Origin of the sequence: Limosilactobacillus fermentum (assembly GCF_013394085.1) — a bacterium.
Taxonomy (GTDB): Bacteria; Bacillota; Bacilli; order Lactobacillales; family Lactobacillaceae; genus Limosilactobacillus; species Limosilactobacillus fermentum.
This window is the reverse complement of sequence record NZ_CP040910.1, coordinates 1,337,418-1,449,410: the sequence shown is the minus strand read 5'-3', so window position 1 is coordinate 1,449,410 and position 111,993 is coordinate 1,337,418. Positions and strand designations below refer to the sequence as shown.

Here is a 111,993-nt window from a genome sequence, read left to right as displayed (position 1 = left end):
CGTACTACACGGAACAAGAATCCCTCCTAGTTAAGAAGGCCGACGCCGATAAGTACAACACGATCGCCGACACGAAGGGCGCTTCCTTCGGGGTTCAACAATCATCCACCCAGGAAACGATCGCTAAGACCCAAACCAAGGCGAAGCTGGTTTCCGAAAGCTTAGTCACCGGGTTAGCGACCGACCTGAAGTCCGGTAAGCTCGACGGGGTCGTCTTAGCCAAGAAGGTCGCGGAACAATACGTTGCCCAATACCCGGACACTTACGCCATCGCCAAGGTTAAGATCACGGCACCGGCATCCATGAAGGAAATTTCAATCGCCATTCCAAAGGACGAACCGAAGTTAAAGGCTGCCGTCAACAAGGAAATCACCAAGCTGCAAAAGTCCGGCGAATTAGACAAGCTCTTCAAGAAGGCACAAGAGATTCAAGAACAAAACACCAACAAGTAGTTAGTTAACAGGGGGATTGCACATGTTTGATTTTCTAGGACAATATTGGCCGCTCTTTTTAGAGGGGACCGCCCAGACGATGATCATCTCCATCATCGGGGTCATCATCGGCTTCTTGATCGGCCTCTTGATGGTCCTGATGCGGATGTCCAAGGTAAAGCCGATTTCATGGATCGCACGGGCCTACATCGCTATCGTGCGGGGAACCCCGTCGATGATCCAAGTGATGTTGATCTACTACCTGTTGGCCCGTTCCTTGCCACTACCGCAGACCCAAATTTTGGGGTCGGGACTGGACCGGATCATCCCGGGGGCGATTGCCTTAGGGCTTAACTCCGGGGCCTACACGGCCGAAATCTTCCGGTCCGGGATCATCTCCATCCCGGCCGGCCAAACCGAAGCGGGCTTGTCGTTGGGACTAAGTCAAAAGGAAACCATGTTCTCGATTGTGCTGCCCCAAGCCCTCCGCAACGTCTTACCGGCGATGGGGAACGAATTCATCACCCTGATTAAGGAATCATCCGTCCTCTTCTACATTGGGGTGCAAGAAATCACTGCCGAAGCACTCGGGGTGGGGGGAACCTTGTACAACTTCATCCCGCCTCTGTTAGTGGCCGCCGTGATCTACTTCATCCTCACCCAGGCGATGGCCCAATTACTGGGCTGGCTGGAACGGCGGATGGGCGCTAAGTACGAATTAGGCTAACGGATAACGAAATAAGGGAGTCGTGACGAAAAGGTCACGGCTCTTTTTTGCGCTTCGGGGGTCAAAATGAAGGGGGGTTCATGGGCCAAAATAAAGCTGGGCGCCGTTTTTTCCATTATCGATCGATTAATTAAAATAGTGACGCCCCGACTTTGGAACGGTTGACTGAACCGCGAAAAGGGGGGCGACCGGGGAACGGGTAGGGGTGGAGCTCACTTTGGTCCGCTAAGTGAAACCGGGAAAAGGACTAAGTGGCCGATTGTTTGACTTTGACCACAAGATCTTGTAATTAACGATCATCCAAAAACTAGATGTTGTGTCGAACTGGGGAGCCCCGTATGATAATGATTGAATATGATAATGATTAAACGCGAAAGGAATGATCAAGATGCAAGAAATCATTACTAACCAAACCCTGGCGCCCTTAAGCGACGTCACGGTCATCAAACGGGGTCAGACCAAGACCCCCTTTTACGGCTACAAGATTGGGATGGTCATGCGGGCCCTGGGCGCCGATGAGCAACTCACTAAAAACGTTAGCTGGTTTTTAGTCAACGCCTTTAGTGACCAGGCAACGGTCACGACCGCAGAGATTGCTAACGCGATTTGCGCCGCCTTGAACCGGGCTGGGCGCACCGACCTGGCGACCGCCTTCACCGAGCACCGCCGCCAAGACGACGCCAGCTTTGACAAGGCCACCGACCCCCAGCAAAAGCTCAACCAACTCTTTGATGAGAACTCGCGGGTCGTCCACGAAAACGCCAATAAGGACAGCAAGGTCTTCAACACCCAACGGGACCTGGAGGCCGGGGTGGTGTCCCGGGCGCTAGGGCTCAAGATGATGCCCGAAGTCGTGGCTAAGGCCCACCTGCGTGGCGACATTCACTGGCACGACCTCGACTACTCCCCGGTCACCCCGGAAACCAACTGCTGCCTGATTGATTTTGACGAGATGCTGGCTAACGGTTTCAAGATCGGCAACGCCTGGGTCGACTCGCCAAAGTCGATTCAAACCGCCACCGCCCAGATGTCACAGATCATCGCCAACGTCGCTTCCTTGCAGTACGGGGGCTGTTCGGCCAACCGGATCGACCAATTGTTGGAACCCTACGCGATGAAGAACTACCAAAAGCACCTGGCCGACGCCAAGCAGTGGGTGGCAGAAGACAAGCAAGAAGAATACGCCAAGACCAAGACTAAAAAGGACATTTACGACGCCATGCAGGCCCTGGAATACGAGATCAACACCCTCTACTCCTCCCAGGGGCAGACGCCGTTTACCACGATTAACTTTGGCCTGGGGACTTCCTGGGTGGCCCGCGAGATCCAAAGGGCGATCTTACAAATCCGGATTAAGGGCTTGGGCAAGGAACACCGGACGGCGATCTTCCCGAAGTTGACCTTCACCGTCAAGCGCGGCCTCAACCTGGACCCGACTGACCCCAACTACGACATTAAGCAACTGGCCCTGGAGTGTTCGACCAAGCGGATGTACCCGGACCTGTTGATGTACGATAAGATCAAGGAGTTGACCGGCTCCTTTAAGACCCCGATGGGCTGCCGCTCCTTTTTGCAGGGCTGGGAAGACGAAAACGGCAAGGAGGTCAACTCCGGCCGGATGAACCTGGGGGTCGTGACGGTCAACCTGCCGCGGATCGCCCTGGAAGCCCGGGGCAACCGGGAGCTGTTCTGGCAGATCTTTGACGAAAAGATGCGCCTGGCCAAGCTCGCCCTTGATTACCGAATCGAGCGGACCAAGCAAGCCAAGCCGGAAAACGCGCCGTTACTGTACATGTACGGGGCCTTTGGTAAGCGCTTGAAGCGGACCGATTCGGTCGATGAGGTCTTCAAGAACTCCCGGGCGACCGTTTCGCTGGGCTACATCGGATTATACGAGGTCGGGGCGACCTTCTTTGGCCCGAAGTGGGAAGATAGCCCAGCGGCCCACGACTTTGTCTTAGAGATCGCCAAGCGGATGCACGACCTGTGTGCCGACTGGGAAAAAGAGGAGGGCTACCACTTTAGCCTCTACTCGACCCCGGCCGAATCTTTGACCGATACCTTCTGCCAAGACGACCTCAAGCGCTTTGGCAAGGTCGAGGACGTCACCGACAAGGAATACTACACCAACTCCTTCCACTATGACGTCCGCAAGCACCCGACCCCGTTTGAAAAGCTGGCCTTTGAAGAGGACTTCCCCAAGTACGCCGGTGGGGGTTTCATTCACTACTGCGAATACCCGAACCTGCGCCAAAACCCAAAGGCCTTAGAAGCCGTTTGGGACTGGGCCTACGATCACGTCGGTTACCTGGGAACCAACACTTCCATCGACCAGTGCTTTGAATGCGGTTTTAAGGGCGAATTCGAAGCGACCGCCCAGGGCTTCAAGTGCCCTAATTGTGGTAACCACGATCCGGCGACCTGTGACGTGGTCAAGCGGACCTGTGGCTACTTAGGTAACCCCCAGCAACGGCCAATGGTCCACGGGCGCCACGAGGAAATTATCCACCGGGCTAAGCACATGACAGGAGGAATGATTAAGCATGCCGCAGCGTTTGAGAGAGCCAAACAATCCGATGCCCAAAGAATGGCTCGCTAAGGACCATTCACAACAATACATCGCCGATTACAAACCCTTTAACTTCGTCGACGGGGAAGGGGTTCGGTGCAGCCTTTACGTGTCCGGGTGCCTCTTTAACTGCCCGGGTTGCTACAACAAGGCGGCCCAAAACTTCCACTATGGCACCCCCTACACGCAAGAATTGGAAGATCAGATCATCGAAGACCTGGGTCACGACTACGTCCAAGGGCTGACCCTCTTGGGCGGGGAGCCCTTTTTAAACACCCAGGTCTGCTTGAAATTGATTAAGCGGGTCCGCCAGGAATTTGGCCACCAAAAAGACATCTGGTCGTGGTCGGGTTACACCTGGGAAGAGCTGTTACAAGATTCCGCAGACAAACTGGAGATGCTGTCCTTGATCGATATCCTGGTCGACGGGCGCTTCTTGTTGGCCAAAAAGGACCTGACCCTTCAGTTTCGGGGGAGTTCCAACCAGCGGATCATTGACGTCCCTAAGTCCTTGGCAACCGGGGAAGTCGTTATCTGGGATAAGCTGGTGCACTAGGGGGCCTTATGAACGACGAATTAATTGCTTTGGTTGAACGGGCCAGCGCCCAGACCGCCCCGTGGCTAGGCCAGAAACGCCAGCTTGCTTTGCGGCTGTTTGACCGCCTGGCGGCCGGCGCCCCGGCTTTGTTAGCCGACTGGCAAACCGACCCCGACTTAGGTGTTGAACAAGGGACCAGTCGGGGGGTCGGCGACCTAGTGGAACAACCGCTCTTGAACGTGGCGCCCCAATTCAGTGAACTCCTGCAAGAAAACCTAATGGAAAAGGCCCTTGCTTGGCAGGGTAACCAGGAAAACGCCGCCCACTTAGCCCTGTTAAACGGGGGGCGCTTCTTGTACGTCCCCGACGGAACCGAACGCCCGGCGCCGGTCGTGCTGGCCGGGGAACATTCCCACCCCAATGTTCACGATTTGATCTTGGTGGGGGCGGGGGCGACGGTGACGATCATTGACGACCAGCCAATGGCGACCACCAAGCCGTCCTTTCACGCCACGGAATTGCTACTGGGGGAACGAGCCCACGTTAACTTCTACCAGCTCAGTGACTTCGGGGCCCGGGTGAGCCGCCAAGTGGTGGCTTGCTACCAGGCCCAGTACAGCCAGTTAGCGGTGACGACGGTTTTAGGTAGCCACCCGGCCCAGGTCACCCGGTTGACCAACTGGCTGGACGGACAGGGGGCGCAAGCAGACTACCAACTCCTTAGCCTGGTCGATGAGGACAGCTTCCCGCAGATTGAGCCGCACTTTAAGACGGCCGGCCCGGCGGCGGGGGTCCAATTTAGCCAGCGAGCCTTCGCCGACCCAACGGCCTTAGTGAAGGCCCTAGCGGCCACCGCCCCACGGATCATGGTCGACCGGGTCAGTCAGCGCTTCCATTAAAATCCGAACTATGTAAAAGCATTTACCTCCGAACAATGGGGTAAATGCTTTTTTAGGCGAACAATCATATTTACATTAGGGAATGGAGGTGCTAAAATCTTAACATTACCTAAGCAAAGGGCAGCAAGTTCGCTGCGGAAAGAGAGAGAAAATGGAAAATCAAGTTGAGAGTTCACTGATTGTTGGCCCGGACGATCCGGTGCCGGCTGGCGAGGCGACCTTACTAGGGTTGCAACACGTCCTGGCGATGGATGTCTACGTGCCGCCGATCATTTTAGCCGGGATGATGGCGATGGGGGCCGCCGATTCAACGGGGCTGTTGCAATCGACCTTCCTGGCGGCCGGGATCGGGACGATTTTGCAAACCTGCTTCTTTATGAAGATGCCGGTTTCGCAGGGGCCGTCCTTTGTGCCGCTGGGGGCCGCCGCTGGGGTCGTCATGGCGTCGGGAGGCCTGAAGGGCAACGGGATGGCAACCCTGCTGGGTGCCCTCGTGGTCGGGGCGATCGTCTTAGTCTTGCTCGGTTTATCCGGGGCCTTTCAAAAGATCATCAACACCCTGGTGCCGGCGGTGGTCGGCGGAACGATCATCACCTGCGTGGGCCTGTCTTTGATCCCCTCGGCCTTAAACGACAACATCTTTGAGGCGACGGGTAACATTTACCAAAACATCGAACTGGCCTCCATTACGGCCCTCACCCTCTTAATTTGCGTGGCGATTTCGATTCGCTTCCCGCGGGTGCAAAAGCTGTTTAAGACCGGTTCGATCGTGATCGCCCTCCTGGTGGGGACACTGGTGTCCGCTTCGATGGGCCGCTTTGATTGGAAGTCGGTGGCCGATTCGGCTTGGTTCTCCTTCCCACAACGGACGATGCTACACTGGGGGATTTCCTTTAACCTAACTTCGATTCTGACCTTCATCATCATCTACGCCATCCTGACCACGGAAACGACCGGGACCTGGTTTGCGATGGGGGCCGTTACCAACCACAAGATTACGAGTCGCCAGTGGAACCACGGGATCATCGGCGAAGGACTCTCCTGTTTAGTAGCCGCCCTGGCCGGAACGACGCCGGTAACTGGTTACTCGACCAACGCCGGGGTGATCTCCATCACCGGGGTCGCCTCCAAGCGGGTCTTCATCGCCGCCGGGAGCTGGTTTATCGTCTTGGGTTTCTTCGCCAAGTTGTCCGCCTTCTTGGCGGCAATTCCGGCGCCGGTAATCGGGGGGGTCTTTGCGATCATCACCGTGACGATCATGCTCAACGGGTTGAACGTCATTCGCCAGCAACAAACCGGCGAATCCGACCTGTACATCATCGGCTTACCGATCATTTTGACCTTGGCCCTGGTCCTCTTGCCAAGCAAGGTAACCAACGCGGCCCCACAAATGATCCAATACTTACTGGGGTCACCGATCGCGGTAGCGGCGATCACGGCGATTGTCTTGAACCTCTTGATGCCGTCACGGCACAACAAGTTAGCCTAACTTAATTTTGTAGAAAAATTCACCACCCTCACGATTTGACGATCACTTGGTCGCTAAATGGTGGGGGTGTTTTCGTGGTCAACGTTGATATAAGGGTGCTGCACCATTATTAATAAAATATGTTAAAAAGTTAACAAACGGGCTTTAATTATCGACTGATATATGCCGAAACCAACGTATATTAATCCGAAAGGTAGTAATTAGTAGCATGAAAGGTTTTGCAATGCTGGGCCCGAGCAAGACGGGCTTTATTGAAAAAGAAGATCCGAAGGTGGGGAGTCGTGACGCCCTGGTGCGGCTGCTCGCCGTTGCCCCGTGTACCTCTGACCTCCACACCGTTTTCGAAGACGCTTTAGGGCCGCGGGAGAACATGATCCTCGGCCACGAAGCCTGCGGGGAGATCGTGGAAGTCGGTAGCGAAGTCAAGGACTTCAAGGTTGGTGACCGGGTTTTGATTCCGGCAATCACGCCGAACTGGTCCGACGTTTACTCCCAAGCCGGCTACGCTACTGACTCCGACGGGATGTTGGGTGGCTGGAAGTTCTCCAACATTAAGGATGGGGTTTTCTCCACCCGGATCCACGTTAACGACGCCGACGGGAACCTGGCCCTCTTACCAAAGGAAATCGACCCGGCGGAAGCCTGCATGCTTTCCGACATGATCCCAACTGGCCTCCACGCTTCCAAAATAGCGGGCGTAACCTTTGGGGACGCCGTGGCCGTGATCGGGATCGGACCGGTTGGTTTGATGGCCCTGCGCGGGGCGGTGCTCCACGGTGCCGGCCGCGTCTTTGCGGTTGGTTCACGGGAAAAGACGGTCGAAGTGGCCAAGAAGTACGGGGCAACCGACATCGTGGATTACCACAACGGCCGGATCTCCGACCAAATCCTAGAAGCCACTAACGGCCAAGGGGTCGACAAGGTCCTGATCGCCGGTGGGAACGCCGCCGATACCTTTGAAGAAGCCGTCCGGATGCTCAAGCCGGGTGGTTCAATTGGGAACGTCAACTACCTAAATGGTCACGACGACGTGGTCTTCAACGCCGGTGACTGGGGCGTTGGGATGGGTCACAAGACCATCCACGGTGGCCTGATGCCTGGTGGCCGCTTGCGAATGGAAAAGCTAGCTCAACTAGTCGTAAACGGCCGGATCGATCCATCACTGATGATCACCCACCGCTTCGAAGGCTTCGAGAAGATTCCGGACGCCATCGAACTGATGCACCACAAGCCGGCTGACTTAATCAAGCCGGTCGTAATCTGCAACGACATCGACTAATTTCAACACCTTTATTTAGTAGAAACAGCGGTTGGGGTTTGCCCAGCCGCTGTTTTTAGTTCAGGGGGTCCTTTGTTGCAGATTACGGCAATGTAACAAAAACGGCGAAAAACCGGGGATTTTCACTTAACGAGGGGGAATTGGGAAAAATTTTGGCGCCAAACTGGGGTGAAATGTTACAAAAACCAAACGGGCGGGGGACCGAGGTGAAAAGGGTGGTCAACCTATACGCCTCCATGGCCTCGAACCCCGAACGGGCGTTGCCGTTTGAATTAAGCTTGTTACGGAAAGTTACAAAGTGGCGGCCGATTGAGAACTGCTTGTCACTGCGCGGTAACAAAAGGCGGGTATAGTAATCAGCATAGGAACGACGAACAAATACTGATACGAAAGAAAGGATTCATTTTAATGAAGCTCAATAAGAAAGCCTTGAAACTTACCGCAACTGTCGCCGGCGCCGTTGCGTTGGGAACCGTTGCAACGACGGTGTCCGCAAATGCCGATTCAATTTACACCGTTAAGAGTGGGGACACGCTTTCCGGAATTTCTTGCCAGTTCGGTCACGATTATGCCTTCGTTGACACGCTCGCCTCCAACAACAACATCGCTAACAAGAACCTGATCTACGTCGGGCAAAAGTTAGTGATCAAAGATGACGGTGAAATTACTTCGGCCACCGCCAGTCAAGTGGCCTCACTGCCGTCCGCTAGCGCTAGTTCAACTAGCCAAGCCCAAACCGACAGTGCCTCCGCCGCTAGCCAAGCAAGTTCGACTGCCTCTGACCAAGCTAGCGCAGATAGTTTAGCCGCTGCCCAAAGTGCCGCTGCCGCTAGTCAAGCCGCTGCCCAAAGTGCCGCTGCCGCTAGTCAAGCCGCTGCCCAAAGTGCCGCTGCCGCTAGCCAAGCCGCCCTGCAAAGTCAACAGGCCGCTAGCCAAAGTGCCGCCGCTACCTCAACGGCCTACACGACGATGGCAGCCACTCCTACAACCACTTCGACTTCCAGCACCAGCTCCTACACGTCTAGCCTGAGCTCATCTGAAGAAGCAGCGAAGGAATGGATCACCCAAAAGGAATCCGGTGGTTCTTACACCGCCAAAAACGGTAACTACTACGGGAAGTACCAACTTTCCATCTCCTACTTAAATGGGGACCTGTCGGCCGCTAACCAAGAAAAGGTGGCTGACCAATACGTAGCCTCCCGTTACGGCTCTTGGACCGCAGCCCAAGCCTTCTGGGAAAGCCACGGTTGGTACTAAAATAGGAGTGCGATCTAGTACCCAACAGATCAGAGAACATTGATAAAAAGACCGGGAGAGCTAATCTCCCGGTCTTTTTTCGTTTTTAAGGTTGGGGTGTCCAAAGGGGACCTTAGTCGGGTACAATAGAAGGAAAATGAAAGGGGTGCCAACGTGGTAAAAGAAATTACTTGTAACCAGACCCGGGTGGTGACGACCCACCGGGTAATGAGCGCCGATTTAAATGAACACGAGACGATGTTTGGGGGGAAGTTACTCGCCATGGTCGATGCCGAGGCCTCCCTGGCGGCGGTCCGGCTGGCCCGGGGGACGGTGGTGACCGCTAGCATGGATCACGTTCAGTTTACCCGGCCCTTTGTCCTGGGGGACGCGGCCGAACTCCAGGCCTTTGTAACCGGGATCGGTAAGCGGTCAATTGAGGTCTTTGCTAAGGTGATCGTTGAGGAAATGGCCACCGGCAAGCGCACCCTTGGCTTTTCGTGCTTTATGACCTACGTGGCCATCGATGAGGCTGCCAACTTCACCGATTACCGTTTAATTGGCGAAGATGATGAGCAAGCCTTTTTGATGGAGACCTACCAAAACCGCCGTGAGCACCGGCGGACGGAACGAGAAAACCTGGCCGCCGTCAACGCCCACGTCAACTTAGATAAATGATTTTTTGTTCATATTATCAAAAAATAAATATTTAAAAAGTGGGGGTACAAAGCACCAAAAAGCCGGTTGACGGGTGATTAGCGAGTCAGCCAAAGCCGTGATTTAGCAGTTAACAACTCGCACTGCTAAAGGGGCTTGCACCTGCAATTAAATGTGCTATGATAAAGATGTTGAAGGAAATATAAAAAGATTCGTGAAAGGAAGTCTTATCATGGCAAATGAATTACAACGTAACAACGGCCTCTTTGGTGACATGATGCAAGATTGGTTTGACAACAACTTCTTTAACAACGCCAACCTGCCGTTTAACAGTAACTACATGAAGACCGACATTGAGGAAACCGCTAAGCAATACCGGGTTAAGGTTGACATGCCAGGCTTTGACAAGAAAGACATTCACATTTCCTACAATGACGACCTCCTGACGGTCACCGGTCACCGTGACACCTTCGATGATGAGTCCGACAAGGATGGGAACATCCTCCACTCCGAACGCCGTTACGGGCAGATGAGCCGTCAGTACCGCTTGCCAGGGGTGGACTTGGAACAGGTTAACGCCAAGTACACCGATGGGGTCTTGATTTTGACCCTGCCTAAGCTGACTAAGCAGGCTAATGATGGTAAGCACATTGAAATTGACTAATTAAAGTGTGTGGTAGCACGCAGAAAAGGCTGAGAACGCTCATTGCTCTCAGCCTTTTGTTGTGGTTGCAAATGATAGGCAGAAAAAAAGTGGCCAACAACAAAAGCCCACGTGTTTAAGCAGGGGCAAAGGTGATTGGCCACTCTTTTTGCGATTAGGAGTTGAAGTGGTGGCTTGGTTGATCGGGGTCGGCTTGCTCGTCGAAGTTAGTCAAGTAGATCAATTCCACCGGGGAGTGGGTTTGGGCGTACCCCATGATCTCACGCAGGGCGCTGGTTGAGATCCGGTCATCGGAACGTACCCAGTGGACAATGATGTTGGTCAAAGTCCCGGTGTAGATTTCAAATAGGTAGTCAACCGGGATCGGTGACGGGTGAACATTAGTAGAGGGGTGCTGGCTATTGAAGTAAAACAAAAGCTTGCCCCGGTGCATGAACTCCGAGTAAGTGATCCGCTTGATCCGGGTGAGTAGGTTAATGTCGCCGTTTGGGGATAACAGGATCCGGCTGACTTCCCGGTAATCGCTGCAAACCTGGACGGTGTGGGCAAAGGATTCCTGGGAGAGGCGGAAGATTTCTTCCTTGTCTGGAAAGGAGCTGTGCTGGGTTAAGCACTTACGGTCCTCTTTTAGGGCCTCTTGTAAGTCGGTAATGATCGCCCCTTCAATTTCCATTAACAGGTCGCGTTTATCCTTGTAGTATGTGTAAAAGGTCTTACGACTGGCCTCAGCGGATTCAATGATATCTTTGGTGGTGATGTCATTGAGGGGCTTTTGCTTTAACAAGATCACTAACGAAGACGGCCGGACGACGATGGTGTACTGGGGCGCCATGCTAGACGAGCTGAACATGTACCGGGAGTGGTTAGAAGCTAGAAGCCCACGACCTGTTTGACGCTTGCAAGGCCACGGCCAACATGTTCCCGGAACTGGAAGCTTCTCGCAACCAACCGCTGTCCTTTAAGAAATTTGACGAAATTGTCGCTAAGACCGGTGACCAAATTGGCGCCCCGTTTTGTGCTGACTGCGCCTAACGGATCGGTGCTTACGAACTTTACCAACAAACCAACCAAGGCGTGGAAGCACTAATGACGGTTCTCGACCTTCCGTGGGAAGGAAACGCCCTCGACTTCATTGGCGAAGAGGTTACCTTTCCATAATTTTATTAAATCATTTATGCAACCCGAATTCAAGAAAGCGGCCAAGAGAAACCGAGAATTCTCTTGGCCGCTTTCTTGATTTTATAACCGGTCTGCTAGAAGGCTATTGCCCGCTTTGTTCTTGGAGCCATTCTAGGAAAACGCGGGCCGTTTCAGAGGGCTGGGCGGGGGCTAGGAAGCCTTGGGAACTGAGTAGGGCCGGGGAAAGGCCGAATAATTGGCAGCCGGCCGGTAATTCAGTTGGTAAAGAGGACTGGGGAGCAAGCGTGGCCCCCAGAAATTGGGCAACCTTAGTTAAGCGCAGGTCGAGGGCGTCCTCTTCTTCCACCGACGGCAGCGGGGTACCGGCCATCTTAAAATTAGCGTCCAGTTCCCGGCGGAGCGGGTGACCCTGGCTAGGCAAGAGGAGGTCTTGTTCGGCGAGTTGGTCTAGACTAACGGTGGTGGCCATGGACAGCCCCAGTTGGCTAACTAGTGGGGTGGGCAAGACGGCCAGGTAGGGTTCTTGGTCTGTAATCAGGGCGTGGGCCTGATTAGTCAAACCGGCCGCAAAGATTAGGTCGCATTCCCCAGTTGCTAGGGCCGCAGCCAGGTGGGCCGTGCGGGTGGCGAAACTAACCTTGATTTCCCGGTGCCCTTGCATAAAGCGGGTTAAGAGTTGAAAGCCCTTTGTCTTAGGGAAGTCTGGTTGGGCGAGGATAAAAAGTCGCTTGTCTGCCATGTTGGCCCCCTAGTTGATCCCCTTAGGGAAGTCACGGTCGAGCTCCTTTAAAAGGGGCACAAGCAGGGTCACGTACTCGTGGTAGGCGGCAATCGGGTTCTTGGGGTCGGCATTTTTGGCCATCAGGGCCAGGGCGATGTCGTGGGCCCGTTGTTCGTTTGATATCATTAATAATCACCTCAAGGATAGTGTACCAGATTTTAGTAGTGGTGAAGCGACCACATTTCTCCTATCGCATGGGGACCGAAATGGTGTATAATGAAGTTTCTATTAACGTACGGTGAGAAAGCGCCGAAAATTAAGCTTCCATATTCGACAGAAGAAAGGAATGAGGATTATATGGCTGATCATCATCAGCAAACCAGCGGGTCCGAAGAGCCAAAGATGGCCCGCAACCTCAAGAACCGCCACGTTCAATTAATTGCCCTGGGGGGAACGATTGGGACGGGGTTGTTCTTGGGGTCTGGCCAGTCGATTCACGCGGCCGGTCCGTCAATCCTGTTAGCTTACATCATCACCGGGGGCATGGTCTTCCTGTTGATGCGGGCGTTAGGGGAGCTGCTCTTATCAGACTTACGTTACCACACCTTTATCGAAGCGATCCGCGATTACATGGGACCGCGGGTCGGCTTTGTGGCCGGGTGGACCTATTGGGTCTGTTGGGTCGGAATTGCGATGGCTGAGATTACGGCGATCGGGACCTACATCAAACTGTGGTTGCCGGGTTTACCCCAGTGGATCCCCGGTTTGTTGACCCTGATCATCCTCTTGTGCTTGAACCTGATTACGGTATCGGCCTTTGGGGAAGTCGAGTTCTGGTTTGCCCTGATTAAAATCATTGCCATTGTGGCCCTGATCATCGTCGGGATCGTTTTAATGGTGATTGGTTACCGGGGGGCGAACCCGGGGAACCTGGCGCACTACGGCGGCTTCTTTGCCACCGGCTTTAAGGGCCTTTTGATGTCCTTTCAAATGGTCATCTTTGCCTTTGTCGGAATCGAAATGATTGGGATGACGGCGGCCGAAACCCAAAACCCCCGCAAGGTGATTCCGCGGGCGATCAACGACATCCCGGTGCGGATCCTGCTCTTTTACGTCGGGGCCTTGTTAATCATTATGGCCATCTACCCGTGGAACAAGCTGGACCCGACCCAGTCGCCCTTCGTAATGGTCTTTAAAGACATCGGGATTCGGGGGGCGGCCTCCGTGGTGAACTTCGTCGTGATCACGGCGGCGGCTTCGGCCTGCAACTCATCGTTGTACACGACCGGGCGGATGCTAGCGGAACTGACCTCCGACTCGCCACGGCCAAGCGTACGCCGGATTGCTAAGCTCTCCAAAAAGCAGGTCCCGGCCACGGCCGTGATCGTGTCGGTGATCGTCGTCGGGTGCTCGGTGATCTTAAACTACTTGGTGCCTAGCCAAGTCTTCACCGTGGTGACCTCGATGACAACGACCGCCTTCTTATTCGTCTGGACCAGCATTATTCTGGCCCACCTGAAGTACCACCGGCAAAACCCGGGCCAACGCGAATTTAAGATGCCACTGGCCCCGTTTACCGACTACCTCTTCTTGGCCTTCATGGCCGCCACGGCAGTTGTCCTTTGCATGAGCAAGGAAACCTTACCGTCGGTAATCTCGGCCGTGATCTGGTTAGCGGCGCTGGGAATCATTTCCCTGTCCAAGCGACCAACTAAATTGCATTAAAGAGACCACAAAAGGGGCTGTGACATGCGTCACAGCCCCTTTTTTAATCTCTAAGTTTTCGCCCCACGGCCTACTAACTGATTGTTGGCCACTTCTATTAACGTACTCAACAACCGCAGGCCTAGTGTCTAAGTACGGACGGAGAACGATGCGTTCCGCATCAACCCCCGCCCTAGCTTAGCCCCACGGCCTGCTGAGAGGTTGTCAGGCACTTCTTTTTTAGCGTGCCAAGCCCAACTTAGCCTGGCAATCCGGGCACAGACCGTGGACCTCCACGTCCGTACGGGTGACCAGGTAGCCGGTTTGATCGCGGGTGATGGTCCCGAGTGACTTAGCGAGGTCGGCAAAGCGCTCGTCAAACACATCGGTAATCTTAGCACAGGAGTCGCAAACCACGTGGAAGTGGGGGCGACCAAAGTAATCGTAGTGGGTGGCGCCATCGCCGTTATCCAGTTCGATCACTAGGTTGTAAGTCACCAACATCTTGAGGGTGTTGTAAACCGTGGCCATGGAAAGGCCGTCGTCAGTCTTTTTTAAATCGTTGTAGATCATCTCGACGCTTGGGTGGGTATGGTGCCCAATCAAGTAGTGGAGGATCGCTTTGCGTTGGGGGGTTAACCGTACCTTGTGCTCATGTAGCCGCTCGAGGGCGTGTTGGAATTCATCGTTGGCCATTTGATCACTCCTTTATAATCATTTTAAATTAACCCTAGTATAGCATTTACATTTTTAAAATCCAAACATATAATGGGGGGCAAAGGGAATTTTATAAGTTTTCTAAAGAAGAAGGGATTCGATGGAAACGCAAATTGAGCCCTCCAGCCACTCATTTAACCGGCTGGGTTTCATGGCCACCCTCTTGGTGGGGACCTTCACGATGTCGATCAGCCAGTCATCGCTGTCAACGGCGTACCCGACCTTGATGGCTGACTTTGGTATTTCGGCCAGCACCGTTCAGTGGCTAACGACCGGCTTTATGCTGGTAATGTGTGTTGCGATGCCGATTAGCCCCTGGATGCTAAACAACCTGTCCTTTAAAAAGATGTTCATGGGCGCCTTAGCCCTCTTTGACCTGGGCAGCCTGGTGATCGTTTTGACCCCGGTTAGTTGGGGGGCGGCTGGCTTTTGGTTTATGATGGTTGGCCGGGTACTAGAGGCCTTTGCCGTCGGGGTACTCTTCCCATCTTACCAGACCGTTTTGCTAGAAATTACCCCGGAAAAAGAGCGGGGCACCACGATGGGGATTGCTGGCTTGGTAATGGGATCCGCCCTAGCGGTGGGGCCGATCGTGTCCGGTGTTGTCCTCAAGTATTTTTCCTGGCAGAGCCTATTTATCTTCTTTATGATCGTGATCACCGTTATCTTCGCCTTGGCGGGAGCCGGCCTGATTCAAGACATAATGGAACGCCACCAGAGCAAATTGGATTGGCTGTCGGTGTTTCTCCTGCTGGGCTTGATTGGTTTAATGTGGGGAATCAACCAGGTGGGCAAGGCAGGGGTCAATTGGGACCTGGCCGCGACACTACTGGCCGTTAGCCTGCTGGCCCTCGCCTGGTTTGTCGTCCGCCAACTTAAACTGGCGACCCCACTACTGGAGCTCCGCGTTTTAAAAACCTTTAACTACGACTTGGCCGTTTTATTGACCTCGATTTCATACATTGCCTTAATCGTCACCACGATCATCTTCCCCCTGTACTATCAAGGGGTACTGGGGGTGAGTCCCTTTGTGTCTGGAATGAGCCTGGTCCCCGGAGCGGTCTTCTTATCGATTTTGAATCCGCTCAGTGGTAAGCTAGCGGACCGGATTGGCTTTAAGCCGACGATGTTAGTCGGGATGGCGATGATCATCATCGGTTGGGGGGCGGGAATCTTAGTGGTTAGTCAACACAGCTTGATGGGAATGCTCCTTTGTGCGATGGTGATTGAAGGGGGCAACGCCTTTGTCATGATGCCGGCCGTTACCCTGGGTGCCAACGCCTTACCCGACCGCTTGGTGGCCCACGGAACGGCGGTAATTACCACCGTTCGCCAGGTGCTTGGTTCGGCGGGGGTGGTGGTCGCCACCATGGTGTTGGCCAACGTGACGAACCGGGTTGGTCAAAGCGGTGTTAGCCACTCGGCCGCTAGTTTGACGGGCTTTCGGGCGGTCTTTTCCCTGATGGTGCTTGTTGAACTGGTCGGGCTGTTCCTAGCGTTGCTATTAAAAGACACGAAAAAGAAGCCCGATTAAAAAAGTTGCCGTATTTAAAGGGTAAAGGAGGGATTGCCATGGTTAACCGACCAGAATGGGCGCAAAAGTCGCCCGCCATGCAAGCTTACTACGATCACGACTGGGGCTTTGCCCAACACGACGAACAAAAACTCTTTGAGATGCTGTGCCTGGAGTGCTTTCAATCGGGGCTCAGCTGGGCCTTAGTTTGGCAAAAGCGCCTGGCCCTGTTAGAAGCCTACCAGGGCTTTGATCCGGCCAAGGTTGCACAGTTTGGCGAAGAAGAGGTCGCCAAGCTCTTAGCCGACCCGGCGCTGATCCGCAACCAGTTGAAGGTACGGGCCACGATCAATAACGCCCAAATCTTAAGCCAGTGGCACCAAGAGGGACGCACCCTGGAACAATTTACCTGGTCCTTTACCAACGGGCGTTCGATTCGCATGGAGCCGGTACCAGGGCTGCCCTTACCGGCCAAGACGCCCCTGTCCGAACAAGTGGCGACCGAATTTAAACGGGTCGGCTTTAAGTTTACCGGCCCGGTGGTGGTGATGTCGTACTTAACGGCGGTCGGGGTAATCAACGCCCGCCTTGCTTAGGCCTGGGGCGGTGGTCATTGACGGCCAAGTAGTTTACGGCACACAAAAAAGGAGCTAGGAGGGAATAACCCTGCTAGCTCCTTTTTGATTTGATTAGGTCCAGTAGATTAAAACGATCGTGACTAACTGGGCGAGGTTGGCGTAAACAAAGTTCCAATACTTTTCCCGGGTGGTGGGCAAGATGACCATGAACCAAGCGCCCAAGGAAATAATGAGGGCGAAAATGGTCGCCACGCTCAGCGGGTGGGAGAGAATGGCGGCGGCGTACAAAAGGCCGGTCACGCTTTCGAAGGGGACTAAGTGCTTAACGTTGGTGATAAAAAAGGGCCCGTAAAAAAACCAGATTGAACAGGCCAACGGCACAAAGTAACGGACGATCACCCAGGACATGAAGTGCGTCGAGGTAAAGGCGCAGGCAACCGGGATGGTTAAGGTGATGAGGATACCAAGGGTGACGAGCCTCAGCCCCCCGCGCAGGTCAATGTTCGGCAACTGGATTAAGACTAGGTAGGCCGGCAAGAGGATCAAGAGGGTCAAAAGGATCGGCGACTTGAGAAAGCCAATCCCAGCGAAGATTACGCTCAAGGCCAGGGGGACCAAGGACAGCTGGGAGGCGAAGTGGTGGTTAATCGCCAGGGTAATAGCGGCGCCGATGCATAATTCATATAAAAAAAGCGGGCCGAAATGGCTGGTGAAGTGGGTCCCGTCAACGCCGACCACGTAGGCGAAGGGGGCGTATGACCAGGTAATTAATTGAATGCAGATGGTCGGCAAAAGGTCTTGCCAATCGGTGGCGTGAACCTGCGCCTTGAGTTGATTCCACATTAGATTTACACGTCCTTTTCAGGTTTTGACATTGACCTTAGTATAACAAAGATTGCGAATCTTTAATTGAAAGTTAATAGAAAAATATGATATTATTGCCCCTGTTATGAAGCAATTCCCGATGGGGGGAGCCCAGTGCTCCGCTGCCTTGTAACCGCAAAACACTATGTTTAGAAAATGGGGGAATTATCACATGAAAGAACGACACTTATTCACGTCAGAATCCGTTTCCGAGGGGCACCCGGACAAGATCGCCGACCAGATCAGCGATGCCATCCTAGACGCCCTCTTAGAAAAGGACCCGGATGCCCGGGTGGCCGTTGAAACGTCCGTGACGACCGGGTTAGCCCTGGTCTTCGGGGAAATTTCGACCTCGGCCTACGTTGACATCCAACACGTGGTGCGTGAAACGATCAAAGAGATTGGTTACACGGACGGTAAGTACGGTTTTGACGGGGATAACTGCGCCGTCATCGTGGCACTGGATGAACAGTCCAAAGACATCGCCCAAGGGGTGGACGACTCCTTAGAAATCCGGGAGGGTCAAGTAGACCCACTCGACCAAATTGGGGCCGGAGACCAGGGGTTGATGTTTGGCTTTGCCACCGATGAAACGCCTGAATACATGCCGCTGCCACTAATCTTATCCCACAAGTTGATGCGGCGGATCGCCATCCTGCGCAAGGATAAGGTCATCAAGTACTTACGCCCGGACGCCAAGGCCGAAGTAACGGTGGAATACGATGCAGACGGCAAGCCGGTCCGGGTCGACACGGTGGTCTTATCGACCCAACACGACCCAGACGTTTCCTTGGAACAAATCCAAGCAGACGTTAAGGAACAGGTTATCAAGGCCGTGATTCCAGCTGAATACCTGGACGATCAAACCAAGTACTTCATTAACCCGACCGGCCGCTTCGTGATTGGTGGTCCGCAAGGGGACGCCGGGTTAACTGGACGTAAGATCATCGTCGATACTTACGGTGGGGCCGCTCACCACGGTGGGGGGGCCTTCTCCGGTAAGGACGCCACCAAGGTGGACCGTTCGGCTAGTTACGCCGCCCGCTACATCGCCAAGAACTTGGTTGCCGCTGGCTACGCAAAGAAGCTGGAAATCCAAGTTGCCTACGCGATTGGGGTGGCCAAGCCGGTTTCAATTTCGATTGACAACTTTGGTACCGGAACCAAGAGTGAAGAAGAAATGATCGCCGCCGTTCGTCAAGTCTTTGACCTCCGACCGGCTGGGATTATCAAGATGCTCGACTTACAACGGCCAATCTACAAGCAAACCGCTGCCTACGGTCATTTTGGCCGGACCGACATCGACTTGCCTTGGGAAAAGTTAGACAAGGTTGCGGAATTAAAGAAAATTTTGGGCTAATAACCAATGAAAAACGTGGCGGGGGTCATTTGTGACCTTCCCCACGTTTTTTTCTTTGCTTGACCGGTACGAAAAAAACGGGTACCCTATGATTAACAATTAAGAACCGTCTAGAGAGGTCAGTCACCGGCTGCAAGCTGACCCATGCGTTCGAAACCCGCTGGACTAAGTCCAAAAACCGAATCAAATTAAAAAAGCGTGAAGCTCGTCTTCAAATGGGGATGGTACCGCCTGCAAGGGTGCCCCAATTGAAGGCGGGCTTTTGTTTTAAGGAGAATGATTATGGCAGATAAAGAACGAATTGTGGTTAAGATTGGGACCTCCAGCCTAATCCAAGAAAACGGCCGGGTCAACCTAGCCTCCATCGACCGGTTAGCCTTTACCCTAGCTTGCGTTAACAACCAGGGATACCAACCGATCCTGGTTTCTTCCGGGGCCATCGGGGTGGGGTTAGCCAGTTTGGGCTTGACCAAGCGGCCGGCGGAAATCGCCCGCCAGCAGGCCTTAGCCTCGATTGGGCAAACCGAGTTGATGCGGATCTACTCCCAACGCTTCTTGGATTACCAAACTAAGGTCGGCCAGATCCTGATTACCCGGGACGTGTTGACCTTCCCGGTTAGCTTGCAACACGTAATCGACACCTTCGAGGTCCTCTTGGCCGATAAGGTAATCCCGATCGTCAACGAAAACGACCCGGTCGCCGTTGACGAACTCGATCACCACACCATGTTTTCGGACAACGACGAGTTATCGGCTCAGGTGGCCGTCAAGGTTGGCGCAAGCAAGCTGATTGTCTTGTCTGACATCGACGCCTTTTACGACGCCGATCCCCACCAAGACCCCGACGCCAAGGTGATTCGCCACGTCGAACAGCTGACGCCGGAAATGGAGGCGGCCGCCGGGGGCAGTGGCAGCGGCCTGGGAACCGGGGGGATGGTGACCAAGTTACGGGCGGCTAAGACGATGTTGGCTGCGGGTAAGCAGATGATTTTATGTAACGGTAAGGACCCGGCGATCATTAAGGACGTACTTGCCGGTAAGGAAATTGGAACTCGCTTTGGAAAGGGGAATTAACCATGACGATGATGGAAGAAATGGGCCAACGGGCCAAGGAAGCTAGTCAAGTAGTAGCGCAATTAACCACCAAGCAAAAAAACGACGCCTTACTCAAGATGGCCACGGCCTTACGGGCTGGCCAAGCAACGATCTTGGCGGCTAACGAGGCTGACCTCGCTAGTGCAAAGGAGATGCCGGCCAAGTTTGTCGACCGCTTACGCTTAACACCGCAACGAATCGACGACATGGCAACCGGCCTAGAAACCGTCGCTAACTTAGACGACCCGGTGGCCAAGATCGACCGCGGCTGGGTCAACTACGCCGGCTTAGAGATCATCCAACGGCGGGTGCCATTGGGGGTGGTGGGAATCATCTTTGAGGCCCGGCCAAACGTGACCGCCGACGCCACCGCCTTGACCCTCAAGTCCGGCAACGCTGTGATCCTGCGTGGGGGCAAGGAAGCCGCCCGGTCTAACCAAGCGATCGTGGCGTGTTTGCAAGTGGCGCTGACGGAAAGCGGGTTGCCAAAGGATGCGGTTCAACTGGTGGAGGACCAAAGTCACGCGGTCGCCACGGAAATGATGCACCTCACCGGCTACATCGACGTCTTGATTCCCCGTGGGGGCAAGGGCTTGATCGCCCGGGTGTTGGAGACGGCGACCGTGCCGGTGATTGAAACCGGGGCCGGTAACTGCCACATTTACATCGACCAGAGCGCCGATTTGGCCGTGGCCGCACCGATCGTGGTCAACGCCAAGGTGCAACGCCCGTCCGTTTGCAACGCCGCCGAAAAGCTCTTGGTAAACCAGGCCGTGGCCGAAGAGCAGTTGCCAAGCCTGGTGGCCGCCCTGCGGGAACACGGGGTTGAGGTTCGCGGTGATGAGCGGGCCCGGGCGATCGTCAGTGACCTGGTACCGGCCACCGACGCCGATTGGGATACCGAATATAACGATTTAATCATGGCCGTCAAGGTGGTTGACGACCTGGATGAGGCCATCCAGTGGATTAACCAGCACTCGACCCACCACTCCGAGGCAATCATCACCAAGGACATGGAGCGGGGCCGGGCCTTCCAACAGCGGGTTGATTCGGCCTGCGTCTACGTTAACGCCTCGACGCGCTTCACCGACGGTAGTGAGTTTGGTTTTGGCGCCGAGATTGGGATCTCAACCCAAAAGCTTCACGCACGGGGCCCAATGGGGTTGGCCCAGTTAACGACGATCAAGTACCAGATCACCGGGGACGGTCAGATCCGGCAATAAGGCGTGTTGGTTGGGCGCCCCAATGGTGGGGAGTACCGCACTGAGGAGCTGAAATAGTTAGAAACCTTAAAGGGGCCAGGGGAAAGCACAGCTTTCTCCTGGCCCCTTACTATATTCACGAATGTTAGACAGAAAACGTGGTCAATAACCGCAGGCCTAGTGCCTAAGTACGGACGAAGAACGGTGCGGTCCGCACCAACCGTTCGTCCTAGCTTAGTCATACGACCTGCTTCGGAGGTTATTTTCCATTCTCCTTATTTAGTACCGCCGGGCCCGGGGCCGGTTTGACCGTGGGCGCGGGCGGCGACGCTTGGCCCGCTGAACGGAGCGGACCTGGTAGGGTAAGAAGCGGTGAAAGAGGGCGTCAAAAAAGGCGACCACGGTAATCCCTAGCGCCCAACCACCGATGACATCGGACAAGAAGTGGGCACCAACGTAGAGGCGCGAAAAGCCGATCAAAAGCGCAAAGACGACCGCCAACGTTGCCAGGGGGTGGCGGTACTTAGTCGGCCACTTGGTCCGCAAGATTAACAGGACTAAGCACCCCATCGTCAGGGCGCTCAGGGCCGCGTGGGCCGAGGGGAAGGACCAGCCACCGTAGTGCATCAAGACGTCGTTAGTTGGCCGCGGGCGCTGAAAAAGGGACTTGAGGTAGTGGTTAAGCCAAGAGCCGGTGGCGACCGTTAAGGCGACCTGGAGCCCGGCCCGCCAGCTAAAGCCGAGCAAAGCCACCAGGGTGACGAACCCGGCGATGATCGTGGTACCGGTGGAGTTGTAAGCTAGGGTGAGGTGGGTGAAAAAGGCGGTCCCCCAGTTAGTGCGGTGGGCGTTAACTAAAGAACGGAGCGCCGCATCGTTAGCGTTGAGGGCTGGTGCGTGGCTTCCCACCAGCCACGCACAGAGCAAAAAGATCACCAGGGCGCTGGCGCCAATGGTTAACGATAAAGACTTGTAATGGTTATTCAAAAGTTCCTCCAGAAGGGTGCGCATTTTTAACAAAGAAATTAAAAGGAGCGCCCACGTGTCAAAATTTATGGTATAGTGGTAACCATAATATCAGACCGGAAGGGGAAAAGTAACCCGGGGCGACCCTTAAAGAGACCACATGGGGCTGGAAATGTGGAGGGCAAGCCGGGTGAACTCACCCCGCTAAAGGGCGGTGAAACCAGTAGTCGTCCTCGTTTCCCGCGTTAAGGGGCTAAGGGCCACGGCAACGTGGAACGATGGGTGGTACCGCGGAGAAATTCGTCCCGTTTGTGTTAAGCACAACGGGGCGTTTTTTTGTCCCTTCCGGTTTAGTCACGCGAATTGATTGGAGGATTTGATCATGGCATACGATCACAAAGCGATTGAAAAGAAATGGCAACGCTACTGGAAGCAACACAAGACCTTTAAGGCCACTTTGGACAAGGACCAAAAGAAGTACTACGCCTTAGACATGTTCCCGTACCCGTCTGGTCAAGGGTTACACGTTGGTCACCCGGAAGGTTACACGGCCACCGACGTGATGTCACGGCTCAAGCGGATGCAGGGCTTCAACGTCTTACATCCGATGGGCTGGGACGCCTTTGGGCTACCGGCGGAACAATACGCCTTAAAGACCGGTCACAACCCGGCTGACTTCACTAACCAAAACGTTGACCACTTCCGCGACCAAATTCAATCACTTGGTTTTTCCTACGATTGGGACCGCGAAGTTAACACGACCGATCCGAACTACTACAAGTGGACCCAGTGGATCTTTGAGCAGCTCTACAAGAAGGGTTTAGCCTACGAAGATGAAATCATGGTTAACTGGGCACCCGACTTCATGGGCGGGACCGTGGTTGCCAACGAAGAAGTCGTCGATGGTAAGACCGAACGGGGTGGTTACCCAGTTTACCGGGTACCGATGCGTCAGTGGGTCTTAAAGATCACCGCTTACGCCGACCGTTTGATCGATGATTTGGACCTGGTTGACTGGCCGGAAAGCGTTAAGGAAATGCAACGCAACTGGATCGGCCGTTCAGAGGGGGCCAGCGTCAAGTTTAAGGTGGTTGGTCACGACGGGGTCGAAATTGAGGTCTTTACCACCCGGGCCGATACCCTCTTTGGTGCTTCCTACGTGGTGCTGGCACCGGAAAACGAACTGGTTGACCAACTGACGACGCCGGAACAAAAGGCCGCCGTTGACGCCTACAAGGAAGAGGCGTCCCGGCGTTCCGACCTGGAACGGACCGAGTTAAGCAAGGAAAAGACCGGGGTCTTCACCGGTGCCTACGTCATCAACCCGGTTAACGGCGAACAGTTACCAATCTGGACGGCCGACTACGTCTTGAACTCCTACGGGACCGGGGCGGTCATGGCGGTGCCATCCGGTGATCAACGGGACTTTGAGTTCGCCACTAAGTTTAACCTGCCAATCACGCCGGTGGTCGAAGGATTCAACGGGGAAGAGGCCTACACCGAAGATGGTGCCCACGTCAACTCCGGCTTCTTGGACGGCTTAAACATCAAGGAAGCCAAGGCCAAGATGGTGGAATGGCTGGAAGAACATGACTGCGGGGGCAAGAAGGTTAACTACCGGCTCCGTGACTGGATCTTCTCGCGCCAACGTTACTGGGGTGAACCGATCCCGGTTATCCACTGGGACGACGGCACGACTTCATTAGTACCGGAAGACGAGTTGCCGTTGCGCCTGCCGGAAACCGACAACATTGAACCGTCCGGGACCGGGGAAAGCCCGTTAGCTAACATCGAAGACTGGGTCAACGTCTACGATGAAAACGGCCGCCACGGGAAGCGGGAAACCAACACGATGCCACAGTGGGCCGGCTCTTCTTGGTACTGGCTGCGTTACACCGACCCGACCAACGACAAGGAGTTCGCTTCCAAAGAAGCCCTCGACTACTGGTCACCGGTTGACCTTTACGTGGGGGGAGCCGAACACGCCGTCTTACACCTCTTGTACGCCCGTTTCTGGCACAAGGTCCTCTACGACCTTGGCTTGGTACCAACTAAGGAACCGTTCATGAAGTTGGTTAACCAGGGGATGATCCTGGGCTCCAACCACGAAAAGATGTCCAAGTCCAAGGGCAACGTGGTGAACCCGGATGACATCGTCGACCAATACGGGGCCGATACCCTGCGCCTGTACGAAATGTTCATGGGACCGCTGGAAGAATCGGTGCCGTGGGATGAAAAGGGCCTGCACGGGTCCAACAAGTGGGTGCAACGGGTTTGGCGCCTCTTGATGGACGACAACAACCACCTACGCGACCGGGTGTCCACCTACAACGACGGTAAGTTGACCAAGGTCTACAACCAAACCGTTAAGAAGGTGACCGACGACTTTGAACGGATGCACTTTAACACCGCCATTTCCCAACTGATGGTCTTTGTCAACGAAGCTTACAAGGTTGACAACTTGCCGTTAGAGTACATGGAGGGCTTTGTTAAGATGATTGCGCCGTTGATGCCGCACCTGGCCGAAGAACTGTGGAGCCAATTCAACGAATCAGAAACCATCACTTACCAACCGTGGCCAACCTATGACGAAAAGGCCCTGGTGGAAGATGAGGTCGAAATGATCGTCCAGGTTAACGGGAAGGTCCGGGCCAAGATTAAGATGGCTAAGGACGCCGATAACAAGGACGTTGAAGACGCTGCCTTGGCTAACGAGCACGTTCACTCCTTTGTGGACGGCAAGGACGTCAAGAAGGTGATCGTGATTCCAAACCGGATCGTTAACATCGTCGTGAAGTAGGAAGTGCGACCCAATCTATTAAACGGGCCGTGGGCTAAGGATAGGACACAGGTTAGCGCGCCAGCGGTGTTCTGTGGCCAGACTTAGGCACTAGGCCTGTGATTGGGGAGTACGTTATTAGGAAGTGCGGACCAACCTATCAAACAGGCCGTGGGCTAAGGGTAAGACGCAGGTTAGCGCGGCACGCGGTGTTCTGTGTCTGGACTTAGGCACTAGGCCTGTGGTTGGGGAGCACGTTATCTTTGGGAGTGTGACCCAACCTCCTCGACGGGCCGTTTGACTAAGCTAGGGCAAGGGTTGATGCGGAAAGCATCGTTCCTTGACCGTACTTAGGCACTAGGCCCGTGGTTGGGGAGCACGTTATCTGTCTAACATTCGAACACACGGTAAGAGGCTGGGAAAACTCGTAGTTTTTCCAACCTTTTCTTCATTTGGTAATTAAAATGGAACTAACAACCTATCCAGCCGTCATTAAAAAAACATCGCAGGGCTATACCATCCACTTTCCGGACCTACCGGATGCCGACGTGGTGGACGAAGACCTTGACCGAGCCCGCCTGCGGGCAACCATTGGTCTAGCGATAATCATTAGCGACCTACAAAGCCACCGCGAACCGGTCCCCGCGCCGAGCGACCAACGGGAAATAAGTGAGCAGTACCGGGACTTTCACGTGGAACTTATCACCACTGATTTAGATAAGTATTGATAAGCTAAGTGGGGGACAAAGAGGAGCGGTAGTTAAAAGGGTTTGCGACCCCCATTAAATAAGGCTAGAATAAGGGGAATTGTAATTTTTTAAAAATCGAGGAAAGAAAGATATGGATTCACGTAATCAACCGGGGGCTTCTTCCGCCTCCCTTGACGATTCGCGGCGCAAAATGATCTCCGGTTCTGCATGGATGACGGCGGGCTCGATCCTCTCCCGGATTTTGGGTGCCATCTACATCATCCCGTGGGTGACTTGGATGGGGGCCTATTCCAACCAGGCCAACGCCCTCTTTGCTAAGGGGTATAACATCTACAGCCTCTTTTTGATGGTCGCAACGGCCGGGATCCCCTCGGCGATTTCCAAGATGGTGGCCCACTACAACGGGATTAACCAGTACGGGGTCTCCCGCCGCTTGTACCACTCGGGGATGTACGTCTCGGTGGCGATGGGGCTGGTCTGCTCGATCCTGATGTTTTTCGGGGCCTCCCTGCTTGATGGGGGCGACCCGGATGTAATTCCGGTCATTCAGTCGCTAGCCTGGGCGGTCCTCGTGATCCCCGGCATGAGCATCACCCGGGGCTTTTTGCAGGGGTACAACTGGATGGCCCCTTCCGCCATGTCGCAGTTTGTGGAACAACTGTTGCGGGTCATCTACATGCTGCTGGCCACCTTCGTGATCATGGAGATGGGCAGTGGTAACTGGGTCAAAGCCGTTACCCAATCGACCTTTGCCGCCTTCATCGGGGCGTTGGGGTCAATTGTCTTGTTAGCCTACTCCTTTTTACGGCGCAAGCGCGAGATGGACGCCCTGGTGAGCCAGGGTGAAGTGGCGACGGGGGTGTCGACCCGGCGGTTAATTGGTGAAATTATTTACCAGTCAATTCCCTTTATCGTGATTGAATCCGGGATCACCCTGTTTCAATTGATTGACCAGTACACCTTCTTTGACATCATGAAGTGGTTTGGCAACTACAGCGCCTACCAACTCAACACGGTTTACGCCCTGTTCTCCTTTAACGCCAACAAGCTGTACATGATTATTATCTCCTTAGCTTCTGCCATGGCCGCCACGGCGATCCCGCTGTTGGCCGAGGCCCGGGCTAAAAATGACATTCAAGACATGCGGCGCCAAATTGAAAACGCCCTGCTGCTCTTTTACTTCATCATGGTACCGGCGGCCCTAGGGTTAGCGGCGGTGGCCCAACAGATTTACACGGTCTTTTACCGCTACGACGCGGCCGGCATCACGGTGTTGCAGTTTGCCGCCTTCATGTCGATTCCGTACGGGATGTACACGGTTGGGGCGGCCATGATGCAGGGGATCTCCGAAAACAAGAAGATGATGCGCTTCTTGTTCGTGGGGATCATCATTAAGTTTATCGTGCAAGTTCCCGCCATCTGGCTCTTTAAGGGGCTGGGGCCCCTGCTGGCAACGGCGGTGGCGATGCTGTTTATCAACTACTGCATCCTGCACTCCTTTAACCGGGAGTTCACCTTGCACTTCAACGAGATGGCCCAGCCAACCAACCAGATCCTCGCCTTTTCCTTGATCATGTTTGCCGTGGTCAAAGTGGTGATGCTCTTGTTGGGGCTGGTGGTTAGTCCGTACGGGCGCTTCAACGCCTTTTTCACCCTGGTAATCGGGGTGGTCATCGGTGGTGGGGTCTTTGCCTACCTGGCCCTTAAGTACCGCTTGGTTGATACCCTACTCGGTGATCGCTTCGCCGGCCTGCGAACTCGTTTCCATATTAAATAAAGAAAACTCCCGCCGCTCGGGTTTCGAGCTGGGCGGGAGTTTTTCTATAGGTCGGCTAAAACGGACTGGTAAAGGTTAGCCATGTTGGCGATGATTTGTTGACCGGCCTCGCTTAGCTTAGTGGCGTTGGGAAAATCGTGCGGGTCACGGTAGAGGGCCTTGGTGTGGTCGCCTTCTGCCACCAGTAACAGTTTAATTGGTAACTCAAAGGCGACCTGGTCGTCTTCTTGCATCAACAGGGTACCAACCTTGGGGTTACCAAAAATCAAGAGGACGGTGGGTTTCAGTGTTAGGCCGACGTTTTGGGCTTCTGCAGCCTGGTCGATGGCGGCAAAGATTTTAAAGCCCCGTTGGTGGAGGCGGTCCTCAATGGCTTGTTGTGCGGTAGGCAGCGGGCTGGTCAAGTGAACTTCTTTTAACATCTTAATTCCCCCCCTAAAAAACCAATGTGGTGGGTAGCCGGGCCTTGTTCAACCTTTTTCATGAAGGAGGGCAAAGCCGTTGCAATTTGGGTGGGTAAAACAATGTATTGGTCTTTGGCAATCTGATCGGCGATGGCGGAGTGGGCGTAAACGGCGGCTAAGACGGCCTGGTCGCCAGCCTCCTTAAACTGGGCGCAAAAGCCACCAACCATCCCGGCCAGGGTGTCGCCCATCCCGCCAACCGCTTGGGCCGCCGAACCGATTGGCAAGCGGAAGGTGCCGTTGGCAGTGTAGATTTCGGTGTGGTGGCGCTTCAAAACGACGGTTCCCCCCAGTTTTTCTTGGGCCGCTTGGTTAAGGGCTTCTGCTTGGTCCTTGATTGGGATACCGGAGAGGCGTTGCCATTCCATTTGGTGGGGGGTGAAGACTAGGTGACCGGCCGGCGCCGCTAGTTGGTGGGTGGCCATTAGGGTAATGGCCGATCCGTCAATCACCACGGTTTGGGTGGGCTTGGTATTTGCAAAAACGGTCTTTAACACCGCAAGACTTTGCTCCTCTTCCCCCAAGCCCGGGCCAACGACAATCGTATCGACGCCGTTAAGCATTTCAAGCAGGGCGGCTTGGTTGGAAAAATCAATCACCATCGCTTCGGGAAGCCGGGCGTGCAAGGCGGTCCGGTTGACCAGGTCGCAGGCGACCGTTACCAGGCCGGCCCCGGCGTTGACGGCGGCCGTGGCGGCCATGATGATCGCCCCGCCAAACTGGTGGTTGCCCCCAACCAAGAGGACCTTGCCAAAGGTGCCCTTAAAGCTTTCCTGGGGCCGGGTGGTGATCACATCTTGTAGTATCTGTTCAGTTAAATCCTTCATTTAAATTCCCCCTCGGCTGAAAACGAATTCAGGGGGACCATTTTAGTCCCCGTTAGCTTTATGGTATCATTATCTGTAACAAAGTGAACATGATGGAGGGTAAAAAAATGACCGATTGGTTAAAAGAAGCTAACGCACAAAGGGAAGATTACCTAACCGACCTGATCTCCTTGATGAAAATCGAAAGCGTCAGGGATGACGAACAGGCGACCGCCGACTACCCACTGGGACCCGGCCCGGCCCAAGCCCTAGCCGCCTTTTTAGAAATGGCCGATCAAGACGGTTTCCGGACCAGAAACATCGATAACCTGGTGGGCTACGCCGAGTGGGGGGAGGGTGATGAAACCCTTGCCATCTTAGCCCACTTGGATGTGATGCCGGCCGGCAACGGTTGGGACACCGATCCCTTTGACCCGGTGATCAAAGACGGTAACCTGATTGGCCGCGGTGCTTCTGACGATAAGGGGCCGGGGATGGCCGCCTACTACGCCTTGAAGACCTTAAAGGACCAGGGGGTTCACTTCAACAAGAAGGTTCGTTTCATCGTCGGGACCGACGAAGAGGCCGATTGGACCGGGATGCACCGTTACTTCGAGGTTGAACCGGCGCCGACCTTTGGTTTCTCACCGGACGCCGAGTTCCCGGTGATCAACGGGGAAAAGGGCCAGGTTTCAATGCTCTTGGACCTGCCGGGAGGCAACGGCGATGGCGACCTGCTGAAGTCCTTTGACGCCGGGCTGCGCTTCAACATGGTACCCCGGGAAGCAACGGCGGTCGTGGAAGTCGCCGACAACGAGGACCTGGTCACCCGCTTCACGGCCTTTTTAGACGAAAACCCGGTTACCGGATCCATCGAGGTTGAACCCGACGGCGCCCACATTGAAGTGATCGGTAAGGCCGCCCACGGAATGGAACCGGAAAAGGGGATTAACGCCGCCACTTACCTGGCCACCTTCTTAAAGCAGCTCCGGCTCGGCGGGTTTGCCAAGGATTTTGTCGCTTACGTGGCCGACTACTTACACTTAGACACCCGGATGGATAAGTTTAACGCCGCCTTTAGCGACCCGGTAATGGGGGAAATGACGATGAACGCGGGGCTCTTGAGTTTTGATCAACAAACCGGCGCCCACATTGACATGAACTTCCGCTACCCTAAGGGGATTACCCCGGATGAAATCAAAGCGGCGGTGGCGAAGGTGGCCGAACCGCTACACTTCACCGTTACCTACCAAGACGGGGAAGTTCCCCACTACGTTGACCCGGCCGACCCGCTGGTGCAAACCCTGATGAAGGCCTACATTCACCAGACCGGCGATCAGGGGGCCCAGCCAGAAGTGGTCGGCGGCGGGACGTACGGCCGCCTGATGAAGCGCGGGGTTGCCTTTGGTGCTTTGATGCCGACCACGACCAACACCATGCACCAGGCCAACGAATTCCAACCGGTCAACGACCTGATCATATCAATGGCAATCTACATGGAAGCCATTCACGACCTGGTCACTGATTAGGGAACGGTTTCATTGTACGGTTTACCGTGGTAAAATAAACACAAGGACGGATGATGTAATCACTTGGAGGTGATTCTATATGGTAGAATACAAAAATGTAATGGTCGGGGTTGATGGTTCAAAGCAATCCCAAGTGGCTTTTGAAAAGGGGTTGCACGTGGCAAAGGAAAACGGCGCCACCTTGCACCTGGTGAGCGTAATTAACGGGGAACAGTACCCGAGCGGTTCAACCTTAGGCTACGGCTTCGTGGACCGCGGCCTTTACGACGACGCCACCAAGAAGATGACGGACGTTTTAACCAAGATGAAAGAAGAAGCGGTTGCGGCGGGCGTAACGGATGTGCACACGGACGTGATGATCGGTAACGCCAAGGTGGAACTGACCGAGTCCTACCCAAAGGACAACCACATCGACCTGATCGTGATCGGGGCTTCTGGGCTCAACGTGATCGGGCGGATGATTGTCGGCTCGACGGCGGCCTACGTGGTACGCCAGGCCCCGTGCGACGTCACGGTGGTCAAGACCGACAGTGAAAATAAGCCGATTAGCGTTAAGCGGGCCTCTTATCCGGAACTGTAAGCGCTAAAGACCGCACCCTCCCTCAAACTTTAAGGGCGGTGCGGTCTTTTTTTCTCTCAATTTTCACAGTTAACCTGTTATAATTAACCTTACTAACAGATCGCTTGATAAGAATGAGGACCTACATGGAAAAGACCCAGAAGTTAATTTGGGGGGCGCTGGCCGCCGTGGCAGTGATTGGTGGCTTGGGCGCTAGCGGCTACTACCACCACTCCCACTTTAACAAGAACGTGACCATCAACGGGGTGAAGGTCGGTGGCCTGACTAGTGAAGCAGCTTACCAAAAGCTCGCCTCCCAAAAACGTAGCAACGACGTTTACCTGAACGGTAAAAAAATCTACGAGGGAACCAGCACCTCGTCTGGCTACACCAGCGCCGACAAGGCCAAGGTAACCAAGGCCTTAAAGGAACAGGCCACCATCTTGCCGTCAGCGAAAAAGACTAACTACAAGTTGACCCCGTCGGAGTTGGATACCAGCCAACTTTCGGCCATGAAGAAGGCAATTAAGGTGGCGGTTGATAAGTTAAACCAAAACCGGGTGATGGCCGTGGACGCCAAGGCGGTTTGGAAGGATAACAAGGTAACGGTCACCAGCCCCAAGAAAGGGACCGCTTACGATACATCCAAGATTCAAGCCGAATTGAGTAACCAATTGGCCGCCGATTCGATCCAGCTGACCGCAAAGGTGAAGACGCCATTGACTAAAAACAGCGCCGCGGTCAAAAAGGAAGTAGCGGCCTTAAAGAAGCTCAGCAACAAGAAGATCACCTATAAGGTTGAAAACAAGTCCTACACCCTGACTAGTGACGATATCATCACCAAGGCAACCTATCAAAACGGGCAGTACCAGTTTGATACCGCCGCCCTTGATCAGGAGATTGCCAAGATCAACAAGGCCCAGTCGACGCTCGGCAAGTCCTTTAAGTTTAAGACCCACGCCGGCAACACAATTACGACCAGTGCCCAAGGGTCCTACGGTTGGCGGATTAGCACGACTAAGGCCACCAAGACCTTGACGGACGCCCTGCTGAAGGGGACGACCAGCGTTAGTGCGAAGGCCGACGTTTACGGAATCGGCTACAACACCGGTGGGGTCGGCTACGGGACCACCAGTAACAACGGCATCGGTGATACCTACGCCGAAGTTTCGATCTCAGCCCAAACGGCCTGGTTCTACAAGGATGGTAAGCTGGTCTACAGTGCAAGGGTGGTAACTGGTAAGCAATCCAGTGGCGATGATACGCCAACCGGGGTTTACTACATCATGTACAAGCAGCGCAATACGACCCTACGCGGGATTGGCGATACCGGGAAGGCTTACGCCTCGCCAGTTTCTTACTGGGCACCGTTTACCGAATCCGGCTGTGGTTTCCACGATGCTTCCTGGCGGACCGACTGGTCGACAACCGCCTACGTCAACAACGGGTCCAACGGGTGTGTCAACATGCACACTTATGACGCCCCAAACGCCTTCAATGACTTGTCGGTTGACGAACCGGTGGTAATTTATTAGTTTAATGAAAAAACGCTCGGCAAAAATGGCCGGGCGTTTTTCGTTAACCTCCCCAATTCTTGCGTATTTAAGGGTGAAGGAGGGATTTTGATGAAGAAGTTGATGACAGTCACCACCCTGATCGCAGCCCTAGCGTTGCCAATGACGGCTAAGGCGGCGACTAATCAAGGGTGGACACAAGAAGAACAGGCCCGTTACCTAGCGGGAGTCAAGTTGGCCGGGGAGGATTTACTGACCGGTGAGCACCACCAGCCAACCGATCCGGTGGAATTAGCCGGTTACCAGGAGGGATTAACGAGAGGCCAGCAGTGGCTTGCCGACCACCCGGTTAGGGAGGCGCCGGCCGCTAGTTCAACCTCTACGTCACAAGTAACGAGCGCAGCGTCAAGTACGGAACCAACGGAAGCGACCAGCGCACCAAGTGATAGCGGGGATGAACAGGCAGCACCGGCGGAATCGCTCAGCGACGGGAGCGCAGTGGCTAGCCAAGCCGAGGCAACGGTCACCCCGGCGGCCGATTACCACGAACGCTACGCTCCCTTGCCCCCGACAATCAGCCAGCGTCAATTCATTAACCAGGTGGCACCGGCCGCCGTCAAAATCGGTCAGGAATACGATCTCTACCCGTCGGTGATGATTGCCCAAGCGGCCCTGGAATCTAACTGGGGCAACAGTGACCTGAGCCGGTTACACCATAACCTCTTTGGTATCAAGGGAACCGGGGTGGTAATGCCGACCACGGAAAACCTGGGCGGTCAAGACGTGACGATTACGGCCGGCTTTAAGAGCTACGCCGACGTCAGCGCTAGCTTTGCCGACTACGCTAAGGTGCTAAACCAGGGGCTTTACCGGGGTGTCCACCGGTCAACTACTAACAGCTACCGCCAGGCGACGGCTGCTTTAACCGGGACCTACGCGACCGACCCTAATTACCAGGCCAAGCTCAACCAACTGATTGAGGCTTACCAACTTGACCAGTATGACCAACAGGGGGCGTCGCCAACGTCAACCAGCCAAGCACAAGCAGCTGAAGTCACGACGGCGCCCCTAAGCTCCGCCGCCACCAGTTCAGTTGCAGCTTCACCGGCCAACACCAAGGAGACCGCCAGTCCGGTAAAGGCTGGCGGGGTCCCGTGGCCGGTGCCAGTGGCCGGTGGTGCCGGTTCGGTGGGGTTGCTCGCCTGGTTGCGGAAATTAGTGACCAAATAAAAAGTCGTTGGGCGAAAAAGATCGCTCAACGACTTTTGTTTAAGCTTTGAATGTTAGGAAGGTGCCGTGCCCTGCCAATGGTTGGTCCGCACTTCTAATTTATCGAATTTCTTTTAAGCGGTCATCAATCATTGCCAGAACGGTGGCCACGTTTTGTTCGTCCTCTAAGTTGTACTTATCAAGGTCGATCTTCATCTTCGGCGAGGCATCGTAATCTTGGTACCATTGCTTGTAGGCCGACCACATCTTGTAGTAGTAATCCTTTAACTCGGGGTTGGCGTCGATTTGTTCGTAATCGCGGCCCCGTTTTTTGATCCGGTAGAGGATCGTGTCAAAGTTGGTTTCCGAATAAACCATCAGGTCCGGCGCCTTCTTGGGCAGCCGTTCGAGGTCGTTCATCATGTTATCGAGCAAGGAGAGGTAAACCCCCAGTTCGGTATCGGTGATGTTTCCCTCGGCGTTGTTTTCCCGGGTGAAGAGGGCGTCTTCGTAAATTGAGCGGTCCAAGACGTTGTTGTCGTCGGACAGGGCCTGCTTGATCATGGAAAAGCGCTTGTTTAAAAAGTAGATTTGCAACAAGAAACCGTACTGCTTAGGATCCTTGTAGTAGAGGGGGAGGACGGGATTTTCCCCCACGGGTTCAAAAAAGGCCTTCGTGTTTAAGTGTTCGGCAATTTTGGCGGTGAGGGTGGTCTTGCCAACCCCGATCATTCCTGCTGTGATAATCACCATGATGACTCCCCTTTAAAATTTTTTCGTAACGAAACAATTCTACTACAAAAGCTCGGGCTTGCCCATCATTAAATAATTGAGGATAATGAAATTAACGGGCAACCCCTTTGCCCAGAAGGGAACAAGAAAATGGAACTAATGACACAAGAACAAATCCGGGCGCAACTAGCCGTCAGCAAACAACAGGGGAGTTTGGTGGAGGTCCACGATTTTGACGAGGCTGGCGAGACCTTTGACGTCGGCTTTGTGTTGGCCGTCGACGAATTGTTTGTCCTCTTACTCGGGATCGATTGGGACGGTAAGATCAACGGTTTAACGGCGGTCCGGCTGGCCTCCATTCACCGGGTCCGGAGCCAAACTGATTACTTAACGACCGTTTCGCTCAAGTGCAAGGTCGCCCAGGAAAATGGTTACTTTGACCTGTGGCACCTACAAGATTTCTTGCACGATCACGATTACCAGGGAAAAAACATCTTGCGCACCCTGCTAACTGACTCCTATCAAAATGACTTGCCGCTGGTGATTGGAACCAAAAAGTACAAGGGGGGCGACGATTTTACCGGGGTGATTAGCGACCTGGGGACGATTAAGCTAACCCTCCACTACTTCAACTCCCACGACTTATCTTCTTTATGGGAGTACGAAATCTTGCTGGCCCAGATCGACTACGTAAGGGTGCGCGGGACGCAAACCGCCACCGCCCGCAAGGTTTTGGATCAGGTTTTCCACCAGGAATAAGCAAGAGGAATGGTCAGAACACTAAAAATTTAGTAAACTGTTTTATTAAGATCAACAACAAGAAGGAACAGTCATGGCAAATAAAATCACCATCCGCGACCTCGCCAAGCAAGCGGGGGTTTCGGTCACCACGGTCTCCCAGATCCTAAACGGGAAGGGCCAGCGCTTTAGCGAACAAACCAGGGAAAAAGTGCTCACCCTTAAAAAACAGCTGAACTACGTCCCGGACTTTAACGCCCGCAACCTAATCATGCGCTCATCGAAGACGATCGGGGTCTTGTTACCAAACATTGCCAACCCCTTCTTCGCCGCCTTTGTCAAGGGAATCCAAAAGGCAACGCGTCAGGCGGGCTTTATGCCGCTGATCTTTTCGGCCGACCACGAAGAAGACCAGGAACGCTACTACCTACAGCGGCTGGTGGAGCGCTCCGTTGACGGCCTGATCATCGCCTCGGCTTCGGTAACGACCCAGACGATCGACGAGATTTTAAAGCCCCTCCAGGTACCCTACCTACTCTTTGACCAAAACGACACCCCGGACGGCGACCGGATTGAAGTCGATAACGACCAGGGGGGCTACCTAGTTGCCAAGCACTTGGCTAAGGAAGGGCACCAAAAGATCACGCTGCTCTTCCCTAAGAACGTTAAAAATATTGAGGAGCGCCAGCACGGCTTTGTCCGCGGGCTTGCCGAAGAGGGGATCGACTTTGACCCGGCTAGCCAGGTAGTTTATGGCACCCTCACCAAGCAGGGGGGCTACGAGGCCACCGACGCCGTTTTAGCGACCAAGCCGACGGCGGTCTTTGCCGCGAACGATGAAATGGCGCTTGGCCTGTACCGGGGACTGGCCGAGCGGGGGGTCAAGGTCCCCGATGACATATCGGTGGTCGGCTTTGACGGGATTGACTTAGACCGCTACGTCACCCCGCAACTGACGACGGTGGCCCAGCCAATTGAGGAACTGGGGGAAAAGGCCAGCGCCCTTTTGCTCAGCCGAATTAGTAACCCGCAGGCGCCAACCCAGCAAATTAGCTTACCCGTCGAACTAGTGGTGCGGTCGTCAACGGCAGCCGTTAAGTAAAAAAGGGGGGCGTCAACGATGGACGAGACAAGGCCGGCCCTGCCCAAGCGGGTCCTGATCATGGTGTTACTGGCGGTTTCGATTCAGATTCCACCAATTTTTGAACTACTGGTTAAGCAGAATATGTACAGTCATCCCTCGGTGGCAACCAGGTGGCTGGTCGTTGACTTAGTGGTCTTTGTCGCCATTATCGTTTGGGCGACCCACCTGTTTTACAAGTACCGCCGGTGGACACCAAGGCCCCAAGGGGTGGGTAGCCGGCTCGGTTGGTTAATCGGGGGCTACCTGGTGATGATTGCCGGCGAAGACGTGTTGGCGATTTTAAACCAGGCCCTCTACCACCAGAGCCAGACGACCAATAACCAAACGATCGCCAACCTGATGGGAAGCTCGTCTTTAATGATGATGTTGGTGGCCGGCTCCGGGATTTTACTGTCGCCGGTGGCCGAGGAGCTGATCTTTCGGGGCGTCTTAATGAACCTGTTTTTCAAAGACGATGCGGTTTGGCCGCCAATTTTGTTATCCGGGGTTGTTTTTACCCTGGAGCACGCCAGCACGACGCCGGTTTCGTATTTGATTTACTTCTTTATGGGGGCCGTCTTTGCCTTTGTTTACCGCAAGACCGGTCACCTAAGCAACGTCATCGCCCTCCACATGCTCAATAACATCGTGGCGATGGCGGTCTTGCTCAACGCACGATAAATACAATTTAGAAGGGGCTGGGAAAAGCGTTTTTCCTAGCCTCTTACTGTATTCCCAAATGTTAGACAGAAAACGTAGTCGATAACCGCAGGCCTACCTTGGGGGTTATTGACCACCTACCTTAATTTCTTCCCGGGAGTTCTCGTTGATTAGAAAATGCGGTATGATGGATAAGCACGAAGAAAACGAACAAAATAAAGAGAAAAGGTGATTGAATGGGGCAAATTCGAATTAATAACATGGTTTTTCACACTTATAACGGGGTCTTTGCCGAAGAAAAGCGGATGGGGCAACGCCTAGAGGTTGACCTCGATATGTCTTACCCGATTGAAACGGCGGTGCAACATGACGAATTGACCGAAACGGTTTCTTACGCCGACGTTTACGACACGACCAAGGAGTTTTTGGAAGGCCACCAGTTTAACCTAATTGAAAGCGCCGCTAATGGGTTATTAAAGACTTTACAGACCCAGTACCCAGCCCTGGGGACAATTACGGTGCGAATTCGCAAGTATGCGGTGCCAATTGCCGGCGTCTTTGATAACATTGAAATTGAGGTGACGGGGAGGGCGTCCGATGTGGACTAAGGCCTACTTGAGCATTGGTACTAACATGGGGGACCGCCTGGCTAACTTAAAGCAAGCGGTGCGGTTGTTAGAGCGGCGCCCGGAGATCGAGGTAACCAGCATTTCGTCGGTTTACGAGACGGCCCCGGTCGGTGGGGTGGTCCAAGCAAACTTCCTCAACATTGCCGTGGGCCTGTCCACTAACTTAAGCGCCCGGGACCTGTTGGCCTGGCTACACGTCATTGAACAAAGCCTTCACCGGCGGCGTTTAATCCACTGGGGCCCGCGGACGATCGACTTAGACATCGTTTTGTATGGGTGCACACGGTTAACCAGCCCCACCCTGAAGATTCCCCACCTGGAAATGGCCAACCGGCGCTTTGTCCTGGTGCCCCTGCAAGAAATCATGCCTGGCAAGGAACAGGAATATTGGCACCTAGCCCAACTAATCAGGGACACCCCGGACCGGGAGTGGCTTACCCAACGAATTAAGAAAGAGGAAGTAGCAGAATGGATCAAGAAAAATTAATCAAGGCCACCAAGATGATGATTGAGGCCTTTGGTGAAGACCCTGACCGCGAAGGCCTACGGGAGACCCCGGAGCGGGTGGCGAAGATGTACGCGGAAATCTTTTCCTCCCTGGATGCTAAGCGCCCGGAAGCCGTCACCAACTACAAGGTTTTTCACGTGGCAGACACCCCGGAAATGGTGGCGATCCAAGAGATTCCCTTCTATTCGATGTGTGAACACCACCTCTTGCCCTTCTTCGGCACGGTCAGCGTTGCCTACGTACCGAAAAACGGCCGCGTGATTGGCCTGTCCAAGATCCCGCGCTTAGTTGACTTTGTCAGCCACAAGCCGGGGATGCAAGAGCGGGTCACCACCGAACTAGTCCAGGAGCTGACCCGCCTGCTAGATCCCGCCGGGGTGGCGGTGGTGGTGGCCGCCCGCCACATGTGCATGGAAATGCGGGGGGTGACCAAGGCCGGCCAGTTTACCTACACCAGTCACTTTACCGGCGCCTTTTTTGACCAACCCAACCTGAAACAAGAATTCCTAGACCAAGTGAGGGGACGACCATGAGTGAATACCAAGAGATTATTGACCGGCTACCCAAGCAAATGCTGGCCGGCGAAGACAACCGTTTAGAAATTTTGCACCAGGTATTAGACGCCCTGGGCCACCCGGAGCACCAATACCAAATTATTCACGTCGCCGGCACCAACGGTAAGGGCTCGACCGGGTCCTTAGTGGCCCGGTTTTTGATCACCAGCGGCTACAAGGTGGGCCACTTCAACTCGCCGGCAATGATTAGCGACCGCGAACAGGTCCTGGTCAACGGGAACCTGATTAGCAAGGACGACTTTGTGACGACCTTTAAAAAGATTCTCTGCGCCCTACCTGACTACATGACCGAACAGGACCTAACCATCTTTGAATGGTGGACGGTCGTGATGCTCCAATACTTTGCCGACCAAGCGGTTGACTGGGCAGTGATCGAGTGCGGGCTGGGCGGCCAAGACGACGCCACCAACGTAATTGATGCCCCCGCCCTGGCGGTAATCACCCACCTGGCCCTGGATCACACCCAAATTTTGGGGTCCAAGATTGAAGACATCGCCAAGGCCAAGGCCGGCATCATTAAGTACCAAACCCGCGCCCTAGTGGTGGCGCCTAACCAGCCAGAAGCGGCCAAGGAGATCCTGGCCCAACGCGCTCAGGAAGCCGACGTACCGCTAGTGGAAGCGGCCAGCCGGGTCCAGGTCAAACTTGCGGACGGGACCGCCAAGGTAAAGATGGGGGAAGAACAGTTCACCTGCCCGTGCAACCTTCATGGCCACTACCAAACGGAGAACCTAACGACGGCGCTGGCCATAGTGGAACAGTTACGGCAAGGCGGGGTCACCATTGACCAGACCATGCTGGAGAAGGTCTTGCAACGGGTCACCTTCCCGGGGCGGATGGAAGCAATTGACCACGACCCGCTCGTGATCCTAGACGGCGCCCACAACCCGGATGCGGCTAAGCAAATGGTGGCGACCATCCAAGAGGACTTTGCTGACCGCCCGGTAACGATGGTGCTGGGCTTTTTGGCCGACAAGGACGTTGAACGGATGGTGACCATGTACCAGCAGGTTGCCGACCACCTGATCTTTACCACCCCGGATAACCACGGGCGGGCGATGGACAGTTGGCCGCTAGCAACGGCAATGGGTCACGAATGGGCGCCCGACGCCCGCGAAGCCCTGGAATTGGCTCGTGAACTAACGCCGACCAACGGGGTAATTATCGTCACCGGCTCATTTTACCTAATCAAGGAATTAGAAGAGGGGCTCAATGATGAAAGTTTGGATCGCTAGCCACAACCAGGGCAAGGTTGCCGAGCTGGCCATGATCCTTTCCAGCAGTGGTATTGATGCCGCCCCGGCGCCCAAGCTAGCTCAGCCAATGCCTGCCGAGGGGGTCGCGTCCTACCTAGACAACGCCCGGCAAAAGGCCCGCTTTGTTAGCCAAGTCATGCCGGGTGAGTACGTCTTAGCCGACGACTCGGGACTGACTTTAGCAGCTTGCCCGGGTCAATTGGGGATCCGGACCGCTCGCGAACTGGACGAACACGGCGGCGACCGGCTACAAACCGTCCTCGCGATGGTGGCCGGTCGTGACCGGGAATTTACGATGGAAACCTGGGTCAGTCTCTTTCGTGACGGCCAGGAAGTGGCGGTGGGCCACGGTTGCTTAACCGGCACCTTAGCGGCCACTCCCCAGGGCGACGATGACCGGGGCTTTGACCGCTTATTAATTCCGGCGGGACAAACAAAGCCGCTGGCGCTATTGCCAACGGCGGAGTGGTTAAAAGAGGCGCACCGTTCCCGGGCGGCGCGGGACCTGATGGAACAACTAAAGGAGAAGAGAATTGAAGATTTCAATTAAGATGCCAACCACCACGGACGCCTTTAACCAGGCGGTGCTAGCGCAACTGGCCACGGTGGAAGAACAGCGCTTTTTGTTTTGGCAAGTCGACCAAGCACAGCAGGGCGCCGTTATTGAATTAATCGAACGTTTAGACGTCCCGTTTGCTAGCCAAGCAGACGGGATCGCCCTAATGGTCAAGCAGGCCGCCTTACCAGTGTTGGTCAAGTGGGCTAAGCAAGCCTGGCCAGCCGATGACGAACTCCAAAGCTCCTTAGAGGCGCTCACTAAGGAAACGGCGATCTTATGGCGGGCCGGTCGGTTCACCTTTAACGTCACCGCCCACCCCTTGGTTTACGGGATCTTAAACGTGACGCCGGACTCCTTTTATGACGGCGGACGCTACCAAGCAACCGACGACGTCAAGGCCCACATCGATCAGATGGTCAAGGATGGCGCCGACATCATTGAGGTTGGTGGCCAAACGACCAAGCCCGGTGGCTTTGTGGAAGTAAGTCCCGACGAAGAAATCAAGCGGATCACCCCGGCCATCGAGTACTTAAAGGCTAACTACCCGGCGGTGGCAATTGCCGTGGATACCTACAAGTACCCGGTCATGCAAGCGGCCGTGGAACTAGGGGTGGACATCATTAACGACGTCAACGCTTTTTTGGATGACGATCAGAAGTTAACCCTGCTAAAAGATAGCCAGGTTGGCCTGGTGACGATGCACTCGAGCCGGGAACACGAATACGAAAACCTGACGGTGGCGATGAAGCACTTCTTCGAGGAGAACCTGGCGATGCTAGAAAAGGCCGGTATCGACCGGGAGCGGGTTCTTTTGGATCAGGGGATTGGCTACTCCAAGGTTGCCGACGGGGAACAAGACTACGCCATGATGCGCAACCTCGACCAGTTCAACTATTTGAAGCGGCCGATGATCGTGGCGATCTCGCGCAAGGGCTTTGGTAAGCAACTCTTTGGTCTGGCCAAAGACGATCGCCTAGACGTGACCCTAATTGCCGAAAGTTACATGTACCTGCACGGCGGGCGGGTGCTACGGGTCCACGACGTCAAGGAGACCAAGCAGTTAGTAAAGATGCTCGACACGATTACCAGTGGTTACTGGCAACTGTAATTACCAAGGCAAGACTAGGATGCCAGCCAGCGTTAACAATTCCAAGCGCATCATTTGGTGGGGACTGCCAAAGCTTTCCTGCTTGCGGCCGAAGGTGACTTCGCTAACCACAAACAAAAAAATAAGGTACACGCCCCGGATGATCGATAAAGGATTAAACGCCGGCAGGGAGTGGAGCTGGTCGACGATCGTTAGGCCGACTAATAACAGGATGATTAAACGGGTGATGACCAACCAGGTCGTGACCCGTTTTTCTTGGTGGGAGCGCAGGCCCCGGTAAATGGTAAAGATGAGGCCGAGAAACCCCAGAAGGTTAACGGCAAAGTAAAGTGGATCCATGATAATTCCCCTTGAAATCGGTTTACCACCATTGTAGCATTGCCGCATTTGACCGGCGAACGGGGCGTGGGACTTGAAAAAAATCTTAAAATGTGTAAAATAGCCTTTATTGCGAAAAAAGTTGATCAGTGAGGTGGAAGGCATGACCCATTACAAGATTGGTGATAAAGTAGCGGCCAAGAAGTTTGGTCCCTTAGAACACGATTTCTCCGGGGAAGTCGAAAAGGTTTACGATAACTCAGTAATGATTGCCATTACCGAATACGATCCGGCAGATCAAAGTGGGATCAACGAATTAAACGGCCGGGCCGTGGTTCGGAAGGGCGAAGCCAAGATCTTAAAGGAAGTGCCACGGACCAAAGAGGACTTAGAAGCGGCCGCTAAGGAAGAAGAAGAAGCGGCGGCAAAGGCTGCTAAATCGGGTAAGAACACCCGCCGGCGGCGGACAAAGACGACTAAAGAGTCGGCTAGTTCCGAAAAAAACGAAAAAAGTTCCAAATAAGTAGTGACAAATCAATTTAATGTGGTATTATAAATGAGTAAGTTAATTACTCATTAAATTATGCGGGTATAGTTCAGTGGTAAAACTCAACCTTCCCAAGGTTGCGTCGCGAGTTCGATTCTCGTTACCCGCTTCTCATCATCGCTTCGGCGGTGATTTTTTTTGCTTGTTATTCTGCCGGAGCTTGGTATAATAAAGGCATTCCGGTCCCTGGAGTAGTAGTAACGGCGAACGTAATTAGCGACCCCTCGTTGGTGAAAGGAGGGGCGTTGCCGTTACGAAGGCGTGTCAGGGACCAGCAGTTAAATCGAAGTTTGAGTGGAATGATACATTCAATTAGAGTGGTACCGCGGGAAATCTCGTCTCTAGTAAGCATGGGCTTATTAGGGGCTTTTTTACTTTTTAGGAGGAATTTAGGATGAACGAACGTCAACAAGTTGCGTCTGCACTGCAAAAGGTGCTGCCAAACCTCAGTGTGGAAGATCTTGAAGCAAAGTTGGAACGCCCAAAGGATGCTAAGAACGGTGATTACGCCTTTCCAACCTTCTTTTTAGCCAAGGAGCTCCACAAGGCGCCGCAAATGATTGCTAGCGAACTGGCTGAACAAATCGACCAAAGTGGCTTTGAAAAGGTGGTTGTTGCCGGCCCGTACATTAACTTCTTCTTGGACAAGGCTAGCGTCGGGGGAGAAATCTTGGCCGCCGTCTTGGCGGACCCAGCTAACTACGGGAGCACCGACCTGGGTCACCAGGGGCACGTGACCATTGACCTGTCCTCGCCAAACATCGCCAAGCCAATGGGGATGGGGCACCTGCGTTCAACCGTGATCGGGAACGCCATTGCCAACATCTTGGCTAAGGTCAACTACGTACCGGTACGGATCAACCACCTTGGTGACTGGGGGACCCAGTTTGGGAAGTTGATGGCCGCCTACGAAATGTGGGGGGACGAAGCAGAGGTGCAAAAGGACCCGATCAACACCCTGCAAAAGTACTACGTTAAGATCAACACCGAAGCCGATGAACACCCCGAATACGATGACCTGGGCCGGGAATGGTTTGCTAAGCTCGAACAGGGCGATCCGGAAGCCCAGCGGCTCTGGAAGTGGTTCCGGGAAGTGTCCTTGCAACGGTTTATGAAGATCTACAACCTCTTGGACATTGATTTCGACTCCTTTAACGGGGAAGCCTTCTACAACGATAAGATGGATGAAGTGGTAACCCTCTTAGAAGACAAGCAGTTACTTAAGGAATCCCGTGGGGCCGAAATCATCGACCTGGAAAAGTACGACTTAAACCCGGCCATGATCCGCAAGAGCGACGGCTCCACCCTGTACCTAACCCGGGACTTGGCGGCCGCTTTATTCCGTAAGCGGATGTACCACCACGCCCAATCCCTGTACGTGGTGGGGGCCGAACAAAGCAACCACTTTGCCCAATTAAAGGCGGTCCTGTCCGAAATGGGCTTCACCTGGTCAGACCAAATTCACCACATTCCGTTTGGTTTGATGAGCTTAAACGGGAAGAAGATGTCTACCCGGAAGGGGAACATTATCCAATTGGAAGACGTCTTAAACGACTCGATCAAGTTGGCCCGCCAACAAATCGAAGAAAAGAACCCGACCCTGGCCAACGCCGACCAAGTGGCCGAAGAAGTGGGGGTTGGCGCCGTAATCTTCCACGACCTGAAGAACGAACGGACCAACTCGGTGGACTTTAAGTTAGAAGAAGTGGTTAAGTTCGAAGGGGAAACCGGTCCATACGTTCAATACGCCCACGCCCGGGCCGAATCGATCCTCCGTAAGGCCGGCCGCCCATCCTTTGAAGGCGCTACGTTGACCGTCGATGGTCAAGAAGCCTGGGAAGTAGCCAAGAAGATTGGTCAATACCAAGAAACGATCGTCCGGGCCGCTAACGAATACGACCCGTCCTTGATTGGGAAGTACGCCCTGTCCTTGGCTAAGTCCTTCAACCAATACTACGCCCACACCCGGATTCTGGAAGAAGACGACCAAAAGCTCTCCCGCTTAGCCCTCGTCCAAGCCGTTTCCGACGTCCTCAAGTCCGCCTTAGCCCTCCTCGGCGTTAAGGCACCAGACGAAATGTAATTTAGTTTAATACGTTGCCCCGTCGCGCTCTGCGGTGGGGCTTTTTTGATACGGGGAAAAGGTTGCCAACTTCATTGCTGAGGGATATCTGCCAAACCATTCGGGCGTCACTCCCGTTTTGGTGACAGGACAAATCTAAAATTTGGCGCAATGACCGCTAGACGGCCTGCTTGATAGGTTGGGTCGCACTCACTGTATTGCGCAAATCTAAACATTTGTCGTGTACCTTATTCGGTATTCGAGCTTACATACGGTTTGTCGAGGAGATTGGGTTGCACTTCCGATAACGTGGAAAATGACCACAGGTCTAGTGCCTAAGTACGGGCGAAGAACGGTGCGTACCGCACCAATCTTCCTCTAGCTTAGCCCACGGCCTGTTTGATAGATTGGGTCGCACTTCCAATAACGTGCTCCCCAATCACAGGACTAGTGGCTAAGTCTGGCCACAGAACACCGCTGGCGCGCTAACCTGTACCCTATCCTTAGCCCACGGCCTGTTTGATAGATTGGGTCGCACTTCCTCCTTGACAAATGGTTAAGATCGGGGCTAGGTTTGGCGCCGGCTTGCTTGCAATGTTAAAATAGTCCCATCATGTTTTCGTTCGGAGGATAAATGATGGAACGTCAAAGACCGCCACGCTTACCATTTAAGGAGCGGTTGAAAGAAGGGGTCAAGCAAGTCGGTCACCGGGTTTGGCAACTAGTTCGCCACCAGTGGCACCGTTTCCAGCTGACCCGCTGGTTGATCATAATTGTCTTGAGCCTCTTTTTGGTGATGAGCGCCTACCTGACCTTTGTGGCTAAAACGTCTAACGTTAAGGACTTAAAGGCCCGCTTGGAGCAGCCAACCCTGGTTTACGACCATAACGGTAAGAGCGCCGGGAGCCTGTATTCACAAAAGGGGACCTACGTTTCCTTAAATGAGATTTCGAGTAACGTTTCCAACGCCGTTTTATCGACGGAGGACCGCAACTTCTACCACGAACACGGTTTCTCGGTTAAGGGACTGGCCCGGGCGGCCTACCTGCTGGTCAAAAATAAGGTCTTGGGCCGGGACTACATTTCCGGTGGGGGATCAACTTTGACCCAGCAACTGGTCAAGAACGCCTTTTTAACCCAGCAGCAAACCTTCTCGCGTAAGGCCGAGGAAATCTTCATCTCGATCGAAGTGGAAAATCAGTACTCCAAAAAAGATATCTTGACCATGTACTTGAATAACGCCTACTTCGGTCACGGGGTTTGGGGAGTGCAAGACGCCGCTAAGCGTTACTTTAACGTTAACGCTAGCCAGTTGACGGTGCCACAAGCCGCGACCTTGGCGGGGATGCTGACGTCGCCGGGGATTTACGACCCGGTTGACCACCCGAAATTAGCTAAGGAACGGCGCAACCTCGTCTTGGACCTGATGGTGGAAAATAATAAGCTGACCCAGGCACAGGCCAATGCCTACAAGAAGGTGCCGTTAACCGTTGAAGATGGGTACAGTAATTCCAACACCTACAAGTACCCGTACTACTTTGACGCCGTAATTTCGGAGGCGATCAAGGATTACGGCCTGACCGAAAAAGAGGTTATGAATAACGGCTACAAGATTTACACCACCCTCGATCAGGGGCAGCAAGAAGCGATGCAAGATACCTACGATAATGACAACAACTTCCCGTCCACCAAGGCTGACGGGACGATCGTTCAGTCAGCTTCGATTGCCGTTAACCCTAAGACCGGGGGCGTGACGGCCGTGGTCGGCGGGCGTGGGACCCACGTCTTCCGGGGCTACAACCGGGCCACCCAAATGCGGCGCCAACCGGGGTCGACGATCAAGCCGATTGCCGTCTACACCCCGGCCCTCTTGCACGGCTACTTCTACGATTCGACCCTGCAAGACAAGCTCCAATCCTACGGGACTAACAAGTACACCCCGAAAAACTACGACAACACCTACTCGGGATCGGTACCGATGTATAAGGCCCTGTACGAAAGTCTCAACGCTCCGGCGGTCTGGCTCTTAAACAAGATCGGGGTCGACACCGGCTACAAGATGGCCCAAAAGTTTGGCCTACCGGTAGTGAAGAGCGATAAAAACCTGGCGCTGGCGCTCGGGGGCTTAACCGACGGGGTTTCGCCACAACAAATGGCCCGGGCCTACGCCGTCTTTGCCTCGGGTGGGGAGCTGCCGACGACCCACTACATCACCAAGACCGTGGACGCCTCGGGCAAGGTCGTTAAGCGCAAGAACAAGTTGACGACCAAGCGGATCATCTCTAAGAAGGTGGCCAACACGATGACCTCGATGATGATCGGGGTCTTCAAGCACGGGACCGGGAAGAACGCCGCCCCGAGTGGTTACACGATCGCCGGAAAGACCGGGACGACCAATTCCGGTTTGACGAATGATGACAACGACCGCGATAAGTGGATCATCGGCTACACACCCGACGTGGTGGTGGTGACCTGGGAAGGTTATGACACTACCACTAAGACTAACCAGCTTTACGACGTCGAAAATAACGACATCTACGGCCTCTTTAAGACCGAAATGAGTGGGATCTTGTCTAACACCGCCGGGACTAAGTTCACCGTCCAAGACGCCCAAACCAAGGCGCAAGAGGCGGCCAAGTCCGCATCATCATCGAACTCGTCTGGCTCCAACCTGTGGAACCGGGTTTCCGACTTTGCCAATAACGTTAACCAACAGGTCCAAAACGCCTGGAGCAACATCCGCTCGCTCTTCTAGCTAGACCAGGCCGGTCATGATACAATGAAAGCAATGTCAATTAGGAGGACACATTCAAATGGTTGTAAACATTTACGATACGGCAAACGAACTGGAACGCCAAATGCGGCAAACGCAGGAATTCATCGGCTTAAAGGAAGCCTTTGATGACTTAAAGGCCGACAAGGAAGCAACGGACCTGTTCGTTAAGTTCCAAGCTAAGCAAGCGGCGGCCCAACAAAAGCAAATGCAGGGCCAAGAAATTTCCGAAGATGAAATCAAGGAAATCCAAGCCCTGGCCAAAGACGTTACCAGCAAGGACGTCATCCAAGCCTTGATGGCCAAGGAACAACAAGTTGACCAAATGATCCAACAATTAAATCAGATCATCACTGGCCCGCTACAAGAACTTTACAAGCAATTCGGCCCGCAAGAGGGCTAGTTACGGGGAAGTGTGACCAACCCTCTCGACAAACCGTACTTAGGCACTAGGTTTGTGGTTGGGAGCACGTTAGCTGTGTAACATTCAAGATTTGAAAAGAGGCTGGGGAAACTTTGATTTTCCCAGCCTCTTTTAACAAGGAGGGATCACGATGGAGATTGGTAACTTAACTAGCGGGGTGGCGACCGAAGGGGTGGCACTGATTAAGGACGCCCAGTTAAAGACGACCCGGACCGGGGACCCCTTTTTAGCCCTGCGCTTTGCCGACCGGACCGGTGAAATCAGCGGTAACCTTTGGGACGCAACCGAAAACCAGGTCGCCCAATTTAAGGCCGGGGTGGTGGTGGAGCTCGCCGGCCAGGTCGAAACCTACCAGGACCAGTTGCAGTTTCGGATCCAGGAGCTGCGCCTGGCTAGCCCAGAGGAGGGCCAACCGGAAGACTTTGTGCCCCGGGTGACGGAAACGGACGGGGAACTAAAGGATGACCTGCGGCCCTTTTTAGCGGCCATTCATCAGGTTGAATGGGCGACGATCGTTAATCATTTGTTTAAAAAATACGGAGCGCCCTTCTTTAACTTCCCGGCGGCCAAGGTCAACCACCACGCCCTGGTCGGTGGGTTGGCCTTTCACACCCTGTCGATTTTGCGCCTGGCTAAAAACGTTTGCGACCAGTACCCGGGGATCAACCGGGAACTCCTGTACGCCGGCGCCCTTTTGCACGACATGGGTAAGGTAATCGAGTTGTCCGGCCCGGTAGCGACCCAGTACACCACGACCGGGAACTTGTTGGGCCACATTTCCATCGTTGATGGCGAAATTGTCGCCTGTTGCCAAGAGGTCGGTTTATTGCCGACCAACCCCCAGGTGGTCTTGCTTCGCCACGTCATATTGGCCCACCACGGCCTGCGTGAGTACGGGTCCCCCGTTGAACCGGAGCTAATGGAAGCGGAGGTCTTACACCGCCTAGATGAGCTCGATGCGGCGATCACCGAAATTAACGGGGCGTTAGAGCAAACCGCCCCGGGTGAATTTTCGCCCCGCCAGTTTGCCCTTGGCCGCCGGCAGTTCTACCGGCTCCCAACCGGACAAGACACGAAGAAAGCGTGAAGAAAGCCTAAAAGCTTTCTAAGGAGCAAGCACGTGCTTTTTGAGTGTGTTATATTAGATTGGTGAAAAAATCCAAAGGATGTGAGATAGTTTGAAATCAAAGAAAATGTTGGCAATCATCGCTGGGTTAGCCCTAGCATTGCCGTTGGCCGCCTGCGGTAACAAGGCGGTCGCCACCACCAGTGGTGGAAAGATCACGGAGAGCGAATACTACTCCAGCATGAAGCAAACCTCCAATGGGAAACAAGTGCTTCAGCAAATGATCCTAGACAAGGTGTTGGAAAAGCAGTACGGAAGCAAGGTTTCGACTTCCGAGGTGAACTCCGAATACAACGCCTACAAAAAGGAGTACGGCTCCTCATTTTCAACCGTTTTATCTGAGGAAGGCTTGACCGCCAAGTCCTTTAAGCAACAGATTCGTTCTAACCTGCTCTTAAAGGCCGCCGTGCGCAATTACTCCACCTTCTCCTCCAGCGCTTTAAAGAAGCAATGGAAGAAGTACGAGCCAAAGGTTCAGACCGCCGAAATTCTGGTGGGTTCAAAGGAAACGGCCCAAAGCATCATCGACACCTTAAACAACACGTCGGGAAGCAAGCTTAAGGAATTCAAGAAGCTGGCTAAGTCCAAGTCCACCGACACGACGACCAAGTCTAACGGTGGGGTCTTATCCGCCTTTGATAATACGGATACTAGCTTGCCATCTGCTTACCGTAAGGCCGCCTTTGCTTTGAAGACCGGTGAATACACGACCGAACCGGTTAAGACCGACAACGGTTACTACGTCATTTACATGATCAAGCACCCGGCTAAGGGTAAGTACTCTTCTCACATCAGCGACTTGAAGGACCAAATCGTTACCCAAAACATGAACAACTCGACCTTCTTACACAACGTTGTTTCCAAGGTCTTAAAGAAGGGTGACGTTTCGATTAAGGATTCTGACTTAAAGAACATCATGGACGACTACTTGACTAGTTCTTCGTCAACGTCTTCCACGACTTCTAGCTCCAGTTCTTCTAGCGCTAGCGAATTATCGTCATCTAACTAATCAATGATTAACGGGTGACAATAAAAGCCCAGCACAGTTCGCATTCAGCGAGCTGGCTGGGCTTTGTTATTGGGTAGGTTACTGCTGACGTTCTTGAACCGTCTTTAACACGGCTTGGATCTTTTCCACGTGCGGGGCGATCTTGGTTTGAAAACGGCTGACTTCCGCTTGCAGGTCACTCACCACCGGGGAGAGGTGGGCGACTTCCGTTTGGAGGCGCTTGGTATTTTGGGCTAGCTGGGCGGTGCTGGTTTTGAGGGCGAGCACCTGATTCTTTAGCGTCGCCAGCTTAGCGCGTTGGTTAGCAAACATGTTAGTCCTCCAGGTGGTCGATGATCGCTTGTTGGATGGCGGTGTACTTTTCCTCGTTGTATTCCCCGGAATTATCAACGAAGTGAATGGAGAAGTCGTCATCCTTGGTGTAACGTGGGATCAAGTGGATGTGGGAGTGGAAGACCGACTGGTAAGCGACGGCCCCGTTATTGTTGACGACGTTCATCCCCTCGATGGCCGGGTTGGAATCACGAACGGCGCGGGCCACCTTTGGCAGGCGGGTAAACACGTCTTGGGCTAGTTGTTCGTCGTAGTCAAAGAGGTTGGCGACGTGTTCTTTGGGCACCAGGAGGGTGTGGCCCGGCGTGTTTTGGGAAATGTCTAAAAAGGCGTAGACCAGGTCGTCTTCGTAAACCTTGTAGCTAGGGATTTCCCCGGCGATAATCTTACAAAAAATGCAATCACTCATACTAAAACCTCGCTTTAAAAACCAAGTTACAATGATGAGTTTATTTTACCACGAACTGGGGTGGCACTGGCGAAGAAAGGGCGCCACTACTTGTTAACAAGAAGATAGGGTATAATACAAACATTGGACAGCAATGAGGAGGGACACCATGATTTTAGAAATTGATGACTTGGTTGGCGGCTACTCGCGGGTCCCGGTCTTAAAAAAGGTCTCCTTTAAAGTTGAAGAGGGCCAACTGGTCGGTTTGATCGGTTTAAACGGGGCCGGCAAGTCAACCACGATCAGCCACGTGATTGGCCTCTTGCACCCGTTCTCCGGCACGATTAAGGTCGGTGGCAAGCAGTTAAAAGACGACGCCGAGGGGTACAAGGCCCAGATCGCCTACATTCCCGAAACACCGATTCTTTACGACGAGTTGACCCTGCGGGAGCACTTAGCCCTGACGATCCGGGCCTACCAAATGGATGAACAGGCAGCTTGGCAACGGGCGCAGCGGCTCTTAAAGATGTTTCGCCTGGATAACAAGTTGGACTGGTTTCCGGTGGACTTTTCCAAGGGGATGCGCCAGAAGGTGATGATCGTGGCCGCCTTCATGACCGAAGCTAAGCTCTTGGTGGTCGACGAACCCTTTTACGGTTTGGACCCGCTCGCGGTGCACGACTTGGTGAACCTGATCCAGGAGAAAAAAGAGCAGGGCGTCGGTATTTTGATGTCGACCCACGTCTTGGATACCGCCCAGCGTTACTGTGACCGCTTCGTCCTCTTGGCCGACGGGAAGGTGAAAACCCAGGGGACCCTCGCGGAACTAACGGCAGGCGGGCAGACCCTGGATGAGGTCTACTTGAACTTAGCAAGGGATGAGCAACATGGGTGATTTATTTGAACAACGGCGGCGCCGCCACTTCGTTCTCTTAATGAAGTACTGGCGGCTCGTCTTCAACGACCACTTCATCATCGCCCTCTTCTTTTTGTTTGGTGCGTTGGCATACACCTACGCCCAGATGATTGCCCACGTTAGCCCCGGCCAGTGGTGGGCAAAGCTGTTTTTGACCCTCTGGTTAGGCTTGATCGTTCACGTTGGCCGGTTGGCGACCCTAGTTGAACCGGCCGACCCGGTCTTTTTATTGCCGCAAACCAGCTCGATGATCAACTACTTCCGGCGGGCCCGTTACTACAGCCTGATTGGCGGTGAGGCCATCACAATTTTGGCCACCGTGGTGGTGTTGCCGTTGGCGATGGCGACCGTTAAACTGACCGGCTTTGAGGTGGGGGAAATCATCGCCTCAATGGTATTATTGAAGTTTGCCCACTTGATCTTGGCCCAGCGCCACCTCTCCTTGGTGGCCAATTTAACCATGCTCAACGTGGCGGGCTTTGGCGAACCCTTAGTGGCCCAAGTGATTACCTGGTGGGTATCGCCAACCTGGGGCTTTGTAGCAACGATCGTCATGAGCATCGGCCACTTCGCCCACCTCCGGGTCACCGAAGACGCCGATTGGGCCAAGGCGATCCGCTTTGAACGGGAGCGGATGGAATCGGTCTACCGCTTCTTCAACCTCTTCACCGACGTACCGCAAGTGCAAGGTAAGGTTAAGCGCCGCGCTTGGGCCAACGGGTTGATTAACTGGTTAGCCAAGGGCAATGCCTGGACCTTCTTGTACGCCCGGGGCCTGGTGCGCAACGTCGAGTTATCTGGCTTAATTGCCCGCTTGACGGCCTTGATGATGGTGGTGCTCTTCTTTGTCCCACTAGCCTGGCTTAACACCGCCCTGTTGGTGATCGGCCTGTATTTGATTATCACCCAGCTGACCCCCCTGGCCGACCACTTTGAAGCCAAGGTCTTCACCCACGTCTACCCCTTCCCACCAAAAGAGCGCCAGGCCGCCTTTGTTAAGGTGGCCACCAAGGTAGCGGTGGTGGTGGCCGTTTTATTGGCGGTCGCCTCTTTGGGGGTCAGGTTGGACTGGCAACGAGCGGGAATCAACCTAGTCGTCGCCCTAATTGAAGGGTGCTTGTTGACCCGTTACTACTTAAAAACACGAATTCACTAGCGAAATGAGGAACTAACATGCGCGTAAAGCACAAAAAGTGGGCCGTACCCCTGATGGAAGCCCACCCCGAAATGATGACGATGGACCCGGCCAGCTTTAAGGGCCGTTGGCAAGAACGGTTTGCCAAGCCCCAACCGCTTCAAGTAGAAGTGGGGATGGGGAAGGGCCAGTTCATTATCGGGATGGCCAAGGCCCACCCTGAAATTAACTTTATCGGCTTAGAAATCGAATCGACGGTGGCGGCGATCGCCCTTAAAAACGCCCTTCCCGAGCAATTACCAAACCTGACCCTGGTCCGCGGCGACGGGGCCGGCTTGGACACCTACTTTGAAGACGGCAGCATTGACCGGCTGTACTTGAATTTCTCCGATCCGTGGCCAAAGACTCGCCACGAAAAACGGCGCCTGACCTACAAGACCTTCCTGGCCAACTACCAACAGGTGGTTAAGCCGGGGGGCGGCTTGGAGTTTAAGACTGACAACCAGGGGCTGTTTGAGTACTCCTTAACCAGCCTTAACAACTTCGGGATGATTTTTGACGGCGTCTGGTTAAACTTGCACGAAAGCCCGGAAAACGAGGGCAACGTGGAGACCGAATACGAGCAGCGTTTTGCGAGCCTCGGTCAACCCATCTACAAGCTTAAGGCGCACTTCCCGGTAAACTAAAAAGGGCAGCTGGATTTCCAGCTACCCTTTTTTATGTTGCAGAAAAGGTACTTCTCACGGCCTGTCGAGGAGATTGGGTCGCACTTCTTCTTAATTCATCCTCTTCAACTCAATGATTGAACCGGTGTAAGCGTCGGCTAAAAATTCGTAGTTGACCAATTGGTCGTCTTCTTGGCGCCGCAAGCCACCGCGGTAAGCCGTGGTCTTATAAGCAAAGCGTTGGAAGGGAATCGGTTGGTAGTCAATCCAAGAGCCGGCCAGGGGGCCTTCTTTTTTAAAGTCGTTGGTGACGAGCTTGAGAATGGTTTTAGCCCCACGGCGACGGTCACCAAACATCTTGCCAGTGACAAAGCCTGCCAACGCCGCTCCCCCGAGGGTTAGCGGAATCATCCAGGGGTTTAAGGAACCATTTAAATTATCCATAAGCAGGTCGCTTCCTTTGCTAGATCGGCAATGCCTTGATCTGAGATTAATCGACTATATTGTACCATACTGACCCGGTGGTGCAATTGATTGCCCCACGGCTCAATTACTTGGCAGGTGGCGGGGGCTATGCTATGATACCGATAAATAGTAAGTGAAAGTAGGAGGTTTCAAAATGGAAACTTTACCAAAGACGGACCTGGCCGGGTTAAATGACCGCGTCAAGGACGGTAAGCACGTGCTCTTTTTTACGGCCGGTTGGTGCCCAGACTGCGCCTTTATTAAGCCAGCGATGCCGGAAATTGAACGCGACTTTGCCGATTACCAATTCATTAAGGTCGACCGGGACGAAAACATCGATTTAGCCGCCGACCTGGGCATCATGGGCATCCCGTCCTTCGTTGCCTACAAGGATGGGCAAGAAATTGGCCGCTTCGTCAACAAGGACCGCAAGACCAAGGAACAGGTGGAAAGCTTCTTACGCAGTTTATAAGCTAATGAAAATCCCGTCGCCCTTAGTGGTGGCGGGTTTTATAATTATCTGCCCGCCGGCGGGGGAATATGGTACACTTAGGTTTGGTTTATTTAGAAAAATGAATGGAGATGTGAGTCTTACATGCTAATTGCAAGTTACAATCGTCCCGGCATGGGCGACGTATTGGTGACGATGGTCAACAACGGCAGTGGGGAGCAAACGGTTACCACCAAGCAAAACGTGACCGAGATTAAGGACGCCCAGGGTCAGCTTTTGGGCTACAACTTCCAAAACGCCAGCCAACTGCTGCCGGATTTGGAAGGACACCGGGGGCAAGTAGTCCTAACTGAAGACCAGGTGGCCACTTTGAACCAGGCGATTCAAGAAGCCGGCTTTGCAACCCCGTTGGTGGCCGACCTCAGCCCTAAGTTTGTGGTTGGTTACGTCAGTGAAATGGAAGACCACCCCAAGTCCGATCACTTGCACATCACCAAGGTGGACCTGGGGGACGAAACGGTGCAGATCGTCTGCGGGTCACCCAACATTGAAAACCACGTTAAGGTGATTGTAGCGAAGGTCGGCGCCATGATGCCATCCGGGCAGATTATTTGGCCGGGGGAACTGGTCGGCGTTGAATCCGACGGGATGATTTGTGCTGGGCGCGAGTTGAACCTGAAGAACGCCCCGGACAAGCCGGGGTGCGTCATTTTACCAGCTGACTTTGGTCAACCGGGTGACGCCTTTGACTTCGAGAAGGGTAACCAACTGTTTTAACGAGCGGACGGTATGAGAGGAAGCAATCATGGAAAAAAAGACTTACTACTTTGTCGGAATTAAGGGGACCGGGATGGCCGCCTTGGCCCGTCTCTTAAAGGACCTGGGGAATGAGGTTTTGGGCTCGGATATCGAAAAAGAAACCTTTACCCAACAACCACTAGCAGACGCCGGGATCCCGGTGCTCTCCTTTGACCCGGCCAACCTAAAGGAAGGCATGATCGTGGTCCAGGGGAACGCCTTTAGTGATGACCACGAAGAAATTGTGCGGGCAAAGGAAATGGGCCTCAAGATCCAATCTTACCCGGAAACGGTGGAACAAGTGGTCGCTAACCACACCTCGATTGGGGTGGCCGGTGCACACGGTAAGACCAGCACGACCGGGTTATTAGCCCACGTTTTATCCAACGTCGAACAGACCTCCTACTTGATCGGTGACGGGGTCGGTGTCGGGGTGGCGGACGCCCGCTTCTTCGTCTTTGAAGCCGACGAATACCGGGACCACTTCCTGGCTTACCACCCGGACTACGCGATCATGACCAACGTTGACTTCGACCACCCGGACTACTTCAAGGACTTGGCCGACGTCAAGGATTCCTTTGAAACCTACGGCCGGCAAGTCAAAAAGGGTCTCTTTGCCTGGGGTGAGGATAAGAGCCTGCGTGACTTAAACGTTGACGTGCCCGTTTACTACTACGGAACGGCACCCGATGATGACTTCCGGGCGGCCAACATCGTCCGGACCCCGGATGGCTCCACTTATGACGCTTACTACAAAGATCAAAAGCTGGGGACCTTTACCATCCACTTGTACGGGGAACACTCCGTCTTGAATTCGTTGGCCGTGGTGGCCGTGGCCTACATGGAAAAGATCGACTTGGAAAAGATCAAGGCCGAATTGGCCAACTTCAGCGGGGTGAAGCGGCGGTTTGCCGAAGAAGACATCGCCGATATGAAGGTGATTGACGATTACGCCCACCACCCGTCGGAAATCAAGGCGACCATTGACGCCGCCCGCCAAAAGTTCCCGCAAAAGGAACTAGTGGTGGTCTTCCAACCCCACACCTACTCACGGCTAGCCGCTTACCTGACGGAATTTGGCCAGAGTTTAAGCCGGGCTGACAAGGTCTTTGTGACGCCGATCTTTGGCTCGATTCGTGAACAAAACGGGTCGGTTTCGGCCAAGGACCTCGAGGACCTGATCCCGGGTAGCGAGGACATCGATCAAGCATCGATTACCAAGCTGTTGGCATACCACGACGCCGTGGTGGTCTTCATGGGGGCCGGTGATATCGAAAAGTACGAGGATGATTACAAGGCCCGTTTGAAAGAGCGGGGGTAAATTAGTTGAAGGGAATGGTGGCATTTGCTACCATTCTTTTAGTTAGTAAAACTCTTTTAGTTAGTAAAACAGAAAATTTAATGGGAGGTCATATCGTGGACAACTTTTCACGTGAGCCCGAACGGCGTGAAGTAAACGTCAGCGGGCTAAATACCTTTTTGACCCGGATGTACGGGTTGATGTCTTTAGCAGTCTTCGTCTCGGCCATTACGGCCTACCTGACCATGACCGTCTTCAAAGCGGCGGTCTTCACCTTTGTTGCTGGGCATGCCGGCTTGGTCTGGATCATTTTGCTCTTGCCAATCGCCCTTTCGATGGGGATTAGCTTTAGCGCCACCAGGAATCCGGTCGGTTCCTTTATCATGTTGATGTTGGTGTCGATCATCTACGGGGTTGAGTTCTCCTTGATCTCGGCAATGTACACGGCGGCCAACATTGCGGCGGCCTTCGTTTCGTCGGCCGTGATCTTCGTGACGATGGCGGTCTTTGGGACGGTCACCAAGCGCGACCTCAGTAAGGCCGGTAGCCACGCCATGGCGGCGTTGGTGGCCTTGATCATCGCTTCTTTAATTAACATGTTCTTGCACTCAGCAGCGATTACCTACATCTTCTCCTACATCGCCGTGATCATCTTCGTGGTCTTAACGGCTTGGGATGCCCAGAAGATGAAGGCCATCTACGTTAACTACGGGGCCGAAGTTTCCATGGGCGGCTTGGCCGTCATGGGGGCCTTACAGCTTTACCTCGACTTCATTAACTTATTCTTACAGCTCTTGCAAATCTTTGGGATGAGCAACCGCGACTAACAAAAAAGAACCGTGCCAAAAGCGCGGTTCTTTTTTGTTAGTTTAAGAAATCGGCCACTAATTGAAGGGTGGTTTCCCGTTGGTCGCCGTCGCCACGTAACTGGTGGCTGGCCCCCTCCAGGAAGTGGATCACCCCGTTTTGGTACATAACGTTGTACTTTTGTGAGGCCTTGGGGTCGACCACCGTGTCGGCCAGGCCGTGGATCATCAAAACCGGGCCGGCGTAGTGCTGGGCGGTTTCGTAAATTGGCAGCAGTTGGGCGGTCCTGAAGTAGTCGCCGCCGACTTTGAAGCCACCAACCGTTACGTAGTCGGGAATGTGGTTGGGATCGTAGGTGGTTCCTTGGCAAGTCCCGATCAGGGCGTCATCTTTGAGGGTGGCAGCTGGGGCCAAGAGAACTAACTTGTCAATCACGTCGCGGTAGTAGGCGGCGAGCATCGAAGCCACCACCCCGCCTTGTGAGTGGCCAACCAGGATGATTTTCTTTGCCTGAACCTCCTGGCGGGCGTAGTCGATGATCTTCATGCCGTCTTGAAGTTCGCTTAACACGGTCATGTCGCTAAACTGACCGTCGGACTTACCGCAACCGGCAAAGTCAAACCGTAACGTGGCCAGGCCCTGGTCGTTTAAGCGGTGGGCCAGTTGGTTTAAGAGGTTCTCCTCGGTGTAACCTAGGTCACCCTTAAAACCGTGCATTAAAATGGCGATCCGGTCGTTTGGCACCTGGTCGCTCCCCTCGAGCAGCCCCCGTAAGGTAAGACCGGCACTCTTGATTGCAACTTCCATTGTATCAACTCACTTTCATGTTTATCCTTACGATACCCGGGTCAAAAGGCGATGGCAAGCGCTTTATTTAAGGGGGCGGACAAGCGGCGGGGCGCAAAGTTTGCTACAATGGGAGCAGTGACTAAGAAGGGACGGATAAAAATGGCTAAGCAGCTTTTATTAATCGACGGGAATAGCATCGTCTTCCGGGCGTTTTTCGCCATGCACAACCAGATGGAGAAGTTTACCAACCAGGCGGGGTTACACACGGCGGCCATCTACGGGTTCAAACTGATGCTGGATCACATATTAAAGGAGGTTCAACCAGACGCCGCCTTGGTGGCCTTTGACGCCGGTAAGACCACCTTTCGGACCGAAAAGTACGCCGATTACAAGGGGAGCCGTGATAAAACGCCGGGTGAGCTAGTGGAACAACTGCCCTACGTACGCAAGCTGGTCGAAGCAAGTGGCCTCCACGCTTACGAACTAGTTAATTACGAGGCCGATGACATCATTGGGACCCTGGCCAAGGAAGGGGACCAGGCCGGCTTTGAGACGATGATTGTGACCGGGGACCGTGATTTGACCCAGCTGGCCACCGACCACACCACCGTGGCCGTTACCAAGCGCGGGGTGACCCAAACCGAGGAGTTCACCCCGGCATACATGCAAGAAAAGCTGGGCGTCACCCCACGCCAATACATCGATGTGAAGGCCCTGATGGGGGATAGCTCCGATAACTACCCCGGGGTTACCAAGATTGGTGAAAAAACGGCGGTCTCCCTGATTCAGGAATACGGCTCTTTGGACGGGTTGTACGAAAACATCGCCGCGATGAAAAAGTCCAAGCGCAAGGAAAACCTGATCAACGAAGAAAAGATTGCTCGGGAGTGCCAAGACCTAGCGACGATCCGCCGGGACGCTCCGCTGGCGATCGGCTTAAAAGACATCGCCTACCAGGGACCGGACGAAGCCGCCCTAATTGACCTGTACCAAGAATTAGACTTCAAGTCCTTTTTAAAGGAGCTAGGCGCCCAAGAAGGGGGCGCACAAGTTGACCAAGCGCCAATCGAATATCAGGTGTTAGACGAAGACAACATGGCGTTGGTTGATCAACTCGGGGCTACCGTTTGCTTTCAATTAGAAATGCCGGACGCTAACTACCACGAATCACCACTGGCCGGCTTTGTAATTGGCGATGGCAAGCGGTGGCTAGTCAGCCGTAACGCCGACCTATTAACCACCGCCCCGCTAAAGAAGCTACTCGAAGACCCAGCGGTTGAAAAGGACGTCTTCAACGCCAAGGCCCAGCTGGTCGGCTTACACCGGTTAGGGGTTGACCTGGCCGGGGTCAACTTTGACTTGCTCTTGGCTTCTTACCTGCTCAACACGAGTGAAAACGCCAATGACTTAGGGGTGCTGGCGGCCGCCCACGATTACCACCAGGTCCAAACTGATGAAGAGGTTTACGGGAAGGGTGCTAAGCGGGCCATTCCGGCTGACGACGAGGTCTTTTTCACCCACCTAGCCAAAAAGGCCCGGGCGATTAGGGACCTTAAAGAACCCCTATACCAACAGCTGACCGATAACGAGCAACTACCGCTCTACGAAGACATTGAACGCCCCTTGTCCGCGGTCTTGGCCCACATGGAAATCACCGGGATTCATGTCGACGCAGCGACCCTAAAGGAGATGGGCTCCAAGTTAGTTGAACGTGAGGCGGAGCTAGAACAGGCAATTTACCAAGAAGCCGGCGAGGAGTTTAACATTAACTCCCCGAAGCAGCTGGGCGTAATCTTATTTGAAAAGATGAAGCTACCGGTCATCAAAAAGACCAAGACCGGCTACTCGACGGCCGTCGACGTCTTAGAAAAGCTGGCCGACCGGGCACCGATCGTCCAAGACATCTTGGCCTACCGGCAAATCAGCAAGCTGCAATCAACTTACATCACCGGCTTACTCAAGGTGATCCACCAAGACGACCAAAAGATCCACACCCGCTACTTGCAGACCCTAACGGCGACCGGCCGTCTCTCGTCAGTCGACCCGAACCTGCAAAACATTCCGGTTCGCCTGGAAGAAGGGCGCCAAATCCGGCGGGCCTTTACCCCCTCGGCACCGGGGTGGAAGATCTTTTCGTCGGACTACTCGCAGGTTGAACTGCGGGTTTTGGCCCACGTCACCGGCGATAAGAACATGCAGGCTGATTTCTTGGCGGGCAAGGACATCCACGCCGCCACGGCCAAGCGGATCTTCCACTTGCAAAGCGAAGACGAAGTGACCCCCAACATGCGCCGGCAGGCCAAGGCGGTCAACTTCGGGATTGTGTACGGGATTTCCGATTACGGCCTAGCCCAAAACATCCACGTCTCCCGCCCACAGGCCCACGAATTCATCCAGAGTTACTTCAAGGAATTCCCGGGGGTGGAAAAGTACGTTCACGACATCGTGGAACTGGCTAAACAGCAGGGCTACGTCGAAACCCTGACCCACCGGCGCCGTTACCTGCCGGAAATTCACGCGAAGTCCTTTACCCAGCGTTCCTTTGCCGAACGAATGGCCATGAACACCCCGATTCAGGGGTCGGCTGCCGACATCATCAAGATTGCCATGATCCGAATGGAAAAGGCCTTAAAGGAGCGGGGCTTACGGGCCCGGATGCTCTTGCAGATCCATGACGAACTGGTCTTTGAAGCGCCGGAAGAAGAAATCGCCACCTTAGAGGAGCTGGTTCCTTCCATTATGGACTCGGCCGTAAAGCTAGACGTACCACTGAAGGTGGAAAGCAAGTCCGGGGCAACCTGGTACGACCTGAAAAAATAAGCTAGGGCGGTGGGCAAATTACTTGCCAGTCCGCCTTTTTTATTGATAATTTAGAGTGATTATAAACAAAAAGGGGAGTTAAGTATGCCAGAAATGCCAGAAGTTGAAACCGTGCGGCGGGGGTTAATGCGAATCGCGGCCGGCCGTCAGATCAAGGGGATTGACGTCAATTACGGGAAGACGATTGAAAATGACGTCGAGGAGTTTCGCCAGGCCTTGATCGGCCAAACCATCGAACGAATCGACCGCCGGGGGAAGTACTTGCTCTTCCGCTTTTCCAACGACCTGACGATGGTCTCCCACCTACGGATGGAGGGGAGTTACTTTAACCAACCGACCGGCGCCGAAGTTGATAAGCACACCCACGTGATTTTTCACTTCACCGACGGCACCGACCTGTGCTACCGCGACACCCGTAAGTTTGGGCGGATGCACCTGGTTAAAACCGGGGAAGAAATGACGGTCGGCGGGCTGAAAACGATCGGCCCGGAACCAACTGAAGAGGACTTTCAGTTTGATTACTTCAAGCAGATCCTCAAGAAGAGCCGGAGCAAGATTAAGCCCTTCTTGTTGGATCAGTCCCACGTGGCCGGGTTAGGAAACATCTACGCTGACGAAGTCCTTTGGCAAACCCAAATTAACCCCGAGCAACCGGCTAATTCGCTGACTGACGATCAAATTAAGCGCCTGCGCGAAAACATCATCGCAGAAATCGCCCGGGCCACGGCGGGCCACGGGACGACCGTCCACACCTTTAAAAACGCCTTCGGGGACGCTGGTCAATTCCAAAATGAACTCCAGGCTTACGGGCACAGCGGTGACGCTTGCCCGCGCTGCGGCACCAAGCTAGTCAAAATTAAGGTGGCCCAGCGGGGGACGACTTTTTGTCCGCACTGCCAAGCGCTGGTGGAACCAGATGACTAAGGTAATTGGTTTAACCGGCGGGATTGCCAGCGGCAAATCGACCGTGGCGGCCCAGTTGCGCCAAGCCGGCCTGGTGGTCCTTGATGCCGACCAAGTCGCCCGGGCGGTGGTCCAAAAAGACAGTCCCGGCCTGCTAGCGCTGACCCGGGCCTTCGGACGTCAAATTTTAAAGCCGGATGGGAGCCTAAACCGGGCCAAACTAGGGCAACTGGTCTTTAGTGACCCGGCGGCCAGGAAACAAGTTGACGCCATTACCCACCCCTTGATTCGCCAAGTTTTTGAAGCAAGCCTAGCCGCGTTGAAACGACTAGGGGTGCCGCTAGTTGTCTTAGACGTTCCCTTGTTGCTGGAAGCCGGCTACCAACGCTATTGCGATCAGGTGGTGGTCGTCAAGGTTGACCCGCTTACCCAACTGCACCGTTTGATGGCCCGTAACCACTACGGTAGCCAAGAAGCCAGGGAACGAATCGCCACCCAAATGCCGTTAGCGGAAAAATTGGCCCACGCCGACGTGGTAATTGATAACAACGGGAGCAGGGAAAAGACTGCCCGTCAGGTGGCTAAGTTGATTGCTAGCTGGCGGGAAGGGGCCGATTTGCACTCTGTGGTATAATATAGTTTACGAAACTATTTGTCAGGAAATCAGGAGGAACTTCGATGCTTTGTCCACACTGTCATCATAATGGATCACGCGTGATCGACAGTCACCCCGCTGAAGATGGGATGTCCATCCGGCGGCGGCGCGAATGCGTCAACTGTGGCTTCCGCTTTACCACCTTTGAACGATACGAGGAAACACCGTTACTCGTGGTCAAAAAGGATGGAACCCGGGAAGAATTTAACCGCCAAAAGATCTTAAACGGGCTCGTGCGCTCGGCGGAAAAGCGGCCGGTCAGCATGGATAAGCTAACCAAGATTGCCGATCACGTCGAAGCCCGGGTCCGGCGCCTTGGTGAAAACGAGGTCTCCAGTCAGGTCATCGGTGAGTTTGTCATGAACGAACTTAAACCGGTCGACGAAATTGCCTACATCCGCTTCGCCAGTGTCTACCGCCAGTTTAAAGACGTCGATGCCTTCTTTAAGGAAATTGAATCGATGAAAAAGGAGGAGCGTTGATGGGTACCACCCCATTTAAGCTACAACCGCAAACCGGCTACCTCGTCGCCGCCAGTCCGGATTACGCCGGCATAGTTCAAGAGTGGTTGGTGGATTACTACCAACCACTACTTAGCCCCACGGCGCTTAGCTTATTGTTGGCACTTAGCGGGCGGTTGGTCCCCAACCCGATGCCAGCGGAGCGCCACCAGCACACCGTCCTGTTGGACCAATTAGGGGTGGGGATTAATCAAATTGACCAGGCCCGCGGCCAACTGGAGGCCCTGGGGCTGTTGCGGACCTTCTTTCGGGTCGATCAGCTGGGCCCGGTAGTGATCTACCAGCTACAGGCCTTAAAGAGCCCCGCGGAATTCATTAACGAGGACCTGTTTGCCGTCGTTCTTTTACAACACGTGGGGGAACGGCGCTACCAGCAGTTGGTGGACAAGGCTAACCGTTACCACCTGGCTACCGATGACTATCACGAGTTAACCCAGGGCTTTTTTGAGGTCTTCAAGCCGCTGGCGTCTCCGGCGGACCAGCACACCGTGGCGGCAAGCAAGGACCAGTTGGGCCAGCCGAGCGAACCACGGGTAACGGCCCCCGAACCAAGCGTTGACTGGCAATTCTTGGCCAACCAGGTTCAGGCCCAGGGATTAGCTAGCGACCAACTATCAAAGCACCGCCAGTTGATCATTGCCGAAAAGCGGGTTTACGGTTTGACGGAGCTGGAGTTGGCCACCCTACTGTTGGCGGCCACCGATTTAACCACGGGCGAACTAAACTCCGAACAGTTTAAGGCGGTGGTGGCCAACCGGGCGGCACCAAAGGAAACAGTGCCGGTTAAACCAGCCCCCCAACCGGCCGACAAAACGGGGACACTGACGCCCCAGGAAAAGGCCCTCGTGCTAGAAGCCGATCAGGGCGCCCCACTCCAGTACCTAACGAACCTCAAGAAGGCGACTGGTTCGGGCTTTGTTACCCCGACCGAGCGGCGGACCTTAGAACGGCTAGTTAGCCAGACGCCGTTAACCGACGGGGCGATTAACGTCTTGAGTTACTACGTTGTGGTTGAGCAAGGGAACGCCAATTTAGCGCCTAACTTCGTCAACACGATTGCCAATAACTGGACCCGCCAGGGCGTGCGGACGGCCGCCGATGCGGTAGCGGCGATCCAAAAGTTTTGGCAAAAAACCAGCGAACCAAAGCGGCCGACCTCCAAAAAGGGCCGGCGTAAAACAATTGTCGAACAGCTCCCCGCTTGGGCGCAGGATGACTCAAAACAACCGGCCCAAGTGGCGTCGCCAGAACAAATTCAAGCGGCCAAAGAGGCCCTGGCTAAACTCCGGGCCAGCGAAAACAAACCGCACCACAATCAATGACCCCGAGTGGTCAACGGAAAGGATGGATGGCCATGCAATCAATCAACCAGGCGGTTAGCGCCGCTTTAAAGGCCCGCGATAATAACCAGGCCTACCAGCAACTCGTCGACCACGTCTTAAACGACCCGGAAGTCCACCAGTTTCTGGCGCAAAACGCGAACTCCCTAACGGTCGAAACCATTGAGCGCGGCTACTCAAAACTGTACGAATTCTACCGGGAACGGGAGTTAATGCGCGCCGGCCGGGCAACGGTCGCCCCGGGGTATGCGCCCCGCCTCGAACTGGCCAACGGGCAAATCGCCGTGACCTACGTTCCGACCGCCCAGTTAAACGCACAACGCGAACAAGAGGCCCGCCTTAACCGGGTCCAAGCCATCAACATGCCCAAGTTCATCCGCCAGGCCTCGTTTGATACCTTTTACATGGAACCCGAACGGACCTCGCCTAGTCGCCAGCAGGCCTTCATGGCGGTGACGGACTTTATGAACCGTTACTTGGCCAACCAAGGCTTTGTTCCAGGCCTCTACTTTTCCGGCAGCTTTGGCGTGGGCAAGACCTTCTTGCTCGGCGCCTTAGCAAACGAACTGGCCGGCCGCGGGGTTGAGTCAACCTTAGTTCACTTCCCCACCTTCGCGGTGCAGATGAAGGGGGCGATCGCCAATAACACCCTCGACCAAAAGCGCGACCGGGTTAAGGCGGCCCCAATTTTAATGCTCGATGATATCGGCGCCGATGCTTTATCGACCTGGCTACGCGACGATATCTTGGGGGTTATCTTGGAGTACCGGATGCAAGAGGAGCTACCGACCTTTTTCTCTTCCAACTTCACCATGGTTGAGTTAGAGGCCCACCTGGCGGTCGATACCCAAGGGAACCAGGAGCCCCTAAAGGCTAAGCGGATTATGGAACGGATTCGCTTTTTGGCCCGAGAAGTCCCGGTCAGCGGCCGTAACCTCCGTCAAGAACAAAGGGCTTGACTTCGGGCGGGGGATTTAGTATATTAGTAAACGTTGAAAGAAAAAGTAGAAGCACCCGCTTCTCGCCTAGGTGATTGGAGTCGCCGGGCTGACGAGATTAAATCCGAATGACCATTAGGGTTAGTTCGCTTTGCGGGGGTGTGTGTGCACTCCCGTTTTTTCTTGCTTAATTTTCTTTCGCTAATCAAATTGGAGGTGTGTTGCCATAGCTCAAGGAATGATTGTCAATAACGGTATTCGTGCGCGGGAAGTTCGCCTGATCGACCAGAACGGGGAACAACTTGGTATTAAGTCCAAGCGTGAAGCATTGCAACTTGCAGAGGATGCCGGCCTTGACCTGGTGCTTGTTGCACCCAAGGCTCGCCCAGCGGTTGCGCGGATCATGGATTACGGGAAGTACCGTTTTGAGATGCAAAAAAAGGAACGGGAAGCCCGCAAGAACCAAAAGACGGTTGCCGTCAAGGAAATTCGCTTAAGCCCCACGATCGACACCAACGACTTTAACGTTAAGTTAGGTCGGGTACGGAAGTTCATCGAAAAGGGTGATCAAGTGCGCGTTTCCCTACGGTTCCGTGGCCGGGCCATTACCCACAAGGATATCGGTCGGGACATGATTGAACGGATGGCGGAGGAAACCAAAGACATCGCCACGGTTGTGCAACGGCCAAAGATGGAAGGGCGGAGCATGTTCTTAACGCTTGCCCCGCTTGATAAAGCAAAAAAATAAATTAAGAAGGTAGGAATTCGTTATGCCAAAGATGAAGACTAAGAGCGCTGCAGCCAAGCGTTTCAAGCGGACCGCTAAGGGTGGTTTCAAGAGTGGTAACTCATTTACTTCTCACCGTTTCCACGGTAAGACCAAGAAGCAACGCCGTCAATTGCGTGGTCTTTCCATGATGGACAAGTCTAACGTAAAGCGTTACAAGAAGATGATTCCTGCTAAGTAATTGCGGGACGCACAGCGAAAACTATTTAAATTTGTAGGAGGATACCACTATGCGAGTTAAGGGTGGAACAGTTACGCGCGCTCGTCGGAAGCGCATTATGAAGTTAGCAAAGGGTTACACTGGTTCTAAGCACCGTTTATTCAAGACGGCCAAGGACCAAGTGATGAAGAGTTACACTTACGCTTTCCGTGACCGGAAGGTGAACAAGCGTAACTTCCGTGAACTCTGGATTGCCCGGATCAACGCCGGTGCCCGGATGAACGGTCTGAGCTACTCCAAGCTGATGCACGGCCTGAAGTTGGCTAACATCGACATCAACCGTAAGATGCTTGCTGACTTGGCAGTTAACGACGCCGACGCTTTCAAGGCCGTGGTTGACGAAGCTAAGAAGGCCCTGAACTAATTCAATTAGTCGGGATATAAATTAGGCAAAGGCCGCTCTGGGGCGGTTCTTGCTTTTAACAATTGGCCTCCAGTAATGTTCGTTTCGAACTGCTGGGGGCCATTGTTGTTTACCACCTAACTACGATTGGAGGCAACGTCATCAAAGAGCAATCCCCAATCTATAACCGTGACCACTTATACCAGTACCGTTGGTTAGCGCTCGCCTTCACCTTTTGCGGGGGCTACATTGATGCTTACACCTATGGCTTGCGCGGCAACACGCTAGCGGCCGGTCAGACTGGTAACATCATTTTTTTCAGTGTTGAATTAGCGCAACACAACTTACCAGGCCTGGTGACCAAGTTGTGGACCTTTGTGGCCTTTATCTTAGGACTGGTGACCGTTGCCTACTTCCGGGTTCACCACCGAACCCATTAGTGGCGCATTGTCAGCTTACTGCCGGTAATTTTAATCTGTTTGGTGATCGGTTTGATCCCCACCACCTGGTCCAATAACCTGGTGGTGCCACCGCTAGCCTTTGGGATGGCGATGTTAAACCTAGCCTTTGATAAGATTGAAGGGCTGGGGTATAACAACGTTTTTTCGACCGGGAACCTAAAAAAGGCGGTGACCGGTTGGTGTGCGTACTTCTTGGAAGGGGATCGACAGGGCCTAACGGCGGCGGTTAACTACACCGGTTTAGTGAGCGCCTTTATCCTGGGGGCCTTATTGTCGGCAGTCTTACAACGGGTTTGGGGGACGACGACGATTTGGGGAGCGTCGGTCCTGTTGACGATCGTCAGCGGTTTGTACGCGTTCTTGTTGTACCGGCGTAGTCAGTACACTAAGTCGCCCTTTTACCGGTCGGGCCAAGATGATGGTCACTTAGATTGAAGCCCCAGGCGACAATTACTATAATGGTGGTAATGACTAAACACACAAGGAGAAAATTGTGCTAGAGAAATTCAAACCAACGTGGATGGTGAACTCGATTTATCACGTTCGTCCGGCGGAACTGAAGGAAGCCGGGATTCGGGCCGTGTTTTCCGACCTGGATAACACCCTGATTGCGTGGAATAACCCGAACGGAACCAAGGAACTAAAGGACTGGATGACGTCCTTAAAGGAAGCGGGGATTCCTTTGATTGTGATTTCCAATAACAGTCACCGCCGGGTGGAGCGGGCCGTGTCACCCCTGAACCTGCCCTTCGTTTCCCGGGCCCTCAAACCACTTTCGTTTGGCATTACCCGGGCCAGGACGCGCCTGGGCCTTGAAGCCAGCGAGGTGGTAATGGTGGGTGACCAGTTGTTGACCGATATCGCCGCCGCTAACGTTGCCGGCGTCCGTAGCATATTGGTCCGGCCACTACTCGACAGTGACCAGTGGAATACCAAACTCAACCGCTTGATGGAAAAGGGGGTCAAAAAGGGCCTCTTAAAGAAGTACCCCGAACAAACCTGGCAGGAGGGATTGAATGACGGAATTAAATAGGGACGAAGAACTGCGCTGCATCGGCTGCGGGGCGGTAATTCAAACCGAAGACAAGGACGCCTTGGGCTACACGCCGGCGTCGGCACTGAACAAAGGGCTGGAAACCGGTGAGTTATACTGCCAGCGGTGTTTCCGCTTGCGCCACTATAATGAGATCGCCCCGGTTTCCTTGACGGACGACGATTTTTTGCGCTTACTTAGCCACATCCGCGAGGCCAACGCCCTGATCGTTTACGTGGTGGATATCTTCGACTTCAACGGCTCGATCATCCCGGGCCTGCACCGCTTCGTCGGTAAGAACCCGGTCCTTTTGGTCGGGAACAAAGAGGACTTGTTGCCGCGGTCGCTGCGCCGCTCTAAGCTAACCGACTGGCTGCGTCAACAGGCCAACCAAGCCGGGATTCGGCCCCTGATGACAACCTTGGTTTCGGCCAAAAAGAATCACCAGGTCGAAGAATTACTGGCCACGATTGAGAAGTACCGCCAGGGTCGCGACGTGTACGTGGTTGGGGTGACCAACGTGGGGAAGTCGACCTTGATCAACCAGATCATTAAGCAACGGACCGGGGTGGAAGACCTAATCACCACCTCGCGCTTCCCGGGGACGACCCTCGATAAGATCGAAATTCCGCTGGATGACGGTCACGAACTGGTCGACACCCCGGGGATCATCCACCAAGAGCAAATGGCCCACGTCTTGCCGGCTGAGGACCTACGGCTGGTGGCACCCCAAAAGGAAATCAAGCCCAAGACCTACCAGCTGGATGAGCAGCAGACGATTTTCTTGGGGGGGATTGCCCGTTTTGACTATCTGAAGGGGCCGCGGGCTGGTCTAACCGCCTACTTTGACAACAACCTCCCCCTGCACCGAACCAAGCTGGCCAATGCCGATGCCTTTTATGAAAAGCATTTGGGCGGCCTCTTAGTTCCGCCGCATCAAAACGAAATTGATCAGTTCCCGCCGTTGGAACGGTTTGAATTTGCGATTACGGAAAAGTCGGACCTGGTCTTTGAAGGGCTTGGCTGGATCACCGTCCCAGCGGGGCTGGTGGTTGCTGGTTGGGCACCGAAGGGCGTCGGCGTCTTAGTACGGCGGGCCATGATATAGAAAGTGAGGAAGAATTAAATGAATTTACGCGGAAAGCAAAAGCGCTTTTTAAGGGCGCAAGCCAATCACCTACAACCGCTCTTTGCGGTCGGGAAAAACGGCTTGACGCCGGCCTGGGTTGACCAATTAACCGGCGCCTTAGATAAGCGGGAGTTAATGAAGGTGAATATCTTACAAAACAGTGACGCCACGGCCCAAGAGGTCAAGGACTACATCGAACAAAACAGTGAGATTCAAGTGGTACAAGTAATCGGTCGGGTCCTGGTGCTATTTAAGGTGGCCGAAAACCCCCGTTTCCAAGACCTCTCAGTGCGGGTGGCTAAAATCTAGATTGCGGGGTGAAATGTGGTGCAAGCAGTGGTAAACGTTATCCCAAAGGTTCAACCCCAACAGGTTAAAGCGGAAAGGCACCGCCGGGTCGGTTTGTACGGCGGAACCTTTAATCCCGTTCACAACGCCCATTTATTGGTCGCCGAGCAAGTCGGGCGGACCCTGTCCTTAGATAAGGTCTCCTTCTTGCCGGACATGCAACCGCCACACCGCGATCACAAGGGCACGATCGCCGCCGATCTACGGGTGGATATGCTGAAGTTGGCCGTTGCCGATAACCCCTTTTTTGACATCGAAATGGAAGAAATTAACCGCGGGGGCGTTTCCTACACTTACGATACGATCAAGGCCTTAAAGGAGCGTCACCCAGATACCGATTACTACTTCATTATCGGTGGTGACATGGTCGACTACCTGCCAACCTGGAACAAGATCGATCAACTGGTGGAGATGGTTAACTTCGTGGGGGTCCGGCGCAAGGGGGCCAAAAACGAGGCCCAGTACCCGGTTATCTGGGTCGACGTGCCGACGGTTGCCATCTCGTCATCGGACATCCGGGCCCGGGTGAAGTCTGGCCAGTCGATTCGTTACATGGTGCCACGCGCCGTCGAGGATTACATTAAGGAGCATCAGTTATACATTGACTAACGAATTAGAGTATCACCAACAGTTACTGCCGCTGAGTCGTGCCGAATTGGTGGATAAGCTTCGCCACGCCATGAAAAAGAAGCGGTTTGACCACGTCTTGCGGGTCGAAGAAACGGCCATCGAATTGGCCAAGGAAAATGGGGTCGACCTGGAACTAGCTAGCATCGCCGCTTTGTGCCACGATTACGCTAAGCAACGCCCCGACCAAGACTTCATTGCAACGATTAAGGAAAAGCACCTTGATCCCGTACTCTTAAACTACGGCAACGCCATTTGGCACGGGGTAGTGGGAGCCGAGCTGGTGGCCGATGAACTGGGGTGCCACGACCAACGGATTTTAGACGCCGTTCGTCAGCACACGGTCGGGGCGCCGTACATGACCAAGCTAGCCCAGATCGTTTACATGGCCGACTACATTGAGCCGGGGCGTGATTTTGAGGGGGTTGAACTGGCTCGCCAGGTCACCCACCAAAGCCTGGCCAAGGGAGTCGCCTTGCAAACCAAACAAACCCTGATGTACTTAGTATCAACGGGCAAGCCCATTTATCCAACTACTCTGGCGACCTACAACGCGTGGGTGCCAAGCAACGGAAAGGAAGATTAAATGCAAAGCAAAGAGTTATTAGAAATGGTCGTTAAGGCCGCGGACGGTCGGCGGGCCGAAGACATCGTCGCCCTAAAGGTGGACCAAATCAGCCTGATGGCCGACTACTTCGTGATCATGACCGGGAGCTCCAATCGTCAAGTGCAGGCAATCGCCAACGCCATTGTCGAAAAGGCCCACGAGCAACACGTTGAAATCGGCTCCGTCGAAGGGAAGGAAGCGGCCCAGTGGATCCTGGTCGACCTGGGGGACGTGGTCGTTCACATCTTCCGCGAAGAAACCCGCGAATTTTACAACTTGGAAAAGCTGTGGGCCGAAGCGCCACTGGTGAACCTGAGTGCCTGGGTTGAAGCCGAATGATTTACCAGACCTTCGCCCAACTATATGACGAACTATTTGACGACCAGCTCTACGCTGATTGGCAGTCGTTTGTGATGCGAGAGGTGCAAGCGCCGGGGACCTTGTTAGACCTAGCGGGGGGCGCCGGTCGCCTGGCCGTTCGCCTGGCCAAGCAGGGTTTTTCCGTCACCGATGCCGATTTGAGTGTGGAGATGCTGTCATTGGCCGACCAGCACGCCCAAAGTGCTCAGGTTGACCTGGCCCTGGTGGAGGCCGACATGTTGGACCTAACCGGCTTGGGCCAGTTTCAGACCATTACTTGCTTTGCCGACTCCCTGTGCTACTTAAATGACCTAGCGCAGGTGAACGCGGCCCTGACGCAGGCCGGCCAGCACTTGGCACCGGGCGGAAAGTTCTTGTTTGACGTGATTACCCCCTACCAAACCGATCAGGTTTACCCGGGTTACTCCTTTAATTACCAAGACGAGGATCACACCCGGGCCTTCATGTGGCAAAGCTTTGCCGACGAAGAGGTGGCTCACGGCGTCATTCACGACTTGACCTTCTTCATTCAACAGGGCGACGGCAGCTACCGGCGCCTGAGTGAAACCCACTTTGAACGGACCTACCCGCTGGCCGACTACCTGACGGCCCTAAAGGTGGCTGGCTTCGACCAGGTCCAAGTCAGCGCCGACTTTGGCCGCCACGAGGTTAAGGATGACACGACGCGGTGGTTTTTCGTCTGCCAAAAGGGGGGGACCATTAAATGAAGGCCGTGGGACTTGTTGTTGAGTATAACCCGTTTCATAACGGACACCGTTACCACCTAGCCCAGGCCAAGCGCCTGACTGGGGCGGACGTGGTGGTGGCCGTCATGTCGGGGAACTTCACCCAGCGCGGGGAGCCGACCATTTTAGATAAGTGGTCCCGGACACTGGCCGCCTTACAAAACGGGGTCGACCTAGTGGTGGAGCTACCGGTTGCCGACGCCGTTCAGCCGGCCCACCGCTTTGCCATGGGGGCCTTATCGTTACTAAATGATTTACAAGTTGCCGACGTGGTGTTTGGTGCCGAGCACCCGGACTGGGACTTTGCGGCGATGGTAAAAGCCGAGCAAGACTTTAACCAGGCCGCCTTCCACCAGTTCAACAATACCTACGCCACCCAGTTTAATCAGCAACTGGAAGCGGTGACTGGCCATGCCCTAACCGATCCCAACGATATCTTGGCCTTTGCCTACCACCGGGCTAAGGCCGCCGGGGACTTTGGCTTTCACTTGCAGCCGATCCAGCGCGTTGATAACCATTACGCCGATCAGCAGTTGACCGGGGCGATCTCATCGGCTGGTGCGATCCGCCAGGCGGTTAAAGGGCACCAAGACGTTACGGAAACGGTACCCGCCCAAACGGCTAGCGCCCTGGCCAAGCTAACGACGATTCCCAACTGGGAGCAACTCTACCCGCTCTTAGCCAACCACTTGATTCAAACGCCGGCGTCCCTACTTGAACAAACTTACCAGGTCAAAGAAGGCTTAGAGAACCGGCTCAAGGAGGCCGCGGAACGCCACCGGGACTTCACCTCCTTTCTAAAGGCGGTCAAGACCAAGCGCTACACGTACGGCCGGCTGATGCGGGTAGCCTTTTACTTGACGCTGAACTTATCCGACCAGGACATGGCCAACTACCACCCCTACCACCGGGTGTTAGGTTTCACGGCCGCTGGCCAGGCCTACTTGCACCAGGTCAAAAAGGAGCTGTCCTACCCGTTAATCACCAAGGTAAACCAGCGGATGAAAAACGCCGAATTGGCCCTTGACTACCGGGCGGGCAAGCTCTATCAGTTCTTTGGCACCCCAGAGCAGGATTTAACCCGGGGGCCAATTCGCCTGGTGTAAAAGCCGTGTGGTGTCAAGGGAAAACCGTTGACAAGGCCCGGGGACCCGGGTATAATTAGGCACGTTGCATTAGGAGGTTAGTACCATGAAGTGGGCATTATCTGACTTACATCGTTACCAAGATGAGCCATTGCACATTAATAGTACTTTGGATCTGAACGCATCACTGACCGATCGGTTTCCTGAAACCGTTCTGGCGGCCACGCCAGTCACGGTCGATGGTTATTTAAGCTATGACAAGGGGAATGCCACCCTTAGTACCCGCGTTGAGCTGGTGCTGACGGTGCCCTCAAGCCGATCCCTTGCTCCCGTAGAGTTGCCACTAAACTTTACGATCACTGAAACCTACCTGCCGGATGATAGTCACCGCGGGCGCTACGAAGAAGAAGATCAACTAGTCTTGACCCTTGGTCCTTCCGGCGTCATCGATCTAGATGAAATCGTGATGGAAAACATCATTGAGCAGGTCCCGCTGCGGGTGTTGACGCCGGCTGAAGAAGCCGCCGAGCGCTTGCCAGAGGGGAAGGGGTGGTCAATGGTCGATGAGGCAACCCTTGATGAGGAGCAGACTAATCAAGTTGATCCACGTTTCGCTAAGTTAAAGAACTTATTTCCTGATCAGGATAGCCGTGATTAGCGAACGGTTAGAAACCACTAGTGGATAAAAATTTTTAAGGAGGTGTCATACATGGCTGTACCAGCACGGAAGACATCAAAGACCCGTAAGCGTAACCGTCGGGGACACATCAAGTTAACCGTTCCGGGCTTAGCACCTTGCCCACAATGCGGCGAGCTTCGTAAGTCCCACATGGTTTGCCCAAGTTGTGGTTACTACGATGGCAAGCAAGTTGTTGAAAACAACTAAATCAAAAAGGCTTCCCCTTAGGCGCCGGACCTGGGGAAGCCCTTTTTTTATGGGAGGGGAATCCTGCATTAATCCTTACTAGGGTTAATGAGAGTTCTATGATAAAATAGGCGATAGTTAAATTAGGATAGTGTGCGATTGTAAGGAGAAAAAGATATGAGTCGGATTTTAATTATTGAAGATGAAGAAAACCTGGCACGCTTCGTTGAACTAGAACTGAAGCATGATGGTTACGAAACGGATGTTGAACTGGACGGCCGCCAGGGGTTAGATGCGGCTTTAAACCAGGATTTTGACGTCATCTTATTGGATCTGATGTTACCGGAATTAAACGGACTGGAAGTGGCGCGCCGGGTGCGGGAAGTCAAGGACACCCCAATTATCATCATGACCGCCCGGGATTCGGTCATTGACCGGGTCTCTGGCCTGGACCACGGGGCCGATGATTACATCGTTAAGCCCTTTGCCATTGAAGAATTGTTGGCTCGGGTGCGGGCACTGTTACGGCGGATTTCAATTGAAGGCGACGCCAACAGCGTTCACCAAACGACGGTGACCTACAAAGACCTAACGATTGAAAAGGAAAACCGGGTGGTTCGGCGCGGCGACGAGGTGATCAACCTGACCAAGCGTGAATACGAACTGCTCTTGATCCTGATGGAAAACATTAACGTGGTCATGTCTCGTAAGGAACTCTTATCCAAGGTGTGGGGGTACGATTCCAAGGTGGAAACCAACGTGGTCGATGTCTACATTCGTTACCTGCGCAACAAGATTGACCGGCCGGGTGAAAAGAGCTACATCCAAACCGTTCGTGGGACCGGTTACGTTATCCGCTCCTAGGTAGGTGGTGGCAATGGACGAACGAAAGCGGGGGAACCGCTTCGTCTCCCTCAAATTAAAGTGGGCCCTGGGAACGGCGTTGGGGTCGTTAATCATCTCGCTGGCGGTGGTGATGGTTTTGTTCTCTTCATTCACCCAGGACTTGCTCGGCCAAGAACGCCAGACGCTAACCCAATCGTTAATGGCCATTAGCCAAAAGCTAGGCCAGGCGTCTGAGAGCGAGCTCACCGCAAGTAAAGTTGACCAAACCCTCAAGGACAACGCCCTAACCCCCAAGGAGGCGGGAAGTGGAAAGGTATACCGCCGCCCGGTTGTCCAGGGCCTGTCGGATGGCCACCTGACCGTGACGGTTTATAACCGTAGTGGTAAGGATCTCTTTGCCACCGGGGAGGAAAATCAGGGCTTTCAAAAGGTCAGTGAGCAGACCATTAAAACGGTGAGTGGCAAAAAGCACCAGTACCTGATCGGGCGGGTACCGATCCGCAGTTCCAAGACCCACCAAGTGATCGGCTACCTGCAGGTGGAAAACAACCTGGATAATTACTTCCAGCACTACCGGCGCCTACAACTGATCTCAATTTTGGCCCTCAGCTTAGTGGTGATCTTTTCGGGCCTGATGGGCTACTTCTTATCCTACTTCCTCTTACGACCGCTAAATGACATCCAGGAAACGGTGGAGGTCTTGTCTGATGACCCAACCAAGAATCGCCGGGTGCCGGTCACCAGTCGGAACGATGAATTAGGTGAATTGGCCTGGATGTTCAACGAAATGATCGACCGCACCCAGCGCTACATTGATCAACAGTCCCAGTTCGTGGGCGACGTTTCCCACGAATTGCGGACCCCGGTGGCCATCATTCAGGGGCACATGCAGCTGCTAGAGCGGTGGGGTAAGGATGACCCCAAGCAACTGGAAGAATCGATTCAAGCGGCCCTAGCCGAAACGAACCGGATGAACACCCTGATTAAAGAAATGCTTGATTTGACCCGGGCGGGCCAGGTTGAAGTTAACTTTAGAAACGCCACCACGCCGGTCAAAAAGCTAGTTAATCAGGTCTACGATAACTTCCGGATGATTCACCCGGACTTTCACTTCAGCCTGGATGATGACCTAGATGAGGACGTCTTGGTGCCGGTTTACCGGGATCACCTCGAGCAAATTCTGATCATCCTCTGTGATAACGCCGTTAAGTACTCCAACGAGCGCAAGGAAATCCACCTGTCGCTCTCCCGGAACCTGCGGGCCGTTGAGATTGGGGTGCAAGACTTTGGGGAAGGAATTTCTCAAGAGGATCTTCACCGGGTCTTTGACCGCTTCTACCGGGTTGATAAGGCCAGGAGCCGTAAGAAGGGTGGTAACGGACTCGGGTTGGCGATCGCCAAACGCCTGGTGGAGGGTTACCACGGAACGGTGACGGTGGAAAGCCAGCTGGGGTCCGGTTCGCTGTTCCGGATTACCCTGCCGATCGTGGAACCAGGTGACGAAAAAGAAGCCAAAAACAAGGAAAGTGGTAAATAACCCTTCCGGCGGGCCGGCCGGAAGAGGGGGAGGATGGTGTAGCACGCACCGTTCTTCGGCTTGCTTAGGCAGCCAACCGGCGGTTAGTTGCCACGTGTTGGTCTAACATTCGAGCATAAAATAAGAGCCTGGGAGAAAACACGGTTTTCTCCCAGGCTCTTATTTTAGTGTCCCCATTCTTTTAAGCGGGCCCTGATCAAAAGCAGGGCGAGCATGGTCACTAAGAATTCGGTTATCGGCACGGCCGCCCACACCCCGGTAATGCCGAGGATGGCCCCAAGGCCAATGATCATTGGGATGAGGATCAAGTAGCCCCGTAAAAAGGAAAGGACGAAGGCAAACCGCGAGGACCCGATGGCGGTCAAGAAGATGATTGCCATCAGGTTGATGGCGGTGAAGACGGCCGAGGTGAAGTAGATTGGTAACCCCACCGTGGCGTACTTAACCAGTTGGGCCTGGTGCTCGGCGTTGAAGATTCCGATGATCGGCCCCTTAAACAGGACTAAAATCAGGGTTAATAAGAGGGCCAGGCTAATGGTGATCTTAAAGGCGTGGTTTAGGATCTGCTTGCCGGCGGTGAAGCGGTGGTCGCCGACTTCGCGTGAGATTAGTGGCTGGGCCCCGAGGGCAACCCCGTTGGCAATCGCAATCGTCACAATCGCGATGTTGGAAATCACCCCGTAGGCCGCCACGGCGTAGTTACCAGCCAGGTGCAACAAGACGAGGTTGAAGACGTAGATCGAAACCCCGTTAGCCAGTTCGTTAGAGGCCGCGGCAACCCCAAGCCGGGCGGCGGTGGCGACGCTTTTCAGGCGCGGCCAAGTCCAGTACCAGTGGAGCTGGCGGCCCTTGAAACGGCGGTGAAAAGACAGTACCGTCAGGCTGCAGACCGGTGAAAAGAGGACGGCGAGGGCCGCCCCTTCCATATGCAGACCGAGGCCAAAGATGAACAACCAATCGACGAGGATCACCCCGGTGGTTTCGGTTAAAGTTGCGATCATCGTCAGGTTAGGGTTGCCGTCGTTTCTGACGAAGTTGACCACAATGTAGTTGGCCATGTAAAAGGGGGCCGCCAGGCTAATGATCCGCACGTAGGTTAGCCCCATTGGTAAGGTGGCGGCGTTGGCTCCTAGTAGGTGCAAAAGTGGGGTGGCAAAGAGGTTGATTAGGATGGTCACCAGGATCCCCAGTCCAGCCACGAAGATAATTAGCTGGCTAAACAAGTGCTCGACCCGCTCGGGGTGGGTGAGCTTGTTTAACGAGTAGTAGGCCGCCCCACCAACCCCCAATAAGAGCCCAGTTGCGTTAAAGGCCGAAAAGAGGGGGAGGGCCAGGTTTAAGACGGTCAGTCCCAGCGGCCCGGCGGCAATTGAGATGAAGAGGGTATCGATGATTACGTAGATTGAAAGCCCCAGTGAGGCCGCAATGTTACGGGTGATGTAGTGATTACTTTCCTTGATGATGTTGGGGGTGTTGGTCATAGCGATTCTAACTCCTTTAAAGACTGCCTCCCCCAAGTGGGCGCCTGTAAGCAAGTCGTTAGTGAAATTTGTGTGGGACCCGGCGACCCCAACGTTCCATATTTGTTTCAGCTGTGATTCTAGCAAGAAGTAACGGCGGTGGTCAAGGAGGCGGGGTTAGATCAGGATCCCCCGTAGGTGATCGCACTCGTGTTGGACGGCTTGGGCGGCCAGCCCGGTTAGTTCGAGTTCTTGTTGTGCTCCCGTCAGGTCCTGGTAGGCGACCGTGATTCGTTCAAAGCGGGTGGTCGACCGGGTACCGGTTAACGATAGGCACCCTTCTTTGGTTTGGTAGGGGTGCGCTTTTTTAACCAGCCGCGGGTTGAGCATCGCCACGTTAACGGGGCCGAGGCTAACGGCGATGATGGAGACTGGAAAGCCGATCATGTTGGCCGCCATGCCAATGCAGTGGTCTTGGTGGGCGGTGAGGGTGGCGACCAAGGCTTCGGCTAATTGGCGGTCGGCGCTTGTCGCCGGCCGGGCGGGTTGCTGGAGGACTTGTTGATCGTGGTTGATGGGGTAAATCATGAAAAGCTCCTTTCAAAGTTGGGTGTGACAACGACTAAACTTAATACACGGGTAAGTAATAAAGAAATAGCTGAAGATCGTCGCTTTGATCTCCAGCTATTTTTACTTACCGTTGTTATTTGTGGTGGTGTTGCTTGCCGGCGTTGCGGTTTTTCCTTGGTCGCGGGGCGCTGGTGGCACCCTTGGCCGGGGCCGCACTAGCCGGGGTGGTAACGAGTGGCTCAACCGGCTTTGGTGGGTTCTTCTTCATTTCTTCGTGGATTTGCTTGCGGATCCGTGGCCGGTAGATGTTAACCAACCAGGTTTGCAGGATCGCAAACACCCCACCGATGAAAAAGTACAGGCCTAACCCGGCCGATGCTTGCCAAGAGATGAAGAGGATCATGATCGGGCTCATCATCAGGGCCATGCGCATCTGCTTTTTTTGGTCCTCGGGCACGCCTAGCATCGATAGCCAGCCCTGAATTAGGTAGGCGACGAAGGCCATGATGGCTAACAGGGCGCTCCGTTGCCCGAGCTGGAGGCCAAAAAAGGAAGCTTGGGCCAGGTCTGGGGAGTAGCGGATGGCAAAGTAGAGGGCCGAAAAGACCGGCAGCTGAATTAAGAGGGGCAAGCAGCCGATCCCACCGGTTAAGGAGACGTTGTTGTCCTTGTAAAACGACATCATGGCCTGGCTAGCGGCCGCCTGTTCTTCGGGGGTCTTCGCCCGCTTTTGCCGTTCCTGGAGTGCCCGCATCTGTGGTTGTAGCATCGCCATGCGCTCTTGCATCATGGTGGACTTTTTCATTTGGCTCATCATCAGCGGCAAGAGGATCAAGCGGACCACCACCACGAGGGCGACGATGGCCCAACCGTAGGAGTTGCCAAAGAGGCCGGCAAACCATTCCATCAGGTGTTGCATTGGCTTGGCTAGGTAGTCGTAAACCATTCCGTATGGCTTCCCACTCTTGGTGGTGCGGACACAACCACTAAGGAGGGTGAGGGCCATCGTTAGGCCCCCGGCGACCAAAAAGCGTTTTTTCTTCATTTGTTAAAGTTCCCTTTCAAAAATCACTATAAGAACAATCTTACCCTAAAGAAGGCTCTAATACCACTAGAACCCTTCTCGAATGCTGAAATCGGCGAAGTCGGCGAGGTTTTCTTGCTTAACTTGCACCCGGTCGACTTGGGCCCAGCGGTTGGGGCCAGCTTGGATTCTTTTTAAAAAGGTGCGCACCGCTGCGTGCTGGCCCTGAACGACGATTTCAACTTGGCCGTCGGCGCGGTTTTTGACCCAGCCGACCAGGCCCAGTTCGTTAGCAATTTCAAGGGTCGCCCAGCGAAAGCCAACCCCCTGCACCCGGCCGGCAACAAGTAAGTGGTAGTTAATCATGGTAAGATCGTCCTTTCGTGTTGTTCGTGGTAAGATGAATGGAAATGGATTTTGAGGTGAAAGAATTGGTAGAGGAATTAACGTCGGTCAAAAACGCCCGGGTTAAGGAGTGGAAGAAGCTCCAGACCAGAAAGGGACGCAAGCAACAGGGGCGCTACCTACTGGAAGGGTGGCACCTGGTTAACGAAGCCCTTCAGGCCGACCGCGGTCTGCACGAGTTAATCGGCACTAAAGAAGAACTCGCGGCTCACCCTGATATTGTAGCACGCTTTAAAGAGGTCTATTCCGTGACCCCGGCGATCATGGCGGCCGTTACGGAAACGGTCACCCCCCAGGGGATCATGGTGGTGGCCGACCTACCGGATCTGCATCAGGTGGCCACCGACCTGAGCGGAGCCTGGCTCTTTTTAGACCGGGTTCAAGACCCGGGGAACGTGGGGACGATGGTGCGCACGGCCGACGCCGCTGGCTTTGCCGGCGTGGTCGCCGGGGACGGGAGCGCCGACCTGTTTTCCCCCAAGGTGGTTCGTTCCATGCAGGGGAGCCAGTTTCACTTGGCCCTGTACGAGGGCGACTTAAAGAAGTGGTTTGAAGACGTTAAACAAGCCGGGTACCCGGTCTACGGGACCCAGTTAAACCCGGCGGCGAAGGACTTCCGAATCGTCACGCCGCAGGGGGGCTTTGCCCTGGTGATGGGTAACGAAGGACGCGGGATGAGCGAGGAGTTGTTGAAACAGACGACCGCCAACCTCTACATTCCGATGCGTGGCCAAGCGGAATCGCTGAACGTCGCCGTTTCGGCCGGCATTTTGATGTTTGAACTGGCCGACGCGTTAAACGGTTAAGATCCGGTTAAATTTGGTTTTACTTACAAAAACAAAGGGCGATTAACTCCCCTTTTGTTCAGGAATCGTGTACAATAAAGTAAACTAAAGCAAGCAAAGGGGTAATGCAATTAATGAAATCAAAGAACGAATGGCGCCAGGACGGAGAATACGTTGCACTTGTCAGTGACCTGCTGGAACAACCAGCGGTCCAAAAGTTAGCTAATTACACGCAGCACCACCACTCCAACCGCTTGCAACATTCAATCGCGGTTTCTTACGATAGTTACCGGCTGGCGAAACGTCTAAACCTGGATTACCAGGCAACGGCGCGGGCTGGTTTGCTACACGATTTATTTTACTACGATTGGCGGACGACCAAGTTCGACTTGGGGACGCATGCCTTCATCCACCCCCGGGTGGCCCTTCGTAATGCCGAAAAAATCACGTCGCTTTCCAACAAGGAAAAAGACATTATTTTAAAGCACATGTTTGGCGCCACCGTGGCCGTCCCCCGTTACTGGGAAAGTTTGATTGTATCCCTTGTTGATGATTACGAAGCGGAGCAGGAATTCTTTGGCCCAGTGCGGGCACGTTTACGCAAGCGTCGTGAACGGGTGAAGGCAACCCAAATTAGTTAATCATTTGAGGGGGATTTGTATGGATCAAGCAACGATGGAACGGAGCGACACCTTCTGTTTGTGTCCCCGTTTTTCGCACACCTTTTCCATTTTAGGCAAGAAGTGGAACGGGTTGATTATCGAAGTTTTGTTACACGAAGAAAGCCAACGGTTTAAGGATTTAGCATCTAGCATTGACCGGTGCAGTGACCGGGTCCTTTGCGAACGGCTCAAGGAACTGGAACAAGAGGGGATTGTCAGTCGTAACACCTACCCGGGGGAAAGCCGGGTTGATTACTCGCTGACTGAACAGGGGAAAGACCTCGCCCCCGTAATGGCGGCCGTTCATAACTGGAGCGATAAGTGGTGCTAACCCCCTTGACCAAGGCAGTGGCAATGAGTACAATGTTAACTGTTTAAAAAGACAGTGATGGAAACTAGTAACTGTCACAAGTAGTTTCAGGGAGGTCGGGGTAGCAACTGGAACCCCAACCACTACTTCAGCAGCGAATTTCACTTCCGGAGTCGGTACTTGTACCCGGTTGATTACCGTTACCAATCAAAAAAGTGTTTGGCAATTGTCAAGAACTAGGGTGGTACCGCGAAGCCTCGTCCCTTTTTGGACGGGGCTTTTTCTTTACCATCGAAAACAAGGAGGCTTTTATGAGCTTAAAGGAGCGGCTGGAAGAATTACGCCAGCAAGGACTGGAAGAAATCAAGCAAAGTGACGACCTGGACCGGGTCAATGACGTGCGGGTTAAGTTGTTGGGAAAGAAGGGCCCGTTAACCTCAGTCTTACGGGGGATGAAGGACCTGTCCGCCGACGAACGGCCAAAGGTGGGGAAGTTCGCTAACGAAATCCGCGACGAATTAAAAGCAGCGCTAGAAGAAAAGCGGGCCCAACTGGAAAAGGCGGTCTTGGACGCGAAGTTAGCGGCTGAAGCCATTGACGTGACCCTGCCGGGGACCCCGGTGGCCCAAGGGCAGCCCCACGTCTTACAACAAATCATCGACCAACTAGAAGACCTCTTCATCGGGATGGGGTATGAAGTGGCCGTGGGGGACGAAGTGGAACAAGAGGTGTACAACTTTGAAAAGTTGAACCTGCCAAAGGACCACCCGGCCCGCGACATGCAAGACACCTTCTACGTGACCCCGTCTGTTTTGATGCGGACCCAAACGTCGCCAATGCAGGCCCGGATGCTGGAACAACACGACTTCTCCAAGGGGCCGTTGAAGATGATCTCACCGGGGAAGGTTTACCGCCGTGACACCGATGACGCTACCCACAGCCACCAATTCCACCAGGTTGAAGGAATCGTGGTCGGTGAACACGTCACGATGGCCGATTTAAAGGGGACCCTAGAGGTGGTGGCCCAAAACCTGTTTGGCGACCAGCTCAAGGTGCGTCTGCGTCCGAGTTACTTCCCGTTCACGGAACCGTCCGTCGAGGCCGACATCACTTGCTTTAATTGCCTGGGGGCCGGTTGCTCAATCTGTAAGGGGACTGGTTGGATCGAGGTGTTGGGGGCCGGAATGGTGCACCCAAACGTCTTGAAGATGTCTGGCGTCGACCCGGAAGTTTACGGCGGCTTTGCCTTTGGGCTGGGCCCGGACCGGTTTGCCATGCTCAAGTACGGGGTGGAAGACATCCGCGACTTCTACCAAAATGACGTCCGCTTCTTGACCCAGTTTGACCAGAAAGGATAAGTTGAATGAAAGTATCATACCAGTGGTTAAACCACTACTTGCCGCTTGAACAAAACGGGATCACCCCGACGGAGTTAGCCGAAAAGATCGCCCGGACCTCCGTGGACATTAACGACGTATACTCACCGCAAAACGGCCTGCAAAAGGTGGTGGTCGGCCTGGTCGAATCGATCAAGGACCACCCCCAATCTGATCACTTGCACATTGCCCAGGTGAAGGTGGCCGAAGACACGACCGTTCAAATCGTGTGTGGGGCGCCAAACCTGGTCGCCGGTAAGAAGGTGATCACCGCCCTGGCCGGGGCCAAGCTGGCCGATGGCACTAAGATTAAGAAGAGCAAGCTGCGCGGCGAAGAATCCAACGGGATGCTGTGTGCCCTCCAAGAAATCGGCTTCACCGATAAGGTAGCACCAAAGGCCTACGAAGAGGGCCTTTGGTACCTGCCGGACGACGCCGAAGTCGGGGCGCCGGTCTTTTCATACCTGGGGATGGACGACACGATCATCGATACCGACGTGACGCCAAACCGGGGCGACATGCTGTCAATTTACGGTAACGTCAACGACCTGGCCGCCATTTACGCCCTGGACAATGGTTTCACCAGCCATGAAGTGGTTGAAAACGGCACCGAACGGACTGCCGACCTGATCAAGGCGACCGTCGCCGACCAACAACTGGCGCCGACTTACAAGCTGCGGGTGATCAAAAACGTCCACATTCAAGACAGTCCCCTGTGGCTGCAAATCCGCCTGTGGAACGCCGGCATCCGGCCAATTAACAACGTGGTGGACGTAACCAACTACATCCTGGTTAAGTACGGTCAACCGCTGCACTCCTTTGACTACGACCGCTTGACCAGCCACGAAATCAAGGTCCGTCACGCTGCGGAGGGCGAGCAGTTCACCACCCTGGACGGGGAAGAACAGACCCTGGCTAGCCAAGACATTCTGGTGTGTGACGGTGACCGCCCGGCCGCCCTGGCGGGGACGATGGGGGGCCAAGACACCAAGGTTACCGACCAAACCGTCAACGTCGCCTTGGAAGCCGCCATCTTTGACCCGGTTATGGTTCGTAAGCAGGCCCGCCGCCTAGACCTGCACTCCGAATCCTCCATGCGCTTTGAACGGGGGATCAACCCGGAAACGGTGGAAGTGGCCCTCAACGAAGCCGCCTACTGGCTGAGCGAACTGGCCGGCGGGGAAGTCACCAAGGGGATCGTTACGGCGACCGAAGAAGCCGTTCAGGTAACGCCGATTGAATTATCCACCAAGCGGGTCAACGACGTCTTGGGCCTGTCACTGAGCCAAGCCGACTTGGTGAACCTCTTTGACCGCCTGCGCTTTGCAAGCCAGGCGCTTGACGATGACCGGCTGCTGGTGCAAGTGCCGGCCCGCCGCTGGGACATCGCCATTAAGGCCGATTTGTACGAAGAAATTGCCCGCCTGTACGGCTACGACAACATCCCATCAACCCTGCCGACCGGCACCCAGACGCTGGGGGGGCTAAACGAACGGCAACGCTTCTTACGGGCGTCGCGGCACGTAATGCAAGGGGTCGGTTTAAACCAAGCCATCTCCTACTCCTTACTGACCGCCGAACAAGCCGCCCAGTTCCAAGTGAACCCGCAAGCCGGCCAGCCGATGCTTTTGGATTACCCCATGAGTTCTGATCACGTGGCGACCCGGATGAACATCGTGGCCGGCCTGTTGATCGACATTGCCTATAACGTTGCTCGCCAAGTCGACAACGTAGCCCTTTACGAACAAGGGCGGGTCTTCTTGCCGGTGGCTGGTCAAGAACGGCCGACTGAAGAAGAGCACATCGCCGGCGCCGTGACCGGTTCTTTGACGGCCGCCTCCTGGAACCAGGCAGACGACGATAACCAAGTCGACTTCTTCACCGTTAAGGGGATCGTGGAGCGCTACTTGCGTAACATGGCCGTGGAAGGCGAAATTAGCTATCAGGCGAACCACGACCGGGCCGATTTACACCCGGGCCGGTGTGCCGACGTCTTGTTAGACGGCCAAGTGGTGGGGTACATTGGCCAGGTTCACCCGACCGTGGCCAAGCAGTACCGGGTTCCGGTAACCTACGTCTTCGAATTAAACCTCGAACCACTGCTGCAAGCCGATAAGCGCGACAAGCACTACCAGCTGATCTCCAAGTACCCGGCCATTACGCGCGACGTGGCCCTCTTGGTCGACCAGAAAGTAACCAACGCCCAAATCGTGACGGCGATCAAAGAAGTCGGCGGACCGTACCTGAAGGCCGTCCACCTCTTCGACCTGTACAAGGGGAACTTCCTGCCCGCTAATAAGAAATCCTTGGCCTACACCTTGACTTACCAAGCCGATCAAGGAACCTTAACCGAAGACCAGGTTAACGAGGCCTTTGACAAGGTGATTGCCCACTTAAAGGATCAAGTCCAAGCAGAAATTCGTTAAAAATTACCAATTGGGCCCCAGTACGTTGGCTTGCCGACGCCTGGGGCCCTTCGCGTGGACAACGGGCGCCACTTGCCCGATGAAAGACCCTCTGGTATACTTTGGCGGATATAAGAAATGAGGAAAGCATTCATGAACGAAAATAGACGCCCGATCATCATTGGGGTGACCGGCGGCTCGGGAAGCGGGAAGACCACCGTTTCCAAAGCCATTTACGATAACTTAAACGGCCAATCAATTCAAATCATTACCCAAGATACCTACTACAACGACCAAGCAGACATGACGATGGCAGAACGCAAGGCGGTCAATTACGACCACCCGCTGGCCTTTGACAGTGATCTCTTGTACGAACAACTCAACCAGTTACGCCACAACAAGGCCGTTAACATGCCGGTTTACAACTACGAGGAATACACCCGGTCGACGGAAACCGTCCGGGTTGAACCCCAAGACGTGATCATCTTAGAGGGGATCTTAATCCTCGATGATGAACGGTTGCGTAGCCTGATGGACATCAAGGTCTACGTTGATACCGATGACGACATTCGGATCATTCGCCGAATTCAACGCGACATCCAGGAGCGGGGGCGGTCACTTGACTCGGTGATTAACCAGTACTTAGCGACGGTTAAGCCGATGTACCACCAGTTCGTTGAACCAACCAAACGCTACGCCGATCTAATCGTGCCCGAGGGGGGCGAGAACCGGGTGGCCATTGACTTGTTATCAACCAAGGTCCGCGATATCTTGGTCAAACGCGGTCACACTAATTTAGGTTAGTTCTGGTTGAAAGCAACCGGGGCACTGTGGTAAAGTTTGCTAGTGATCTTTTAATAAAAAGGGGTGCAGAAAATGGCTGAAGAAAAAAGCTTCCCGATGACTGCCGACGGGAAGGCCAAGTTAGAACAAGAATTAGAAGACTTACGGCTCGTTCGGCGGCCGGAAGTCATTAACCGGATTAAGATTGCGCGGAGCTACGGGGACCTCTCCGAAAACTCCGAGTACGAATCCGCCAAGGACGAACAAGCCTTTGTTGAAGGGCGGATTAGCCAAATCGAAACGATGTTGCAATACGCCGTCATCATCGACAACGAAGATGTTGCCGCCGACGAAGTTTCGATGGGGCGTGAAATTACCTTCCAAGAATTGCCAGATGAAGAACCGGAATCCTACACGATTGTCGGTGAATCCGAATCCGACCCGCTGTCCGGTAAGATTTCCAACGAATCACCAATGGCCAAGGGGCTGTTGGGCCACAAGGTTGGCGACACCGTGGAAATTGAAATTCCAAACGGCAGCATGAAGGTTAAGATCCTGTCCGTTAAGTAAGCAAAAAGCACCGCTCCAGTGGGGGCGGTGCTTTTTTAGGTTCAAATGTGCTTAGGACCGGCGGCGAGCTGTTACTTTTTGCCACCACGGGAGGGCAAAGAAAGCGGCGAAGGCGCCTAGGCTAATGAGCAGGCCCCAGATTAGTAGCGGTGGCACAAAGTAGAAGGTCACCTGGTGGGTTCCCGGGGTCAATTTCAGGGCCCAAAAGGTACTTAAGACTTTGTGTAACTTAACGGGGCGACCATCGACCATGGCGTGCCACCCGGCGGTGGCCGGGATGGTCGTCATCAGGGTGGTGGCTCCCTTCTTGAGCTTGACGGTTCCGCTAAGCTTGGTTGACGAGTAGTTAGTAATCTTTAACGGGCTTTGGGCCAGCTTGTGGTAATCAGCCATAAAGGAGGCTTGGTTGAGCCGGTACAGGCTGACGTTTTGGAGCCAGGCCGAATTTTTCTTTAGCGTCATGGTAATGGTGACTGATTTGCCCTTGGCGTGGTCGGCCACTGAAACGGCTACGGTGTCACGGTAGGTGTCGTATTGATTGAGGGCCTTACCATTCCGGGTGATGGTCACGCTGTCTAGGATCCCGTTCCCCAGGGTCAGGTAGTAGGGGTCGTTAGTCGTCGGCTTGAAGGTCAGCCGGATGGCGGCCGGGGCGGCTGAATCAACCTTGGTTAAGACGGCCCCGGTAATCTGGGTGGTCTCGTGGAGGTTGATGAAGGTAACGTGATCAAAGTTTTGGACCTTAAATAAGGAATCGTTAGTCGACTTGCCGGCCAGTGCTTGGTAAATTTGCGACTGGTAGTTGAGTGGGTCCAACGTGTTTTTGGAGAGGCTCAAGATCTGGTCGCTGGCCCCAAAGGCGAGTGGCAGGGCGGTCGGGTTTTTCTTAATCGTGATGAGCTTTGAAGAAGACAGGGTAGTTTGACGGTTCCAGTCGTAGCGGGCGCTGGTCAGCGGTAAGACTTGGGTGCCGGCCTGCTTACCATTATTGTTGGCCGTCAGTGAGTACTTAAAGCCCAGCAGTGAATCGGTCAATTCGGTTCCGTTGGTGTAGGTGATAAACCCGTCCCCGGCGGGCTGACCGATTGAGCCGACGAAGCTAGAAACACTGGGTTCCATGGTCGAACTGAAGTGATCGGCGGCGTTGTAGTCGGCCTGGAAGGGGTCGTCTTTGGTGCGCATGAAGTCCTTAGCGATGCGGTAAAGACCCTGGTCACCCTTTTTAATCGTGTTAACCGCCGCATCAAGTTTGGCTGTGTAGTTACCAAATTCGGCTTGGGAAACGTAGGAGATGTTATTCAGGGCGGTAAAGGCGCTCGTGGAGACGTCGCAAACGGCGAGCAAGACGATCAAGGCGTCGGTTAGGGCGGGGGAGGTTTGGCGCCGCAAGGTTAAAATCACCACCGCGATCGCCGCAAAGCCCGCCCCGATCCAGAGCTGATTTTGAGAAATGTAATTAACGGAGCCCACCCAGTTGAAAAACAGCGGTAACGCCCCGACTAAAAAGATGAGGGCCACGCCCAAGACGACCGGCCAAGAGAAGGTCGTTCCCGGTTCAAGAGTCCGGGCGGCCAACCAGATTAGCCAGAAGCAAAAGACAAAGGAGAACCGCGATGGGTACCAGACCGGGTACTGGCCGAGGTGCCACAAAAGGTCTAAGGGTGACCAGACGAAGGAAACCACCAAAAAGGCGGTAACCAAGAGGGCGCTTAAGCGTGCCGGCCAGCGGTCGCGGCGACTCAGTAGGTAGGCTAAGAAGCCGGCCACCATCAGCATGCCAACGTAGATGTTGGGCTGCCCGCTTGGCATCTGGTCGAAGTTAAAGGAGCCGGGGACGAACTTAGCCAGTATCTTGAGGGGGTTGTATTCCCACTTAAACGAGACCGACGTTGAGGTGTAAGTCCCCTTGCTCTTGGTTAAGGCAAATACGGTGGGTAACAAGACGACGGCGGCTAACGTGGTGGCGCCGATCGAAGCCAGTAGATAACGGGAAAACGCCGTTACCCGGGGGCGCCAAGGCTCCTTGGTGGTGGTCAAATACCAGCCGGCAAACAACAGGGTAAAGAGGGCGACCATCCAGGCCATGTAGTAGTTATCAATCATGGTCACGGCCAGGGCGGCTAGGTAAAAGCGCCAGCCGCGGCCGTCTAAAATAGCTAATAGACCGTAGATGACGAGGGGCAAAAGCCATAAGACGTCCAGCCACAACACGTTTAATTGGTTGGCGATCATCCACCCCATCATCGAATAGGGGGTCGAAAAGGCCAGCAGGCGCCCGCCGTGTTGCTCAGTGGTCTGGTCGAGCAGCCAGGCCATGGACAGACCGGCTAAGCCGTACTTGATTAAGACCAAAATGAGAATTCCCGCTGACAAAAACTTGCCGGCAAAGGGCAGGAGAATTAAGTTCAGCGGGCTAAACAGGTAGTAGGCGTTGGTTCCCCACATTTCACCGCCCAGGCCCTTAGAAAAGGAGTAAAAAATGCTGGTGGGGTGGTGGAGCAACGTCGAACGTAAGTAGGAAAAGAAGTCGACGTATTGCTGGCCGAGGTCAACGGTCAGGATGCTTGAGGAACCAAAGGGGGCCATCCCCCGGTAGGCAAAGTATCCCCCCATTAACAAGACGGGGAGGAAAAAACTAATCGTCAGCCAGAGCCGACGATGGCGACGTTGAATATGCAAAACGGTTAGGTCCTTTCCATTACAACTTATGCTGTCAATTATATACCGGTGGGGTGAAGAAATCGGTCATAAAATTTGCTTAAATCGTGGTCAAAGAGGTGCCAAGCAACCTTAAAAAGAGTATCATCTAGTAGTTAGACCGGCAAAGGGTTTGCCGGAGTTGCTAAAATAAGTACTAATTTTGGCTAAGGAGAGTTTTGCAGTGAATTTTTTTAAACGCTTTAAGAGGATCCTTGGCCCGCGGACACAAAACAAGAACCGGAGTGCCCAGTCGGTCATTCCCTTCCGGTTAAACTTGTTGCTTTGGATCGTGGGTCTGCTCCTCTTGATGCTTGCCATTCGGTTGTTTTACCTGCAGATTTTAAACGGGGCAACCTATAAGGCGGATGTTAAAGAATCGGATACGACCGTTCAAACCAACAACGTTCAGCGGGGGATGATCTATGATTCCACTGGCAAGGTGATCGTAGGAAACCAGGCTCACCAAGCCATTACCTACACTAAGGGGTCTGACGTTACCGACGCCGATATGTACAAGATCGCCAACCAGTTGGGCAAGTACCTGACGGTGTCAACGGAGAAGTTAACGACGAGAAACAAACAGGATTACTTCCTGGCTAATGACGATAACTTAAACCGGATGATCAAAAAGGCGGGGCTGGCCAAGGATGTCACCGCCGATACGATCTCAACCAGTCAGTACAACAAGGTGCTCAAGTACCTCAACGCCCACCCGAGCCAGTACAAGCTAACCAGTTCGCAAAAGAACAAGGCGATGATTTACGCTACGATGACCGGGGCCTACTCGCTTTCCACGACCTACATCAAGGAAACCGGCGTGACCTCAAAGGAATTGGCCGAGGTCGGGGAACACTTGAGCTCGATGCCGGGGGTGAAGATCGGGACCGCCTGGACGCGAAACTACCCGCAGGGGAAGAACTTCCAGACGATGACCGGGACGGTGACGACCTCGGGGCTGCCGTCCGATGAGATCAACACCCTGCTTTCCCAGGGGTATTCCCGTAACGATTCGGTGGGTCAATCCTACATTGAAAAGGAATACCAGTCGACTCTGGCGGGTTCCAAGTCGCAGACCGAAGTGACCTCCAATGGCTCGACGGTGGCGAAGTCGGTCCTTAAGTACGCCGGTTCGAAGGGCGACAACCTGGTCTTGACGATCAACGCTAAGTTCCAAAAGCAGGTCCAATCGATCTTGACCAAGAACTACTCGTCAGCCGGTAATGGGTATTCAACGGGGGTTTACGCCGTGGTGATGAACCCCAACACCGGGGCGATTTACGCCATGGCCGGAATTGATCGTGACCCAACGACCGGGAAGCAGACCGTCGATGAAGTGGGGGGAATCAACCACCCGATCACGATGGGGTCCGTTGTTAAGGGGGCCATGGTCCTCGGGGCCATGATGGACGGGGTGATTACCCCGTCTAACAACACCTTGACCGATATGCCAATCAAGGTGGCCGGGACGTCGGCTAAGGCCTCCTGGTTCAACAAGACCGGGTCGGCCAACACTTCCCTGACCGCCTCCACCGCCCTAGAAGTTTCTTCTAACTCCTACATGATGCAATTGGCGATGAAAGAAGGGGGCATGAAATACTACTCCGGTGCCCAAATCACCCTGAAGCCATCGATCTTTAAGAAGTTACGTTACTACTTCAACATGTTTGGCCTGGGCCAAAAGACCGGGATCGACATTCCGGGCGAATCGGCCGGCTACGAGGGGCCGTCAACTCAGTCCCACATTGGGTCGGCCCTGGACGAATCGTTTGGGAACTACGATGAGTACACGGTCCTGCAGTTAGCCCAGTACATGTCGACGATTGCCAACGGTGGTTACCGGATGAAGCCGTACGTGGTTTCCCAGATTCGGGGGACTAAGTCCAACGGGAGCCTGGGGGCGGTTAAGTACACCACTCAGCCACAGGTCCAACAAGTGATTCCGGCAAGTAAGGCGGCCTTTAACGTGGTTAAAGAGGGGCTCTACCTGGTTACCCACGGGACGAGCCCGTACGTAACCGCCTCCTCGCTTAAGAGCGAAACGCCGTCAATCTCCGGGAAGACCGGGACGGCCGAAACCTACTACGGTACCACGGCGACGACCACCCTGTCCTTTGCCGGTTACTCCCCGTCGGATAACCCGCAAGTCGTAGTGGCCCTGGCCATTCCGGGGGTAACCAATTCGAACAGTGGTGCCAACATCACGATGGCTAAGGAAATCTTTGCCGCCTACTGGAAGGACGTCCAAAACTCGTCCAGCAGCGAATAGGGGTGAAGCTCTGTCAAGGAAAAATCCTTAACAAAAGGGCTAGCCAAACCGGCCGATTGATGATATAGTTGTACAAGTTAGGGTTGTGCCAGTGAAGCACAACACCGTTTAATAAAATTACAAAGTTTGGAGGCACAACACGATGCGTGTAAACATTACTTTAGAATGCACCTCATGCCACGAACGGACTTACTTAACCAGCAAGAACCGTCGTAACAATCCCGACCGTCTTGAATTAAACAAGTACTGCCCACGGGAACACAAGGTGGTCTTACACCGCGAAACGAAGTAGTTCTTCGCTTCATGCGCGATCGATATTTATCGGTCGCGTTTTTTTATTCCCCACGTTTTCTGTCTAACCTGAAAGAACCAAACTAGCTAGTGGGGACCAGCGTTTTTTTACACCTATTTTTTATTACCGCGATCAATCAAAATCGGGAAAAACGCTTGCGTCCCCTGGGGGAAACTGTGATAATAGATCTTTGTAAACGTTTGACAAAGGAGAGAGATTTGAGATGACGTATACAAAAAAAGAGATGCGCAAGGCTTACATTGCCCGGCTCCAGCAACTGGATCTGAACACGCGCGTTCGAGAAGAAAGGCGGCTGGTAAGTAGGTTATACGACCAACCGGAATGGGTTAGCGCTAAAACGGTGGCGATAACGCTTAGTCAATCCTTTGAAGTTGACACCGCCCCGCTGATCCTGCACGCCCGGCATAAAGGTCAAACGGTTGTGGTGCCACGAACACTTCCCCATCGGCAAATGGAGTTCGTGGCCATCGACGAAGATACCACCTTTGAAGAAACGAGCTTCGGGGTGTTAGAACCGGTGGACGGGACCGTCATTCCCGCCGAAGAGATTGATTTGATGGTGGTTCCTGGCGTGGCCTTCACCACGACTGGGAAGCGCCTGGGCTTTGGGGGGGGCTATTACGACCGCTACTTAGCCAACTACCAGGGAGCAACCATCTCCCTTGCCTTAAACACTCAAGTAGCCGCGGAAGATGAATGGGAAGCTGACCCGTTTGACATCACGGTGAACAAAGTGCTGACCCCAAGTGGTGATTAAAAGTGAAAAAGGCCATTCAACAAGCGCCGCTAACCTGCTGTTTGGTGGGTGTGTGTGTACTTGTCTACCTACTCGAAGAACTAGCCGGCGGGGCCACTAATTCGGCCACCCTCCTTAACCTGGGGGCGAATTATGGTCCCTTTGTTAGGGCTGGACAATGGTGGCGCGTGTTCACCGCTGCCTTTTTGCACATCGGGCTCACCCACCTCTTTTTAAACATGATGGTCCTCTACTACTTAGGACGGACCATTGAGGAATTGACTGGTCATTTGCGGATGGCCGTGATTTACTTGGTGAGCATCTTGATGGGTAACTTGGTTAGCGTCGCCGTTCATCCGGTAACCATTTCGGCGGGGGCTTCAACGGGGATCTTTGGCCTTTTCGGGGCCTTCCTCTTTATGGGAAGCGAATTTCGCCAGTACCCAGCGCTACGGGGTTTAGCGCGCCAGTACCTGATCTTGGTGATTATCAACCTGGTTTACGACTTGATTGCACCCGGGATTGATATTTTTGGTCACTTGGGGGGACTGGTCGGCGGCTTTTTAGCGTGCGCGCTCGTGGGGGTTCCTACTTTAGGGGAAATCCACTTGCGAAAACGGTTTCTTGGTGGCACGATATTAGTGTTAGGGTTTGTACTACTGGGTAAGGTGGTGTTTTTCCAGGGATGAAACGGATTGAACAGCTCCGCACCCTGTACGATGTTCAGCAACTCTTAAAGCAGTTCAACGTCTTCGTGTACGTTGGTAAACGCTTGTGGGACATTGAACTGATGGCAATTGAACTCGACAACTTATACCAAGCCGGCGTTTTAGAGCGGGATGTGTACATGAAAGCCAAGCTGGTTTTACGAAAGGAACACCGTCTCGAAGAAGAGCATCCGGAAGGTAAATACTTAAATTAGAAGAGGGATTATTCATTATGACGAACAAGAAGCTGATTGGTGTTGACTTAGGTGGGACGACGATTAAGTTCGCTATCCTGACGGCTGAAGGGGAAATCCAAGAAAAGTGGTCACTTCGGACTAACATTTTGGATGAAGGTTCCCACATTGTGCCGGACATTATTGACTCCATCAACCACCACATCGACCTTTACAAGATGAGTAAGGATCAATTCATCGGGATCGGGATGGGGACGCCCGGGACGATCGACCTGGCAAAGGGGACCGTTAAGGGTGCTTACAACCTGAACTGGAAGACGACGCAAAACGTCAAGGACCAAATCGAAGAAGGTACCGGCCTGAAGTTTGCCCTGGACAACGACGCCAACGTAGCGGCCCTCGGTGAACGCTGGAAGGGTGCCGGTAACGATGGTGACGACGTGGCCTTCATCACCCTGGGGACCGGGGTCGGTGGTGGCTTGATCGCCAATGGTGAATTGATCCACGGGCTGGGTGCCGGTGGTGAAGTTGGCCACATGATCGTTCAACCGAACGGTTACCTTTGTACCTGTGGGAACCACGGTTGCTTAGAACAATACGCTTCGGCAACCGGGGTGGTTCACATTGCCCAAGACAAGGCGGAAGAATACGAAGGTAATTCTCGCTTGAAGGCGATGATCGATAACGGGGATGAAATTACCTCTAAGATCGTCTTTGACCTGGCCAAGGAAAACGACTTCTTAGGTAACGAAGTTGTTAACCAAGTGGCCTTCTACCTGGGTCTGGCATGCGCTAACTTAGCCGACGCCTTGAACCCAGAATTCCTGGTAATCGGTGGTGGGGTTTCCGCTGCCGGTGACTTCTTGCTCAAGCGGGTGGAAAAGAACTTCCAAGAATTTGCCTTCCCAACCGTTCGGACGACGACCCAACTTAAGTTAGCCGAATTAGGTAACGACGCTGGGGTGATCGGGGCGGCTTCCTTGGCACGCCGGTTTGCATAAAAAATGTTAGTGGGGGATTGAATCGTGGTTTTAGCAGTTAGTTCTGGTCTGATGATGTTAAACATTGTTATCTTGGTCTTGTTGATTGTCTGGGTCGGGGTCTGGGGCCTTGGTGCATGGCGCCGGCGCCATTACGCAACGGTCCTCAGCCAAGAGGAATTCCAAGCGGGACTTCGCCGTGCCCAGGTGATTGATTTACGGCCAAAGGATCAGTTCGACCGGGGCCACATTCTAGGCGCCCGCAGTGTTCCCTACGCCCTGCTTCGCCAGCAAGGGGTCGACCTTCGTGCCGATATGCCAATTTACCTCTACGATGAAGGGATGACGGTGTCAACCCAAGCGGCGGTGTACTTGAACAAGCACGGCTTCAAGCAACTGTACATCTTAAAGGATGGCTACGTTCGCTGGGAAGGGAAGACTAAAAAGGCCAAGTACATTGATTAAGAGAAGTGGGAAACAACCTCCTATGCAGGTCGTATGACTTAGCTAGGGCGGGGTTAGTACGGTACGTACTGTTCTCCGCCCGTACTTAGGCACTAGGCCTGCGGTTGGTTTCCACGTTATCTGTGTAACCGTCGAAAATTAAAAGGGGGACGTTGCATTGCGACGTTCCCCTTTTAATTTTACAATTGGTGTGCCGAACGGTTCTTGCGGGTAGCAGAACGGCGGTTTTCATCGAACTTGGTTTCTTCTTCTTCAATCGGCTTGATCACGGTCTTGTGGAAGGCAAGTGCCCCACTGACGATCGCACCGAGGGTCGTTAAGCTACCAAAGAAGAAACCACGCGTAAAGTGCTTCATCAAAAATACCCCCTTCAATTCTAATTAACATCATTATGCAAGATTTGAAGGGGCTTTACCAGTTAAATCTAGATTAATCAAAGAAAGAGGGATCAGCGATGGCAAAGGTAGTGGCAATTGTGGGCCCGACGGCGGTGGGCAAGACCGCCCTGTCACTTCGGGTGGCCCAAAAGTTTGGTGGGGAGGTGATTTCTGGTGACTCGATGCAAGTTTACCGGGGCCTAGACATTGGGACCGCCAAGGCGACGACGGAAGAACGGAGCTTGGTTCCGCACCACTTGATCGACGTAAAAGACATTCACGACCGCTTTTCGGTGGCTGATTTTAAGGTCGCCGCTGAGCGTGAGATTGACCAAATTGCAGACCGGGGGCATTTGCCATTGGTGGTTGGTGGGACCGGCTTTTACCTTCAGGCCCTGGTTGAAAACTTGGCCCTGGGCCGCGACCAGTTCGATCAGGAATCGGCGGCGATTCGGGATCACTGGCACCAAATTGCGACCGAGCGGGGCAAGCAATTTGTTTGGGAGCAGCTAAACGAGCGCGACCCCGCGGCGGCCGCTAAGATTCCGGTGGCGAACTTACGGCGGGTGATTCGGGCCCTGGAAGTGATTGAAAAGACGGGTGCACTCTTTTCCACCCAACCCCAACCACCGGCTAAAAACGACTTCTTGATCATTGGGTTGACCACGCAACGCCCCGTCTTATACCAGCGAATTAACCAGCGGGTGGATCAAATGGTCGCCAACGGGCTCCTTGAAGAGGCAAAGTGGTTATATGACCAGGGGGGCGAAAACGAACAGGCCGGCAAGGGAATTGGCTACCGGGAGCTGTTCCCCTACTTTGCGGGGACGGTTAGCCGCCAAGAAGCGCTAGAAAAGATCAAGCTTGATTCGCGCCACTACGCCAAGCGTCAATTGACCTGGTTTCGCAACCAAATGACGGTCCACTGGTTTGATCTGGTCAGCCAGCAAAACACGACTGAAGAAATTGAAGCCTTGATTAACGGTTGGTTAAAAAAGTAAAGTGAAAGCGCTTAGCAATCCATTCTCTTTTCAAACCAGCGAGAATCGATTGATTTTAACGGGTGGGGTTGTTATTATTGATCCATCGATTTAAAAAAGCCGATCAATAACGGCGGCGGCGGTTAAGGATATGACCTAGACCAATCGCCTAATGATCGGCGATGTTACTTGATGATACAGAGGAAGGAATAGCAGACAATGGCAAAACATGTTTACACGAATGACGAAGTACACGCCCTGGTTAAGGAGGAAAATGTTCGCTTTTTGCGGGTGACCTTCTCAGACCTCTTTGGCACGATGAAGAGTGTTGACTTACCGATTAGCCAACTTGACAAATTATTAGCAAACAAGGTGATGTTTGACGGCTCCTCGATCGATGGGTTTGTTCGCATCGAAGAAAGTGACATGTACCTGTACCCGGACATGTCGACCTGGCTGGTCTTCCCATGGGGGGCAGAACACGGTAAGGTTGCCCAAGTGATCTGCTCCGTTCACCTGACGGACGGGACGCCATTTGCTGGGGACCCACGTAACAACTTAAAGCGCGTCATCAAGGAAATGAACGACGCCGGCTTCTCTGCTTTCAACATCGGTCCAGAACCAGAATTCTTCCTTTTTGAAACCGACGAAAACGGCAACACGACCACCAAGGTTAACGACCAAGAAAACTACTTTGACCTGGAACCAGCTGATAAGGGTGAAGACTGCCGTCGCGACATCGTTTTGGCCCTGGAATCCATGGGTTACAACGTTGAAGCTGCCCACCACGAAGTTGCACCGGGCCAACACGAAGTTGACTTCAAGTACTCCGACGCCTTAGAAGCGGCCGACAACATCCAAATCTTCAAGTTAGTGGTGAAGACGATCGCCAAGAAGTACGGCTTCCACGCCACCTTCATGCCAAAGCCACTGGCCGGCATCAACGGGAACGGGATGCACATGAACATGTCCTTGTTTAAAGAAGAAGGCGGCAAGGTAGTCAACTCCTTCTACGACGAACAAGACAAGGTTCAACTTTCGCAAACCGCATACCAATTCTTGGCTGGGGTGATGGACCACGCCCGTAGTGTGACGGCGGTCTGCAACCCGATCGTCAACTCTTACAAGCGCCTGGTTCCGGGCTATGAAGCACCAGTTTACGTTGCTTGGTCTGCCTCTAACCGTTCCCCAATGGTCCGGATTCCAAGCGAGCGTGGGATGGGGACCCGGCTGGAATTGCGGTCCGTTGACCCGTCCGCTAACCCGTACCTGGCCATTGCTGCCATCTTAGCCGCTGGGCTGGACGGTTTGAAGCGTGGTTTAAAGCCGGCTGACAGCGTTGACGAAAACATCTACGCTATGACCGAAGCAGAACGGCAAGCCAAGGGGATCCACGACTTACCAGACACCCTGCACAACGCCTTGAAGAGCCTGGCCCAAGACGACGTGATTAAGGCGGCCTTAGGTGACCACCTCTACCGCTCCTTTAATGAGGCTAAGAGCTTGGAATACGAAGGCTACCGCCAATCCGTTTCCAAGTGGGAACAAGACAAGTACATGAGCGAATACTAAACACGACTGAGAGTGGGAAATAACCTACTCGGCAGGCCGTATGTAAGATCGAATGAACGGTTGGTGCGTCACGCACCGTTCTTCGGCTTGCTTAGGCACTAGGTCTGCGGTTATTGCCCCCGTATAATAGTAAAAAAGCTCCCGCCGGTTGTGGCGGGAGCTTTTTTAAGCAATTATTCGTTTTCTAACTTCTTCGCGTCAGCGTCAATCCGGGCAAAACCAGAGCCATCTGGCTTCTTGCTCCCACGCTTTTCCATCGCCTTTCTGGCCATTTCCTTACGTTCTTGCTTGCTAAGTGCCATTGATTATTCGCCTCTTTTCGAATTAGCCATTCAATACTCTACATTTGTAAAGTACTGAATACGATTATTATAGAGCGAATTGAATAACTTGCAAGCTACTTTGATAATTATTTTGATATCGGACCGGCGAGAACCCCTTTTAGTTGGGCCAGTGCGCCTTGTTTCAGACCGTTTGGCGAAGCGGATTAGAATTAATGGTGAACTGACTTTAAAAAAGGGCGGAAATTAGCTAAGATAAAGCTATAACCATGATAAGGAGAAACTCATATGGCGAATGAAGAACAACAGCACGGCGCCGTTAGCATTGGAGAAGTGATTAACGGTCAGATTGCGACCAAAATTGATTATCTGCAACAGTTACAAAACGCCATTGCGGATCATGATGACTGCCAGGTCTACCAGCTGCTCGATAACCAGCGCTACGCTGCCGAAATCGAACACCGTGAGCAGCAACCAAACGACTCGCGGGTGATGAACCTAGTGGATAACTTGGCTGACCAACTCAGCAACTACTTAAGCAGCAACCTGATTAAATACCTCGGCAAGGCCTACCCCTTCTTTTACTATGAAGAATACCAGACCGGCCACTACCGGGTTTACTTTGGGAACTGGTGGGACCGCCGCCAGTTCGGGGAGCTGGACGTGTTAAACATTCGCTTCATCTTTAACCGAGAAGAATACGATAAGCTCGCCCAGGCTTTCAAGCTGTCCCAAGCCGGCAAGCGTTACAACAGCAAGCGGATCGGGGAATTGTCCAAGGAAAACGAACGGCTACAATCCTTAATTGACGATGCGACGACTCGCGAACAGCGGCGGGCCGAATTGCAAGAGGAACTAAAAGACATCACCGCCCGTAGCGGGATCTTTGAATCCAGCCGCAACCGGGAGAGCCGGGAGTCGATTGTCGAAGAGATTGCTCACCTCGAAGACCTCGATCAAGAGGCGCGGACGGCGGCGGAAAACATTAAGCAAAACGAACGCACGATACTCGACTTGTCCAAGGAAAACACGATCCTTTCCTACGAGCAAAAGTCGATTAACGACGTCTTTGGCTCCTTTGAAGACTTTGAGTTAGCCAACCGGAGCCTGTATGCCAACTATTTAGCTAGCCTGAGTAGCGGGGCCAGTGACGAGGGAAAGCGGGGGAGTAACAATGAGTAACAGCCAAATTGTTTCCACGGCCACCGATAAGGTGCGGGCCTTGTCAGCTTCTTTAAAGGATGGTTTGTTAGTGGGGAAACGCTACGTGGACCTCTTAAACGAATTGGTGGAAACCAATGAACCCCAGGATCTGTTGTCGGCAACCGAGGAGTTAGTCAACTTAAACTTGACCAACGCCTTCGTGAAATTCCCCCAACACTACCAACCGGCTGATTACTACCTCTTGTTTATGAGTCGCATGCTGGAGCTAAACGCCATCAACGGGGTGGCGATTAGCCAACACAACCACGCCTTACAAGCGAACATTCAACCACTAGAAGAGGGTTTAACCTTTAAGTTTGAGCCAGCCAATGAGCATGCGGGGGCCTTTTTCGCCGACCAGCGTCACCACGAACCACTCTTTTACATTGACCTGGAGAACCGGTTATTGAACTTTTCAAACCAGGCCCTGGTCGACTTCTTTATTGTTAAGCAGGTCAACAACTATAACGACTTGGACTTAGAAGAGGCCTTGGCACCGCTAATTTCCTTTGCAAAGCTGTTAAAAGACCGCTTAGACTTTCGGATTGACCTCGGGATGCTTTCGACGAGCAACCAGACCGTCTTTGGCTTACAAAAACCAGACCTCGATATGGCCGTAATCGACAAGCTCTTCATCGATACAACCGAGACGGATTACTTCTTGATGAGTCTGCCCCAAAATAACGGTGCCCAGCTGAACTTAGACCGCGGTATCAAACTGCAACTGGGCTTTGATCCCGAGGATTACAGCCAGCAGTGGGGCTTTAGGGTTCTGGACGAAAATGAGCGTTCCTCGTTCTTCGGTATTTTGTTACACTACCCGATTGTGCGGGACTGGTACTTAAAGAACCGCGCAGCGTTGGCCATTCAAACCACCCATTTTGCACCCCGGGCCCAGGTAAAAGAGGAGGCGCCCTTAGAAGATGCTTAACATCACCGTTTTACTGCAGGACGTCATCGCAACTGACAACCGCCTCTTTGAAGCAAAGGACGTCATGCTGGGTCCTGAGGCACGCTTAGCTAACGTTGTCACCACCCTCGACATTGAGCTGGCCAAGCTAGCAAACCTAGTTGGTTGGAGCCGGGTGTACGATGAGGGTGAAAAACCAGCAGCTACCGACCTAGCCGGCCAGTACACCAAGGTTCTCCACGCGGCCCTGCTGATGGCGGCGCGTAAGCAATGGACGCATTTGGTAGTTTTAGATGACCAGGCCTTCACCCGTTTGTTAGCGGTCAAGCCGGCCACCAAGGTAGCGGATCTCAACAAGGAGTACTTGGCCATCAAAAACTTTACCTTGGGCAGTTACTTCAGCCACCGCCAAGAAGACTTCCGTCACGCCTGGCACTTGCTCTTGAAGCTGGGGCTGGTGGACCTCGGCGTTTCGGCTGACCAAATCATGGCCGCCCATCAACAACTAATCCAACGGGCTGAAAGAACCATTGCCAAAACAAACTAACTAAAAAGGGAAACCGCGAGCGAACGGTTTCCCTTTTTGAGTGAGAGCAAAGACTATGCTTTTCGTTGGAAATGTTTTCCAACGGGGTGGCTTCGAGATGGATTGCCAAAGTAAATTTGACCTGCTACAGATAAAGAAAGAATTAACACAATGATAAAGAACGGTAGCATCTTTTCACCCCCATAAACATTGCCTATCCTTATTATTGCCCATTTTGCAAAAAATGCAATAGCTTTGTAAACTTTTTGTTACATTGGATTAATTTATTTGAAATAAAGAATTTAATCGCCGGCTATTTGCAAGTTATTCGATGAAAAAAGTTATAATATAACCGATCGAAGATGAATTAGTCGTTATCCTTGATCTTACGGTGAACCAGCGCTGCGGGAGTGTGCAGGTAAGAGATAGAAAAAATTCAGCTCCTTACCACGGGGGCAAGGAGCTGAAAGTGTAACGTTACCGTTTTAAATTAATGCTGATGAGACGGGTGGGAATCGAACCCACAACCTTTGGTTTAGAAGACCAATGCTCTATCCGGTTGAGCTACCGTCCCGGACCATCTTAGTATAAAGAGCGGACCGGAACTTGTCAATCACGATCAGAAACCACCATAATAATAGTCAAGTATTTCAAGTAAGCGTTTGACGACGGTTTGTAATGAACATATAATAGGGAGTAAGGGATAGAGAAGGTACGTTTTATATCAAAGACACCAGCTAGTGTCAAGGTTCTTGAATGGGGGTTCGGTAAGATGACAGTCATTAAACAAGATCCACGGGTTGTTAAGACCCAAACAAACTTACGCCGGGCATTAGTTTACCTGATGCAACACGAAAAGCTGGAAAATATTTCCGTCCAAAAAATCACGAAGACCGCCAATATCACACGGGGGACCTTTTATCTCCACTACCGGGATAAGCAGGACTTTGTCGAAGCGGCGATGAATGGGATTATCGACCAGCTCTTTGAACACGTCTTGGAGAAGGGGACCCCCCGTGAAGTCACTGACGGTAAGATTTTGCAGACCATGAGCGTTAGCGAGACCTTTTCTTATATCAAGAAAAATGCCGATGTCTTTACGGTCTTGTTGAGTGGCCAACAAAACCGTTACTTCTACCAACAGTTGTATAACCGGCTAACCGAAGTAATTACCAATTACGCCAAGGGGCTCGGGACCGACCTAGAGGAAATTGACGTTCCCCTGCGGATCCAGGTCGCCTTTATTACCTCGGCGCTGTTGGGGTTGATCATCCGCTGGTTGGATGGGGGGTTAATCTACACACCACGTTACATGACCAGCAGCTTGGAGAAGATGCTCAACAACTTTGCTAGCAGTCACCTGTTGATTATCTCCTTCTTGGATTTTCAAACCCATAACGGCTTAGAAATTTAAATAAAATTGGGACCGCCTTTTCGTTATTGAGTTGACGAAGGGGCGGTTCTTTGGTAAAATCAAAACGTTGTATTTGTGACCCCACAACTACAACCGCACGATGGCGAGTTTAAAAGCATTCGCTACTCGTCTTGGCGAGTCTTAATTTAAGGAGGTGCACAGAATGTACGCAATTATCGTAACTGGTGGCAAGCAATACAAGGTAGAAGCAGGTCAAGCAATCTACGTTGAAAAGCTCGATGCTCAAGCAGGTGACAAGGTTACCTTTGACAAGGTTGTCTTCGTAGGCGGTGACGACACTAAGATCGGCACGCCATTTGTTGACGGCGCTTCTGTTGAAGGAACTGTTGACAAGCAAGGCAAGGAAAAGAAGGTCGTAACCTTCAAGTACAAGCCAAAGAAGCACACCCACACTAAGCAAGGTCACCGTCAACCGTACACGAAGGTAACGATCGACGCGATCAACGCTTAATGAGGTGTTAAAATGATTCGAGTCTCATTTACGGTGACGCCGGATCAGAAAATTACATCGTTTAAGATGACCGGGCACGCTGAATCTGGTCCTGATGGGCAAGATATTGTGTGTGCCGCGGTCTCGGCTCTGACAATTACCACTGTAAATGGTTTGGAACGGGTGCTGAAAAAAGAAGCCACCGTTACCCAGGATGTGGCCAATGGGGGGTACCTCGAGGTTACCTACATTGATCAGGGTCACGATGCTCAATTAATTCTCCGAGTCTTTGCGAGTGGCCTTATGGATCTTCAAGAGCGCTACGGAGAATTCCTTGAGGTTAAAATGTTTTATTAATCTTTTGCTGGAGGTGAACAACTATGATTATGGATCTTCAATTCTTCTCCCACCACAAGGGGGGCGGTTCCACTGCCAACGGTCGTAACTCCGCCGGTCGGCGTCTTGGTACTAAGGCTGCTGATGGTTCCGTAGTTACTGCCGGTTCAATTCTTTACCGTCAACGCGGTACCCACATCAACCCAGGTGAAAACGTTGGTCGCGGTAACGACGACACCTTGTTTGCACTGGTTGACGGCGTTGTTAAGTTCGAACGCCTTGGCCGGGACAAGCGTAAGGTTTCCGTTTACCCAGTGGCTGAATAAGCTCATAATAGACCGTAAGCAATTTGCTTGCGGTTTTTTTATGTTTTTAAACAAAATTAGTTATAGCGCTCAGGAAGGGGCCAATATGAAGACAAGAATTGAACGACTCCGGGCCGGCTTCGAAAAGCAATACATTGATGCGTTTTTGGTGACCGATAAAACGAACCTCCGCTACCTAACTGGCTTTGACCTAGAACAGGGGGACGGGGGGCTGTTAGTTACCAACACCGACGCCGTGATTATTACGGATAGCCGCTACCAAGAAGCCTTACGGGAGTTTAAATCAGATGAAGTGGTCGCAACGATCACCCAGGATTACTGGGGGGATCTAAATAAGATTTGTAAGGGAATGAAGGTGTCGGTGCTCGGCTTTGAAGACACCCTTAGTTACCGGACCTTTGAACGGTTGGACGACCTGATGGAAGCCGCCATCGTGCCCTTTGACCGGGTGGTGGAAAAGATGCGCCGGGTCAAGGACGCTGGCGAGGTTGAAAAACTGCGTAAGGCTACGCAACTCCACGACCGGGGTTACAACTACCTCTTGTCGATTGCCCACCCGGGAATGAGTGAACGAGAGCTAGCCCTGGAGCTAGACTACTGGATGAAAAAAAACGGGGCCAGCCGGGCTTCGTTTCCAACCATCTTAGCCAGTGGCCCGAATTCGGCTAAGCCGCACGCTACCGTTTCGGCCCGCCACTTAAAGGAAGGGGACTTGGTGACCCTAGACTTTGGCTACTTCGTAGATGGCTACACGGCCGATATGACCCGGACCTTCGCCGTGGGTCAGCTTGACCAACGCCTGGTTGAGCTCCACCACCTGATCGACGCCGCCCAAAAGAACGTCATTAGCCAACTTAAGGTGGGGATGACGGGTAACGAAGCGGATATGTTAGGGCGCAAACCCTTAGAAGACGCCGGGTATGGCGACTACTTCAACCACGGGATGGGTCACGGGATTGGAATGGCGGTCCACGAGTTTCCGGATTCCTTTGGCCCGGCCACTAACCGCTATAAGTTCCGTAACAACGAGGTGGTGACTGTCGAACCGGGGGTTTACCTGCCGGGAGTTGGCGGGATTCGGATTGAAAATGATGTTTTGGTGACCCACATGGGCGCGGAAGTGTTAACTAAGGCCCCCACCGGCCTGTTTGTGATTGGGTGAGAATTTGCAATTTGCCCATGAATAGTGCAAAATGTAAAAGATAACGCATGCGTGGCGTGCCCGATTTAATGTAGATAGGAGGCCAAACCGATGGCTGAAGATTCAACGATTATTTTAAATAGTGACGACCAGTCCTTGGGCAAGATCCAAATTGCCCCCCGGGTTATCGAAATCATTGCCGGGATTGCGGCCAATGAGATTGATGGGGTTTCTAAGATGCACGGTTCCTTAGCAAACAACGTTGGGGAACTGCTGGGTCGCTCCGACCGGCGCCGGGGGGTTAAGTTGTTCAACAAGGACGACCAAACCCTGGCCATTGACGTCGACGTTTACCTCGATTATGGTGCCCAACTACCGAAAGTGGCGGCTGAAATCCAGGATAAGGTTACCCAACAAGTGGCCCTGATGACCGACTTGACGGTGAGCGAAGTCAACGTTCACGTTCAAGGGGTGGTAACGCCAAAAGAAGAACAGGTTGTCGACCCTGATAATTTATTCGGACAAGAAGAAAGTGAAGATGGTGAAGATTAGTGACTTTTAAACGACGCAAAATCCGGGAAGTGGCCTTCCAGACCTTGTTTGCCATGGCCTCGGACCCAGAGGTTGACCGGGAGCAATTATACAAGGAGCTCCTTCCCCTCGCTCCTCAAGAAGAGGTGCCGGCCTACTTGGAAGAGCTGGTAACTGGGGTTAGTGAACACCAAGCCGAGTTTGACCAAGAGATTGAAGGCTCACTAGCGGCGGGTTGGAGCCTTTCGCGGGTGGAAAAGCCGAACTTAATCATCCTACGCTTGGCCCTTTACGAAATGAAGTACGTTGATGACGTCCCAGTGGCCGTGGCCATTGATGAAGCCCTGGAAATGACGAAGAAATTTAGCGATGATAAATCGCGTAAGTTTATCAACGGGGTGTTGGGCCACATTGGGGGGCCGAAAACCACTAGTAACTAGGGAGAGGGGAGCCAAGCGATTAGCAAGGCGCCCTTTTCTTATTTTCAAGCACTGGTTGGGCGTGTTAAAATCAGTCCATGGTAAAAACGGAACTTTGGTGGGAGTTGGTTGTTAATCTCACATCATAATCCGAACATTAACCAGAAAGTAACCACAGTGAGGGAGGAACCATTTACCATGGTAGAATTAATTGACGGCAAGCAATTAGCCAAGCAGCTAAACGAAGAAACTGCGACTCGGGTAGCGGCGTTAAAAAAGCGGGGGATCACCCCGGGAATCGCCGTGATCTTAGTCGGTGATGACCCGGCTAGCGCCATCTACACCCGCAACAAGCACCGCAAGGCCGAAAAGCTCGGGATGAAGTCGGTGTTAAAGACCTTCCCGGCCGATGCCAGCCAAGAAGAGGTTATGGCCTGTGTACAGGAGTTAAACAACGACCCGAGTATTCACGCCATCTTGGTCCAATCGCCCTTACCGAAGCACTTCGATGAAAAAGCGCTCGACAACGCGATTATTCCGGAAAAGGACGTGGATGGTTTCCACCCTTATAACGTTGGCCGGCTCTATAATGACGATCCCGACAAGCGATACCCGGTCTCTTGTACGCCACGTGGGGTGTTAAAGATGCTTGATCACTATAACGTTGACCTGGATGGCAAGGACGTGGTGGTAATGGGACGTTCGATCCTGGTCGGCAAGCCGATGCAATCACTCTTGCAGAACCGGAACGCAACGGTAACGATGCTGTCGGCCCACACCAAGGACGAAGAATTTTACATGCGGCACGCCGACATCTTAATCGTGGCGATTGGTCACCCCCAGTTCGTTAAGGCCCAAGACGTCAAAGAGGGCGCCGTGGTGATTGACGTGGGGATTAACCGCTTAGAAGATGGTAGCCTGTGCGGAGACGTTGACTTTGAAAACGTGAAGGAAAAGGCTAGCCTGATTACCCCGGTACCGGGAGGGGTGGGACCAATGACGATCGCTAGCTTGATGGCCCAAACCGTAGACTTAGCAGAGTGGAGTGAAGAATAAATGATCGCGGAGAAGAACTGTTTAACGGTGGCCCAACTTACCAAGTACGTGAAGCGCAAGTTTGATGCCGATCCCTACCTGAACCGTAACGTTTACGTGGTTGGGCAGTTGACCGACTTTCGCCTGCGTAAAACCCACCAGTACTTCTCCTTAAAAGACGATCAAGCCGATGGGAAGTTCCAGCTTTCCGTGGTGATGTTTCAAAGTGCCTTTGCCAAGGTTAAGTTCACGCCGGAAAACGGGATGCGGGTGATCATTCGGGGACGCCTGTCCGTCTACGAAGCCCGTGGTAATTACCAACTCTACGCCGAGGCGATGGAAGTGACCGGGGTCGGGACCCTGCAGGTGCAGTTTGAGCAGTTGTACAAGAAACTGCGCCAAGAGGGGCTCTTTGACCGACCGAAAAAAACGGTGCGCCCCTTCCCCAAGCGGATCGCGGTGGTAACGTCTAACGATGCGGCCGTCAAGCACGACATCATTACCACCGTCCGGCGCCGTAACCGCCTAGTTCAACTTGTTTTTTACCCGACCCGGGTGCAAGGGGAACAAGCGGCCGGTGAGATCGCCGCCCAGATTAAGCGGGTCAGCGACGCTAACGATTACGATGCCGTGATTGTGGCCCGCGGGGGTGGTTCTTTAGAGGACCTGTGGCCGTTTAACGAAGAGGTGGTGGCCCGGGCGATCAACCAGGCCAACCTACCGGTAATTTCTTCGATTGGCCACGAGACCGACACGACCATTACCGATTTGGTGGCCGACGTACGGACGGCGACCCCAACGGCTGCGGCCGAGGCGGTGACCAAGTGGCCCCTGGCCGACGTCATTGCCGAAGTGGAAAGGGAACAAACCCTGCTGTATACCGCCGAAAAGAGCCAACTGGCGAACCTAAAACAACGCCTCTTGGCCCTGACCGAAAGCTACTTTTTGAAGCAACCTGAGCGCTTGTACGAACGCCAGGTCCAACAAGTCGATGAACTAACTGGCCGACTGCAGAGCGGGGCCCGGTTACTGCTAGCGTCCAGGAGCCGGCGGGTTCAAGAGCTGCAAACCAGCTTGGAGCATCACTCGCCGCGGGCCCAGCTAGCTAAGCAACAGATGCAATTAGCCCGGTTGCAACAGGGCCTACGTGCCGGAATGCGCGGGCACTTGGAAGAAGAGCGGGGCCGCTTGATTCGCTTAGAAGAGGGGCGCCGGGCTTCAACTAACTTGCTACTTCAGGCCACCCAAAACTACCAACGGGGGCAAGCGCAACGCTTAGACACGTTAATAAAGCAGCTGGATGCCCTGAGTCCGCTCAAGGTGTTAGGGCGTGGCTTTGCTTTGGTCACCAAGGATGAACAAGTGGTGGCGGGCGTTGACCAACTGGCGGTTGGTGACGAGGCGACGGTTAAGTTTGAACAGGGCCAAGCCCAAGTAACGGTTACCAAAATTGAAAAGGGGAACAACTAATGGCAAGTCAACCAAAGAGCTTTGAAGAACAACTAGCGAAACTACAAGAAATCGTCACCAAGCTCCAACAAGGCAACGTGTCGCTTAACGACTCGATTGAACTATTTAAGGAGGGGATGACCCTTTCTAACGACCTGAAGGGGCAACTTAATGAAGCCGAAACGACCCTAGCCCAGATGATGGACGAAAATGGGCAGCTGCACCCGGCCGAAGAAAAGGGCGATGACGTTTCAAATAACGGGGTGCAAAACCAGGGCTACAAGTCGCAATTCTTGGATGGGGACGTTTTCTAATGGCACGGCAGTTACAAGAACTAGTGGCTGTGGTTGATGACTACTTGGCGACCCACCTAGCCGGCGCTTGCGATCAGCCGCTCCTGGAAAAGAGTATGGCCTATTCCCTGTTAGCAGGGGGCAAGCGACTACGGCCCACCCTAACGATTGCGGTTGCCGAACTGCTGGGAAAGACCATTGATGACGACTTGGTGCGGGCGGCTTGTGCTTTGGAGCTGATCCACACCTACTCGTTAATCCACGACGATTTACCAGCCATGGATAACGATGACCTTCGTCGCGGGAAGCCAACTAACCACCGGGTTTATGGCCCGGGGGTAGCCACCTTGGCTGGGGACGGGTTATTAACCCTCGCCTTTGAGTGGGTTAGTGATAACCAGTTAAAAGCGCCAGTTCGCTTGCGGCTGGTTCAAGAATTAGCTAAGGCGGCGGGGCCAGCCGGGATGGTAGCGGGACAAGCCACCGATGTGTCAGCCACCGGCCAGGAGTTATCCTTGGCCCAGTTAAAGAAGCTTCACCGGCAAAAGACGGGCGCCCTCTTGCGCTACGCTGTTTTAGCCGGGGGCTTGATTGCGGAACAAGAAACGGCGGTGCTTGATTGCTTAACCACCTTTGGCGAAGCTTACGGGTTGGCCTTTCAGATCTACGATGACATCTTAGATGTGACGGCGACCACGGCGGAAATGGGCAAGGCGACCCATAAGGACCAAGCTGAGCAAAAAAACACCTACCCGGGCTTGTTAGGCTTAGCGGGGGCCAAAGGGGAATTAGAGGCGGCCTTAACCACCGCCCGGGGCGCCGCGGCCGAACTGGGGCGCCTGACTGGTAAAGAGACTGTAATTTTGGATGATTTTTTAGCGTACTATCGCATCTAGGGGTAAAATATGGAAAAAGAACGGGTGGACATTCTCTTAGTCAAACAGGGATTGTTTGATTCGCGTGAACAAGCCAAGCGGGCGGTAATGGCCGGCGAAATTTTGGGGCTCAACAACGAGCGCCTCGATAAACCGGGGCAAAAGATTCCCGTCACCACTACCTTACACATGAAGGGCAAGAAGATGCCCTACGTGTCACGGGGGGGACTGAAGCTTGCTAAGGCCCTCCAAGTATTTAAGATCAGCGTTGAAAACAAGGTGGTCTTAGACATTGGGAGTTCGACGGGGGGCTTTACCGACGTCATGTTGCAAAACGGGGCTAAGCGCTCCTACGCCCTTGACGTGGGGACCAACCAGTTAGTGTGGCAGCTGCGGGATGACCCCCGGGTGGTGGTGATGGAACAAACCAACTTCCGCTACTCGAAAAAAGAGGACTTTACGGCGGGGCAGCCGGAGTTTGCGTCAATTGACGTCTCCTTCATTTCACTGTCGATGATCCTACCCCCGCTGGCTCAGATCCTCACCCCCGGTGGCGAAGTGGTGGCGCTGATCAAGCCCCAGTTTGAAGCCGGTAAGGAACACGTCGGAAAACATGGGATCATTCGCGAGCGTAAGGTTCACGAGGAGGTTTTGACGCGGGTTTTGTCCTTCATGGCCGCGGATGGCTTTGATGTCTTAGGACTGGACTACTCACCGATTAAGGGGGGGCAAGGGAACGTCGAATTCTTGGCGCACCTTAAGTTGGCTACGGGTCCCGCTCAAATTGCTCCCGAGATTGATATTAACCACGTTATTGACGCCGCGTACGCGGAGTTAAATAGCTAAGGAGGAACGTGCAATGAAAAAGGTCGATCGGCAACGCCAAATTCAGCAAATCATTGAAGAAAACGATGTTGAGCGTCAGGATGATTTGGTCCGCCTTTTGGGGGAAGCGGGCATTCAGGTTACCCAAGCGACGATTTCGCGGGATATCAAAGAAATGAAGTTGATTAAGGTGCCGTCGACCCACGGCGGCTACCACTACAGCCTCCCTAACTATCACCAAGAGGATAAAGAAGCGCAACTGACGGCGACGATCAAGAGCAACTTGGTGGAGCTAAAGCGCAGTGACCGAATGGTGGGGTTGGTTATGCAGCCGGGGCACGGACCGTTAATGGCGCTGTTAGTCAATTCCCTTAAGTTCCCGGAGGTCTTTATGGCGATTGGTGATGACGCCAACGTTTTGGTGGTCTGCCAATCCCAAACGGCCGCCGCGGAATTTGAAGAACGGATTGATAGTCTTCGTTAGGAAGCGGGGGAAAGAGTGTGTTACAAGAGTTAACGATCGACAACTTGGCGATTATTGACCACCTATCCCTGGAGTTTGACGACCACATGACGGTCTTGACCGGGGAAACCGGGGCCGGAAAGTCAATTATCATTGATGCCGTTAGCCTACTGGCCGGGGGACGGGGGTCCCAGGAGTTCATCCGCAAGGGAGAAGAGAAGCTCTCCTTGCAAGGGCAGTTTGAAATTCCCAAACTGCCGGGTTACGTCGCCAAATTAGATGAGCTAGGAATCAGCCACGACGACGGGACCTTGATTATTTCCCGTGAAATCCACCGTAGCGGGCGGAACACGATCCGGGTTAACGGGACCTTGGTCAACGCCGCCACCCTTAAGCAATTAGGAAGCGGGCTGGTTGATATCCAAGGTCAAAATGAGCACCAGTTGCTCTTACGCCCGGAGGCGCACTTAGGAATGCTCGACCAGTTTGCTAACGCTAAGGTTCAGCCCCTACTAGCGTCGTACCAAGAGCAGTACCAAGAGTACCGGCGTTTGGAGGCGGCGGTTAACCAAAAGAAGGCCAACGAGCAACAGTGGGCCCAGCGCCTCGACATGTTGCGCTACCAAGTTAAAGAAATTGGTGACGCCGACTTGCGGGCCGACGAAGAAGATGAATTAATCGCCGAACGTGAGCGACTGGAACACTTCCAACAGATCGCCACCACCCTCCAGCAGGTGGTTGGGGTGTTGAACGATGACGAAGAGGCGCCGGTCTTAGACCAGGTCGCCACCATCATGAATGCAGCCCAAGAGATTGCGCCCTTCGATCCCGAATACGATGACCTGGCCCAGTCCCTTTCCGACGCCTACTATTCACTGCAAGACGTTGCCAACCAAGCTGGCCACCAGTTGGATAGCCTCGAGTTTGATGAGGAGCGACTGGCCACGATCAATGCCCGCTTAGCGACGATTGCCGACTTGGAGCACAAGTATGGTGAAAGCTTAGCCGACGTTTTGGCGTACTACGACCAGATCAAAGAAGAGCTTACCGATATGGAGGCCGCGGCCGATTCAGGTTCCGATTTGGAAGAGCGGTTAAATGCGGTCCAGGCCGATTTGTTAAACCAAGGGAACGCCCTGAGTCAAGTGCGGCAAACGGCGGCCCGCAAATTAGCCAAGCAGGTTCACACCCAACTAAAGGAACTGTACATGGATAAGGCGGTTTTTGAAGTGAACTTTGCCAAAACCAAGAAGCCGGTCTTCTCTGCCACCGGGATCGATCAGGTTGAATTCTACATTCAAACCAACCCTGGTGAGGCAATGGGACCCTTGGCCCGGATCGCCTCCGGGGGGGAACTTTCCCGGGTGATGCTGGCCTTAAAGACGATCTTTGCCCAGGGCGAAGGGGTTACTAGCATCATCTTTGACGAAGTCGATACCGGGGTTTCCGGGCGGGTCGCCCAAGCCATTGCTGATAAGATTCGCTTGATTGCCGAGGGCTCACAGGTCCTTTGCATTACTCACTTACCACAGGTGGCGGCGGTTGCCCAACACCACCTCTTAATCCAAAAACGGGTGCACGACCAACGGACCACGACTAGCGTAACGCCGTTAAACACTAACCAACGGGTTGAAGAGTTGGCCCGGATGCTGGCGGGTGATACGATCACCAAGCTTGCTCGCGAGCACGCGTCGGAATTGTTAACGATGGCTAAGCAAAAGGCCCAGGACTAACGGGACCGTTCTCCTTGGTGTGAACAAAAAAACGGCTGAGAGAAAGTAGGGTTTCTCTTAGCCGTTTTTGTATTTTTGTAT

120 protein-coding genes, 2 tRNA genes, 1 pseudogene and 4 other annotated features (1 of these 127 cut by a window edge) are annotated in these 111,993 nt (G+C 53.6%); of the genes and pseudogenes, 101 read left to right on the top strand and 22 right to left on the bottom strand.

Going from position 1 to position 111,993, the window contains the following annotated elements; genetic code table 11:
- From FG166_RS07255 to FG166_RS07210, 10 genes are all read left to right on the top strand, one after another.
- Positions 1-452 carry the 3' portion of an ABC transporter substrate-binding protein gene (locus FG166_RS07255; protein WP_003683590.1) on the top strand. It extends 370 nt beyond the left edge of the window, so the window shows 452 of its 822 coding nt (coding positions 371-822); its start codon lies off the left edge, out of view; the stop codon is at positions 450-452.
- Positions 453-474: 22 nt separating this feature from the next.
- A complete protein-coding gene (locus tag FG166_RS07250; protein ID WP_003683592.1) occupies positions 475-1,158 on the top strand; it encodes an amino acid ABC transporter permease in 684 nt (227 codons plus the stop codon).
- Positions 1,159-1,546: 388 nt separating this feature from the next.
- Positions 1,547-3,757: an anaerobic ribonucleoside-triphosphate reductase gene (gene nrdD, locus FG166_RS07245; RefSeq protein ID WP_015639284.1), complete on the top strand. Its 2,211-nt coding sequence runs from the start codon at positions 1,547-1,549 to the stop codon at positions 3,755-3,757.
- The gene (nrdG, locus tag FG166_RS07240; RefSeq protein ID WP_003686107.1) at positions 3,702-4,283 is read left to right on the top strand and encodes an anaerobic ribonucleoside-triphosphate reductase activating protein; all 582 of its coding nucleotides are present in this window, start codon (positions 3,702-3,704) and stop codon (positions 4,281-4,283) included. The genes nrdD and nrdG overlap by 56 nt, the downstream gene beginning before the upstream one ends.
- Positions 4,284-4,291: 8 nt before the next feature.
- The gene (locus FG166_RS07235; protein WP_003683597.1) at positions 4,292-5,164 is read left to right on the top strand and encodes a SufD family Fe-S cluster assembly protein; all 873 of its coding nucleotides are present in this window, start codon (positions 4,292-4,294) and stop codon (positions 5,162-5,164) included.
- 151 nt (positions 5,165-5,315) lie between these two features.
- Positions 5,316-6,653 (top strand): uracil-xanthine permease family protein, encoded by a 1,338-nt coding sequence (locus tag FG166_RS07230; protein ID WP_003683599.1) that lies wholly within the window; start codon positions 5,316-5,318, stop codon positions 6,651-6,653.
- A 208-nt stretch (positions 6,654-6,861) separates the two neighbouring features.
- Positions 6,862-7,932, top strand: a complete 1,071-nt coding sequence (locus FG166_RS07225; protein WP_003683602.1) for an NAD(P)-dependent alcohol dehydrogenase — start codon at positions 6,862-6,864, stop codon at positions 7,930-7,932.
- A gap of 408 nt (positions 7,933-8,340) precedes the next feature.
- Positions 8,341-9,189: an aggregation-promoting factor gene (apf, locus tag FG166_RS07220; protein WP_003683605.1), complete on the top strand. Its 849-nt coding sequence runs from the start codon at positions 8,341-8,343 to the stop codon at positions 9,187-9,189.
- 153 nt (positions 9,190-9,342) lie between these two features.
- Positions 9,343-9,846, top strand: a complete 504-nt coding sequence (locus FG166_RS07215) for an acyl-CoA thioesterase (protein WP_012391509.1) — start codon at positions 9,343-9,345, stop codon at positions 9,844-9,846.
- Positions 9,847-10,057: 211 nt separating this feature from the next.
- Complete coding sequence (locus FG166_RS07210) at positions 10,058-10,489, top strand: Hsp20/alpha crystallin family protein (protein ID WP_024501077.1); 432 nt, start codon at positions 10,058-10,060, stop codon at positions 10,487-10,489.
- Between the two features lie 154 nt (positions 10,490-10,643).
- On the opposite strand, the gene FG166_RS07205 is transcribed toward FG166_RS07210, so the two are convergent.
- The 3 genes from FG166_RS07205 to FG166_RS07190 form a co-directional block, all read right to left on the bottom strand.
- Positions 10,644-11,321 carry a TetR/AcrR family transcriptional regulator gene (locus FG166_RS07205; protein WP_035431169.1) on the bottom strand — a complete coding sequence of 226 codons (678 nt, stop codon included), beginning with the start codon at positions 11,319-11,321 and terminating at the stop codon, positions 10,644-10,646.
- A 429-nt stretch (positions 11,322-11,750) separates the two neighbouring features.
- A complete protein-coding gene (locus FG166_RS07195) occupies positions 11,751-12,368 on the bottom strand; it encodes a LysR family transcriptional regulator substrate-binding protein (protein ID WP_003683614.1) in 618 nt (205 codons plus the stop codon).
- 9 nt (positions 12,369-12,377) lie between these two features.
- On the bottom strand, positions 12,378-12,536 hold the full coding sequence (locus FG166_RS07190; RefSeq protein WP_003683616.1) for a hypothetical protein: 159 nt from the start codon (positions 12,534-12,536) through the stop codon (positions 12,378-12,380).
- Positions 12,537-12,707: 171 nt separating this feature from the next.
- On the opposite strand from FG166_RS07190, the gene FG166_RS07185 reads away from it, so the two are divergent.
- Positions 12,708-14,075, top strand: a complete 1,368-nt coding sequence (locus FG166_RS07185) for an amino acid permease (RefSeq protein ID WP_035431122.1) — start codon at positions 12,708-12,710, stop codon at positions 14,073-14,075.
- Between the two features lie 219 nt (positions 14,076-14,294).
- Here FG166_RS07185 and FG166_RS07180 read toward each other — a convergent pair whose 3' ends face one another.
- Complete coding sequence (locus tag FG166_RS07180) at positions 14,295-14,750, bottom strand: Fur family transcriptional regulator (RefSeq protein ID WP_003683620.1); 456 nt, start codon at positions 14,748-14,750, stop codon at positions 14,295-14,297.
- A 121-nt stretch (positions 14,751-14,871) separates the two neighbouring features.
- On the opposite strand from FG166_RS07180, the gene FG166_RS07175 reads away from it, so the two are divergent.
- Both FG166_RS07175 and FG166_RS07170 read left to right on the top strand, forming a co-directional pair.
- Positions 14,872-16,305 (top strand): MFS transporter, encoded by a 1,434-nt coding sequence (locus tag FG166_RS07175; protein WP_003683622.1) that lies wholly within the window; start codon positions 14,872-14,874, stop codon positions 16,303-16,305.
- A gap of 38 nt (positions 16,306-16,343) precedes the next feature.
- A complete protein-coding gene (locus FG166_RS07170; RefSeq protein ID WP_003683624.1) occupies positions 16,344-16,880 on the top strand; it encodes a DNA-3-methyladenine glycosylase I in 537 nt (178 codons plus the stop codon).
- Positions 16,881-16,973: 93 nt separating this feature from the next.
- Here the strand turns inward: FG166_RS07170 and FG166_RS07165 are convergent, their stop codons facing one another.
- Positions 16,974-17,705: a hypothetical protein gene (locus FG166_RS07165; protein WP_003683626.1), complete on the bottom strand. Its 732-nt coding sequence runs from the start codon at positions 17,703-17,705 to the stop codon at positions 16,974-16,976.
- A gap of 193 nt (positions 17,706-17,898) precedes the next feature.
- Between FG166_RS07165 and metK the strand changes: the two genes are divergently transcribed.
- The 3 genes from metK (at position 17,899) to FG166_RS07150 (ending at position 21,404) form a co-directional block, all read left to right on the top strand.
- Complete coding sequence (gene metK, locus FG166_RS07160) at positions 17,899-19,086, top strand: methionine adenosyltransferase (protein ID WP_003686137.1); 1,188 nt, start codon at positions 17,899-17,901, stop codon at positions 19,084-19,086.
- Between the two features lie 276 nt (positions 19,087-19,362).
- Positions 19,363-20,160, top strand: coding sequence for a glutamate 5-kinase (proB, locus tag FG166_RS07155; protein WP_003683630.1), 798 nt, complete (start codon positions 19,363-19,365; stop codon positions 20,158-20,160).
- Between the two features lie 2 nt (positions 20,161-20,162).
- A complete protein-coding gene (locus FG166_RS07150) occupies positions 20,163-21,404 on the top strand; it encodes a glutamate-5-semialdehyde dehydrogenase (RefSeq protein ID WP_003683632.1) in 1,242 nt (413 codons plus the stop codon).
- A gap of 258 nt (positions 21,405-21,662) precedes the next feature.
- Here the strand turns inward: FG166_RS07150 and FG166_RS07145 are convergent, their stop codons facing one another.
- Entirely contained in the window at positions 21,663-22,370 is a 708-nt protein-coding gene (locus FG166_RS07145) for a phosphatase PAP2 family protein (RefSeq protein WP_237048799.1), read from the bottom strand.
- An 87-nt stretch (positions 22,371-22,457) separates the two neighbouring features.
- Positions 22,458-22,660 (top strand) — a binding site (T-box leader).
- Between the two features lie 71 nt (positions 22,661-22,731).
- Here FG166_RS07145 and leuS point away from each other — a divergent pair.
- The 3 genes from leuS to FG166_RS07130 all read left to right on the top strand — a co-directional run bounded on the left by leuS (position 22,732) and on the right by FG166_RS07130 (position 27,615).
- Positions 22,732-25,149, top strand: a complete 2,418-nt coding sequence (leuS, locus tag FG166_RS07140; protein ID WP_003683635.1) for a leucine--tRNA ligase — start codon at positions 22,732-22,734, stop codon at positions 25,147-25,149.
- 443 nt (positions 25,150-25,592) lie between these two features.
- Complete coding sequence (locus FG166_RS07135) at positions 25,593-25,856, top strand: type II toxin-antitoxin system HicB family antitoxin (protein ID WP_003683636.1); 264 nt, start codon at positions 25,593-25,595, stop codon at positions 25,854-25,856.
- Between the two features lie 112 nt (positions 25,857-25,968).
- Positions 25,969-27,615 (top strand): putative polysaccharide biosynthesis protein, encoded by a 1,647-nt coding sequence (locus tag FG166_RS07130; protein WP_035431125.1) that lies wholly within the window; start codon positions 25,969-25,971, stop codon positions 27,613-27,615.
- 44 nt (positions 27,616-27,659) lie between these two features.
- Here the strand turns inward: FG166_RS07130 and FG166_RS07125 are convergent, their stop codons facing one another.
- Both FG166_RS07125 and FG166_RS07120 read right to left on the bottom strand, forming a co-directional pair.
- Positions 27,660-28,037, bottom strand: a complete 378-nt coding sequence (locus FG166_RS07125) for a DUF302 domain-containing protein (RefSeq protein WP_003683641.1) — start codon at positions 28,035-28,037, stop codon at positions 27,660-27,662.
- On the bottom strand, positions 28,031-28,906 hold the full coding sequence (locus FG166_RS07120) for an NAD(P)H-hydrate dehydratase (protein ID WP_003683642.1): 876 nt from the start codon (positions 28,904-28,906) through the stop codon (positions 28,031-28,033). The genes FG166_RS07125 and FG166_RS07120 overlap by 7 nt, the downstream gene beginning before the upstream one ends.
- 107 nt (positions 28,907-29,013) lie before the next feature.
- On the opposite strand from FG166_RS07120, the gene pepV reads away from it, so the two are divergent.
- The 4 genes from pepV to FG166_RS07100 all read left to right on the top strand — a co-directional run bounded on the left by pepV (position 29,014) and on the right by FG166_RS07100 (position 33,717).
- Entirely contained in the window at positions 29,014-30,414 is a 1,401-nt protein-coding gene (gene pepV / locus FG166_RS07115) for a dipeptidase PepV (protein WP_035431130.1), read from the top strand.
- Positions 30,415-30,493: 79 nt separating this feature from the next.
- Complete coding sequence (locus tag FG166_RS07110; RefSeq protein WP_003683646.1) at positions 30,494-30,994, top strand: universal stress protein; 501 nt, start codon at positions 30,494-30,496, stop codon at positions 30,992-30,994.
- Positions 30,995-31,119: 125 nt separating this feature from the next.
- Positions 31,120-32,508 carry a L,D-transpeptidase family protein gene (locus tag FG166_RS07105; protein ID WP_035431133.1) on the top strand — a complete coding sequence of 463 codons (1,389 nt, stop codon included), beginning with the start codon at positions 31,120-31,122 and terminating at the stop codon, positions 32,506-32,508.
- 90 nt (positions 32,509-32,598) lie between these two features.
- On the top strand, positions 32,599-33,717 hold the full coding sequence (locus FG166_RS07100; RefSeq protein WP_003683650.1) for a glycoside hydrolase family 73 protein: 1,119 nt from the start codon (positions 32,599-32,601) through the stop codon (positions 33,715-33,717).
- Between the two features lie 99 nt (positions 33,718-33,816).
- On the opposite strand, the gene FG166_RS07095 is transcribed toward FG166_RS07100, so the two are convergent.
- Entirely contained in the window at positions 33,817-34,449 is a 633-nt protein-coding gene (locus FG166_RS07095) for a deoxynucleoside kinase (RefSeq protein WP_003683652.1), read from the bottom strand.
- A 129-nt stretch (positions 34,450-34,578) separates the two neighbouring features.
- On the opposite strand from FG166_RS07095, the gene FG166_RS07090 reads away from it, so the two are divergent.
- The 9 genes from FG166_RS07090 (at position 34,579) to folP (ending at position 41,584) form a co-directional block, all read left to right on the top strand.
- Positions 34,579-35,187, top strand: coding sequence for a hypothetical protein (locus FG166_RS07090; protein ID WP_003683654.1), 609 nt, complete (start codon positions 34,579-34,581; stop codon positions 35,185-35,187).
- Positions 35,188-35,260: 73 nt separating this feature from the next.
- The gene (gene rbsR, locus FG166_RS07085) at positions 35,261-36,268 is read left to right on the top strand and encodes a ribose utilization transcriptional repressor RbsR (protein WP_003683655.1); all 1,008 of its coding nucleotides are present in this window, start codon (positions 35,261-35,263) and stop codon (positions 36,266-36,268) included.
- An 18-nt stretch (positions 36,269-36,286) separates the two neighbouring features.
- Positions 36,287-36,970, top strand: coding sequence for a CPBP family intramembrane glutamic endopeptidase (locus FG166_RS07080; protein WP_003683657.1), 684 nt, complete (start codon positions 36,287-36,289; stop codon positions 36,968-36,970).
- A gap of 215 nt (positions 36,971-37,185) precedes the next feature.
- Positions 37,186-37,557 carry a dihydroneopterin aldolase gene (gene folB, locus FG166_RS07075; protein ID WP_003683659.1) on the top strand — a complete coding sequence of 124 codons (372 nt, stop codon included), beginning with the start codon at positions 37,186-37,188 and terminating at the stop codon, positions 37,555-37,557.
- Positions 37,547-38,065 (top strand): 2-amino-4-hydroxy-6-hydroxymethyldihydropteridine diphosphokinase, encoded by a 519-nt coding sequence (folK, locus tag FG166_RS07070; protein WP_003683660.1) that lies wholly within the window; start codon positions 37,547-37,549, stop codon positions 38,063-38,065. Before folB ends, folK begins: the two co-directional genes overlap by 11 nt.
- Entirely contained in the window at positions 38,047-38,619 is a 573-nt protein-coding gene (gene folE / locus FG166_RS07065) for a GTP cyclohydrolase I FolE (protein ID WP_003683662.1), read from the top strand. Before folK ends, folE begins: the two co-directional genes overlap by 19 nt.
- On the top strand, positions 38,616-39,896 hold the full coding sequence (locus FG166_RS07060; RefSeq protein ID WP_003683663.1) for a bifunctional folylpolyglutamate synthase/dihydrofolate synthase: 1,281 nt from the start codon (positions 38,616-38,618) through the stop codon (positions 39,894-39,896). Before folE ends, FG166_RS07060 begins: the two co-directional genes overlap by 4 nt.
- A complete protein-coding gene (locus tag FG166_RS07055) occupies positions 39,874-40,467 on the top strand; it encodes a non-canonical purine NTP pyrophosphatase (RefSeq protein WP_003683665.1) in 594 nt (197 codons plus the stop codon). The genes FG166_RS07060 and FG166_RS07055 overlap by 23 nt, the downstream gene beginning before the upstream one ends.
- Positions 40,451-41,584, top strand: coding sequence for a dihydropteroate synthase (gene folP / locus FG166_RS07050; protein ID WP_014562558.1), 1,134 nt, complete (start codon positions 40,451-40,453; stop codon positions 41,582-41,584). The genes FG166_RS07055 and folP overlap by 17 nt, the downstream gene beginning before the upstream one ends.
- Here the strand turns inward: folP and FG166_RS07045 are convergent, their stop codons facing one another.
- Entirely contained in the window at positions 41,585-41,923 is a 339-nt protein-coding gene (locus FG166_RS07045; protein ID WP_015639256.1) for a hypothetical protein, read from the bottom strand.
- Between the two features lie 142 nt (positions 41,924-42,065).
- Here FG166_RS07045 and FG166_RS07040 point away from each other — a divergent pair, with 142 nt between their 5' ends.
- The 7 genes from FG166_RS07040 (at position 42,066) to FG166_RS07010 (ending at position 49,843) form a co-directional block, all read left to right on the top strand.
- The gene (locus tag FG166_RS07040; RefSeq protein WP_003683671.1) at positions 42,066-42,425 is read left to right on the top strand and encodes a hypothetical protein; all 360 of its coding nucleotides are present in this window, start codon (positions 42,066-42,068) and stop codon (positions 42,423-42,425) included.
- Between the two features lie 62 nt (positions 42,426-42,487).
- A tRNA-Gly gene (locus tag FG166_RS07035) sits at positions 42,488-42,558 on the top strand.
- Between the two features lie 285 nt (positions 42,559-42,843).
- A complete protein-coding gene (argS, locus tag FG166_RS07030) occupies positions 42,844-44,532 on the top strand; it encodes an arginine--tRNA ligase (RefSeq protein WP_003683673.1) in 1,689 nt (562 codons plus the stop codon).
- A gap of 616 nt (positions 44,533-45,148) precedes the next feature.
- A complete protein-coding gene (locus FG166_RS07025) occupies positions 45,149-47,266 on the top strand; it encodes a PBP1A family penicillin-binding protein (protein ID WP_035431138.1) in 2,118 nt (705 codons plus the stop codon).
- A gap of 58 nt (positions 47,267-47,324) precedes the next feature.
- Positions 47,325-47,687 carry a YlbF family regulator gene (locus FG166_RS07020; protein ID WP_003683677.1) on the top strand — a complete coding sequence of 121 codons (363 nt, stop codon included), beginning with the start codon at positions 47,325-47,327 and terminating at the stop codon, positions 47,685-47,687.
- Between the two features lie 151 nt (positions 47,688-47,838).
- A complete protein-coding gene (locus FG166_RS07015) occupies positions 47,839-48,795 on the top strand; it encodes a 3'-5' exoribonuclease YhaM family protein (RefSeq protein WP_003683678.1) in 957 nt (318 codons plus the stop codon).
- A 91-nt stretch (positions 48,796-48,886) separates the two neighbouring features.
- Entirely contained in the window at positions 48,887-49,843 is a 957-nt protein-coding gene (locus tag FG166_RS07010; protein WP_035431141.1) for a peptidylprolyl isomerase, read from the top strand.
- A 78-nt stretch (positions 49,844-49,921) separates the two neighbouring features.
- Here the strand turns inward: FG166_RS07010 and FG166_RS07005 are convergent, their stop codons facing one another.
- Together FG166_RS07005 and FG166_RS07000 are read right to left on the bottom strand one after the other, a co-directional pair.
- Positions 49,922-50,155, bottom strand: coding sequence for a hypothetical protein (locus FG166_RS07005; protein WP_003683683.1), 234 nt, complete (start codon positions 50,153-50,155; stop codon positions 49,922-49,924).
- A 1-nt stretch (position 50,156) separates the two neighbouring features.
- Positions 50,157-50,585 carry an HIT family protein gene (locus FG166_RS07000; RefSeq protein WP_003683684.1) on the bottom strand — a complete coding sequence of 143 codons (429 nt, stop codon included), beginning with the start codon at positions 50,583-50,585 and terminating at the stop codon, positions 50,157-50,159.
- 148 nt (positions 50,586-50,733) lie between these two features.
- Here FG166_RS07000 and FG166_RS06995 point away from each other — a divergent pair, with 148 nt between their 5' ends.
- The 3 genes from FG166_RS06995 to trmB are packed head-to-tail and all read left to right on the top strand — an operon-like array spanning position 50,734 to position 53,301.
- Positions 50,734-51,459: an ABC transporter ATP-binding protein gene (locus tag FG166_RS06995; protein ID WP_035431145.1), complete on the top strand. Its 726-nt coding sequence runs from the start codon at positions 50,734-50,736 to the stop codon at positions 51,457-51,459.
- A complete protein-coding gene (locus tag FG166_RS06990) occupies positions 51,452-52,636 on the top strand; it encodes an ABC transporter permease (RefSeq protein WP_003683687.1) in 1,185 nt (394 codons plus the stop codon). Before FG166_RS06995 ends, FG166_RS06990 begins: the two co-directional genes overlap by 8 nt.
- A 17-nt stretch (positions 52,637-52,653) precedes the next feature.
- The gene (gene trmB, locus FG166_RS06985) at positions 52,654-53,301 is read left to right on the top strand and encodes a tRNA (guanosine(46)-N7)-methyltransferase TrmB (protein ID WP_003683688.1); all 648 of its coding nucleotides are present in this window, start codon (positions 52,654-52,656) and stop codon (positions 53,299-53,301) included.
- 90 nt (positions 53,302-53,391) lie between these two features.
- Here the strand turns inward: trmB and FG166_RS06980 are convergent, their stop codons facing one another.
- On the bottom strand, positions 53,392-53,724 hold the full coding sequence (locus FG166_RS06980; RefSeq protein ID WP_003683689.1) for a hypothetical protein: 333 nt from the start codon (positions 53,722-53,724) through the stop codon (positions 53,392-53,394).
- A gap of 175 nt (positions 53,725-53,899) precedes the next feature.
- Between FG166_RS06980 and FG166_RS06975 the strand changes: the two genes are divergently transcribed.
- From FG166_RS06975 to FG166_RS06960, 4 genes are all read left to right on the top strand, one after another.
- Positions 53,900-54,217 (top strand): thioredoxin family protein, encoded by a 318-nt coding sequence (locus FG166_RS06975; RefSeq protein ID WP_003683690.1) that lies wholly within the window; start codon positions 53,900-53,902, stop codon positions 54,215-54,217.
- Between the two features lie 123 nt (positions 54,218-54,340).
- Positions 54,341-54,973 carry a YtpR family tRNA-binding protein gene (gene ytpR, locus FG166_RS06970; protein ID WP_003686193.1) on the top strand — a complete coding sequence of 211 codons (633 nt, stop codon included), beginning with the start codon at positions 54,341-54,343 and terminating at the stop codon, positions 54,971-54,973.
- Between the two features lie 28 nt (positions 54,974-55,001).
- A complete protein-coding gene (murC, locus tag FG166_RS06965; RefSeq protein WP_003683692.1) occupies positions 55,002-56,315 on the top strand; it encodes a UDP-N-acetylmuramate--L-alanine ligase in 1,314 nt (437 codons plus the stop codon).
- Positions 56,316-56,410: 95 nt separating this feature from the next.
- Complete coding sequence (locus FG166_RS06960) at positions 56,411-57,121, top strand: Bax inhibitor-1/YccA family protein (RefSeq protein ID WP_003686195.1); 711 nt, start codon at positions 56,411-56,413, stop codon at positions 57,119-57,121.
- Positions 57,122-57,158: 37 nt separating this feature from the next.
- Here FG166_RS06960 and FG166_RS06955 read toward each other — a convergent pair whose 3' ends face one another.
- Positions 57,159-57,908 (bottom strand): alpha/beta hydrolase, encoded by a 750-nt coding sequence (locus FG166_RS06955; protein ID WP_003683694.1) that lies wholly within the window; start codon positions 57,906-57,908, stop codon positions 57,159-57,161.
- A 141-nt stretch (positions 57,909-58,049) separates the two neighbouring features.
- On the opposite strand from FG166_RS06955, the gene polA reads away from it, so the two are divergent.
- The 22 genes and pseudogenes from polA to FG166_RS06845 all read left to right on the top strand — a co-directional run bounded on the left by polA (position 58,050) and on the right by FG166_RS06845 (position 76,061).
- Complete coding sequence (polA, locus tag FG166_RS06950; protein ID WP_021349091.1) at positions 58,050-60,710, top strand: DNA polymerase I; 2,661 nt, start codon at positions 58,050-58,052, stop codon at positions 60,708-60,710.
- An 84-nt stretch (positions 60,711-60,794) separates the two neighbouring features.
- The gene (gene mutM, locus FG166_RS06945) at positions 60,795-61,634 is read left to right on the top strand and encodes a DNA-formamidopyrimidine glycosylase (protein WP_003683696.1); all 840 of its coding nucleotides are present in this window, start codon (positions 60,795-60,797) and stop codon (positions 61,632-61,634) included.
- A complete protein-coding gene (coaE, locus tag FG166_RS06940) occupies positions 61,627-62,247 on the top strand; it encodes a dephospho-CoA kinase (protein WP_003683697.1) in 621 nt (206 codons plus the stop codon). The genes mutM and coaE overlap by 8 nt, the downstream gene beginning before the upstream one ends.
- Before the next feature lie 44 nt (positions 62,248-62,291).
- Positions 62,292-62,750, top strand: a complete 459-nt coding sequence (nrdR, locus tag FG166_RS06935) for a transcriptional regulator NrdR (RefSeq protein WP_035431149.1) — start codon at positions 62,292-62,294, stop codon at positions 62,748-62,750.
- Complete coding sequence (locus FG166_RS06930; protein WP_003683699.1) at positions 62,750-64,111, top strand: DnaD domain protein; 1,362 nt, start codon at positions 62,750-62,752, stop codon at positions 64,109-64,111. The genes nrdR and FG166_RS06930 overlap by 1 nt, the downstream gene beginning before the upstream one ends.
- A 32-nt stretch (positions 64,112-64,143) precedes the next feature.
- On the top strand, positions 64,144-65,088 hold the full coding sequence (dnaI, locus tag FG166_RS06925; RefSeq protein ID WP_035431152.1) for a primosomal protein DnaI: 945 nt from the start codon (positions 64,144-64,146) through the stop codon (positions 65,086-65,088).
- A gap of 37 nt (positions 65,089-65,125) precedes the next feature.
- Positions 65,126-65,258, top strand: a sequence feature (ribosomal protein L20 leader region).
- Between the two features lie 47 nt (positions 65,259-65,305).
- Positions 65,306-65,815: a translation initiation factor IF-3 gene (infC, locus tag FG166_RS06920; RefSeq protein WP_003683701.1), complete on the top strand. Its 510-nt coding sequence runs from the start codon at positions 65,306-65,308 to the stop codon at positions 65,813-65,815.
- 22 nt (positions 65,816-65,837) lie between these two features.
- Positions 65,838-66,035, top strand: a complete 198-nt coding sequence (gene rpmI / locus FG166_RS06915) for a 50S ribosomal protein L35 (protein ID WP_003683702.1) — start codon at positions 65,838-65,840, stop codon at positions 66,033-66,035.
- 49 nt (positions 66,036-66,084) lie between these two features.
- A complete protein-coding gene (gene rplT, locus FG166_RS06910) occupies positions 66,085-66,438 on the top strand; it encodes a 50S ribosomal protein L20 (protein WP_003686209.1) in 354 nt (117 codons plus the stop codon).
- Positions 66,439-66,500: 62 nt separating this feature from the next.
- Positions 66,501-67,313, top strand: a pseudogene (locus FG166_RS06905) (YoaK family protein).
- A gap of 58 nt (positions 67,314-67,371) precedes the next feature.
- Positions 67,372-67,911: a YqeG family HAD IIIA-type phosphatase gene (locus FG166_RS06900; protein ID WP_015639244.1), complete on the top strand. Its 540-nt coding sequence runs from the start codon at positions 67,372-67,374 to the stop codon at positions 67,909-67,911.
- Positions 67,895-69,019 (top strand): ribosome biogenesis GTPase YqeH, encoded by a 1,125-nt coding sequence (gene yqeH, locus FG166_RS06895; protein ID WP_003683713.1) that lies wholly within the window; start codon positions 67,895-67,897, stop codon positions 69,017-69,019. Before FG166_RS06900 ends, yqeH begins: the two co-directional genes overlap by 17 nt.
- 18 nt (positions 69,020-69,037) lie before the next feature.
- A complete protein-coding gene (gene yhbY, locus FG166_RS06890; RefSeq protein WP_003683715.1) occupies positions 69,038-69,349 on the top strand; it encodes a ribosome assembly RNA-binding protein YhbY in 312 nt (103 codons plus the stop codon).
- A gap of 18 nt (positions 69,350-69,367) precedes the next feature.
- Positions 69,368-69,997 (top strand): nicotinate-nucleotide adenylyltransferase, encoded by a 630-nt coding sequence (locus tag FG166_RS06885; protein WP_003686217.1) that lies wholly within the window; start codon positions 69,368-69,370, stop codon positions 69,995-69,997.
- Positions 69,990-70,601 (top strand): bis(5'-nucleosyl)-tetraphosphatase (symmetrical) YqeK, encoded by a 612-nt coding sequence (gene yqeK, locus FG166_RS06880; RefSeq protein ID WP_003683720.1) that lies wholly within the window; start codon positions 69,990-69,992, stop codon positions 70,599-70,601. The genes FG166_RS06885 and yqeK overlap by 8 nt, the downstream gene beginning before the upstream one ends.
- Positions 70,602-70,961 carry a ribosome silencing factor gene (rsfS, locus tag FG166_RS06875; RefSeq protein WP_003683721.1) on the top strand — a complete coding sequence of 120 codons (360 nt, stop codon included), beginning with the start codon at positions 70,602-70,604 and terminating at the stop codon, positions 70,959-70,961.
- On the top strand, positions 70,958-71,710 hold the full coding sequence (locus tag FG166_RS06870) for a class I SAM-dependent DNA methyltransferase (protein ID WP_003683723.1): 753 nt from the start codon (positions 70,958-70,960) through the stop codon (positions 71,708-71,710). Before rsfS ends, FG166_RS06870 begins: the two co-directional genes overlap by 4 nt.
- Positions 71,707-72,834, top strand: a complete 1,128-nt coding sequence (locus FG166_RS06865) for a nucleotidyltransferase (protein ID WP_003683726.1) — start codon at positions 71,707-71,709, stop codon at positions 72,832-72,834. The genes FG166_RS06870 and FG166_RS06865 overlap by 4 nt, the downstream gene beginning before the upstream one ends.
- Positions 72,835-72,919: 85 nt before the next feature.
- Positions 72,920-73,471 carry a YceD family protein gene (locus tag FG166_RS06860; RefSeq protein WP_003683729.1) on the top strand — a complete coding sequence of 184 codons (552 nt, stop codon included), beginning with the start codon at positions 72,920-72,922 and terminating at the stop codon, positions 73,469-73,471.
- 51 nt (positions 73,472-73,522) lie between these two features.
- Positions 73,523-73,699: a 50S ribosomal protein L32 gene (rpmF, locus tag FG166_RS06855; RefSeq protein ID WP_003683731.1), complete on the top strand. Its 177-nt coding sequence runs from the start codon at positions 73,523-73,525 to the stop codon at positions 73,697-73,699.
- Positions 73,700-73,855: 156 nt separating this feature from the next.
- The gene (locus FG166_RS06850) at positions 73,856-74,542 is read left to right on the top strand and encodes a response regulator transcription factor (RefSeq protein ID WP_003683732.1); all 687 of its coding nucleotides are present in this window, start codon (positions 73,856-73,858) and stop codon (positions 74,540-74,542) included.
- A 13-nt stretch (positions 74,543-74,555) separates the two neighbouring features.
- Complete coding sequence (locus FG166_RS06845; protein WP_003683735.1) at positions 74,556-76,061, top strand: HAMP domain-containing sensor histidine kinase; 1,506 nt, start codon at positions 74,556-74,558, stop codon at positions 76,059-76,061.
- Between the two features lie 164 nt (positions 76,062-76,225).
- Here the strand turns inward: FG166_RS06845 and FG166_RS06840 are convergent, their stop codons facing one another.
- From FG166_RS06840 to FG166_RS06825, 4 genes are all read right to left on the bottom strand, one after another.
- Positions 76,226-77,542 (bottom strand): MATE family efflux transporter, encoded by a 1,317-nt coding sequence (locus tag FG166_RS06840; protein WP_035431156.1) that lies wholly within the window; start codon positions 77,540-77,542, stop codon positions 76,226-76,228.
- Positions 77,543-77,698: 156 nt separating this feature from the next.
- Complete coding sequence (locus FG166_RS06835; protein WP_003683738.1) at positions 77,699-78,109, bottom strand: peptide deformylase; 411 nt, start codon at positions 78,107-78,109, stop codon at positions 77,699-77,701.
- Between the two features lie 115 nt (positions 78,110-78,224).
- Positions 78,225-79,136 carry a membrane protein insertase YidC gene (gene yidC / locus FG166_RS06830; protein ID WP_003683740.1) on the bottom strand — a complete coding sequence of 304 codons (912 nt, stop codon included), beginning with the start codon at positions 79,134-79,136 and terminating at the stop codon, positions 78,225-78,227.
- A 66-nt stretch (positions 79,137-79,202) separates the two neighbouring features.
- Positions 79,203-79,481, bottom strand: coding sequence for an acylphosphatase (locus FG166_RS06825; RefSeq protein ID WP_003683743.1), 279 nt, complete (start codon positions 79,479-79,481; stop codon positions 79,203-79,205).
- A 44-nt stretch (positions 79,482-79,525) separates the two neighbouring features.
- On the opposite strand from FG166_RS06825, the gene FG166_RS06820 reads away from it, so the two are divergent.
- The 7 genes from FG166_RS06820 (at position 79,526) to greA (ending at position 86,411) form a co-directional block, all read left to right on the top strand.
- Positions 79,526-80,326 carry a TrmH family RNA methyltransferase gene (locus FG166_RS06820; RefSeq protein ID WP_023466598.1) on the top strand — a complete coding sequence of 267 codons (801 nt, stop codon included), beginning with the start codon at positions 79,526-79,528 and terminating at the stop codon, positions 80,324-80,326.
- Positions 80,327-80,439: 113 nt separating this feature from the next.
- Positions 80,440-80,946 (top strand): HD domain-containing protein, encoded by a 507-nt coding sequence (locus tag FG166_RS06815; RefSeq protein WP_035431161.1) that lies wholly within the window; start codon positions 80,440-80,442, stop codon positions 80,944-80,946.
- A 19-nt stretch (positions 80,947-80,965) separates the two neighbouring features.
- On the top strand, positions 80,966-81,298 hold the full coding sequence (locus tag FG166_RS06810; RefSeq protein ID WP_003683749.1) for a winged helix-turn-helix transcriptional regulator: 333 nt from the start codon (positions 80,966-80,968) through the stop codon (positions 81,296-81,298).
- Positions 81,299-81,343: 45 nt separating this feature from the next.
- Positions 81,344-81,545, top strand: a binding site (T-box leader).
- Positions 81,546-81,588: 43 nt separating this feature from the next.
- Complete coding sequence (locus FG166_RS06805; protein WP_003683751.1) at positions 81,589-82,635, top strand: phenylalanine--tRNA ligase subunit alpha; 1,047 nt, start codon at positions 81,589-81,591, stop codon at positions 82,633-82,635.
- 5 nt (positions 82,636-82,640) lie between these two features.
- Complete coding sequence (pheT, locus tag FG166_RS06800; protein WP_003683754.1) at positions 82,641-85,079, top strand: phenylalanine--tRNA ligase subunit beta; 2,439 nt, start codon at positions 82,641-82,643, stop codon at positions 85,077-85,079.
- 132 nt (positions 85,080-85,211) lie between these two features.
- Complete coding sequence (udk, locus tag FG166_RS06795; RefSeq protein ID WP_023466601.1) at positions 85,212-85,862, top strand: uridine kinase; 651 nt, start codon at positions 85,212-85,214, stop codon at positions 85,860-85,862.
- Between the two features lie 72 nt (positions 85,863-85,934).
- Positions 85,935-86,411 (top strand): transcription elongation factor GreA, encoded by a 477-nt coding sequence (gene greA / locus FG166_RS06790; protein ID WP_003683757.1) that lies wholly within the window; start codon positions 85,935-85,937, stop codon positions 86,409-86,411.
- A 51-nt stretch (positions 86,412-86,462) separates the two neighbouring features.
- Here greA and FG166_RS06785 read toward each other — a convergent pair whose 3' ends face one another.
- Positions 86,463-89,090 carry a YfhO family protein gene (locus FG166_RS06785; RefSeq protein ID WP_003683760.1) on the bottom strand — a complete coding sequence of 876 codons (2,628 nt, stop codon included), beginning with the start codon at positions 89,088-89,090 and terminating at the stop codon, positions 86,463-86,465.
- Between the two features lie 202 nt (positions 89,091-89,292).
- Between FG166_RS06785 and FG166_RS06780 the strand changes: the two genes are divergently transcribed.
- The 7 genes from FG166_RS06780 to FG166_RS06750 all read left to right on the top strand — a co-directional run bounded on the left by FG166_RS06780 (position 89,293) and on the right by FG166_RS06750 (position 94,772).
- Positions 89,293-91,377: a peptidoglycan D,D-transpeptidase FtsI family protein gene (locus tag FG166_RS06780; RefSeq protein ID WP_014562543.1), complete on the top strand. Its 2,085-nt coding sequence runs from the start codon at positions 89,293-89,295 to the stop codon at positions 91,375-91,377.
- Positions 91,378-91,519: 142 nt separating this feature from the next.
- Positions 91,520-91,669 (top strand): 50S ribosomal protein L33, encoded by a 150-nt coding sequence (gene rpmG, locus FG166_RS06775; protein WP_003683763.1) that lies wholly within the window; start codon positions 91,520-91,522, stop codon positions 91,667-91,669.
- Positions 91,670-91,892: 223 nt separating this feature from the next.
- Positions 91,893-92,447 carry a 5-formyltetrahydrofolate cyclo-ligase gene (locus FG166_RS06770; protein ID WP_003683766.1) on the top strand — a complete coding sequence of 185 codons (555 nt, stop codon included), beginning with the start codon at positions 91,893-91,895 and terminating at the stop codon, positions 92,445-92,447.
- A gap of 2 nt (positions 92,448-92,449) precedes the next feature.
- Positions 92,450-93,115: a rhomboid family intramembrane serine protease gene (locus FG166_RS06765; protein ID WP_003683768.1), complete on the top strand. Its 666-nt coding sequence runs from the start codon at positions 92,450-92,452 to the stop codon at positions 93,113-93,115.
- On the top strand, positions 93,112-93,348 hold the full coding sequence (locus tag FG166_RS06760; protein ID WP_003683770.1) for a YqgQ family protein: 237 nt from the start codon (positions 93,112-93,114) through the stop codon (positions 93,346-93,348). Before FG166_RS06765 ends, FG166_RS06760 begins: the two co-directional genes overlap by 4 nt.
- A 17-nt stretch (positions 93,349-93,365) precedes the next feature.
- A complete protein-coding gene (locus FG166_RS06755) occupies positions 93,366-94,328 on the top strand; it encodes an ROK family glucokinase (RefSeq protein WP_003683772.1) in 963 nt (320 codons plus the stop codon).
- A 24-nt stretch (positions 94,329-94,352) separates the two neighbouring features.
- Complete coding sequence (locus tag FG166_RS06750; RefSeq protein WP_003686239.1) at positions 94,353-94,772, top strand: rhodanese-like domain-containing protein; 420 nt, start codon at positions 94,353-94,355, stop codon at positions 94,770-94,772.
- A 179-nt stretch (positions 94,773-94,951) separates the two neighbouring features.
- Here FG166_RS06750 and FG166_RS06745 read toward each other — a convergent pair whose 3' ends face one another.
- Positions 94,952-95,128: a DUF3042 family protein gene (locus FG166_RS06745; protein ID WP_003683779.1), complete on the bottom strand. Its 177-nt coding sequence runs from the start codon at positions 95,126-95,128 to the stop codon at positions 94,952-94,954.
- Between the two features lie 98 nt (positions 95,129-95,226).
- Here FG166_RS06745 and miaA point away from each other — a divergent pair, with 98 nt between their 5' ends.
- Positions 95,227-96,150, top strand: a complete 924-nt coding sequence (miaA, locus tag FG166_RS06740) for a tRNA (adenosine(37)-N6)-dimethylallyltransferase MiaA (RefSeq protein ID WP_003683781.1) — start codon at positions 95,227-95,229, stop codon at positions 96,148-96,150.
- Between the two features lie 198 nt (positions 96,151-96,348).
- Positions 96,349-97,701, top strand: a complete 1,353-nt coding sequence (gene glnA / locus FG166_RS06735) for a type I glutamate--ammonia ligase (RefSeq protein WP_003683784.1) — start codon at positions 96,349-96,351, stop codon at positions 97,699-97,701.
- A 173-nt stretch (positions 97,702-97,874) separates the two neighbouring features.
- Here the strand turns inward: glnA and FG166_RS09645 are convergent, their stop codons facing one another.
- Positions 97,875-98,003 (bottom strand): hypothetical protein, encoded by a 129-nt coding sequence (locus FG166_RS09645; protein WP_012391461.1) that lies wholly within the window; start codon positions 98,001-98,003, stop codon positions 97,875-97,877.
- A gap of 267 nt (positions 98,004-98,270) precedes the next feature.
- Between FG166_RS09645 and FG166_RS06730 the strand changes: the two genes are divergently transcribed.
- The 3 genes from FG166_RS06730 to FG166_RS06720 are packed head-to-tail and all read left to right on the top strand — an operon-like array spanning position 98,271 to position 100,642.
- Positions 98,271-99,164 carry a hypothetical protein gene (locus tag FG166_RS06730; protein WP_003683788.1) on the top strand — a complete coding sequence of 298 codons (894 nt, stop codon included), beginning with the start codon at positions 98,271-98,273 and terminating at the stop codon, positions 99,162-99,164.
- Positions 99,157-100,116 carry a hypothetical protein gene (locus tag FG166_RS06725; RefSeq protein WP_003683790.1) on the top strand — a complete coding sequence of 320 codons (960 nt, stop codon included), beginning with the start codon at positions 99,157-99,159 and terminating at the stop codon, positions 100,114-100,116. Before FG166_RS06730 ends, FG166_RS06725 begins: the two co-directional genes overlap by 8 nt.
- Positions 100,109-100,642, top strand: coding sequence for a hypothetical protein (locus FG166_RS06720; RefSeq protein ID WP_003683795.1), 534 nt, complete (start codon positions 100,109-100,111; stop codon positions 100,640-100,642). The genes FG166_RS06725 and FG166_RS06720 overlap by 8 nt, the downstream gene beginning before the upstream one ends.
- Before the next feature lie 479 nt (positions 100,643-101,121).
- Here the strand turns inward: FG166_RS06720 and FG166_RS06715 are convergent.
- Positions 101,122-101,195 (bottom strand) — tRNA-Arg (locus FG166_RS06715).
- A gap of 198 nt (positions 101,196-101,393) precedes the next feature.
- On the opposite strand from FG166_RS06715, the gene FG166_RS06710 reads away from it, so the two are divergent.
- The 14 genes from FG166_RS06710 to recN all read left to right on the top strand — a co-directional run bounded on the left by FG166_RS06710 (position 101,394) and on the right by recN (position 111,912).
- Positions 101,394-102,035, top strand: a complete 642-nt coding sequence (locus FG166_RS06710; RefSeq protein WP_003683796.1) for a TetR/AcrR family transcriptional regulator — start codon at positions 101,394-101,396, stop codon at positions 102,033-102,035.
- 81 nt (positions 102,036-102,116) lie between these two features.
- Positions 102,117-102,187, top strand: a sequence feature (ribosomal protein L21 leader region).
- 11 nt (positions 102,188-102,198) lie between these two features.
- Positions 102,199-102,507 carry a 50S ribosomal protein L21 gene (rplU, locus tag FG166_RS06705; RefSeq protein WP_003683797.1) on the top strand — a complete coding sequence of 103 codons (309 nt, stop codon included), beginning with the start codon at positions 102,199-102,201 and terminating at the stop codon, positions 102,505-102,507.
- Between the two features lie 12 nt (positions 102,508-102,519).
- Complete coding sequence (locus tag FG166_RS06700; RefSeq protein ID WP_003683798.1) at positions 102,520-102,843, top strand: ribosomal-processing cysteine protease Prp; 324 nt, start codon at positions 102,520-102,522, stop codon at positions 102,841-102,843.
- A 23-nt stretch (positions 102,844-102,866) separates the two neighbouring features.
- Positions 102,867-103,148, top strand: coding sequence for a 50S ribosomal protein L27 (gene rpmA / locus FG166_RS06695; RefSeq protein WP_003683800.1), 282 nt, complete (start codon positions 102,867-102,869; stop codon positions 103,146-103,148).
- Positions 103,149-103,233: 85 nt separating this feature from the next.
- Complete coding sequence (locus FG166_RS06690) at positions 103,234-104,310, top strand: M24 family metallopeptidase (protein ID WP_024501048.1); 1,077 nt, start codon at positions 103,234-103,236, stop codon at positions 104,308-104,310.
- A 90-nt stretch (positions 104,311-104,400) separates the two neighbouring features.
- Positions 104,401-104,841 carry an Asp23/Gls24 family envelope stress response protein gene (locus FG166_RS06685; protein WP_003683803.1) on the top strand — a complete coding sequence of 147 codons (441 nt, stop codon included), beginning with the start codon at positions 104,401-104,403 and terminating at the stop codon, positions 104,839-104,841.
- On the top strand, positions 104,841-105,260 hold the full coding sequence (nusB, locus tag FG166_RS06680) for a transcription antitermination factor NusB (RefSeq protein WP_003683805.1): 420 nt from the start codon (positions 104,841-104,843) through the stop codon (positions 105,258-105,260). The genes FG166_RS06685 and nusB overlap by 1 nt, the downstream gene beginning before the upstream one ends.
- Positions 105,261-105,437: 177 nt before the next feature.
- Positions 105,438-106,295 carry a bifunctional methylenetetrahydrofolate dehydrogenase/methenyltetrahydrofolate cyclohydrolase FolD gene (gene folD / locus FG166_RS06675; RefSeq protein ID WP_003683810.1) on the top strand — a complete coding sequence of 286 codons (858 nt, stop codon included), beginning with the start codon at positions 105,438-105,440 and terminating at the stop codon, positions 106,293-106,295.
- Positions 106,296-107,744, top strand: a complete 1,449-nt coding sequence (gene xseA / locus FG166_RS06670; protein ID WP_003683812.1) for an exodeoxyribonuclease VII large subunit — start codon at positions 106,296-106,298, stop codon at positions 107,742-107,744. It abuts the gene before it with no gap.
- On the top strand, positions 107,744-108,037 hold the full coding sequence (locus tag FG166_RS06665; RefSeq protein ID WP_003683813.1) for an exodeoxyribonuclease VII small subunit: 294 nt from the start codon (positions 107,744-107,746) through the stop codon (positions 108,035-108,037). Before xseA ends, FG166_RS06665 begins: the two co-directional genes overlap by 1 nt.
- Positions 108,037-108,912, top strand: a complete 876-nt coding sequence (locus FG166_RS06660) for a polyprenyl synthetase family protein (protein ID WP_003683815.1) — start codon at positions 108,037-108,039, stop codon at positions 108,910-108,912. The genes FG166_RS06665 and FG166_RS06660 overlap by 1 nt, the downstream gene beginning before the upstream one ends.
- Before the next feature lie 9 nt (positions 108,913-108,921).
- Positions 108,922-109,737 (top strand): TlyA family RNA methyltransferase, encoded by an 816-nt coding sequence (locus FG166_RS06655; protein ID WP_003683820.1) that lies wholly within the window; start codon positions 108,922-108,924, stop codon positions 109,735-109,737.
- 13 nt (positions 109,738-109,750) lie between these two features.
- Entirely contained in the window at positions 109,751-110,200 is a 450-nt protein-coding gene (locus tag FG166_RS06650; RefSeq protein ID WP_003683822.1) for an arginine repressor, read from the top strand.
- 17 nt (positions 110,201-110,217) lie between these two features.
- On the top strand, positions 110,218-111,912 hold the full coding sequence (gene recN, locus FG166_RS06645) for a DNA repair protein RecN (protein WP_003683824.1): 1,695 nt from the start codon (positions 110,218-110,220) through the stop codon (positions 111,910-111,912).
- Positions 111,913-111,993 lie beyond the last annotated feature (81 nt).

What these genes read in the sequence shown, in the direction of transcription:
- FG166_RS06720 (WP_003683795.1), top strand. Translation starts at nt 100,109, where the DNA reads ATGCTTAACATCACCGTTTTACTGCAGGACGTCATCGCAACTGACAAC.
- greA (WP_003683757.1), top strand. Translation starts at nt 85,935, where the DNA reads ATGGCTGAAGAAAAAAGCTTCCCGATGACTGCCGACGGGAAGGCCAAG.
- FG166_RS06665 (WP_003683813.1), top strand. Translation starts at nt 107,744, where the DNA reads ATGGCAAGTCAACCAAAGAGCTTTGAAGAACAACTAGCGAAACTACAA.
- FG166_RS06660 (WP_003683815.1), top strand. Translation starts at nt 108,037, where the DNA reads ATGGCACGGCAGTTACAAGAACTAGTGGCTGTGGTTGATGACTACTTG.
- rpmI (WP_003683702.1), top strand. Translation starts at nt 65,838, where the DNA reads ATGCCAAAGATGAAGACTAAGAGCGCTGCAGCCAAGCGTTTCAAGCGG.
- ytpR (WP_003686193.1), top strand. Translation starts at nt 54,341, where the DNA reads ATGCTAATTGCAAGTTACAATCGTCCCGGCATGGGCGACGTATTGGTG.
- rplT (WP_003686209.1), top strand. Translation starts at nt 66,085, where the DNA reads ATGCGAGTTAAGGGTGGAACAGTTACGCGCGCTCGTCGGAAGCGCATT.
- FG166_RS06655 (WP_003683820.1), top strand. Translation starts at nt 108,922, where the DNA reads ATGGAAAAAGAACGGGTGGACATTCTCTTAGTCAAACAGGGATTGTTT.
- pepV (WP_035431130.1), top strand. Translation starts at nt 29,014, where the DNA reads ATGACCGATTGGTTAAAAGAAGCTAACGCACAAAGGGAAGATTACCTA.
- FG166_RS06835 (WP_003683738.1), bottom strand. Translation starts at nt 78,109, where the DNA reads ATGATTTACCCCATCAACCACGATCAACAAGTCCTCCAGCAACCCGCC.
- FG166_RS07135 (WP_003683636.1), top strand. Translation starts at nt 25,593, where the DNA reads ATGGAACTAACAACCTATCCAGCCGTCATTAAAAAAACATCGCAGGGC.
- FG166_RS07205 (WP_035431169.1), bottom strand. Translation starts at nt 11,321, where the DNA reads ATGGCGCCCCAGTACACCATCGTCGTCCGGCCGTCTTCGTTAGTGATC.
- yhbY (WP_003683715.1), top strand. Translation starts at nt 69,038, where the DNA reads ATGAATTTACGCGGAAAGCAAAAGCGCTTTTTAAGGGCGCAAGCCAAT.
- FG166_RS06755 (WP_003683772.1), top strand. Translation starts at nt 93,366, where the DNA reads ATGACGAACAAGAAGCTGATTGGTGTTGACTTAGGTGGGACGACGATT.
- FG166_RS07025 (WP_035431138.1), top strand. Translation starts at nt 45,149, where the DNA reads ATGGAACGTCAAAGACCGCCACGCTTACCATTTAAGGAGCGGTTGAAA.
- FG166_RS06700 (WP_003683798.1), top strand. Translation starts at nt 102,520, where the DNA reads ATGATTCGAGTCTCATTTACGGTGACGCCGGATCAGAAAATTACATCG.
- rplU (WP_003683797.1), top strand. Translation starts at nt 102,199, where the DNA reads ATGTACGCAATTATCGTAACTGGTGGCAAGCAATACAAGGTAGAAGCA.
- FG166_RS06850 (WP_003683732.1), top strand. Translation starts at nt 73,856, where the DNA reads ATGAGTCGGATTTTAATTATTGAAGATGAAGAAAACCTGGCACGCTTC.
- FG166_RS06820 (WP_023466598.1), top strand. Translation starts at nt 79,526, where the DNA reads ATGGATTTTGAGGTGAAAGAATTGGTAGAGGAATTAACGTCGGTCAAA.
- FG166_RS07090 (WP_003683654.1), top strand. Translation starts at nt 34,579, where the DNA reads ATGGAACTAATGACACAAGAACAAATCCGGGCGCAACTAGCCGTCAGC.
- FG166_RS07130 (WP_035431125.1), top strand. Translation starts at nt 25,969, where the DNA reads ATGGATTCACGTAATCAACCGGGGGCTTCTTCCGCCTCCCTTGACGAT.
- rsfS (WP_003683721.1), top strand. Translation starts at nt 70,602, where the DNA reads ATGCAAAGCAAAGAGTTATTAGAAATGGTCGTTAAGGCCGCGGACGGT.
- FG166_RS09645 (WP_012391461.1), bottom strand. Translation starts at nt 98,003, where the DNA reads ATGGCACTTAGCAAGCAAGAACGTAAGGAAATGGCCAGAAAGGCGATG.
- FG166_RS06725 (WP_003683790.1), top strand. Translation starts at nt 99,157, where the DNA reads ATGAGTAACAGCCAAATTGTTTCCACGGCCACCGATAAGGTGCGGGCC.
- polA (WP_021349091.1), top strand. Translation starts at nt 58,050, where the DNA reads ATGGCTAAGCAGCTTTTATTAATCGACGGGAATAGCATCGTCTTCCGG.
- FG166_RS07095 (WP_003683652.1), bottom strand. Translation starts at nt 34,449, where the DNA reads ATGGTGATTATCACAGCAGGAATGATCGGGGTTGGCAAGACCACCCTC.
- murC (WP_003683692.1), top strand. Translation starts at nt 55,002, where the DNA reads ATGGAAAAAAAGACTTACTACTTTGTCGGAATTAAGGGGACCGGGATG.
- rpmF (WP_003683731.1), top strand. Translation starts at nt 73,523, where the DNA reads ATGGCTGTACCAGCACGGAAGACATCAAAGACCCGTAAGCGTAACCGT.
- nrdD (WP_015639284.1), top strand. Translation starts at nt 1,547, where the DNA reads ATGCAAGAAATCATTACTAACCAAACCCTGGCGCCCTTAAGCGACGTC.
- FG166_RS06710 (WP_003683796.1), top strand. Translation starts at nt 101,394, where the DNA reads ATGACAGTCATTAAACAAGATCCACGGGTTGTTAAGACCCAAACAAAC.
- FG166_RS06760 (WP_003683770.1), top strand. Translation starts at nt 93,112, where the DNA reads ATGAAACGGATTGAACAGCTCCGCACCCTGTACGATGTTCAGCAACTC.
- argS (WP_003683673.1), top strand. Translation starts at nt 42,844, where the DNA reads ATGAACGAACGTCAACAAGTTGCGTCTGCACTGCAAAAGGTGCTGCCA.
- metK (WP_003686137.1), top strand. Translation starts at nt 17,899, where the DNA reads ATGAAAGAACGACACTTATTCACGTCAGAATCCGTTTCCGAGGGGCAC.
- FG166_RS06955 (WP_003683694.1), bottom strand. Translation starts at nt 57,908, where the DNA reads ATGGAAGTTGCAATCAAGAGTGCCGGTCTTACCTTACGGGGGCTGCTC.
- coaE (WP_003683697.1), top strand. Translation starts at nt 61,627, where the DNA reads ATGACTAAGGTAATTGGTTTAACCGGCGGGATTGCCAGCGGCAAATCG.
- FG166_RS07080 (WP_003683657.1), top strand. Translation starts at nt 36,287, where the DNA reads ATGGACGAGACAAGGCCGGCCCTGCCCAAGCGGGTCCTGATCATGGTG.
- glnA (WP_003683784.1), top strand. Translation starts at nt 96,349, where the DNA reads ATGGCAAAACATGTTTACACGAATGACGAAGTACACGCCCTGGTTAAG.
- rpmG (WP_003683763.1), top strand. Translation starts at nt 91,520, where the DNA reads ATGCGTGTAAACATTACTTTAGAATGCACCTCATGCCACGAACGGACT.
- FG166_RS07195 (WP_003683614.1), bottom strand. Translation starts at nt 12,368, where the DNA reads ATGGCAGACAAGCGACTTTTTATCCTCGCCCAACCAGACTTCCCTAAG.
- apf (WP_003683605.1), top strand. Translation starts at nt 8,341, where the DNA reads ATGAAGCTCAATAAGAAAGCCTTGAAACTTACCGCAACTGTCGCCGGC.
- FG166_RS07005 (WP_003683683.1), bottom strand. Translation starts at nt 50,155, where the DNA reads ATGTTTGCTAACCAACGCGCTAAGCTGGCGACGCTAAAGAATCAGGTG.
- infC (WP_003683701.1), top strand. Translation starts at nt 65,306, where the DNA reads ATGATTGTCAATAACGGTATTCGTGCGCGGGAAGTTCGCCTGATCGAC.
- FG166_RS07170 (WP_003683624.1), top strand. Translation starts at nt 16,344, where the DNA reads ATGGTTAACCGACCAGAATGGGCGCAAAAGTCGCCCGCCATGCAAGCT.
- FG166_RS06730 (WP_003683788.1), top strand. Translation starts at nt 98,271, where the DNA reads ATGGCGAATGAAGAACAACAGCACGGCGCCGTTAGCATTGGAGAAGTG.
- FG166_RS07150 (WP_003683632.1), top strand. Translation starts at nt 20,163, where the DNA reads ATGACGATGATGGAAGAAATGGGCCAACGGGCCAAGGAAGCTAGTCAA.
- FG166_RS06975 (WP_003683690.1), top strand. Translation starts at nt 53,900, where the DNA reads ATGGAAACTTTACCAAAGACGGACCTGGCCGGGTTAAATGACCGCGTC.
- pheT (WP_003683754.1), top strand. Translation starts at nt 82,641, where the DNA reads ATGAAAGTATCATACCAGTGGTTAAACCACTACTTGCCGCTTGAACAA.
- FG166_RS07110 (WP_003683646.1), top strand. Translation starts at nt 30,494, where the DNA reads ATGGTAGAATACAAAAATGTAATGGTCGGGGTTGATGGTTCAAAGCAA.
- trmB (WP_003683688.1), top strand. Translation starts at nt 52,654, where the DNA reads ATGCGCGTAAAGCACAAAAAGTGGGCCGTACCCCTGATGGAAGCCCAC.
- folD (WP_003683810.1), top strand. Translation starts at nt 105,438, where the DNA reads ATGGTAGAATTAATTGACGGCAAGCAATTAGCCAAGCAGCTAAACGAA.
- FG166_RS07105 (WP_035431133.1), top strand. Translation starts at nt 31,120, where the DNA reads ATGGAAAAGACCCAGAAGTTAATTTGGGGGGCGCTGGCCGCCGTGGCA.
- FG166_RS07055 (WP_003683665.1), top strand. Translation starts at nt 39,874, where the DNA reads ATGATGAAAGTTTGGATCGCTAGCCACAACCAGGGCAAGGTTGCCGAG.
- FG166_RS07250 (WP_003683592.1), top strand. Translation starts at nt 475, where the DNA reads ATGTTTGATTTTCTAGGACAATATTGGCCGCTCTTTTTAGAGGGGACC.
- xseA (WP_003683812.1), top strand. Translation starts at nt 106,296, where the DNA reads ATGATCGCGGAGAAGAACTGTTTAACGGTGGCCCAACTTACCAAGTAC.
- FG166_RS07210 (WP_024501077.1), top strand. Translation starts at nt 10,058, where the DNA reads ATGGCAAATGAATTACAACGTAACAACGGCCTCTTTGGTGACATGATG.
- yqeH (WP_003683713.1), top strand. Translation starts at nt 67,895, where the DNA reads ATGACGGAATTAAATAGGGACGAAGAACTGCGCTGCATCGGCTGCGGG.
- FG166_RS07125 (WP_003683641.1), bottom strand. Translation starts at nt 28,037, where the DNA reads ATGTTAAAAGAAGTTCACTTGACCAGCCCGCTGCCTACCGCACAACAA.
- FG166_RS06995 (WP_035431145.1), top strand. Translation starts at nt 50,734, where the DNA reads ATGATTTTAGAAATTGATGACTTGGTTGGCGGCTACTCGCGGGTCCCG.
- yidC (WP_003683740.1), bottom strand. Translation starts at nt 79,136, where the DNA reads ATGAAGAAAAAACGCTTTTTGGTCGCCGGGGGCCTAACGATGGCCCTC.
- FG166_RS06845 (WP_003683735.1), top strand. Translation starts at nt 74,556, where the DNA reads ATGGACGAACGAAAGCGGGGGAACCGCTTCGTCTCCCTCAAATTAAAG.
- FG166_RS06860 (WP_003683729.1), top strand. Translation starts at nt 72,920, where the DNA reads ATGAAGTGGGCATTATCTGACTTACATCGTTACCAAGATGAGCCATTG.
- FG166_RS07185 (WP_035431122.1), top strand. Translation starts at nt 12,708, where the DNA reads ATGGCTGATCATCATCAGCAAACCAGCGGGTCCGAAGAGCCAAAGATG.
- FG166_RS07165 (WP_003683626.1), bottom strand. Translation starts at nt 17,705, where the DNA reads ATGTGGAATCAACTCAAGGCGCAGGTTCACGCCACCGATTGGCAAGAC.
- FG166_RS06685 (WP_003683803.1), top strand. Translation starts at nt 104,401, where the DNA reads ATGGCTGAAGATTCAACGATTATTTTAAATAGTGACGACCAGTCCTTG.
- FG166_RS07000 (WP_003683684.1), bottom strand. Translation starts at nt 50,585, where the DNA reads ATGAGTGATTGCATTTTTTGTAAGATTATCGCCGGGGAAATCCCTAGC.
- dnaI (WP_035431152.1), top strand. Translation starts at nt 64,144, where the DNA reads ATGCAATCAATCAACCAGGCGGTTAGCGCCGCTTTAAAGGCCCGCGAT.
- FG166_RS07175 (WP_003683622.1), top strand. Translation starts at nt 14,872, where the DNA reads ATGGAAACGCAAATTGAGCCCTCCAGCCACTCATTTAACCGGCTGGGT.
- FG166_RS06870 (WP_003683723.1), top strand. Translation starts at nt 70,958, where the DNA reads ATGATTTACCAGACCTTCGCCCAACTATATGACGAACTATTTGACGAC.
- FG166_RS06650 (WP_003683822.1), top strand. Translation starts at nt 109,751, where the DNA reads ATGAAAAAGGTCGATCGGCAACGCCAAATTCAGCAAATCATTGAAGAA.
- FG166_RS06840 (WP_035431156.1), bottom strand. Translation starts at nt 77,542, where the DNA reads ATGACCAACACCCCCAACATCATCAAGGAAAGTAATCACTACATCACC.
- folE (WP_003683662.1), top strand. Translation starts at nt 38,047, where the DNA reads ATGGATCAAGAAAAATTAATCAAGGCCACCAAGATGATGATTGAGGCC.
- FG166_RS07045 (WP_015639256.1), bottom strand. Translation starts at nt 41,923, where the DNA reads ATGGATCCACTTTACTTTGCCGTTAACCTTCTGGGGTTTCTCGGCCTC.
- FG166_RS06980 (WP_003683689.1), bottom strand. Translation starts at nt 53,724, where the DNA reads ATGGATAATTTAAATGGTTCCTTAAACCCCTGGATGATTCCGCTAACC.
- folK (WP_003683660.1), top strand. Translation starts at nt 37,547, where the DNA reads ATGTGGACTAAGGCCTACTTGAGCATTGGTACTAACATGGGGGACCGC.
- FG166_RS07015 (WP_003683678.1), top strand. Translation starts at nt 47,839, where the DNA reads ATGGAGATTGGTAACTTAACTAGCGGGGTGGCGACCGAAGGGGTGGCA.
- FG166_RS06815 (WP_035431161.1), top strand. Translation starts at nt 80,440, where the DNA reads ATGAAATCAAAGAACGAATGGCGCCAGGACGGAGAATACGTTGCACTT.
- FG166_RS06865 (WP_003683726.1), top strand. Translation starts at nt 71,707, where the DNA reads ATGAAGGCCGTGGGACTTGTTGTTGAGTATAACCCGTTTCATAACGGA.
- FG166_RS07180 (WP_003683620.1), bottom strand. Translation starts at nt 14,750, where the DNA reads ATGGCCAACGATGAATTCCAACACGCCCTCGAGCGGCTACATGAGCAC.
- FG166_RS06810 (WP_003683749.1), top strand. Translation starts at nt 80,966, where the DNA reads ATGGATCAAGCAACGATGGAACGGAGCGACACCTTCTGTTTGTGTCCC.
- FG166_RS07235 (WP_003683597.1), top strand. Translation starts at nt 4,292, where the DNA reads ATGAACGACGAATTAATTGCTTTGGTTGAACGGGCCAGCGCCCAGACC.
- nrdG (WP_003686107.1), top strand. Translation starts at nt 3,702, where the DNA reads ATGCCGCAGCGTTTGAGAGAGCCAAACAATCCGATGCCCAAAGAATGG.
- FG166_RS06825 (WP_003683743.1), bottom strand. Translation starts at nt 79,481, where the DNA reads ATGATTAACTACCACTTACTTGTTGCCGGCCGGGTGCAGGGGGTTGGC.
- nrdR (WP_035431149.1), top strand. Translation starts at nt 62,292, where the DNA reads ATGCTTTGTCCACACTGTCATCATAATGGATCACGCGTGATCGACAGT.
- FG166_RS07190 (WP_003683616.1), bottom strand. Translation starts at nt 12,536, where the DNA reads ATGATATCAAACGAACAACGGGCCCACGACATCGCCCTGGCCCTGATG.
- FG166_RS07040 (WP_003683671.1), top strand. Translation starts at nt 42,066, where the DNA reads ATGACCCATTACAAGATTGGTGATAAAGTAGCGGCCAAGAAGTTTGGT.
- miaA (WP_003683781.1), top strand. Translation starts at nt 95,227, where the DNA reads ATGGCAAAGGTAGTGGCAATTGTGGGCCCGACGGCGGTGGGCAAGACC.
- udk (WP_023466601.1), top strand. Translation starts at nt 85,212, where the DNA reads ATGAACGAAAATAGACGCCCGATCATCATTGGGGTGACCGGCGGCTCG.
- FG166_RS06990 (WP_003683687.1), top strand. Translation starts at nt 51,452, where the DNA reads ATGGGTGATTTATTTGAACAACGGCGGCGCCGCCACTTCGTTCTCTTA.
- folB (WP_003683659.1), top strand. Translation starts at nt 37,186, where the DNA reads ATGGGGCAAATTCGAATTAATAACATGGTTTTTCACACTTATAACGGG.
- FG166_RS07230 (WP_003683599.1), top strand. Translation starts at nt 5,316, where the DNA reads ATGGAAAATCAAGTTGAGAGTTCACTGATTGTTGGCCCGGACGATCCG.
- FG166_RS07100 (WP_003683650.1), top strand. Translation starts at nt 32,599, where the DNA reads ATGAAGAAGTTGATGACAGTCACCACCCTGATCGCAGCCCTAGCGTTG.
- FG166_RS06770 (WP_003683766.1), top strand. Translation starts at nt 91,893, where the DNA reads ATGACGTATACAAAAAAAGAGATGCGCAAGGCTTACATTGCCCGGCTC.
- FG166_RS07020 (WP_003683677.1), top strand. Translation starts at nt 47,325, where the DNA reads ATGGTTGTAAACATTTACGATACGGCAAACGAACTGGAACGCCAAATG.
- FG166_RS06930 (WP_003683699.1), top strand. Translation starts at nt 62,750, where the DNA reads ATGGGTACCACCCCATTTAAGCTACAACCGCAAACCGGCTACCTCGTC.
- mutM (WP_003683696.1), top strand. Translation starts at nt 60,795, where the DNA reads ATGCCAGAAATGCCAGAAGTTGAAACCGTGCGGCGGGGGTTAATGCGA.
- rbsR (WP_003683655.1), top strand. Translation starts at nt 35,261, where the DNA reads ATGGCAAATAAAATCACCATCCGCGACCTCGCCAAGCAAGCGGGGGTT.
- FG166_RS06745 (WP_003683779.1), bottom strand. Translation starts at nt 95,128, where the DNA reads ATGAAGCACTTTACGCGTGGTTTCTTCTTTGGTAGCTTAACGACCCTC.
- FG166_RS07225 (WP_003683602.1), top strand. Translation starts at nt 6,862, where the DNA reads ATGAAAGGTTTTGCAATGCTGGGCCCGAGCAAGACGGGCTTTATTGAA.
- FG166_RS07120 (WP_003683642.1), bottom strand. Translation starts at nt 28,906, where the DNA reads ATGAAGGATTTAACTGAACAGATACTACAAGATGTGATCACCACCCGG.
- FG166_RS06690 (WP_024501048.1), top strand. Translation starts at nt 103,234, where the DNA reads ATGAAGACAAGAATTGAACGACTCCGGGCCGGCTTCGAAAAGCAATAC.
- leuS (WP_003683635.1), top strand. Translation starts at nt 22,732, where the DNA reads ATGGCATACGATCACAAAGCGATTGAAAAGAAATGGCAACGCTACTGG.
- proB (WP_003683630.1), top strand. Translation starts at nt 19,363, where the DNA reads ATGATTATGGCAGATAAAGAACGAATTGTGGTTAAGATTGGGACCTCC.
- rpmA (WP_003683800.1), top strand. Translation starts at nt 102,867, where the DNA reads ATGATTATGGATCTTCAATTCTTCTCCCACCACAAGGGGGGCGGTTCC.
- FG166_RS07060 (WP_003683663.1), top strand. Translation starts at nt 38,616, where the DNA reads ATGAGTGAATACCAAGAGATTATTGACCGGCTACCCAAGCAAATGCTG.
- FG166_RS06805 (WP_003683751.1), top strand. Translation starts at nt 81,589, where the DNA reads ATGAGCTTAAAGGAGCGGCTGGAAGAATTACGCCAGCAAGGACTGGAA.